The organism is Spirosoma knui (assembly GCF_054780635.1).
In genome coordinates this window covers 1-89482 of the sequence record NZ_BAAGVY010000019.1, presented here as the reverse complement: position 1 = coordinate 89482, position 89482 = coordinate 1, and the positions used below count along the sequence as shown (strand labels likewise).

Here is an 89482-nt window from a genome sequence, read left to right as displayed (position 1 = left end):
CGAATGGCTTCCTGAACGATAGAATAGCGGTCTTCGGGGGTGAAACTTCGCCTAATTTTACTCATGATTTCTGAATGTAGTAGGACTAAACTGTTTTACAATTTTGTCCAGCCATTCAGGGGGCTAAGACACACTCAGACCGGGGTGTTCAATATTGCTCGTGGACCTATGTGCAGCGTTTGCGCCAAGCCAATGCTACTATTAGTATGACTGAGTCAGGCGATCCTAATGAGAACGCAATGGCCGAGCGAGTGCTCCGATCCTTGAAAGATGACTGTAAATTAGCCCGTGGCTTTACTTCATTTTCAGCGGCCGAGGAAGCAGTATCTAGAGCAATCAATGCCTATAATACAGTCCGCCCCCATGCATCGTTAAACTATTTGACGCCCCATCAGATGCATCAACGTAAGCGAAAGCCTAAACTTCGCTGGTATCCGTACAAGAAAGTCAGGTACGGAAATGTACAATACGAGGGTTTACTGAGGTGATTTTAATATCTGTCCAACTTAATCAGTAGCATACGAAAAGTAAGCATCCAGTTGACAACTCACAGGCGGCTTGCCTAAAGAAATAATTTTGCGCGCGATAAGCCTACCTAAACGCCTAAACCCATAAGAACCTGCTAAGCGAACAAAACGTACCAATTTGGGTTGATTTATCCATTTACAGGTGTTCGTTACGCTGGATTACTCCCCCAATCAGCTCGGTATCAAAACAGCTAAAGAATAGACCAAAACGTCTATTGGACTACCGAGTAATAACCTCTTTTTTTGCTTAAGATTACCCAGCAATGTTTCTTATCAATAGTAATCAGGCATTGCCCTACTCAATGACTACACCCCAGACAATACCCTTTCCATTTTATACGAATGGTACCCAACCCATTACGCCCGCCCTGAAAGTGGGCTTGTTCGGCATTGGCTTAGACACCTACTGGCCTCAGTTCGAGGGTCTGGAAAACCGATTACTGGGCTATTTGGAGCAGGTGGCCCAGAACTTACAGCGTCCTTACGCGCAGATCGTCAACATCGGCCTGGTCGACACGCCCGATAAAGCCATCCAGGCTGGCCACTACTTCCGGCAGGCCGACGTGGATATCTTATTTATCTACGTAACTACCTACGCGCTTTCGGCGACGGTGCTGCCCGTAGTGCAACGCGCTAACGTGCCAGTCATTCTGCTTAACCTGGCACCCGAAGCGGCTATCGACTACGGCGAGTTTAACCAACTGGGCGACCGTACGCGCATGACGGGCGAGTGGCTAGCGTATTGCTCGGCCTGCCCCGTGCCGGAAATTGCCAACGTATTTCGGCGGGCGGGCATCCCTGTCCACCAGATCACCGGCTTGTTACAGAAGGACTCTGCATGCTGGCGCGAGGTCGACGAATGGATCGAGGCTGCGCACGTGGTGCAGGTGATGGCCCACAATCGATTAGGGCTGATGGGCAATTATTACAGCGGGATGCTGGATATCTATTCGGATCCCACCCTACAGACCATCACCTTTGGGGGCCAGATGGTTGTTCTTGAGGTGGATGAATTGTCAGCCCTAAAAGAGTCCGTTCCGCAAAAAGCTATCCGGGAACGCGTTGAAATGTTTTTTGATCTATTTGACGTGCAGGCCGACTGCGCCCCGGCGGAGCTTGACCGAGCCGCCCGCACCTCGGTGGCGCTCGATCAATTAGTCGCTAAATACCAATTGGGATCGCTGGCGTACTACCATAAGGGCACGGGTAACCCCACCAATGCCGATACCATGAGTTCAATCATTCTGGGCACCTCGTTGCTGACTGGGCGAGGGATTCCAGTGGCGGGGGAGTATGAGATTAAAAACGCGCAGGCCATGAAAATCATGGATACGTTCGGGGCGGGTGGCTCCTTCACCGAATACTACGCCTTAGATTTTACCGATGACGTCGTGCTGATGGGGCACGACGGACCGGGACACGTCCGCATCGCCCAGGGAAAGACAAAAGTGCGTCCATTGCAGGTTTACCACGGTAAAGTCGGAGCAGGGTTATCGGTCGAAATGTCGGTCAGGAACGGTCCCGTTACGTTGTTGTCAGTGGTGGAGGATGGACGGGGGAAACTGCGGCTATTAGTCGCTGAGGGCGAGTCCGTGGCAGGACCCATTCTGGAAATTGGCAATACAAACAGCCGCTACCGCTTTCCAATGGGTGCCCCTCAGTTTGTCAACGACTGGAATAGCCACGGGCCAGCGCACCACTGCGCTGTGGGCGTAGGCCATGTTGCGTCGAAACTAAAAAAGTTGGGCCAACTTCTCAAGATTGACGTTGTCCAGGTCGGTTGATAACTAAGACAAGTACATCAACGATGAGTACCTGAAGCCTAAGCCTAGACTGACTCACGATTTATCAAGGCTTACTATCATTTGTTTAGCCCGGAATTCCGTCGGGGATAGGGCCGTCTTTTTGCGGAAGATCCTCGAAAAATAGAAGAGCGACTCGAAGCCCGTCTGGTAAGCAATTTCGGATACAGACAGGCTTGTTTCTCCCAGCATCTGAATGGCCTTATCTATTTTCAAATTCAGGTGATACTGCCCTGGTGCAACGCCCATGACTTCTTTGAAGGCTTTTCTGAGCCATACGTAGCTGACATTATTTTCTTCGGCCAACTTTTCAAAATCAATGGGTTGCGCCCAGATCCCCTGAATTTTGTACCGGACCTGATGCACAATCTGCTCCCGGCGATTGCGGCTAGTATCGCTCATTAAGGCCGAGGTGTACACCAATCCCAATAGTTGAATGATCTGACAGGTGGCAATCTGCTGGTAGGCAGTTCCTTCGTATTTAAGCGTGTCGATCAACCGGGTAAATACGTTGAGCAACTCCGACCGGAAGCCAATGGACATCAGCGATTGCTCAGGATTGAAACACTCCTGCCTCATCAGATACTCGGCGTAATGGCCCCGGAAACCCACCCAAAACTCCTCCCAACCCGTTTCGTAGGACGGCTTAAACCGGTGCCAGACGCCGGGATAGAGCAAAAAAGCGGTACCGCCCCCCACTAAGGTAGGCGGAATGGCCTGCGACTCGAAGACACCCTGCCCATTGGCGATGTAAACCAGCTGAAACTCGTTGAGCGTCCGCCCCTCGTTCCAGTCGAAGCAGTATTGATTGGGGTGGTTATAATCTGGATACGCTTTCTTAGCCGGGTGCAGATTATGCCCAATTGTCAGGATGTCGACGCCCCAACTAGGTGTTTGCGTCGACAGCTGGTGCACCTGCTGTTCGTTGAAATACTTTCGGTATAATTCCATATCAAAATAGCCAAACAATAAGCCAAAATGTCCATTGAAACGACTATTGGCAAAGTTTTATTTTTGTAGCAAATTATGCAATATACTTCAATATTGATGTCTTAAAAAGTAAAATAGGCTAAACTGACTATATCTGATTAGCTAAAGCTAAGTGGGCCTACTTGTTCTTTTTGATAGTTTTAATTTGCCTTTTTAGCCTCAATTCAGGTACTTTTTCAATACAGGAATACTATGCGTTTTAAGACCATTTTGCTAAATAACTCGTACCGATCATGAAGAAAATTTATCTGTTAACGCTGCTTAGTCTAACAACGGTTACGGTCAGCACGCTGGCGAAGCCCTCGCCTACAGACACGCGTAGTAGTACTGCTCCGGCTACCCGGCCACTACTGGTCAGGTCCGCTCCCCGGCCGGAGAAAGACACTCGTTCGTTGGCAATCGATATAGTAGTGTCGGGAAAGGTAGTTGATGAAAAAGGAGCCGAATTGCCCGGCGTAAGCGTGGCCCTAAAGGGTTCCACCCAAGGCACTACTACCGATAATACGGGCAGTTTCCGTATCACCGTACCTAACCCGTCGGCGGTGCTCGTATTGAGTTTCGTTGGCTACGTCAGCCAGGAGATTATAGTGGGCACTCAGACTGCCCTGACCGTTGCCCTGTTGCCGGACAATCAGACCCTGAACGAAGTGGTTGTGGTAGGCTACGGCTCGCAGCGTCGACAGGATATTACCTCAGCCGTGTCGGTCATTAGCATGCGTGACCTGGGGGAGCAGCCAGCCAACAACCCCAACCAAATTCTTCAGGGTAGAGCACCGGGCGTTGCCGTTAAGCAGACCAGTGGCACGCCCGGTGGGGAGTTCCAAGTGCGGGTCAGGGGAATTGGCTCACTAGGGGCCGGCAGTGATCCCGTCTACGTAATTGACGGATTTGTCGTAGGCACGTCAGTGGGACAGAACTTAAATCCCAACGATATTGAAAGCGTCTCGGTTTTAAAAGATGCCGCTTCTACGGCTATATATGGGGCCCGGGGGTCTAACGGCGTGGTGCTCATTACCACCAAGCAGGCAAAAGACGGAAAAGTAAACGTCAATTTAGCCCTTGACTACGGCATTCAGACCGTACCCAGGTCAAGACGAACGGCGATGATGAACGGAGTCGAATTCGCCCAGTTCAAGAAAGATGTTTTCATGGATCAGATCCGCATCCTTCAGAAGCGCGAACCGTTGGAGAGCGAAGTGCCCATCGGCTACCGGTTTCCCGAACAGACCAAGTATTCGACCAACTGGTTTGATTTGATCATGCGCGATAACGCGCCGTATTCTGATATGAACCTGACCATTTCTTCTGGAGCGGGGCCCATTAAAGCCCTGGTATCAGCGGGCTATTACCAAGAAAATGGGGTTGTCAAGAATACGAATTATGATCGATTTTCTCTACGGACCAACCTGGGTGGGCAGGTGAATAAATGGATCAACTTTGGGTTAAACATTAACGGCTCCTATACTCGTCAGAACCTGGCTAACACCGTTGGGCGGGGGGGCGTTGTGGGTAGCGCTTTAGTGATGGATCCCCGGGCAACGCCTTATAATGCCGATGGCTCGCTGGTTCCGTACATCAATGGGGTAGATGGCGTTTTTGGTTTTCCTAACCCCCTCTACGTTCTGGAGAATGTGCAGCGACGACGGAACATCGCCGATCTACTGACCAATGGGTTCATTGAACTTTCGTTTTTAAAGTATTTTAAGTTTAAAACATCCGCCAATATCAGGCTAAACAATAATACGTTCAAAGAATACGTCCCCTCCACGATCGGTTTGGGTGTGGCCTCGGGTTCATCGGGGGCACCACCCCGGAATGCTACGGAAACTGACCAAACGGAGGAGTTGACCAATTATTCACTCGATCAGTTACTTACGTTTAAACCACAGCTGCCGGTTAACCATAACCTTGATGCATTGGTGGGGTACACAGCGCAGCAGGAACGGGTACGTGGCTTCACAGGCACGGGCAATACGTTTCCCGATGATTTAGTCCCATTTCTGGGATCGGCGTCGATCCGGTCGGCTAACTCTTATGAATTCGGATGGTCGCTCCTGGCTTTCCTGGGCCGGGTTAATTATGCCTACAAAGATAAGTACTTGCTTTCAGCGACATTCCGGCGGGAAGGCAGCTCGCGTTTCGGGGCCAATAGCAAGTACGGCAACTTCCCGGCAGCCTCTATCGGCTGGCGGCTCACCGAAGAACCCTTCATGCCGAAAACAGCGTGGCTGTCCGACCTCAAACTTCGGGCAAGCTGGGGGGTAACGGGCAATAATGCCATCGGCAATTACCCAAGTCTGGCCTTCGTGGGGGCTAACAATTATATCCTGGGCAATGCGTTTGTTGCCGGCAAAAACGTTAGCTCGTTTGCCAATCAGGATCTGAAATGGGAAAAATCGAATCAGGTCGATATTGGCATGGATCTGGCCCTATTTAACAGCAAGCTGATTTTCAACGTCGAATACTACAAAAAGATCACCAACGATATGCTGTTGCCGGTGTCGATACCCTCGGTTTCTGGCTTCACCACCAGTTTAGCGAACATTGGTAAAGTAGAAAATCATGGTTTTGAGGTAGGGGCTGAGTACCGCACGAACCTTGGTTCGTTCAATTTCCGGACCAACGCCAACATCAGTTTCAACCGAAACAAGATTCTGGCCATCAAGGGAGCTAACGATGCGCTGTACTACGGCGAATTCTACAGCGGCTACAATGTTCAGAAAGTGGGACGCCCAGTTGGTATGATCTATGGGTACCAAAAAATAGGCATCTTCAATACCCAGGCCGAAATTGATGCCGCTCCCAAACAAGATGGGGCCATTCCCGGCGCGATGAAGTTTGCCGATACGAACGGCGACGGGATCATCTCCTACGATACAAAGGACATGGTCGAAATCGGTAACCCCAATCCGGCCTTTACCTGGGCCTGGACTCTGGCGGGTGATTATAAGAAATTCGACTTTAATATCTTGTTCCTGGGTGCCCAGAACTTTGATATCTACCGCAACATTGAGTCGTCGACCATGAATATGGATGGCGTCTTCAACGTGCAGACGAAGGCAAAGGATCGGTGGCGTTCCCCCGAGAATCCGGGTCCCAATCCAGCCGATGTGCATTCGCAGGGGGGGACCAGTTACTTTAAATGGTCACGGGAAAGCAGCAACCGCTACGTCTACGATGCCAGCTATGTTTGGCTTAAAACCATCACCATTGGCTATAATTTACCCAAGTTCAAATCCATTTTAAGTAGTGCCCGGATTTTTGTTACCGGCAACAATCTATTCCTCTTCACAAAATATCCGGGTAGTAACCCCGACGTAAGTACCCGCAGCACGACCGAGCCGAATATTGATGATGAGGCCTATCCCGTTCCCAGGACAATCGCCACTGGCATCAAGCTAAACTTTTAATCGCCATGAATAAGAAACATTTTTTTATAGCCCTGTTTCTGAGCCTGAGTCAATTCTCGTGTAAGGAAGATTTTCTGATCACAACGGATCCAACCCGGATTGGAACCGAGGTGTTTTATAAAAACGAAGCGCAGTTCCGCCAGGCCCTTAACGGCGTGTACGGTCAGTTACAGACGATCACGAATTCGGCTTACGTCTTTGAGGAATTGCCTTCTGATAATACAACGGTCGATCTCAACCCGCTGGATCGGGGGGATGCAGTACGTTGGGAAGCCTTTGAATTCTCGACCGTCAATGCCGGTAATACGGACATTTCTGGTCTTTGGAATGGGTATTACTCCGCCTTATATAATACCAATTACACGCTGGAGAAACTAACCACCAGTGGGCTCGAGACGACCGCAAAAGCGCCAATCGAAGGGCAATTGAAGTTCCTGCGCGCCTACTTCTATTTTCATCTGGTTCAGTATTTTGGCGACGTTGTCCTCGTTACCTCGACGTTAGCCAATCCTGACCAGGCCTTTGACCTGGTACGCTCACCGCAGGCTGAGGTCTGGGCACAGATTGAAAAAGACCTCAAAGAAGCTATTACGGGCTTACCGGCCACCTATCCAGCGGCTCAGTTGGGCAGTGCTACCAAGGGGGCTGCTTTGGCTCTATTGGGTAAAGTGTACCTGACCCAGAAAAAATACAGTGAGGCCGTATCAACCTTGAAGCTGGTGACGGGGTATGCGCTGAACCCAGTTTACGCGGATAACTTCAACCCGGCCAAAAAGAACGGGCCCGAATCCATCTTTGAGGTTCAGTACCAGGGAGGCAACGATCTGGGTGAATGGAGCAGTTTTGCGTACACGTTTGCCCCCCGGGCGTCAGCGGCCGCGGTAACTGGCTTTGCCAACACTCCGCCCGCCGGGCGAAACATACCGACCAACGACCTGATTGCCGCGTATGAACCCGGTGATTTACGGAAGGATGCCTCCCTAAAGACGAGTTACAGCCTAAACGGTACGGTCGTCAATATTCCCTATATTATTAAGTACACGCATCCGCATACCATTAGCGGACGAACGGACGACAACTGGCCAGTGCTTCGGTACGCCGACGTACTACTGATGCTGGCTGAAGCCCTGAACGAGCAGTCCGGCCCTACGCCGGAAGCGTACGGCTACCTAAATCAGGTGCGGACACGGGCGGGTTTGAAGGATATGTCCGGTCTTGACAAAGCTACGTTTAAGATGGCGGTACTGAAGGAACGGCGCGTCGAGTTAGCCTTTGAAAACCAGCGCTGGTTTGATTTGAAGCGAACTATGACCCCGGCAGAACTGGCCGCGTTCATGAATGCTTACGGGGCTAAAGAGAAGGCGAATCCGACCGTTTCCAGAGGAGGTATTTCCTTTACCGCCCAAGATTACGTCTATAGCGATTATGAATATTACTTACCCGTGCCTGCTCCGGAAATTCTGCTGAACAGTAAACTCACTCAGAACCCTGGTTATTAGCCGGGAGATAACCGGTTCGGTTTGCTGAATAAGTAGGATCTGTTCCTGATAACACGGCGCTTAGCCAACTCGCCAGTGCATTCTATATATGAACATTGTATAACTAAACCACGTATGGTAACGAGTATTCCAGTACGTCCAGTGGGCGTGGTGCTCCTGCTGATAAGCTTGTTTTGCTCGGTCAGTCAGGTAGCTGTTGCGCAGCTAACCTATCCCAAAGCCGCAAAAACTCGGAAAGCCGCGAAGGGGCCGGTAACCCCCTCCGTTCGGTTACGAAATTTCACGGCAGACGGCAAACAACTAACCCGGTTCGATGCCGTTGGCGATGCCATCGACGCCCACGATGGAGAAATTGCCTACTTTCGGGGTACCTACTACCTGTACGGCACCAGCTACGACTGCGGCTTTGCCTGGCAGAATAAGAAAGCTCCTTTCTGTGGTTTTAAAGTATATTCCTCCCCGGATCTGGTCAACTGGACGGATCAGGGGTATCTGTTCGATGCCAAAACACCCGTGTGGCAAACCCGTTGTAACGGGAACACCTACGGTTGCTTTCGCCCGCACGTGATCTTCAATCAAAAGACCAACCAGTATGTGCTCTGGATCAACGTGTATGATAACCGGGTAGGTTTTCGGGTATTTACCAGTTCCTCCCCAACCGGTCCCTTTAAAGAGGTCGCCGAACCCACGCTCGCGGTTAATCGCGATGCGCCCGTGGCCGGATTGAACAACGGGGATCACGATACCTTCGTCGATGAAGATGGTACGGCTTATCTGGCCTACACGGACTGGCGGGCCAAAGGGGCAATCGTGATCGAACAATTGACGGCGGATTACTTGTCGGGGACCGACCGGTACGTAAAATCCGTGACGCCGGAGCAAACGGAAGCGCCGGGGCTCTTTAAGCGCCGGGGAATTTATTATATTACGTATTCCGATCCGAACTGCGGGTATTGTTCGGGCACCGGTACCTCGTACCGCACGGCCTCGTCCCCCTTGGGACCTTGGTCGGAAGGAAGAAAAATTAGTGATAAATCGTGTGGCGGGCAACCTTCCTTTGTTTCTACCATCCAGCTTGCTAACGATTCCCTGTTTCTCTACGGGAGTGATTTGTGGAACAACGCGGCTCGCAACGAGGCTCTGGCCAACTATTTCTGGGCACCCCTGACCTTTTCTGCCGACGGCTCAATTCAGCCTATCGCCTGCGATCAGACGCCCGCCCTGTCGATCCGGGTTGGCCAGCCCGAGAAGTGGATGGCCAATCGGCCAACGAATCGCTCAGTTTCGGACCCGTCGGCATTGGACTACACCATCGACTGCGATATTACCAACAATCACACGCAAAGCCAGCCGTTCATGGCTTCCCAAACGGGGTTACTATCCGCCGTTTCGTTAACGGCCTATAAGAAGGACAATCCCAACGCGGCTCTTGAGATAGCCATTTTCTCCGAAAAAGATGCATCGGACCCAACGGCGCGCCCCCTGTACAGCACATCCCTGTCGGCAGATTCCATTAGCTGGGCTGCCCGGAATCGATTTATCCGGCCTAACCTGCGCGTTTCGGCGGGACAGCGCTACGTGCTACGGGTGAGTTCGGCGGCTTCGGTCGGCTGCTACGGTTTAGCCTATGCAATCGGGGAAAGGTCAATCAACCTTGAAACGCCGGGTCATGGTAAGGGCGACGTATCCAAAGCGAACGAGGCAAAGCGGACTTTGAAATTTCAAACGGTTATTCAGGCAACGAAGTGAGCCATCCATCCTTCAAACGGTGTAAGCTTCCCTTGACAGTAGGGCAGTGAAACGTAGCGATCCGACACAGCGGAGGATGCTAACTAACTTTTCATAAAGGCGGTTGCGCGCAGGGCAGAAAAAGTGATATGCCCTGTAAATGCGAATTCAAGTGTATACTACGGATGGTAGTTGACAGTTATTAGCTTGACTTTAGCTTTTAAGAAGAAACCCGCTGGGGCTTTGGTATGTAGATTTGGGTCGCCAAACTTAAGTCTATATGCCTCAACTACCCAGCGAGTTTCTGACAGTAATACTACCCTATACCAACCTGTTTTGCAAACGAGTTTTCGCCCATGTTCAACTCCTGCTAATGGGAGCGATGCTAACGCCTGGCAAGCGAACCATTAGTTCAGTGCTGCGTATCGTTGGCTTAAGCCAAGAAAAAGCCTTTCACAAATACCATCGCGTATTAAGTCATGCCCGATGGTCAGCTTTGGCAGCCAGCCGTTTATTGTTAGAACAACTGCTAGCCGTTTTCATTGGCCAGCAGCCACTCGTAGTTGGCATTGATGAGACATTGGAACGACGGTGGGGTGCGCAGATTAAAGCGCGGGGCATTTATCGCGACGCGGTTCGAAGCAGTGACAGCCATTTTGTTAAATGTAGCGGTCTACGCTGGATGTGTGTGATGATTTTGACAAAAGTCAGTTGGGCTAACCGAGTTTGGGCGCTCCCTTTTCTGACCGCCTTGGCTCCATCCGAACGCTATTACGCGGCTAAAGCCCGGTCTCACAAAACCTTAACCGATTGGGCACGCCAGTTGCTGTTGCAACTGAAACGATGGTTACCCCAACGCCAACTAATTGCGGTTGGAGATAGCAGCTATGCCGTTATTGACTTACTTAATGCCTTGCAAGGCCGAGTAAGTTTGATTAGCCGACTGCGTTTGGACGCGGCTCTATATGAACCCGCACCTGTTCGGTCAGTCGGGCAAGTAGGCCGTAAGCGACTCAAAGGAAAACGATTAGCAACGCTGGCTCAGTTGGCTGGGGTTGGGGCTTTAAGCTGGCAATGGCTAGAGGTGATCGACTGGTATGGCAGCCAACCCCAGCGGGTCGAATACGCGACGGGTACAGCCGTGTGGTATCATTCCGGCAAACCGCCGGTATCCATTCGATGGGTCGTGGTACGTCTGGAGGGTAAGTTAACCGGCTTGGTCAGCAACGATAGTAGCCTAACGGCCCAACAAATCATTGCTTATTTTGTCCGGCGTTGGTCGATAGAGACAACTTTTGCTTTAGTGCGGGCTCATCTGGGTGTGGAGACGCAACGTCAGTGGAGTGAATTGGCTATTGCTCGCACAACACCCATTTTGATAGGCATATTCTCAATAGTTACTCTGATGGCTCACTCTCTCCAGAGGCAAGGGCAGTTAAGTAGCCAGGTCAGCAGTTGGTATACTAAAGAGTCGTTGACGTTCAGTGATGGGCTAGCCAGTGTAAGGCGCTATTTATGGCGAGAAATGCATTTTTGCACATCTAGTTCCGAGATAGTACATGTAAAAATGAGTCAACAACAGTACCAGCTTTGGCAGAACGCTTTGATGTGGGCAGCATAAGGCTAAAGTCAAGCTTAAGAGTAGCTAACGAAAAACGCTATTTACATTTAGGAAAAGAACATCCAAAGATTGTCGAACGAATAGTCGCTTTTCATACCGCTTCCTAGTTAGGCCTAAAAAATCAATCACTGAGCCCGATCAAGAAACGAATACAGCATACTAATTACCCATGATGGTATCAAGTAGTTGCGTCGGAATTACCCATTGCAGCCAGACGATTATCGCCATCGGTAAAACACCTCATCGACCTACAACCGTACTTTGACTACAACATTCTGCCTTTTGGCTAAAACGGTTTTGCCCAGGCTGCGGACTTTTGCATCAACAAAAGAGCAAACCAAATGAACATTGTATTAACAGGCTCGCTAGGTAATATTGGCAAACCACTCACCCGCGATTTAGTGCAGAAAGGGCACAGCCTTACCGTCATCAGCAGCAATAATAACCGACATAAAGAAATTGAAGCGATGGGCGCAAAGGCCGCCATCGGGACCATGCAGGATACTGATTTCCTGGCCCAAACCTTTACCGGGGCCGATATTGTTTACCTTATGGAAACCATGGAAGCCGTTGGGGATAGCTTTGATAAGTCCGTTGATTTTATTGGCCAGATCACCCAGATCGGTCAACAGTATAAGGAGGCCATTGAGCGCTCAGGCGTTAAGAAAGTGGTGCACCTAAGCAGCATTGGCGCGGATATGGATCAGGGGAATGGCATTCTGCTATTCCATCATAACGTCGAACAGATCCTGCGACAGCTACCGGGGTATATAGCCATCAAATTCATTCGTCCCGTAGGCTTTTACCTCAATATGTTCTCGTTTATACCCACCATTAAACGTCATGGAGCCATTATTTCCAACTACGGGGGGGATACCAAAGAGCCATGGGTATCGCCCAAAGACATTGCCGATGTGATTAGCGAAGAGATGGATCAGCCGTTTGAAGGTCGTACGGTACGGTACGTGGCCAGCGATGAAGTATCGCCTAATGAAATCGCTACCATGCTGGGGAAAGTCATTGGAAAGCCAGATCTCCAATGGAGAGTCATTTCCGACGAGCAATTGCTGACAAACTGGCTGAGTATCGGCTTTAATGAACAGGTTGCCAAAGGCTTTGTCGAGCTACAGGCCAGTCAGGGGAATGGCAAGTTGTACGAAGACTACTACCGAAACCAACCGACGCTAGGGGCCGTTAAATTGGCCGACTTTGCGAAAGAGTTTGCTCTAGCATACCACAACGATTAAGCCATTTTCTATGAAAACAGTACTCATAACCGGGGTCAACAAAGGGATTGGTTTCGAAACCGCCAAACAACTGGCGGAGCTAGGCTACTTTGTTTATATCGGAAGCAGGGATGTCCATAATGGCCTTGAAGCGGTAGAAACGATCAAAGCGCTGGGCTTCACCAACGTCGATTATGTACAGATTGATGTAGCCAACCTGGATTCCGTCAAACAGGCCTTCAACGAGCTGGAATCAAAACTTGATACGTTAGATATTTTAATCAATAATGCCGGTATCTCTGGCGAGCAGCCTCAAACGTTTGCCAATGGCGGCATTGACAATCTGCGTACACTATTTGATACCCATTTTTTCGGGGCGGTTCAAACCACGCAACAATTCCTGCCGCTGTTGGGCAAGTCGGCCCAACCGGTGATTATTAGTGCGTATGGATCGACTAAAATGTCGATGAATGCCTTCACAATTATGTTGGCCAATGAGTTGCACGGTACAGCCTTCCGGGTAAATAGCGTTACCCCCGGCTATACCGCTACCGACCTCAATCAGCACAAAGGAGTCAAAACAGCAGAAGAAGGAGCCAAACCGATCGTGCGTGTAGCCACCCAAACGGATGGGATAGAAACTGGGGAATTCTATAAAGATGGCGGTGAAGTGCTTTGGTAGGTTAATGCAATTGATAATCATTCTGTAAATATGTCGACCGTACAGCGCATTAAAACCATTAGCGAGTTTCACCGGCTCAGGAGCCTGCCCAAACCCGAACATCCACTCATCAGCGTGGTCGATTACAGCGCTATCCAGCGCACACCGGCGATGAGTTCAATAAGCTGGGTGTTGGATTTTTACCAAATTTCCATCAAACGGGGAATGGCTGCCAAGCTCAAATACGGCCAGCAGGAATATGATTTTGATGAAGGCGTCATGTTTTTTATTGCGCCGAATCAAGTGTTCCGCATTGAAGCGGACCCAGAGTCAAGCACGCCGAGATCGGGTTGGATGCTACTGATTCATCCAGACTTTTTGTGGAATACGGCCCTGGCCAGGAGCATCAAGCAATACGAATACTTTGACTATTCGGTGGCAGAAGCCCTGTTTCTTTCCGATAAGGAAGAGAGGGTGATTAATACCATCATCGAAACGATCCGGCAGGAGTACCATGCCAACATGGACAAATTCAGCCAGGGAATTATTATCTCTCAGCTGGAAACCCTGCTGGGCTATTCCGAGCGATTTTATCACCGTCAGTTTATCACCCGAAAAATCAGTAACCACGCGATTCTGGACCGTCTGGAGGCCGTACTTACGGATTATTTCCGACTAGATGAATTGCTAAAAAGTGGGCTGCCAACGGTTCACTACCTAGCTGAAGTCCTGCATATTTCGCCCAAGTATTTAAGTAGTTTGTTAAAAGTGCTGACGGGGCAAACAGCCCAGCAGCATATTCATGGAAAGCTCATTGAGCGGGCGAAAGAGCAATTATCGACCACTGACCTTTCTGTAGGCGAAATTGCCTTTGCCATGGGCTTTGAGCACCAACAGTCCTTCAGTAAGCTGTTCAAGGCAAAGACTCAGCTTACCCCGTTGGCGTTCCGGCAATCGTTTACTGACAATTGATGGTTCTCTCTACTTTATACGACCATGCCTATTCCCTTAGTTACGGAGCGAGTTTATGATGTGCCGATGGAAACCCTTTGGCGAGCCCTAACAGATAAAGACGCCATCAGCGAATGGTATTTCGCTCAAGTGCAGGCATTCGAGCCTGTGGTCGGATCTGTGTTTCGTTTCACGGATGATGGTTCCGCTTATCAAAAAGAATGGAAAGTCACCCAGGTCGTAGTGAGTCAAAAATTAGCGCATACCTGGGCCTATAAAGGGTATCCGGGCTGTTCTGAAGTGGCCTTTGAACTCTTTCCAGAAGGCGAAAAAACTAGACTTACCATTACTCATACTGGTCTGGAAAGCTTTCCCGGCGATCCCCATTTTGCCAGCTATCGGTTTGAATGGGGCTGGCAGCATATTGGCGATCAGCTAACGGATTACTTACTAAAATGAAGAAGGGACAACGATCAATTCTTATCCAGACGAAATTGGTACTAGTTTCTGTATAGAAAGGCAGCCTTTTGTGAGACGGAGTATTTTTCACCAACTGTCAAGTTCCGAGTATACAATTTACTTGAGACAGTTTTTACTTGCCCAATATATTGTTAGAATGTTTTCGAGTTATATAGACTTGGCTCTCATTCATGATGCGACTAAACTATAAAGTCATTGCAGCACTATATCTGTCAGTGAGCAATTTCTTCATAAAGCAGTTGATGTCAAATTGACTGGCGATTGGCGTACTGGTAAAAGGAATCTGTGGCATATAGGGAAAGGGTCCGAACTCGGTCGTGAATGTTAACAAATCTCTGTGCTTGCGCTTATTCACTTCGACAATTGCGTCCCACCAGGCTAAAAATTGGTTAAGTGCGTAAGCCCATTCTGGAGCTCTGGGATCGGATACCTGCGGGCCTTGCTCAAAACCCACGCGGGCATGAACATGGCGTGTTCTGGAAATTGCCTCATTAACAATAGGCTTGAAATGAGCTAACATACTTTCAGTTACACATACCCAGTGCGAAAAATCGGCCGTTATTTCCATTTCTGGTCGCTTTGCAAACAGATAGTCGATGGACTGAGGTGAATACCCCATTCGGCCACGATGAGTCTCATGTACAATCGGAATATTCGTTTGGGCTGAAATCTCCACAGCAATGTCGACTAGAGCCAGATTTTGTTCCGGCGTAAAGTAATCTCTACCCGTATGTGAATTGATTAGCACGGGCAATGCATCTGCACACGCCCTCAGATTTCGTTTAAAACTGGTCTGAAATTCCGTAAACGTATTACCTGCCGCTTCATGCTGATGAGCGACAAAGACAAGCCCTTTTTTTTCGAGGCCATTCAAAAACGTTCTTCTCGTTTTCTGATCCGTTGGCAACCAGGTATCAATACCATCATAACCCGCATCAACGATTTTATTAATAAAGTCATTCACTGGCAGGTGTTCATGGCCCCACTGTGGACTGAGTATCTTGATTTCCATATGTTATTTGTGAATCTGGATGGGTAGTGAAATCCAGGCCAGCCCAATATTCCGTCTCATATGGCTTATGCTTTCGCCGGGCGCTGCGTCGTAGAGCAGCGCCAGCCTGTTTCCTGTTTGAATGACCGTGGGCATGCCAATAGCTCCTTTGGACCAACTGCAGTTTTGTTTGTCTAGCACAATTGCCTTATTTTCTTTTTGCCAGTGAAAAATATCTTTTGTCCAGTATACCCAAATAGCGTCTGTGAACTCGACCCCTTCTTTGTTAATACCAATGTGATTGGTGAACAGATACCACGTTTTTTGACTCTTATCATAATAAAGACTTGAGTTTTCAATCTGCTCCTCCAGTGGGAAGACAGGCGTCTCATTGATGTTCCAAGTGCTGTTTAGATCCCTGGTTCTTGCCAGACCAATCGTACGTTTCACAATCTTATTCTCATTTGCGGAACCACTGAAAAATTGTAAAAACTCATCTTTATACCTGACAATAAACCCAGGGCTAGCCGTCAAGGCGTAGAACGTATTAAGCTTTGTCGTGAATGGTTGCACGTCATACTGTTTTATCCAGGGTCCTTCAATAGAAGACGCTTTGGCTTTCATGGTCAGATAGGGAAAGGCGGGAATCCGATCGGGGGCAGGGGTTGCGTTTGGCGTACCTAAATAAAACATGTGCCAGGTGTTTTTATCATTTATGACCCAGGGCGATGACGCGCTTTTTGCGTCATTTTTTGTCGAATCACCCAGTTCGAGAATGGCACCTTTTTTCGTCCATGTTGTGAGGTCTGCGCTGGTGGCCAGGCAGGCTTTCCAGCCATCTTTTCCAGCTCCGTCATAAAATAGGTAATACGTTTCACCTACTTTATTTAATACAGCTTCTCTCGACCCATACACATCACAGCTGTCTTTTCCATCGCCATAGTGCATCACTACGCCCTGATCGTTACAATCAATTCGATGACGAGCCGCTGGTCTTCCATCAATGTAGCGCTCAGGTTGAGAAAAGGCGGCTTGTGACCCTAAGAAACAGATGCAACAAAACAAAACGGATAGGTGGTTTTTCATTTGAGTGTAACGCTGAAAAAGGAATAATACACTTCGCCTTAACTTAATCATCCTACTGATTTTCAGGCTTTTTACGTTTACATTGGCAAGTGTTGCCCGCTGTACCTTCTGATCAGTTTTATTCTTATTCTTATTGTGATAAATTGTCCGGCAGCTAATCTGCCGGACATTTACAAAACCAACCTATCTATACTGAAAATGCATTGATTAAACGCTAAAAGTTGTAGTCATTCAAAACGCTGAAAACGACAATGTCTCTACGTAAATATTACGCGTTAGCTTAACTTCGTTACGGTAAATGTCGTTGTGTTCAGGCAATCATGGTTTAGCTTTATTTCGCCATCTGGTTTTGCTTTGATGACTTTTGCCTGGCTGTTAATCTTGATTCGGTAACGCGCATTCGGACGTAGATCGGTAATTCTGAACGTATGTTGAGCCGTCGATTTGGTTGTCCATGAGCGGGAATCAGGCGTCCAGGAGTTAATTTGAACCTGAACAAATGTATTGGGTGGGGTATTAATCTGGAGCCGAGAACGTTCGTCGTTGTGATGAAAATAGGTTAGCGTATTGACTATATTGCTAACGCCAAACCGCTCGTGGCTGATCACCGAAAAGTCTTTGGTACTTAACCGATAGTGACTAACCCGTAAATCAACCTGATACGTTGTGTCTCGTAAGGTATACGTAAATTTCGTACCGTCGAGTGATCTGCTCATGTTCGGCTCAAGTCCCATCCGGTTCCACTTTGGCCGAATCCCATAAATATCCCGGTACAAGGCGGTTATCGTCGTGCTGATTCCTGCCAGAATATCGTCGCCCAAACCTTGTTGGGTTTTACGGCTATAGCGCTGGGACGACAGCCCGTCTTTTCGGTACTGGGCCAGCAAATTGTTGACGTAGCGCAGGGCAATCTGGTTATTATACGTAGCGTACGCCCGGATTCCCAGGTAGCCCCAGGTTGGGAAAATATCGCCGTTCTCGTATTTAGGGAAAGGCCAGTTGCCACGCTGAACTTCCTCGCGTTTAAACGAGTCAAAACAGAGTGGCCAGTGAAACAGCTTTTCGTCAGCCATTCGCTGCTCGATCTGCTGAAGAATCTGGTTGATACGCTTTGGATCATCGCAGAGGCCAAAGGCAATAGCGGCAAAATTTACCGGCGTGACCAGATTGTCCCCATGCACCGAGCCATCCTGATCCCGCCAGTAGACGTACTGTTGTTTGGCCTCTGACCAGAAACCACCTTTCTCCACGGGTTGATTAAATGCCTTTTTCAAGCGGGCGGCATTAGCTACGTAGTAAGTAGCCTTTTGAAGGTTACCCAACACCCGCTCGCAGTCGGCCCAGAGTGTAAGGGCTTCATACAGCTGAGCGTTGACAAACGCATTTTCATAACTTGCCCAGACAATATCCACCCAATCACTAGCCTTCTGTTCAGCAATGCCCGTATTCATCATCTCAAAAATACCATTCTGATTGGCATCTCGCCGAATTAACCAATCCAGTGCTTTTTCGCAGCTATTCTGGTGTGCACGGAGCCAGGCAAGGTTCCCCGTTTGGGCAAATTGCTCACTAGTATTGATGACATAACCTGTCTGCGAATCAATGGTGTATCCCCACATGGCTTCATAGTAACCCGTTTCTTTGTTATAGGTACCCGGTATTTCGTCGCCTGGTACGTTATGCCATCGCGAGAGCACCCGCCCATCGGCCAGCATGGCCTGATCCCGTTCCTGATCGAGCGTAGCGGACAGGTTTCTGGTATAATTAGGGTCATTTACCGCCATGCCGATCTGGGCGAAAAAAGGTTCATGTAGGCACTTCCAATTGGTTAGCCAGCCATTCCCCCCGACAATGGCATTGTCTACCACTCCGTAGCGTCCTGTCGTATTGAGCAGTTCGCGAACGGCCAGACTATCGATGCCAGGAAGCCTGCCGCGGGAGTATTCTTTCGCATAATTTACGTACTGCAGTTCGAACTGAACGGTCGCTACCTGATCTTGTGTCGTAAAACTAGAGAAGATATCCGCTTTCCCGGCGACAAAGCGGCTTAGACCGTACCGAGGTAGTAAATAAGAAGGGGTTACTGAATGCGTACAGGTAAATTCATCCTGCGGGCTGTGGGCGTATTTCGTGGCGAGTGCGTCTTTCGAACTAGCCTGAATACGCAACGCATTTCCACTGCGATCATTCCAAAACGTAACGCCACCTGTGTGAACACCATATGAATCATTGGGTTGTTTTAAGTATTTACACCAGACGACTCCTCCATTGTCCAGTATGCCTCCTTTCCACTGAGCCATTCCGCTAAAATTCCATTGCGGAAAAGCTGTCTCCTGAAGTTCTAACGGCCTACTATATACGCGCATTATTGACCAAATGATTTTGTCATTACGTAAACGGAAATGCCAGTCCTCGGTAACTTTATCCGCTGAATCACCATAGGTTACGCCCTGAATAGTTAGACCGGCAGCATCCTCACGTACGTGAGGCCGACCCAGCAATTTTTGAGAACTGTATTGTTTGTTCCCGCTTTTTATTCCGGTAAAAATCCCTGCTTTTGATAACGTATTTTCTGTATTGATCCGTAGCTCTTTCACGGTGCAGCCAGCAGCGTAGTCAATCACCAGAACCAGTTTCTTATCTGGAACGGTAATCGTAATGGTGCTGGTCGTGGGGTTATGGTCGATGCCAGGAATTTTAGCCTCCACGACCAAACACGCCAATTGGAAAAAACTCAGCCAAAAAAGAAATTTCAGTCTTAAAAACATATACCTTCTAATCTGATTATAGCAGCCCACTATAACATTACCAATACGTATGGATTAGGAATGGAAATAAATTAACGGGGTTACGGCATCATTATTTAGTAAACTACCGATCGATAATTTAGCCACCTCCTCATCACTCAGAATATTCTGGGTGCCATTGAACGTATTGCCATCAGGCATATACGCACAGGTCATGGCCCGCCGGTAGCCGGGGGTCATGTTCGCGTGCGCACCGTGAATGGTCAGCCCGTTATGAAACGAGCAGCTACCCGCTTTCATAGGAACAGCCACCGATTTAGTTGTATAAAATTGCGGATACGTTGTAAAAATAGCCCCCATATTCTTACCGATACCGGGATTCTCGAAGGTGGTTTGCTGGTGCGATCCTGGGATAAAAAACAGGCAGCCATTTTCCAGTGTGGCATCATCCAGCGCTACCCAAATTGATAATGCCCTCCGGTCCGTGAACGACCAGTACGGCGTGTCCAGGTGCCAGGAAGTTGGATTGGCCCAGGGTTTTTTGATAAGCGCCTGATCGTGCCAGATACGTATTCCCTCAACACCCGCCAGCTGGGCTGCCATTTTCCCGATCCGCTCGTCGAGCATGAGTTTTCTGATACCCGGATTGTCCTGCCAGAGATTAAGCAATTGGTCAAATACGTGGTCGTAATAGGATTTGTCGGTCTCATCACCCTTGCCGTACACCTCCTTCCGGTCCGGCAGTTTATTCCCTTTCCGGTTTGCCAGCGCTTCATCCAGCGCAGTTCGCCACTCAGTTAATTCCTGTTCAGACAGGAAGTCTTCGATGACAATAAAGCCATCCTGTTGGTAACGGGCAACGTCTTGTGGTGTAATATCTGTTTTCATTTTAATGCTGTTTATTTAAATAAATTCTGTTGTTTTTAGAAGGACTTACGTACCTAGTTAAAAAAGATGCCAGCTAACGCTGCGTTTGGCCCTCGTACGTGATTGATCCGAACTCGAACGGAGCGATCTATTTTGAATCGCAGGTATTTACCGTTCCCGTATGTATCGATCACCTGAACCGGGGCCAGGATTTCTGAGGTGTCTGCGTCAAACAATTCAATAGCTGAGCGCCTGCCTTTGCGGTCCCAGTCCAGAAAGTAAAGCGTCAGGTAGTAGGGTTTGCGGGTATGCTCAAAAATATCTACGGTAAAGGTCTGAAGGGTAGCTTTAGGGTCCTGTGTGATGAAAGCACTGGCCCATCTATCATGCGTTTCTTCCTGTTGCAAAGCGCGGAGGTCATTCGTTTTCTCTTCCCACAACTGATTGACCGCTCTGACTATCCGTACCGAATCAACGTATGATGGCTTTTTCAGTATATTCTCTTTGCTTTTATGACCAGGCAAGAAATAGCCATCCCTCCCGTAACGGTTTTTCCAATTACCGCTGGTAGTCGAGTCGACGGCAAAGTCGGTTAGAGCGTAACGAAACGAGTCGGAATCAGGGTTTACGGACGGTAAGGCTTTCCCGTAGCTTATTTTAATTGTATAAGTACCCGGAGAAAGGTTTTGAAGGTAAACGTAGTGCGTATCTTCAGCCGCGACCCTGACAGGCTTGTTATTGATCGTTATCCGGTTGATGTACTTACCGTTCTTGGGAAGACCTATTTTAGCCGCTGTTGTACCGGCGGGAACACGTACTTCACAATCACCGGTAAGGGAGTTAAACGATGCCGTTATGACACCCCAGGGTGTAGGAACCGAGCCTTTTACGCTGGAAACTGATTCCGTCAAAAAAGGAATAATGTTAAACGTTTTAAATCCGGGTGAAACGGGACGTATCCCCAGGATTTCATCGGATAACCATCTTGTTACGCCCGCCCCCCAGGGATGGGTTAGACTGGTATAGCCGCACTGATTGTTAATCGGGGCACTGTCCGGGGCTAATGCGTCGTTCCAGGAGGGCCGAAACACTTCAAAGAACGTAGTGCCACCATACTTAATTTGCCCGCCCCATTGATCGATAAGGGTGGTGATCGCTTCGTTTTTGTATCCTGCACGGGCCATACCCTGCAGAATGAAATATTGATTGAAGGGCGAATAGGACAGGCGGGCATTCCGATCACCAAACCAATTTCTGGCCAGGGCCTGTACACTGGTTGACTGATCATGTCCGGCATTGAATACTTCAGCCAGCGCATGCACACCATAATTCGCAAACTGGACAGCCACAAGCTGCTGTTTTTTGACTGTGGCGTATCGCCTGTATTTACCCGCAAGGGCTGTGTCACCAATCGCCACCATACATTGAGAAAACTTCGACCAGGCGTTGATGCATAACCAGCGGTACGCCCGTTGACTTTCAGCGATGTTAGGCCGCTCAAATCCCGCGCCCAGCCGCTCATCCCACCCCATAAAGCTTAGGTTGGGTAACGCATCAAACTGCTGGAAAGCTTTATCCAGCCGCTTTGTAGCGTTGTCGAGGTAGTTTTTGAAAAAGGTGGTATCACCGGTATACGTGAAGTAATCCAGTAATCCCAATACCCAATACATCGAATAAGCTGGAATGCCATTATCCTGCGAGGAGGTAAAGGCAATGTTTTTCCGAACGAAATCGAAATTACCAAACGCCACCAGCGACGCAGCCTGTGAGGGATACGCATCACCCGTCCAGGAATGGCGGTCGCTACGTTCCATCAGGATAGCCCCCAGATAATCCTGTAGCAGATTAAGCTTTACGGTATAAGCTCCGGTATACCAGATTCGATTGAGCAGCGTATCATTGCAGGAAAAACTTCCGAGGTAATTAACGGGCTTGGTCTGACAGATCAGTCGAAAATTAGTCAGCTTCCAGGGTTTGGTGAACGTTTTAATGTGCAGCCACGCAAACCGAACCCCTTCATACAGTTGATTATTTAATTCGAGCCGGTACGTATTCCCGTATCGCACGGGCTTGAGTGTTTTTACCGGATGCTGCGCTCCCGCGTTAAGAATCGCCGGTTCTTTGTATTCGCTGATACTTAACAGAACTTCACCCTGCAAATCGTCGGACTCAAATTCCAGCCATCCCGCATTTACCTGACCAAAATCTAATTGAAGGTCTCCCGTTCCCAGAACTGTAATCGCGGATTTCTCAATCCGAAATGCGCCCGAGGGCGTGGCGATGTGCTGGCGTGGAAACAGCGGATAAATCTGTAAACTGTCGTCGGCCTCTGGGTTGCTCCATTGGTAGTTGCTAATCGGATCGGGGGAATTCTTTAGCCTCACCGACTTGAACGCGCCACCATGCAGGGGCAGATAGGGTTCTTTTATCTGCCCCTTTCCCGGCAAACTCCACAAGCAGAATGCAGACAACAGCAAATGAATACTGAAAATGGCCTTTACTTTTCTCCGCAGTATCCTTCCAATATACATGTCAACGCTCCCTGATTTGACCAGATTTGTAGTTACAATTCGTCCACCTGATCTGGCCAGAACCCTAACCCATTAATCAGAGACAATTGAATTTATTCGTTCGCTATCATCCTAATAGCCTGGATTCTGTACCAGTTTTGAGTTTATCTGCACTTCCCGGAATGGGATTGGGTCCAGCAGCTTTTGCGGGGTAACGGTGAAGGCAGTTGGAAGAATCCAGCCGTATTGAGCCTTTAGTCGGTTGCCTTTAGCCGTTGCGGTTTCGATGGCTTTGCCAATCCGGATCAGGTCCTGCCAGCGATGATTTTCGAAGGCCAGTTCGTGACGCATTTCATTCGAAACTGCTTCCAGCGTAGCGGTTGTTGCTTCTGGTAAACCCGCTCTCCGGCGAACCATATTTAGGTAAGGTAAAGCGTCACCTCCTTTGTTTTGCTGTACCAGACATTCGGCCAGTAGTAGCAAGGCTCCTGAGTACCGGTAAACGGGAAAATTATCGGGCGTATTGAAGGCGATATCGTAAGGCGGTTGAAAGTATTTCCGAATCATGTACCGGTAGGCTTTTCCCGCTTTTGGCGTGTAATTAACCGGAGAACCAATATAGTCAGCCGTGAAATCTTCCACACCACTGATAACGCCTTCCACGACGGCAATCGAAGCGGGTAATCGTACATCACCCTTCTCATAGGAAGCCACCATTTCATCCGTCGGTACGTTCCAGCCGCTGAAAATATTCATCCGTCCGCCATCAAAACCCATTAAAAACTGAGGATTCGTCATTTTAGGCATGAACTGCCAGGCAAAATCGCTTTGCTGTCCGCTCACCCGGTCCGCCATATACTGCACATCAAAAATGGATTCCTGGTGATTTTTATTAGCCGGGTCAAACACTTTCGCATAATCGGCCAGCAGCGCGTAATTCATTTTGGTAATGTCCGTCAACTCTTTTTCGGCAGCGGCATAATCCCGGGTTTCGCCTGACATTAGCGCATAAGCCAGCAGCATTTTAGCCGCTCCTTTTGTTGCCCGTCCGCTTTGCGGGAACGTAGTGGCCGTAGGCAGCAGATCGATGGCGCTTTTTACATCGGTTTTGATTTGGGCGTACACCTCCGCGGGCGTGTTACGTGACTGAAAGGATTCTTCCGGATTAGTAATCTCTTTTAACTGAAGAGGAACCCCGCCAAAATGAGTGACCAGGCCGAAGTAATAATAGGCCCGTAAAAACAGCGCTTCCCCCAGAATGGAATTCTTCACGTCATTGGATAAACTGGTGTTGGCGGCCAGCCGATCAATCACTGTATTGACGTAAGCAATTCCCCGATAACTGGCGTTCCACCGACTGCCGGGCGCATTCGGAATACTGGAAACGGTCGCATCGATGGTGAACTGCGGAAACGCTTCCCTTGATTTTTCCAGACCACGGTTTGCTTGATATATGGTAAAGAAGGTATTGTCTGAGCGCATTTCATCATCATATACACCCACATTGGTCAGTTCCCGTAAGGGCGTATACGCTGCCGCAACGGCCTGTCTGAACTGATCCTCCGTTTGAAAAAAGGTAGCCGAGCTTAAATTGGTTGGTGGCGTGAGGTCCAGAAAACTTTCTTTACAGCCGGACAGGAAGACGGCTATTACTCCAATAAACATTATTTTTTTCATGATCGTCAGAAAGGTCAGGGTCAGAAATTAACGTTAACGCCAAGCGTATACACTCTGGCAATAGGGAAAGCCGTGAAGTCTCGACCCTGATTGAGTCCGTTTAAACCGGCAAGACCAACTTCGGGGTTCATGCCCGGATACTTGGTAAACAGCACCGGGTTCTGCGTGCTGAAATACGTCCGGAAGCTTTTGATTGTCTTGTTGTTGCCGATTGGAATCAGATACCCGAGCGTAATGTTCTTAACGGCCAGATACGTACCACTGAAGACCTGACGGGTAGAAAAATTCCGAAAATCAGCCGTCGTACCCGCCCGGGTTCTGGGATAGATACCATCGCCCGGATTTTCGGGTGAACGCCACCGCCGGGCTACACCTTTCCGCACATTAAAAACACCGTCTATGTTTTCGGTTGACTGAAACGCGTCGTCGGCGATGTCATTCCCAACGGTTCCGGCAACAACAATGGATAAGTCGAGTTTCTTGTAGCTCAGCGTATTGGTCATCCCGTAGACAAAGTCGGGATTGGGGTCACCAATAAACGTCCGGTCATTGATGTCGATTTTCCCATCCCCATTGAGGTCCGCAAAACGGGCAGTACCTATCATCGACGTAGCACCGTGCGGCTGGCTTTCAAATTCCTGCTGGGTCATGTACACACCCGTGTTGACGTAGCCGTAAAAGAGACCGATTGGATGACCTACGGCGGTGCGGTTATCATCCCAGTACTCCTGATACCCCCCAATGGGCGCATCGTTGGTGCCAAGTTTACGGACTAGGTTACGGTTGAAGGAAATATTGAAACTGGTACTCCAGTTAAACTTACCCTCTATATTCCGCGTATCAATGGCAAATTCATGACCCCAGAAGTCGAACCGGCCGATGTTTGATGAAACGGCTGAATAACCCGACTGGACAGGGATGTCGATGGCGTACAGCAGGCCGTCGGTTTTCTTGTAGTAATAATCGTAGGTAAAATTAATACGATTGTTAAGTAGCGAAAGATCTAAACCAGCGTCAAAACCCGTAGTCGTTTCCCAGGTTAAATTGGCGTTGCCAATACCCGCCAGGACGCGGCCAGACGCTAACGCGTTATTAAACACGTAATTCGAAGGATTAACGCTGGCCAGGTACGTGTAGTTACCAATGTTGTTGTTGCCCACCTGTCCATAGCTCGCTCTTACCTTAAGAAAATCAATGGCCTTATAACGGTTCATAAACTTCTCGTCGGAAACAACCCAGCCAAACGAAGCCGATGGAAACGTTCCGAATCGCTTGTTGGAGCCAAACCGTGATGAACCATCGCTACGGAAGGCCAGTGAAAGCAGGTAATTACCTTTGTAGTTGTAGTTCAGCCGTCCCAGATAACTAATCAATGAATAGTCACTGGCGCCAACGTTTCCAATTCGGTTGGCCGCTACGTTCAGCCATTGAATACTATTGTCCGGAAACTGACTGCCGTTGATAGTACTATTCTCCATGGTAACCTTCTGGGTCGTATAGCCAAGCAGGGCTTCCAGATTATGATTGCCAAAAGACCGGTTATAGGTCAGCGTATTTTCCAATAACCAGGATAAATAATTGGCGGTATTGTAATTACCTCTTGCCGACGCAGCCGGTGTTGGTCCGCCCAAAATTGTTGACGGCTGGAACAGCCGGTTGATATCATTGCTGGTATTAATATTAATGCTGGATTTAACATTCAGCCCTTTCAGTATCTGATAATCGACATATGCATTACCGATGAGGACCATGTACTTAGCGGGATTCACTGTCTGCTGGAGTACCTGATAATAATTGGGCGTCGAGAACATACCTGGTGGCGCAAACCCGATTGGATAAGTTCCGTCGTCATTTCTGTATTTTAAGGTAGGATCGGACAAATACGCCACCTGGATGATGTTACGTCCTTCACCCAAACCGGGGGTAATATTGGTAACGTAGTGCGTAGCAGCCAGATTCAGGCCAAGCCTGAGCTTCTCAGATACCGAGAAAATATTATTGGCTCGCACCGTAAAGCGACTGGCGGAATTATTAAGCATCACGCCATCCTGCTTGTTGTAGCCTATATGAACGGCTGACTGAATGGTTTTGGCGTCGGTCGAAATGGAGAGGTTATAATCCTGGATGGCGGCCGGTCGTAATAAGACGTTAAACCAGTTGGTCCCGTCGTTTGGACCGTATTGAGAAGGGTTCTGGTATTGCTGCGGAACGCCACCTTTATAGCCCTCATACAGCGCGGCATCTTCGTAATATTCTTTTTTAAATTGCGCGAACTCCGGCGCGTTCATTAAATCGGGTTTGCCCCGATCCGAAACCGACTGAACCCCGACAAAGCTGCTGAACTGGACATTCCGTTGCCCGTTCTTCGCCTGCTTTGTCGTCACCAGAATCACGCCATTAGCCGCCCGTGAACCGTAAAGCGAGGCCGCTGCTGCATCTTTTAAAACGGTAATCGATTCAATGGCATCCGGATTTATTACGTTCAACCCACTCGTCGTTGGAAAGCCATCGACAACAATCAGGGGGTTATTGCCTGCATTGATGGAAGCGGCTCCCCGTATCCGGATACTTAGTTCTGCGCCCGGCTGACCGGTATTCTGGTTAATTTGTACCCCCGCCAGTTTTCCCTGAAGCCGCTGGCTGATGTTGGTGGTAGGAATGTCTTTCAACTCAGCTGCCTTTATGCTCGTGATGGCTCCCGTTAACTCGCGCTTGGTTTGGGTACCATAGCTAACGACGACGACCTCGCTTAGGTTGGTTTCATCCGTAGTTAGCTGAATGTTCAGCACATCAGCGTTGGCAATTTTTTCACTGACCGGCTGGTAACCGACAAAGCTGAAGGTAAGCGTATTTCCTTTTGTTGCCGAAATAGAGAATTTCCCCTCAACGTCGGTAATCGTACCGGTTGACGTACCGGCGACAACCACACTAACACCTGGAAGCGGAGCCCCCTGCACATCCCGGACAATGCCAGTAATTTTTTGAGTCTGGGCCAGTGCGTTTGCGTGGCTAAGCAGGAGTAAAACTGTAGTAATGATGATCGAACAATATGTCCAACCACGATTGTAATATTGTCTCATAAGGCCAAGGTTAAAGGTCAAAAAACGAGTTCCGTTACAGTAATTTTCTGTTTCGAAATTACATTTTGCCAATATGGACAACCTACAATTGATCAATTTTTTTGTCAAAAAGTACAAAACAATGTTTAATCTTGGCAACTTCTGCCAGAGTCAGATAGGGGCATGAGCATAATTTTTCGCCAAATGAGTAATGCGTACTGAATCAGAAAGTCAAAAACTAAAACGTTTTTGACTTTCTGATTCAGTACGCATTACTCGCTAGTTTGAAAACAAGATGAGATTTATACACAGTTTGTACTTTTTGATATTTACAATCCTGAAAGCAGTTTAAAATACCCTCAGGACTTTACCACCAGACAAAGGCCATGTCGAACAACTTTTTCAAATACTTAACCGTCGGTAAGACAGAAGAGAATTGGGGTTTATATGTAACCACAGTGGGCTACTCAAAAGTCGAACCGCATCAGCATTACCCCAACGAGCCTCATCCAGATAGTCATAAACTGACCTGGAACCGGGGAAGAATCCTAAATGACTATTACATCATCTTTATAACAAGAGGCAAGGGTGTATTCGAAGCGAAAGATTTGCAACCGACCGAAGTAAACGCGGGGCAGTGTTTTTTTCTTTTTCCGGGTGTGTGGCACCGTTATAAACCCGATGTGAAATCGGGTTGGGAAGAATATTGGTTAGGGTTCAACGGATATTACATTCAGCAACTAATTGAAAACCTAAACTTTAATCCGGCCAGACCTTTTGTGGATGTAAAGTCAAACAAAGAAATTCTGGTGCTCTTACACCGAATAGTTGATCAGGTGAAAGCGGCCAGCGTTGGCTATCACCAACAAATTGCCGGGATCATCATGCAGATAGTAGGGATATTAAATACAATTTCGAAATTTAAAGATTATGATAATGACCCGGTAGGAAGACTAATTGCGAAAGCAGAGTTTATTTTGCAAGAGTCCTACGAAACGCAAGTGGACGTAGAAGAGTTAGCCAGTCAGTTACCAATGGGGTATTCCGCTTTCCGAAAAGCATTTAAGCGTATAACCGGCGTCTCGCCCAATCAATATCATCTTAATCTTCGCTTATCCCGCGCCAAAGATTTGCTCATTAATACGAATCTGAATATCAGCGAAATTACCAATCAGACCGGTTTTGAATCGGTTTTTTATTTTTCAAAACTATTCAAAAAGAAAAATGGTCTTTCACCCATCGCCTTTCGAAAACAGGAAAGCATATCCTGACATCTACCGATAACGGGAGTCTCTTCGTATGTTACTATTGATCCGTGAATTAGTCTGTAAAGAAGCTTACCTCTTTTTTGCGGAAGAAGGTTTGGATTATTGATCCGTGAATTAATCCGTAAAGTGACTTTCCCTAAATTGTTGCCTAATGTTAGTATTTCAATACAATTGAAATCTTCGACTTTACAAGTTAATGCGTGTAGCAATAATAAAGAAATGAGGTTCTTACTAGAACCCCATTTTCCTTTAGCTGCTGTTTGACTCAATTATCTAAACATATGGTCGTTCAGCTTGTCGGTTCGGATATAGGCTTTTAAGGTGCCTATTTCCTGCCCTTCGCTTGGTCCGGACGGTTTTATCGTGTAGGCACCTACTGCGGCCGGTACGATGAACGTCTCAGCGTAATGAACGACAAAAGGTTCGAACGCGCCTGAGGGGCTTTCGATCGTAGCTTCGTCACCTTCGATCAGGTTGATCACGTTAACGACACCGTTTGTGTGGTGGGAAACTTCTTTTGAAAACCAGTGCCGACGGGTTTCAATGAACGAATCCTCGTCGAGGCCCGTACGCTCTTCCCGCCAGCCGTCACCGCGCCCAATCTCTTGGATTTGATTGAGCAGGTTGTCCTTCGTCCACTGCGTCGTCCGGTCCCATTGGATGTTGTTCTTTCCATGTTCGAGGGAGATGGGCCGGGGCTTGCCGTCTAATCCTGTTCGGCCCCAGTCCCACAGTTTGAAGGTAAAGTTGAAGGGGGTTGCGCTGATCTCAAGCACAACGCTGTTGGCCCCCGAGCAGTGAACCGTTCCGGCGGGAATTAACGCGTGATCGTGCTTTTTGATCGGCCATTTTTCGACGTATTGCTCAGCGTCGAAATCAACCTCACTTTCCTGCGCTTTCTCCAGATCACCGATCATCTTGTCGGGGTTGATGTTATCTTTCAAACCTAGATAAACGCAGGCATCTTCTTTCGCTTCCAGAAAATAATAGCTTTCATTCTGGGTGTAGGGCATACCAAACTTCTCCCGGATGTACTCCTGCAGGGGATGAACCTGCAAACTCAAGTTGCCGCCCTCAATGGTATCCAGAAAGTCAAACCGGATGGGAAACTCGGCACCAAACGCGGCAAATACTTTCTCGCCCAACAGCTCCAGTGGATGCGAGAAAACCACGTCGATGGAAGGGATCTCAAACGTTTCACCGTCGAAGTTGTACAGCAGGCTGTTTTCTTCGGGTACGCAATCGAACCCCCAGGCGTAGTTAACGGCCGACCGGTCCAGGTCGCACACTTCCTTTAGCCATTGGCCACCCCAGGGACCGGGATCGAAGAACGGAACAACCCGGAAGGGCCGCTGAACAGTGAGCGCCATGGCGTTGCGCAGGGCCGTTCCGCTGATGAGCTTGGGCATTTCTTCCCGCGTCGTGTCCATTACGTAATCCCAGCGTTCCATGTATTGCTTTTTGTGGCGATCCAGTACCTTCCAGTCCACGTAGAACGCTCGTTTATACTGGTAAGCGAACCCCGCGTCCTGATTTTGAGCCCCCAGATTACTCACCCGGTTTTTTCGGAACCGAAGTTGAATTTCCCACCGGGGCATATCGGCATACAGCAGTAGGTCGGGCTGATTGACGAACAGCGCGGCTCCGATGCCAACAACCAGTACTACGCCGTCTGTAACGGACTGAATCGTTTGCTGACAGATCGCCAATTTGTCTTCGTCGTAAAAGCTGGACAGTTCAAAGGGGCATATGTAGCCAAATACCGGATCGTCCGTCACGAAGTCGTTGACCAGCGCGTCAATCTCGCCTTGACTGCGCAGGGCCTGCCCGGTTTCAACGACCGTTAACCGGTCCGACAATGAACCCAGGCCAGCGATAACTTCATTGGTATAAACCCCCAGATAAGTGTCTACGGCCACAATGGTTTTGGGCTGTCCCAAAGACCGGATTCTGTCTTGCAGGGTAGCGACAATGGCCTCCCAGCCCGTGGTACACGTTTCTCCCGCTATGCGAATAGCCGGGAGTTTGTCAAAAGTTGATGGTGTTAAAACGTTCATAATTCACGGTTGTATGCTAAATGAGCGGCTCCTAACAGAGCTGCCGAATCAGTTAGTAAGCTAGGTACAACGGCCACGTTGCCCCACGTGGCCCAAGTATTCTGGTTCAGGCGGTGTTGGATTGGGGGGATAATGACGTCGCGGCTGGCCATCACCCCTCCGCCCAGAATGAGCATTTCCGGGTCGTAAGCCTGCACCAGATTGTAGGCGCAGGTCGCCCATACGTCAATGCTTTCGTCCCGCAAGGTAGTCGCCAGCGCATCGCCCTGGGCGGCACAGCGAAAAACGGCTTCAAAATCGACGGTGTCATACTGGCAAAGTAGACTTTGGGCGTACGTCATGTGCGTAGTTGCCCGCTGACCTAAACTCCAGGTTGACGCTTCGGCCTCCGCACAACCAACCGCACCGCAGTTGCAGCGGTTACCCTGGGCGTTCTGAACGAAGTGCCCCCCCAGAATGCCCGCCTGAAAGTGTTTACCCCGTAACAGGCGGCCTTCGATAACCGCCGATGTGCCAACTCCGGTACCGAGCGTCATCAGTACTACGTTATCGTAGCCTCGTCCGCTGCCGTACTGCCATTCGCCTAGTAGGGCCGCCCGGGTGTCATTTTCGAGATAAAGAGGTACGCCCCAGGTTTCTCTGGCCCAGCCCGCCAGATCGAGTTGGGGGGCGTCGCTATATTTGTCGTTGATGGATAAGACGCGTTTTTGAATCGGGTCAACAATGCCCGGTACCGCTACGCCCATGCCGACTAGATCGGACGCTGATAGGCCGGCGGTTTTCAGCATCTTGTCTATCGTTGCCTTGATCTGCGGCAGCCGGGTTTGCAGCCCCTGCCCCGATTGCGACTCCATCCGGTCCGTTAGCAAAACGTTGCCCGCTCTGACCAGTCCAAGCTTGATACGGGTACCTCCCAGGTCGATGGCGATGACCGCTTTGTTTTCCATATACGCTTATTTTCTCGTTTCTCGTTCGCGTTCCAACAGGCTCAGCCGCGCGTACAACTCGGCGATACAAGCTTCGTCCAGTAACCATTTTGGCTTAGCCAGTTCAGCTGGTTTAGGCGTCCAGCTGTGGGTGACCAGGCCGTATTGATCCCGGGAGTTCTGCCACGCGTAGTCGAGACTTTCTTTGATTTTAGCTACATATTGGTAGTCCCCATTGACTCGATAAAGCGCATCGTAGCCTCTGAAAAGTACTGTAACAAACCACGGCAAGTCAATCTGAATGGCGAGAGGGGCCGGGTGTGGCTGCTTGTTGAAATGCACGAATGCACTCTTCGCCAACTGTTCGGCCTGGGTCAAATACTGCTTGTCGCCGGTAAACTCGTAAAGCAATACGGCCGCTTCGAGCATAGAGCCGGAATTATACGTGTAAAAGACCCTGTTTAGCGCCCCCGTTGTTTTGCGATCATTGGCATACACACCGGTCGAATCGAGCAGGTTCGTGTGCATCCAGTCGTAAAACTTTTTGCCCCACTGTAAGTAGTACGGGTCCTTGGTGCCCTGATAAATCTTTAGCGCCGTGAGCGTAGCCATCCCGTTGGAGCAGGCCGGTTTCTGGTCGCGGTGCCCTTCCAGCCACGTTACGCCACCGCCCAGCTCGTCGCCCCATCCACTCAAAATGAAGGTAAACACTTCCTTCGCCCGTTTCAGATAGAGCGGATTTTTGGTATTCAGGTACGCTTCCATGTAATCAATGCCCACCAGCCCGTTGTCGTCGTAATAGCGATCCGACTTTTCAAACTGAACCGGGAAGGCCTGGTAGCCGACGGGCGAGCGGCTTGAATCGCGGTAGGTTTCGATACCGGCCACCAAGCTGTCCAGGTACAGCCGTTGCACCCTTTGTTCAGAAGGCACTTTCAGCAATACGTTGGTCGCGGAGAACAGGCCGGAAAACGGCCAGAGAAAGCTTACCGCTTTTTCCTTCACACCACCTCCCTGCATGTACGTCAACGTGTCGTTGCGACTGGAGGGGTAATTCTCTGAGAACAAATTATAAGCAGGCACACGGTATCGTTGCCAGACATTGCTGTAAGTTTCTTTGGCCCGATTCAGGTAGACAGCCGACGCTTTAGGCGACTGCCCTACTGCCGTTGGCAAGGCGAACGCCCAGCTGACCAGAGCCACACAGACCAGCTGCTTTATGATTGAGGAAGTCAACGTCATTACTTGTTTCTGTTTAGGTTATGTACGGTCGTAGTGACCGACAGCGTCCAGCTACTGAGCCGAAGGTGGGGGCGTTTGACTACCCCAGTTTGTGTTGGGTTGGTTACCCATTACGAAGGTTAGTTTTCCACCCTTCATCAGTTCATCCCGGTACAACCAGCAATTCGACAAGGCTTTCCCGTTGAAGGTAGCCGATTGCACGTATACGTTTTGAGCTGAATTATTCTTGGCTTCGATCCGTAGCTGCTTCCCGTCGCCCAGCCGGATAGTCGCCTGATCAAAGGCCGGGCTGCCCAACTCAACAATGGGCCTCAGATCGGTAAAGCCTTTGACGTCGAACAGGCCTAGTGCGGCCATGACGTACCACGACCCTAATTGTCCCTGATCCTCATCCTGCCCGTAGCCGTAGCCGTGGATAGGCTCCGTGCCGTAGAACTCGTCGCAGATGGCACGGGTCCATTTCTGGGTGAGCCACGGCTTTCCGGAGAAGTTGAATAGCCAACTGATGTGCAAGTTAGGCTGGTTACCGTGGTTGTAAATCGACTTGATACCGGCAAACGCATCGATCTCCTTGCCGCCCCCGAAGCCGTTTTTCTGCGCGGCCGTGAAGATGCCGTCGAGCCGGTTGTTGAACTCTTCTTTGCCAATGGTATCGATCAGCGCCTGCGGATTCTGCGGGACGAAAAAGGTGTATTGCACAGCGTTACCTTCCTGAAATCCGCGCCATGGTTCGTAGGGGTCAAACTTGTCGATGAACGAACCATCCGCTTTTTTAGGGCGCACCAGTTTTTCCTTCGGTTCGTAGAGGAGCTTCCAGCCATTTGAGAGTTTTAGCAACTGCTGATAATCGATCTGCTTGTTCATGGCTTTCGCCAGTTGTGCGGCAGCAAACGTACTAAAACTGTATTCCAGAGCGTGGGAAGCGGCAAAATGAGAGCCGGTCGAATCGGTTTTATCCTCGTCGAGGTAAGGCACATAGCCCCGCTTGACAAAGGCTTCTACGTCCAGTTTTCCGGAGCCAACGGGCCGATTGCGACCACTCAGCTCGTTAGCCTTGATCGCTTCGTACGCCAGATTCGTATCGTAGTCCCGTATGCCCGCCTGATAAGCTCCAGCAATGGCCAGCCCAACAAAGTTCGTCCCTACGCCCGATACAAAGTTGCTGTTGGCAATGCCATCGCCGAACCAGCCCCGTTCCTTATAAATCGCCAGTTGGGTTTGCACAAAGTCGTTGTACCGCTCCGGATAGGAAAGTGCCCACAACTGGGTCAAATTCCAGTACGCGCCCCAGATGGCATCGGTGTTATAAAAGTTATAGCTGAATTTCCCGTTTTTGTCGCGGGGTAACTGACCGATCGAGCCATCGTGCCGGGGGAAGGAGCCGTTTACGTCGTTGGCTACGCCACGCCCAAGTAAGGCATGAAATAAGCCGGTGTAAAACTTGACCTTGTTAGTTTCATTGCCCTCTACGGCAATCTTGCCCAGTTCGGTCTGCCAGGTTCTCTGCGCCTGTTGTCTCGCTTTTTCGAAGGACAGCCCCGCTGCCTCGGCCTCCAGATTCGCCTTCGCATTGGCAATGGAGGTATACGATAATCCTACTTTCAGCTCAATGGCTTCGTTGTTGCTGGTGGTGTATTCCAGGAATAACCCGGCTCCTTTTCCGGTGGCCGCATTGCTTTTTGCTTGCACGCCCGCATCGGTAAAAGACCCAACCAACCGAGGCTTTTTGCTTACCTCACCCCAGATGTACATGGACACCTGCCCGTTCGGATCGTAGGTTTTTACGTATTTGGGGTAGGTCGTGACAAATCCTTCAAAGTGGGTGTCATCGGTCATGCGCACTTCCGCTTTTCGCACCTCCCCACTTTCGCCCTGCACACTGCCAATGTCTAAGATAACCCGCGACTGATCGTTTTTAGGAAATGTGTACCGGTGAAAACCGACGTGCTTGGTTGCGGTTAGTTCGGCGGTAATCCCGTAATCGTCCAGCAATACCTTGTAGTAACCGGGTTCGGCCACCTGGTTCTTGCGATCAAAGTTGGACCGGTAACCACTGCCGGGTTTGTCCAGCTCGCCGGGTTTTACCTTCAGCTCGCCGGTAGTTGGCATGAAGTTTACCCCGCCTACCTGCCACTCGTGGAAATGGACGAAACCTTCGATGGAGTTATGCCGGGTGTCGTACCCAACCGCTTCCCAACCTTGCTTATTGCCGTAATGGCCGTTGGTAGACGGAGCCAGCTTGGCCATGCCGTGAGGGACGGCCGCTGGCGTATAGAAAAACCACCGGCTGTGGGCCGTTCCAATATTGGGATCAACGTAGCGGAGAACACTTGGCCGCTTTACGGCGCAGGAGGTCAGCAGCGACGTGAGGATAAAGCCACTTAAAAGGCCGGTGTAAGTCAGTTGTTTCATACAGAATTATATTGAATGGGGGCAGTTCATGGGTTACCTATATTTTGATAGTAGCGCCTGAATACGCTGCATCCAGGCCACATCGACACCTTCGATGTTGGCATACCGACCGGCCCCATTCAGAGTGGCAAATTGATAGTACCCATGCGTGCCGGGATCTCTCAGGACCGTGTTGATGGCATCGATGTTTCCCTGCGCGTACCCCAGCCACGACGTGTTTTTGTCTGATTCATACAGCTTAATCATCGCCTGTGAGCCCCAGCCGCACCAGGCCGGGTTGATCCGAAGATCGCTGGTGTTGAAGATATAGACGTTGTGGGTCTTATCCCAGAGCGTCCGGTTCATGGCGTTGCCTAGCGCCTGTGCTTTAACCAGATAGGACGCGTCTTTCATAACTTCTCCGTACAGCAGAAACGCTTCAACCATAATGGCGTTGTCGTAGGTAAATTTCTCGGTGAACCGTTTACCCGCCCGGTCAATCTGCCAGACGAAGAGGCCGGTGCTGCTTTCGTATAACTTGGTTGATAACCACTTGTCCACAGCGGATGCCCACTCCCGATAAACCGACTCCCCCGTAATGGCGTACAAACGTGTGAATAGCTGCATGGCTAAGCCGTTCGATTGGGTCGGTTTCACCGTTTTGGCGGTATTCCACCAAAAGCCGCCGTCGAACGTATTGTCCCAGGTACCGCTCTTGATGAGCCAGTTGGCGCAGGCTTTTGCTTTGTCGAGATAAGCCGCTTTCTGGGCTCCGGTACTGACTTCATAAGCCTCTAGGTAGACGACTCCTGATAGAGCGTTGTCATCGATGTACTTCAGCGTGTCGGAGCCTTTTTCGCTGCCGTCAATACGTACGAAGCCAAAATAACCACCGTTGGGTTTGGCGTCATCCCAGAAGTGACTCATCCAGTTGAAGCTGTCGTTCATGTACGTTGCGTGACTCGTTTCACCCAATTTGACCATGGCGGCATCCGCGTAAATCTGGCTGACATTATACCATTCAAACGCCGACGTTGGATCGGTGGTCGCGTTAACCCGATAGCTCTTGTAAGGCGTCAGTAAATTGGCCAGCACATACTCATGCGTTTTCTTGGCCGCCGTCAGGTAACGCGACACGGTCGGGACGGGCGTAGTCGGCTTTGTCGTGTCGGGCCTGACAACCGGCGATGGTGCCTGCTTATCTTCACAAGCCGTAATGAGCGTAAGGGCTACGACGGCTAAAAGTACACTGAAAAAAAAGCGCTTCATGACTGTAAGAGTAACCCTATGCTACAAGTGGTAATGCCTATAGCATAGGTTATATCGGAATAGATCATCAGTAGGCCCATGAAGCCTGATTAAGCTTACCGTAACACCGTCACCTGGTGCGTGTAGGGCGCATTCGCCCGAAGCAACAGGTCAACTTTAACCTTCTGCCCATCGGCGGCCGGGTCGAACTTGTAGGTATTGTCCCACTGTGAGTTAGAAACCGGTTGAACGTAGTAATACGAGGCCGGTGCTCCGGCGGGGCTGTTGTTATTGACGTTCGAACTGCCCATGTATTCTAAGCCATTGGCCGTTCGGATCACGAATTTATACCGCTCGTCGCGGCCCCAGGAGAACGGGTAAAACTCAACGGGGATGCTGGCGGCTGTCCAGGCACCATTGCCCGCGTAGGTAAGGGTACCGATCTCTTTGTTGTAAGCCGACATAAACAAACCCACCGACTGTATTTCCGTAGCCTGGGCCGTGGCAATGTTGAAATCGTACCGTAGGCGATACGTTTTAGCCGGACCGGTCAAGGTTGTGGGCGTATTGCCTTCCCGGATGGTGTCGCTGGCAACGTAGAATCGTTTTCCGTCGCCAGTCAGCTTATCCGTCAGATAGTAGGTACCCGCCTTTAAGGAGGTGTACCCTTCAAAAACGCCGTCCTCTGTTCTTCTGAGCCGGATGCCTTTGGTTATATCGTCACCGCCTTCGGTTGCGGTACCCGTCAGGTATAAACTGTCGGGTAGTTCGGCAAACCCAGCGGGCCGGGTCATGGTCAGGACGCGGTTGACAGTGCTCACCTGACGATTAAAGGCGACCGATGCCAGGACTGTCCATTTGACGCTTCCCGTGGAAGAAGCCGCTATTCCACCCAGGGCCGCGATTTTCTTCAGGTCGTTATGGCTCAGCGTTAGCTGCGGCTGTACGCCCAGTCCGTCAGAGACCGTCTTGTAAAACGGATTACTGAAATCGCCATCAGTCCTATCAAAGGCCACTTCGTATAATACCCCTTCCGCGGCTTGCGTCGGCTCCCACTTGAACTGCACACTGGCCGGTGTGCTCGGCTCCAGCCTGACACTCGTATTATTTTCGGGCGCCGTCAGCGTACTGACCGGCGTTACCGCAGGGTTCAGTTCCCGAACCGTCTGAGTACAGGAGGTAATTGACAGCATGGCTACTAAAGCCATACCACCATAGGTCAATATATTTTTCATCTGGCGTGCTGATTAGAACGGTTAGTAACCAGGATTTTGAGTCAATGCCTTGTTTAGATTTAGTTCGGAAGCGGGTATCGGCCACAGGTAGTTTTTGGCCGGATCGAACTGACGCCGTTGCGCCCGGATGTAGCCGTTGTCAACCGTTGGATCGCCGAATCGGGCACCGTGTGCGTAGCCGTTGAGGACAACCTCAGCGATCTTCCACCGCCGGATGTCGTCAATCCGCAGTCCCTCCATGGCGAACTCCGCCCGGCGCTCCCGACGGATAATCTGCGTCAGATCGCCACTTGTTGGAAAGCTTAACGCGGCTGCGTCCGTGAAGCCCGCCCGTTGCCGAAGGGGCCGGATGGTTCTATCCCACACGTCCGCATTCATCTGCCCTAAACTTTGCTTCGCTTCCGCGTACATCAGCAGTACCTCAGCGTACCGGATCAGGTGCAGGTTCAACCCCGACGCAAAATTGGCCAGGCCGTTGGGATCGTAATATTTACGCCAGTAATAACCCGTGGGGGATCCCTGCCCGTTGAGAGCGTATTCGTTCAGGGCGGGCCGGACGGGGTCCGAGCCAGGTTTGATGTAGATAGTCTGGGTCGTGCCATTAGCATTTCGCCAAACGTATTGATCGTAGACAACAGTAGCGGTCAGCCTGGGATCACGATTGGCGTACGGGTTAGCTTCCGTATAGCCCGAACCAGCCTCAGTGATCGCTTTGCCGTTGAGCATTACGTATGCATCAACCAGCTCCTGAGTGGGAGCCAGGCTGTTTGTTCTGGCCCCAACAGACCGGGGAGCGAAGTCAAAATACTCCGACCAGGTGCGTAAGCTGGGGACGTATTGCAGCGCCAGAATGGATTCATTACTGTTTTTGTTGACCGTAGGACTACTAAACAAATCGCTGTAACTGGCGGCTAATCCGTACTGTCCGTTGGTAGTCTGATCGTTGATCAACTTTTCGCAGAGCGCCACCACTTCCGCCATCCGGTTGCCTTCGTAGAGTAAAACTCTGGCCTGCAAGGCAATAGCCGCACCTTTCGTAATTCGACCATTGTCGGCGGGGGCATACGCGTCTCTGGAAGGCAGCACGGCCTCGGCCGCCGTCAGTTCGTCCATAACAAATTTCAGGACCGTGGCGCGCGGTGAGCGGGCAATGGTTTTAGCTTCATCCGGCGATATGTCGCGATCAAGAATAGGCACATCACCGTACCATTTCATGAGGTTAAAATGGTGCCAGGCCCGCACGAAACGTACCTCGCCTTTCATTCTGGCCAAGACATCCGCCGGAAGCGTCGTGTTCTGATCGACGTTCGTCAGAAAGATGTTGCAGGACTTGATACCCTGGTAATAAAACGACCAGTCGTTCTGGAATTTTGGTAGCGTCGAGGTGAAGCTACCGCTCGCGATGGCTTCCGGATTACCCACGGCCGACCCCTGAGCGGTGTAGGCATTATCCGACAGCGCTTCGTTGTAGAAGTATAACGCGCTGGTGTACATGCCGCTATAGATGTTGTTCAGCGCATTGTTCACGTTCTCGCTCGCCGTCCAGAAGTTGAGTTCCGTAAAGCGGTCGACCGGGGCTATATCCAAAGGTCCGCACCCGGCGACGGCGAGAAACACCACGCACAGGCTACTTATCTTCTTGATGAAATTCATGAGTATCGATTGTTAAAGGGTTAAAGGCTGAGGTCAAGACCAAACCCGTAAAAAACTGGTAAAGGGTAATTGCGTGCGCTATTTGACGCTGCATTCAAGTTCAGATTGTTGTTGAACTCGGACGTTTCTGGATCAATGAACTTGAGCTGAGAAAGCGTCAATAGATTCTGACCAATCAAAGACACCCGTAAGCGTTGCACGCCGAATTTTTTGGTTACTTCAGCCGGAATCGTGTAGCCAACCTGCACGTTTCTCAACCGGGCGTAAGCACCGTTGTATCGATACACATCCGAGCCGTAGCGCCAGTTGTTCGTGTTTGAGGGCGAGCCAATAGCCGCCAGTCGGGGGTAACGTGAATCGGGATTCGTGGGCGTCCAGAAATCCGTCTGGTGCTCGTACATAGTCGCTCCATAATTGTAGTGGAAAGGCTCAACCTCCTCACCCCGCAACATCACATCGCGCTTACCCACGCCCTGTATAAACAGGTTCAGATCGAACCCTTTTACCGCTAATCGGTAGTTGAAGCCAAACGTGTAGCGGGGGAACGGATTACCCAGGACGATTTTATCACTGTCGTCGATTTTACCGTCCCCGTTGAAGTCCGTAAACTTCAGGTCACCGGGCCCCACATCAACGCCGTCTGGTTTGGGTGAGTTATCGACGTCAGCCTGATTCTGAAAGTAACCGTTTGTCTGATAGCCCCAGTACTGCGTGATGGGCTGGCCTACTTTCCGGATGAAACCAAACGCATCGACATTAGCAATCTGCTGATCCGCGCCATACGTCAGGGCCAGCAGGGTATTCTTGTTGTCGGCCAGATTGACGCTGAAGCTCTGCTTAACGGCTTTCGTGTTCAGGTTATAGGTCGCACTAACCTCCCAACCTTTGTTGCGAACCTTGGCGACGTTGTAATCGGGAAATCCTGCGCCAAACAACAGCGGAATGTCCTGCCGACTGTATAAAATGTCACTGGTTACCTTGTTAAAGTAATCGACCGAAAGGGACAGCTTATTTTGAAGGAAACTAGCATCCGCCCCCACGTTCAGAATTGCCGATTTCTCCCAGGTCAGATCGGGATTCCCCAGATTGAAACCAGCCCCACCCACAACGGTATTATTGAAGCCGTACGAGTTGGCATAGTTGAAAAAGTTCGTCTGGTATTGGTAGGCGTTTACGTTTTGGTTACCCACCAAACCGTACGAAGCCCGAACCTTCAGGTTGTTCACGACGTTCTTTGCCGACTCCAGGAAGGATTCTTCGCTAAGCACCCAGGAGCCAGCCAGCGACGGGAAAAAGCCCCACCGTCTGCCTGAAGCAAACTTAGACGACCCATCCTGCCGGAAGTTCCCTTCCAGGTAATAACGGTCTTTGAACGAATAGTTTACCCGGCCAAAGACGGAGCTGATGCGCGTCTCGTTAGTTCTGGCGTTGCTGTTGTAGGAGGCAACCGGGTCAAGGATCGTTCCGGTAGTGGGCGTGCCCAGCGCCGGATCAGTCAGGGTTTTCTGCAGCTGAAACTCATTGGAACGGTAATATTCGTCGGAAGCCCCCAGCAACACCTTGATGCTATGGTCGCCCAGGCGTTTGGTGTAGTCCGCAAACAACTGCGTATTGAGCAATGAATTCTTGAAGCTGTTGTCATAAACCGTGCGGTCGTTTCCGTACACCCCAGCCGGATAGTTGTTGACCTGTAACCGACGGAAGAAAGCATTGTTGGCGTTCAGCGTTCCCCCAAATATCCCCGTCAGTTTAAGGTCTTTCGTGATGCTGAGTTCCGCGTTCAGGTTACCAAAGAACTGATCGTTGTCGGACTTGTAAGAGCCGCCTTGTTCCAGTACACTTTTTACGTTGTACTGGGAAGCCACCGGATTGGTCAGGTAATTACCGTCCGCGTCCTGGAAACTGTAATTCAGGGGTACCCGATCCGCATCGGCAAAAATGACCCAGTCGGCGTTACTGTGCGACTTGTTGCTTGATTTGACGTAGTTCAGAATCGTATTGACGCGCAATTTACCGATGACGGAGAGCTGATTCAGGCGGATGTTGTATTTCTTGTAGCCGTACGACGGTCCAACAAAATTGCTGCGCTGGTCCTGGAGCCCGGCCGAAATCAGATAGCTGCTGTTGGCTCCCCCGCCCGTGATCGAAACATTGTGCAATTGCTGGGGAGCATTCTGCAAAATAGATTGACGTTCCCAGTCACCATTGCCCTGTGCTCTCAGCGCCTGAATATCGTCCGGCGTGTAGATCGGTGGCAATCCCGAGTTGATCAGCGACAGGTTTTTGTAATACGCGTTGTCCCAGGCGTTGACTTTACGTAACCCGACGTAAGGCACCTGCATACCGTAGCTACCGTTATACGTAATGGAGGCTTTCTGATTCAGCTTTCCGCTTTTCGTCGTGACTAAAAGCACGCCATTGGCCGAGCGAGAGCCGTAAATAGCAGCCGAACCGGCGTCTTTTAAGACAGATACACTCGCAATGTCATTGGGGTTGAGCAGGTTGATGTCCCCGCCGATGATCCCGTCAATAACAATGAGCGGTGTGTTATCGCCCAGCGTGCCCAGACCGCGAATGTTGATATTTACCCCGCTACCCGGATTAAAGTTCGTCTGCTGAATAATCAGGTTCGGCGATTCACCCTGCAACGCCTGTAATACGTTCGTTACGGGTTTGCTTTCAATACTCTGGGATTTGATCTGGTCAACCGCGCCGGTAACCGACAGTTTGCTCTGCTGGCCATAGCCAACCACTACAACCTCGTCGAGCGACTGACCGGCGTCTACCTTAAGCGTAATGTTGATGGTTCGCTCCTGCCCAATGACGACGGTTTGCTTGGTAAAGCCAATGAACGAGAAGGCGAGGCTGCGTCCAACGTAATTATCAGGCACAGACAATCTGTATCGACCATTTTCATCGGTTGTCGTACCAACCGTAGTACCCACCACGCTCACAGTTGTGCCCGGTAAGGGCTTCTGCTGCTCATCGAGTACCTGACCCGTAAGCTCTATGTTGAGCGGATTGGTCAATGAGCTGACCGCTAACGGAGACGCTGAGCCATAGCTGTAGTTCAGCACGAGAAGAAGCAACACGAGAAGCAATCGTGGTCCGACTGACCCAATCGATTGGCCCACTCGATGACGTATTGGAATGTTCATAGAAGTTATGTTGGTTTAGAGAATTCAGTAAATTGTTGGAAGGTATTCATGTAAAAAGGATGTGATTTTTCATTACGAATGAGCTTTTTTTCCTGAGTAGGTGTCTTTCCAATAAGCTTCAATAGCTTCCAGGGAGCGTCCTTTGGTTTCGGGAATCAGTTTCCAGGTTAGCCACAGCGCCGGGGAGCAGCATAACGCAAACAACCAGAATGTCCAGGCAGAGCCTACTCCTTCGAGCAAGGCTGGCGTCAACTGCCCGACCAGGAAGTTGCCAATCCAGAGCGACAGCGTAGCCAACGCCATCGCTTTTCCCCGAATGGCGTTGGGGAATATTTCGCCAACGACAACCCAGCACACAGGACCGAACGAAAACGCGAAGCAGGCGATAAAGGCCAGAATAAAGAGTAGTATCCAGGGGCCGGACGTAATCCCCAGCTGAAAGAGCGCCCCGATGATCAGCAGCGAAAGTACCGCCCCACCCACGCCTACGTACAGCAGTGGTTTGCGGCCCCATTTGTCAACGGTGAAAATGGCGACGAACGTGAAGGCGACATTGACCAGCCCGATGGTAACCTGTCCCCCCAAGGCGCTATTGAGTGTAAAACCAGCCTGCTCCAGGATTCTGGGACCATAGTAGATCACGGCGTTGATGCCGCACACCTGCGACAGGAACGGCAGGAGCAAACCGATCCACAAAGGCCGCCGGTACAGGGGTGTAAACAGTTCGCTCAGATTGCCTTCTCCGTCTTCACCCGGCGCTTTAAAGGCCTCGATCTCTTTTTGTGCGGAAGCCGGTCCATCTATTCGGGTGAGTATGGCCCGTGCTTTCTGCTCTTGACCGCGCAGCAACAACCATCTGGGCGATTCGGGCACAACCAACAGGGCTAGTAGAAATATACCGGCTGGTATGGCGCCTAACCCCAGCATGCCTCGCCACACATGGTCTGAGAAAATGGATCTGACGCTTTCACTTTCGAAAGAATCGCCCGCGTGGTTTGCTAAGTAGGCATTGGAAAAATAAGCCAGTACAATGCCAATAGTCAGGGCTAATTGATACAGCGACACCATGGTGCCCCGAAAGCGGGAAGGCGCAAACTCAGAGATGTAAAGCGGAGAAACCATCGATGCCACCCCTATCCCCAGGCCACCCACCAACCGGAAAGCGATCAACGTAGTAAACGTGACGGAGAACATACACCCAATGGCTGAAGCCAGAAACAATACCGCCGAGAGTATCTGGACCAATTTGCGGCCGTACGTATCACTCAATTTACCCGAGACGCTGACGCCAATGATGCACCCCAGTAAGGCACAGCTCACAAACCAGCCTTCCTGCACCGCGTTCAGATCAAAGTCCCCTTTGACCAGGCCCACCGTACCCGAGATAACGGCGGTGTCAAAACCGAACAGAAAACCGCCAAGTGCTGCTACCAGGCAGACTAAGTACAGGTATGTGTTATTGACCTTGTTTACAGGTTGATTTGGTAAGGTGACCATGCTTATTTAGTTCGAAAAGGGTTTGTGATGTCCACTCATTTTATGAGCGTTTGAAAAGTCATATACAGAACATACCTTTTATTTGTCTATATGTATAGACATGTTTGTAAATACAAAAAAAATGGCTTGGTAATCAAGTAGTTACCTAGCTAGACTTGGGTAATGGATTACTAATAAAGTAGCAGATTACTTACGAGCTATATCAATGGCATAGGTGAAACGATCCGCTCGATAATAGCCCATATTGTATTCAACTGGCCGGTCACCTGGATCACACACAATCCGTTTGCGCAACAGAATTGGGTCACCGGGTTCCGTGTGCAGAATGGTCGCAAGATATTCGTCGGCCAACGTAGCGCTAATCTCTTCCTTGGAAAGAACAACCACAGTATGATGATCCTTTTCCAGCATTTCGTAAAGAGGCTTGGTAAAATCCTCATCGCCCGTAAGTCCAACGCGAGGGTGGAAATACGAGATAAAGTAGACAATGGGTCCTGCGTCCAGCCCTCTCAGGCGCTCCAGCTTCAATACTTTCGAGTCGATGCTAATACCAAACACCTCCGCGGTATCCTGATCGGCAAGCGTCCAACTCGCTTTGATTTCGTAGTTCTGAAAATCAACGCCCTTATCGTGCATTTCGAGCGTAAAGCTCGACCAGTTATTAAGTTTAGTCGTAATTCGATTTTTAGCAACTTTAGTCCCTACGCCCTTCTTGCGAATCAGAAGTTGTTCATGAACAAGCTTGTTGATAGCTTGTCTGACTGTATTCCGCGCAATTCCAAGTCGTTTGGCGAGATCTATTTCATTAGGAAAAAGCTTTCCTTGCTGATACTCTTCACTGTCGATCAACTCCCTCATAATCGTTTCCACTTGCATGTGGAGTGGTATAGGGCTACTGTGATCAATAGTAAATAACTGCATGTTCTTGTCTAAATGTCTATACATATTAGTGTGCAAAGATTGGTAGATTTCTATAAATCCACAAGCTATACTTATAATTTTTTCATAAAAAATTATAAGTATAGCTTGTGGAGATTACGTTTCTGAAATTTTTTAAAGTCAAAAAGGGCTAATGGGAATATCGCTTGTTGGATATCAATTGAACGGACCTCTCCTGGCGGCCATTCAATGCTTACATACGTTCACAAAACCGTCCAATTCCAATCAGGACAAGACATTTAGTGACTGACAATTGCCGTCTTGTCTTCAATCGGGGATCTGCACTGCTTTCGTCTCAATATTCCGGTCTGTTGACCAACCAAGCAGCTATCAACAACAAGCTGGCTAAGACCTGAACTATTTTCGGCAGATGGAGTAGACCTATTTGCAGACTTAGATAAACAACGATGACTATTAGAAAACACCGTTTCTTCATATCAACTTGCGGCTCATCTGTCTACGTCAATCCGTAGCATACGGCTACGCCCGGGCGGATTTGCCTTGCCGATACTGGGAAGGAGTCAGCCCCGTAAAGTTTCGAAAAGCTAGGGAAAAATGATTCGCGTGCTCGTAGCTCAACCGGTCGGCCACCTCATCGACCGACAGGGCGCTGTTGCGCAGCAACTGCCCCGCGTAGTCCATCCGCAGGGTCCGCAGGTAGTGGAAGACGCTCGTACCGAAGAGGTGCCGAAAGCCTTTCTTCACCTTAAATTCATTCAGGCCGCAAAAGCGGCTCAACCCGGCCAGCGAGTGTTCCTCCAGAAAATGAAGGTCTAAATGCGCTTTTAGCTGATTTAATTGATCTACCTCCTGAACGGGCAGGTTGACCCAGGCGCCGACGGGTACCCGAAACTGGTCGATCTGCAGGGCGACCAACTCCAGCACTCGGGATTGGATCAGCAGATTACGCATGGGACCCGCTGCTTTTGACCCCCAGATATCACCGATCAGGCAACGCATCTGGGGGGTGATCGTTGGTACGCCCTGTCCCCCGGAGAAGGGACGCTCGCCGGCTAATGCGGAAAGAACCTGATCGCTCCATGCATCTCCCTGACCCAGCGATGAGCCGAAAAAATCTTTATCCAGATTGATGAGCAGCATCGACAGGGCCTGGTTGCCCCGGAGTTGATTCGTATGCCCACTTTCCGGCGTATGAATCAAATTATGCGATTGAGGGCCCATGAGCAGTTCGTGCTTGATGCCCTTAAAGCGGGAGTGTATCCCCCCCTCCAGCACAAAGTTGATACTGATTCCCGCACAAGGGGTTGGGTCAAATAATGTAAAGTCTTTGGCCGGTTTCCAGTCCATAGCCATCACCTGGAGATGGGGAAAGTTGGTTGCCCGTACCTGAACCTCCCCAGCGTCCGGGTGGTGAAACGCCAGCGGCTCAGCATGAGTGGTCGATGGCGAAGTGGCCAGTAGCTCAGGGCTAAAGATGTCTGTGGCTTGTAAACTAGGAATGGCCATCCGTCAGCATGTGTACCGGTTAGAAGATGAGTTTGGCGATGCTCGCAGGCAACCCCTGTATACAAAACTAGTCGTCCGCTCGCGGGCAGTGATCGGTTTATTCCCAAAACGGTAGACAAGCGGAATCAACTGACCATTTACACGCTTGAAGCAGCCCCCAATCCAGCGCTTGTCAGCCAACCAGTTTGGTTAATCCGCTCTGCGTAGTTTGTTATCCGTTACGGGTAGGCGGCCAGGGGTCATCGCAGCCCAACTTTGTGCCAGCAAACGCAACAAGGGCGATTGCTCCAAACACGCACAACACCAATGAACACGCTACGCAAACTTGGAAAGGGGATTGGACTAGGGCTACTCGCGGTTATCAGTTTGGCCGTATTGGCCTACGCCTATATCCATGTTACCATTGACCAACGTACCCGGCAGCCGTATGCCTTTGCTGCGGAGAAGCTGACGGTACGGGGCGATAGCGCCAGCCTGCAACGGGGCGAACACTTAGCCAGCATCAAAGGCTGCTTTGAGTGCCACGGCACGAACCTGGCTGGTAAAGTCATGGCCCAAGACCTGGCGCTGGGGCGGCTCGTTGCCACCAACCTGACCCGGGGCAAAGGAGGACTACCCACTGAGTACACCACTACCAACTGGCTTACCGCCCTTCGGCATGGGGTAGATCGCAACGGTCGCCCGCTGCTGTTCATGCCCTCCCACGAAACGACGCTACTGGCTGAGCCGGACTTGCAGGCCTTGATTGCGTACTGCCAGCAAGTTCCCCCCGTTGATCAGCAACTCCCGACGAGTGAGCTAGGGCCAGTGGTGAAGATCCTGGCTTATCTGGATCAAATGCCCCTGCTATCGGTCGAGAAGATTGACCATAAAAAGCCCCTAGTAACCCATGTCGACACCACCTTAGGAATTGCTCAGGGTAAATACCTGGCCATTTCCTGCACCGGTTGCCACCAATCTACTCTGAAAGGCGGCGCCCCCGTCGCACCGGGACAGCCTCCCGTTCCGGATATCACCAGCACGGGTGCCCTTGGCCAGTGGACCCAAGCGCAGTTCATTACCACACTCCGCACGGGCAAAACGCCGGGTGGGCACCTGATCGACAACGAAAACATGCCTTGGAAAATGACGGCCCACTACAGTGATAAAGAGTTAGCATCCCTCTACCGGTATTTCCAGTCAATCAAGTAAGTACGAGGTTGTCCCCAATAACAAACACACCATTACTCCCGCCTGTCCCGCCTGACTAATCATGATCCAATCAAGCCATTTGTTAATTACCGGTCTAAATACTCCCCTCACCCGGGTTGGTCGGCAGCGTACTACAGACGATACGGTTCATCCCAAAAGGGTTCTTGGCGCTCCGAGAAGTTACCTCGCCATCACCTTTGCCGGGATAACCCGAACGTACGTCAACCTGGGCCCTTGTCAGTTTTTCCAGAAAGACCCCATTGAACTTTGGTCTCTAAAGGCCGGCGCTGGTCACGATAACTTCTTATCCATTGCCGTGAGTGATCAATGGAGCGGTTCTTTTGCCTTCGGCCGTGATCAACCCCAGCAGGAGCGGATCAGTATCGTTACGTATGGCCTTGGTCAATTCGTTTTCTCCTCCTGTTATACGCGGGCCGATCAACCCGGTGAGTATTTACTGACTCAAGGCATGGTGCAGGTGAAGCACGACCAAAAACAGATGTTCATCAAAGGCATGTTCCTAGGAACGTTGATGCCCCTTCACACCGCCCCCAGCCTAGCACCCATCAGCGGGCACTTCTGCCTGACCCGCTGATTTTATGAATAAATCCATTGATCAAGGTGCTTTGGCACCGAACTCAATTCAAACTCATTTTCCACCAGTTGTTTTTACCAGCTCATCTCATGTACTCCTTTTTCCAATCTGTCCAAACTCAGTACCGCGTTAGTACGCTCACCGGCTCAACGCGCCTGACGAGTCAACTCCTCGCCCGTCAGCTCCCGTTCCTGCTTCTGTTTGCTCTTTTGAGTATAACAAGCTGCAAGAAACCCATCGCTCCCCAGCCCGCATTAACCATTAATGCGGGCGCGGATCAACACGTGTCCGTTGGTCAACTGGTCACCCTGGAGGGAACTGTCGTTTCTTCCGACAATACGGCTCCCTTAACCTTTCAGTGGTCTATGGTTCGTCAGCCCGCTACCAGTAGGGTAGTGCTGGCCCCGGCCAAGGGGGGGAAAGTTACCTTTACGCCCGACGAAGTTGGTGAGTATGAACTGAAGCTGACCGGCTCAGATGGTTCAGCTACCCAAACCGACAACGTTGTAATTACCGCTTCGGCGGCCCAGCCCTTGACTATCGATAAAGACATTACGGTCCAAACGGTGTTGGCCGATCGGATTGCCAATCCCAATCTACCCGATTACATCGTCTCGAAAAGTATTGCGGTGAAGCACCAGCTGACCTTGCAGCCGGGGGTAGTGATTGCCTTTGAGCGCGACGTTCGGCTGGATGTGGTGGCTACCGGTGGCAGCCTGATTGCAAGGGGTACGTCGGAAAAGAAAATTCGGTTCGTGGGCCTTAGTCCGGTTAAGGGGTACTGGGCCGGGATCATTCTTTTCTCGGCCAGCAACGCCAACACACTCGAACAGGTAGAGGTACTCCATGCGGGAAGTCAACCCTTATCCGATAACAAAAAGGCGGGGCTGGTCCTGTTCAAGGAAAGTCAGATCAGTTTGAAAAACTGCCTGTTTGCCCAACATGGAGGCTATGGCTTGTTTGCCAGCGAAGAATCAATTCTTCGTGAGTTTGCGACCAACACATTTGCCGATAATACCGAAGCAGGCATTCTACTAGCTACTGACAACGTAGCGAAACTAGATGCGGCCTCCATCTTCACCAGCGGCAACGGCAGGAATGTGGTCGAAATCAATGGCCCCTACCTAGGCGGTCAGATGCAGGTTGATGAGATTGTTTGGGGTGGATTCACCGACAAAACACCATACCGACTACTGAATGATGTGATGGTGCGAGCGGCCTGGAAGCTCAGCCCGGGCGTAACAATTGAAGTCGAACGGAACGCATCCATTCATATTAACGAATCAGGCTATCTCCAAGCCATAGGGACTCAAACGCAACCCATCCGCTTCAAAGGAGCGGGTACCACGGCCGCCTACTGGAAAGGGATCTTGTGTCTGTCGGCCAGTAATCAAAACCGCATCGAAAACGCGGAGATCTTGAATGCGGGTAGCTCCTCGATTGTGGGAGGTCAACAAGCAAACTTAGCTATTTATGGGGAAGGAGCCACAATGGACGTCCGTACAACGCACGTCGGGGGCAGCGGTGGCTACGGAATCCTGGTGGGGTTCGGTGCCAGAATTAATGATGATGTGGTCAGCAGCAACACATTTACCGGCAACGCCCAGGCCAATGTCGAGTACACAAACTAAATCAACCAGGGCGGGTGGTTACCATACAGGTTGGTAATCACCCGTCCATCTACTACAAGCACAATAATCGCAAAATGTTGTGCTCTCGCTACTGGCCACCCTGCCTAGCTGCGAGGAGAAACGTCTCGAAGTAATCATAACGCCTAAACCACCGCAACTGTCGAAGCCGGGCGTTGTCCGTGAAAAAGGAACACCCTAGGGTGCCTTATCCCAGAAAATAACCAGCGCAGCCAGACCGAGCCGCATCTGCACGATACTACCTTCGGCGGATTTCTGATACTTGGCGTTATCGGAAATGGCCTTGTTCTGACTCTTCAAACTATCCGACGTGCTGGCGATCTGTTTGTCGATGGCCGCGATCGAGCGGCCGTACTCCTCGGCGGTGATCGTACCCGCTTTGAATTCCTTATCGGTCGCTTTCTTTTCCTCCCGAAGCCGGGTCAGGTTCGTCTTGAACTGGGCGACGGCTTCGTCGGCTTTCTTCGCGTCGAAGATTGCCTCGAAGATGAGGACATCAGTCTCAGTCATAATCAATAAAAGGGTGTGGTGGGATAGTAAAACAAGCACAGCTAACCACAGCCGTCAGGCAAAGGCTTCGTCTAATGTGCAGAAAAAAACGGGTGATTTTTCCAGCACAGTAAATAGCATTCTAAAGCCGCGCTCAGCTACAATGAACGCGGCTTTTGCGTGAACTGATTATTTCAGTACAGCTTGCCCCTCACTAGAGACCCTGTTAAATTTTTGGATACAAATGATCTCACTACAGATTATCGGCCCTGTTGAACTTACCTAGCTGGGGTTGAAAGTTTGTCGATAGAGGCCAGTCAACTCCTTTTTGAGTATACCCAGCAGTTTTATAAAAAGTCTATTTTTTAGCAACTATTTCTCGGATCAATTCGGTCAAATAACGAATTTTATGGTCTCGCGACGGCACAGTATGCCCTACAGGGAAAGGGGCAATTTATTGCACGCATTTAAAAGCTAACTCGCTGTTATTGACTAATTTGAAGTAAGATCATTCGCCGACAAAATCGTTCGCGAAAACGTCGCTACATTTTGTAATGGTTGCGAATCATTCGTTCGTAGAGTGCAGTGGGCAGTAACTGCTTAAGCAAAACAGATACCTTTTCGATTGGTTTGCCTACTCGATACATGCGCGCTACTGTGGGGGACTGAATGATCTGGTTAATGAGTGGGCCAAATACGCTGGCCTTTATTCTCTCATCAACGCTTTGATCAATTAGCTCGTACGTTCGTTCGAATGTGGCATTATATACGCTGTCAGGCGACAAGACAGTGCGCAGCCGGTTTTGTTAATGTCGGTGCGGACCCCGCCGGGGTGGATAGAGCAGACCCGAATACCAAACGAGGCTAACTCCAGCCGCAGCGTTTCGGTTAGCCGATCAAGTGGGGCTTTAGTAGCACTGTAGGCACCCGATAGGGAAGGCCGGCTTCGGCCGCAATGGAGCTAGTATTAATCAGTATCCCTGATTGCTGCTGGCGCATCGACGGAAACACTGCCTGTGTTACCCGTAATACACCTAGCACGTTCGTATCAAACACCCGCTCTACATCGGCCAGATTCAACTCCTCTCTCTATTGGCCCAGAGCAATACCCAGCCCGGCATGGTTAATTAACACGTCAATCCGACCCGACTCGGCCAGAATTTGCGTAACTGCCTGCTGAACGCTCGACGTACTTATTGCATCCATTTCTAGCATCCGGAACGATTTTCCAGTCAGTGATGAACGGAAAGTTCCATAGACGGTTTAGCCCCGGCCACTCAGGTAAGTAGCTATTGACTCGCCTAAACCGGTGGAGGCACCGGTGATTAGCACAACACTTGCCATAAGTATATTTTTTTGATTCCAACCCGAGCCCGATACCAACGCCCGGTAGATCCTTCAAGCGGCCGTATCAGACACCAGCTGGTTGATCGTGTCGAGCAGTTCCGGCTGCTCGGCCGTCTGGTATGCCAGCTCCATATCCAGTAATTGAACGGCCCGCTGCAGCACTAGTTGCTGAACTAGACTGGGTTTAAAATCCGGGGTAGTCAGTTGCTGCGACAGAGTCGCCAAAGCCGGTAACGAAAACAGATAACTCAACTCCGCACCATTCATACTCCTCACCATTCCTTGTCTATCGGTCTTCAAGAAATAGTCAAAGTTAAGCACAACTAAATTTACTAAACGGAGCCCATGCCAAACCATTCATATGGAAGGACAAACGCCTTTACTGGCGGGACGAACCAGTTTTGCACCGTTTACTCAACAAGTCGCGATCGAAAATAGTCCTTAAATCCGCCCTACGAATGAAGTATATTTAATACCATTTTCGTTGAGTGGTTATGCAATTTATCAGTACTCCAATCTCCAAGCCGATCGTACTGCATGAACAAAACGGCCTGGCTTTATCGGTGTCTAGTCAGGCTGATCCGCAAAGCGTTTCCTTACTGACCCAGACACTTTATGGTACGGATGGCATTCGGTATCACCAGACGGGACAGGCTAACCGGATTAAGCAGTTATCAGATCCGCTCTTCTTTCAACTCTACGACAATCATCAGACGCTAATTGGACTGTATTGTCTGGATAAGCGACCGGTTGGCTTTCGGGGCGAACTAGTGCCGGCTTATTATGGGCGTTACCTCGCCGTACGCGCTGATCAACAAGGCAAAGGGTTTGGTCAGTTGCTTAAAGCTACGGCTGTTGAATACGTGCAGGCTCGCCAGTCGGATCCGTACCTGTTCTACTCGTACATAGAAGCCAAAAATACGCGATCAATGGCTGCATCTTATCGGGCTGGTTTTACTTCGGTCGCTCAGTTGAGTACGTATCTATTCCGGCGGTTTACCCCCCGCCCCGACCGACGTGTTCGGCCACTACAACCCGCTGAATCGGCACTGGCTCATCAGCTGGTAGCCGATCAATACGCACAGTATGGCTTTCAGCATTTTGCGCGCATCAATGCACAGCGTCCGTTCTTCGTGCTGGAAGAACAGGGACGGGTCATGGCGGGGGTGCAGGCCAGTCCAATTCAGTGGGAGCTGGTGCACCTGCCCGGGCGGCTGGGTTCACTGTTGCGATACGTAGCACCGCATGTGCCAGGCCTGCGTCGGTTTTTCAATCCCGCCAGTCAGTTATTTCTAACGCTGGAAGGGGTTTGTGTGGCTCCCGGTCGGGCCGACCTGCTGGCTCCGCTACTAGAGAGCGTGATGGCCCACTACAACATGCATACGGCTATGTGGCAGATCGATGAGCGTGATCCGCTACGATCGCTGCTGGCCACGTCCGGGATGGGTCCCCTGAGCGGTTTTCAAGCCGGGGTAACCACGCACGTAATGGCCAAAGCAATCGATCTGCCCGCGTCGATCACCCTGGACCGTGACCCGGTCTACGTCTCCAGCTTCGACTACTCTTAACCGGACGGCGTTGTACTGTTCTCCACTCATTTAGTACCAGCCTACCGGCTGTATATATTGTTCATGAATCAAGGTAGTACTCCATTGGGTGAGTTGCTGGCCCGGTCCCGCCAGCAACTCACCCGTCCCTTCTCACAGGTGCAGCGTCGACTGCTACAGTTGATCAACCTGGCTTATCTGGCCCTGATGCCTATTTTTCTGATTAGTGAGAAGATGGCTACGGGTGTTTACGTGCCGGATAATCGGCTCTGGCTGGTATACGGTTTTGTATGGTTTACCAATCTGGCATCGGCTCTCTACCTATTTAGTCGCCGGACCAGCGCCAACTCGTTCGATCAGCATTCGCGGCTGGAAATCACGCTTCGCTGGGCCAGTGTGCTGTCGGTGATGCTGATGAGTTTTGTTAATCTGATCGGCATAGGTAATCCGTCGACGGACTCCTTGCTGACTGATTTTGCGCTGGCTCACTCACTGGTCCTGCTGGCGGGTATGGTACTGGGACGACTCGCCATGGGCATCTGGACGGCCGTCGTACTGGGTGTGCTGGTCTACACGACGTTCGTCCAGCTGGGCTACCATTATCATTTTCACTATCTGACCCCTGGTGAAGCCCAGCAATATGAGCAGGCACTCGATCGGCAGCAGACCTGGGCACTCCGCCGGCAGGCCGAACTGAAACGTACTGGTCTCAACCCGCCGGCAGCGTCGCGCTACTTCAATACATGGCTAATTTTCATACTGGTAGCGGCCGGTACGGCGTATTTCTTTGCTGGTGTTGCCCGTGACTTATCGACGGTTATTCCGCAGGTGGCCGATGACATGAATCAGGCCATCGAAGCAACGAAAGAAGTCGAAAAGCAGCGCCTGATTCAGGAGCAGGAAATTCTGAGTACTGAACTGAGGGTACTACGGGCGCAGGTCAATCCGCATTTCCTGTACAACACCCTGAATCACTTCTATATCCGTTCGCTAGAGGTCGACCCTGAACTGGCCGACTCGATTGTTAAACTCTCGGATATTATGCGCTACAGCATGCGTGATGACTTTCAGTCGGCAGCGCTGACAGACGAGATTAATTACATGGAGCAGTATATCAGTCTGCATCAACTGCGGTATCCTCTCCACGTTGATTTTCGGGTTACAGGTGATCCAGATCAGCAGCGTATTCTACCCCTGCTGTTAATAGGTTTGGTAGAAAACGCGTTTAAACATGGTACGATGAGCGATCCAAACCATCCACTCATCATTCGCCTGCATATTCACGATGATCGAATTGAATTTTTCAGCTCGAACCTGAAAAATAAAAAGCAGCGTGTCAATTCTAACCGGATCGGGCTGACCAATATGCAGCAACGACTTGAACGAGCCTATCAGCATCAGCAATTCAGGATTGACCAGTCGGACGATGTGTTTTCCTGCCACCTAATTATTTATACCCAGTCGTGATTACTTGTCTGATCCTCGACGATGAAGAACTATCTGTTGGTCTTCTTCGCCAGTACATTGCCAAAATTCCTCAGCTCGATCTGAAAGCCTCCTTCACCGATCCAACCGAAGCATTACTTTACCTGGAAAAGCACTCCGTCGATCTGATTTTCCTGGATATTGAAATGCCCAACTTTGCCGTCGATGGTCTTGATTTTATTCGGATCGTGGGGGATAACCAGCACTACGTATTCACGACCGGCTACCCGCAATATGCGCTGTCAAGCTACGACTACAATACGGTCGACTTCTTACACAAGCCATACACCTTCGAGCGATTTGCCAAATCGATACAGAAAGCAAAACAGGTATTGGCCGCTAACAGAACTGATTCCCCGGAAGCAGACACATTTACCTATATCCGGGTTGACGGCAAGTTGCAACGAATTGACTTTGCGGAGTTGTGCTGGATCTCCAGTGAACGGAATGGTATCTGGCTCTTCACAGAGACGGGGCAGTTCAACACTCCCTTACAGATCAGCGATATGGAGACTCGTTTGCCCGAACAGCAGTTCGTACGTATTCACAAATCCTACATCATTTCCCTGAACAAGGCGGACATGATCAACAAAGATTATGCATATGTTCAACGGCAGGGAACACTGCATGAGATTCCTATCGGGGATACCTACCGGAAAGAGTTTATTTCGTTGCTGGAACGCAAGATTAAAAAGAAAGGGTAAAGCAAACTCGCAGTCAGTCATGGTCTCTGACACTTCTACGAGCTCATTTTACTATCTGTCTGTATATGACATGCTCAACCACGCTGAACCGATGGGCACCTTGCAAGCTTTTCCGGAAAGCTTCTGCTTCGATCTTGGTGGTGAATCGTCTGGCCCCATTAGGATTAAATGTCATCTCATAGGGCTGAACAATGCCCCGATAGTATATCGCCATTGGTTCGACGGCCTTCGTGCCGGGCACTTCCGCGCCGATGACAAAAACAGTTTCTAGAGACTTCAACTTACTATTCATCTTTGAGAGGCTTACTACATTCACCCGCGCCGGCGGACCGGTGAAAGGCATAATCCTCGGCACTTAAGTTTTGCCGCATGAACTCATCCATACCCATATCGTGTCGCTCGAGGAGGTAGCGCAAAAAGGGGATGCTACGTTTGGCTTTATCAATTCCTTCCTGTTGCATAGTCCGGCGCAGGCCCTCATGCGGTATCCCCGCCAGATATTCCTCAAAATAGATTTCAAGCTGTTCACGAGCAGATCGACTTTCCGTTGCTGGGTCGATCTGCTTTTTCAGCCAAGCAACCAGATCATCTATCGAATCGATCGATTCTTCTTGAGCAGAATCAGCCAGTTTATTGAAGACAGCCAGTTCATTCGCCCGCTGATAGTATCGATAGCTGGCGTTACCGATCCGAAACATCCGGGCCATGTAATCGCGTTGACTTTCGGGCAATTCAGCCAGCGTAGCTGCCTGCTGTTGGTTATATTTCTCGATAGGATGGCGCATGGATACTACAGAGATGGCATTGTCAATTTTGATGAATCAGTATAGACCGTACTTTCTTTTTCCGTCATAGGCTTACCTTCTATAAAACGGGTAATTCGGTATATCTGCTCGTACTCAATCTTAATCCGCTCTCGTTGGGTTGGAAGCTGATTTTTTAAGATCACGTCGCACAACATACCATCTTCTGTGAACTGGGCATTCTATATAGCATCGTGGTTGAGGAAAAGCGGAGCCTGATACCAGCGCGTAACAGCCCGGTCAGTGGGTAGCTGTACATCGAAATAATTCGTATATACCCAGTAGTAGCACTCCGGATCGGCGATTTCGTCCATCATTTTCTGAAGCAGATCAGATAAACTGCTCTCCGTTTCCACCATGGTATATCAGTAATACGAATTCAAAGCGATTTGAATTATTGGCTTCAAAGTAACTAATTATTTTAAATCCCTAATCCTAATAATTTGTACACGGTCAATTAAATAAATTGCTCAATAAACGGTTAGAATATCTTTCCAGCGTGTTGTGTAGCAGGGCGATACCCACTGTCGTTTCGTTTGCCACGTGGGATCGTTACCCTGCGCGGCCAGCCGGACCCTGTCCCGCCCGTGTCGATGATTCAAGCGGTCAATAACCCGGTAGAGGTTGACCAGCCGCTCATCGGGTACGTTGTTCGTCAGTGATGTTTGTCGGTACGTATCGGGCACCAGATCGGACAGGATAATGCCAACTTTCTGGTAAGCATAGCCAAACTTGTAAATCGATTTCAGAGCGGCAACGGCATACGTCGTCAGGTCTGCGTTATTACTGACAGGGTGCGGCAGTTGTACCGTTCGGCTTCCATAATACTGCTTGGCCAGTTCGCCATTTGGTGATCGCCGAAACCGGTTTGTGTGCAGGAACACCGTCAGAGTACCAGCAACTGACTGCTGTCTGCGGAGTTTTTGAGCAGCCTTGGCAACATGAGTGCTCAACCCCTGAACGAGGGTGTCATAATCGGGTATCAGTCGACCGAAACTGGGTGCTGAACAGATCGCTTTTTTGGCCGGTGCGTTGACTTCGAGCAATTTGCAGGGAACACCCCGTAGTTCGTAGGCCAACCGCAATCCATTCACCGTGAAATGCTGACTGATCCAGTCGTCAGGGGCATCCCGAAACTGCGCGGCCGTACGGATATCGTTGCGCCGGAGTAGAGTGGCGTACCGGGACCCGATTCCCCACAAGTCCGCAACCGCAAACTCACGCAAAACCTCATCGATCTGATCGTATGTGTTCAATGACAAAACGCCATTATGTGCTGTCACTCGCTTAGCGAAGAAGTTGGCGACCTTACATAGCGTTTTAGTGGGTGCCAGTCCGATACTAACTGGTATGCGCTGCCACTGCGCAATCGTTTGCCGAAGCTGCCGGGCGAATTGTTCCAGATCAGGATAGATACTTTCGTAGCCGTATAGATTCAGGAACGCTTCATCGATTGAGTACACTTCAACCTCCTCCACGTAGCGGCCGATGGTTGCCATGATCCGGGCTGACATATCGCCGTACAGGGTGTAGTTACTGCTGCAAACATGAATGGTATGCTCCTTCCGTAACTCGTCAAGCTGGAAATACGGAACGCCCATTTTGATACCCAGTGCTTTGGCTTCGTTCGAACGGGCGATCACGCATCCATCATTATTTGAAAGCACAACAACCGGCTGATTGTTAAGTTTCTGATTAAAACTACGTTCACAGGAAACGTACATATTGTTGACGTCGAGCAGGGCCAGCATAGGCTATCGAGATTTCTGAATGACCCAGGTGACGACACCGAACACCCGAAAATTTTCTCCTGCCTGTACCTGAATCGGCGGATAGTTAGGATTTGACGACAGCAGCAACAGCACCTCTCCCGCTCGTTGAATACGTTTTACTAGATTTTCCCCGTTTAGACTGACGATGGCAATGCGCCCATCCACCTGATCGTACGAACTGTCGACAATGAGAATATCCCCCGCTTCTATGCGGTCGCCAGTCATCGAGTCGCCAGCCGCCCGGACGAAGTAGGTAGCTTCGGGATTACTGACACACAGATCGTTGAGATCGCACACCCGCTCGATGTAGTCAGTTGCCGGAGATGGAAATCCGGCCTGTACCCACGAGCCGTAAAACGGAAGTGCATGGTGTGTCAGCGTCCGTAACCTTATGGGTACAGGCGGAAAATGGTGTTCAGCGCATTCATCCATAGCCATTATCGTATATGTAAAATATACATTAAGCGGCTATAATATAACTTTGTTATTGTTTACGCAAATTTTGGCAACGATGGCTATCCCAATGGATGCAGCAACCGATTCATAGCCTGCTTTTTTTCAGACTCACCTAGGCCATAAAAATGCACTGTGTTGTCAACAAGGCGGATGCCATCCCATCTTCCCATACTGTCCCGGTAGATGACTTGATAACCAGCCAGTGTGCCTATTTCAGCCTGTTTATCGGCAAGAACAAACTCTATATCGTTTGTCACGCTGCGATTACCCAAATCCAGGTCCTCAATAGCGATGATATTGCCCTCAACAGTGTACGTATAATCGGCGGAAAATGAACGGTTTCTGGAAGTAGACTTCACGCTTTACCTACAGTTTATTCGAATGTTAAAGTAGCGTAGCTGATCGCCGAAGCGCTCACAGTTGACTTTACGTTGCCGTAGCACGGCCTGCCGCAGTTTCTGCTGCGTGTATTGCCCACCGACGGTCAATTGATTCGTCTGACAAAAATCATTCAGTTGCTGCTGATCAAACCGACTGCCGGGACCGAGTTTTAAGTTAATAGTTGCCTGCTCCTGACTGGTTCTTGCGCTTAATTTGGTACGCAGTTCACTGACGACCTCACGTACGATGGTTCCGAAACTGGTTACGCCCCGAAAGCTGACGGCATAATCCCAGTGGTTATTGGCCAGCAATCGTTCGTATAGCCGTGCGTTTCCGATAGTATGGATAGTTCGCACGGTTAGATACCCGTTGCGTTGAATCGATGATAGTGTTTTATCGTCGTTCAACTGGTAATCGAGCTGGAAAAATCGACCGACCGACCGAATTAACCAGTCCCCTGTCCATTTTTCAACCGGTACGCTACCTGCCAGCCGTCCCCACTCCTGCTCACCTTGGTAGAAATGTACGCTCGACTGCGCGATGTCTATACTGATTCGATGGCCGTTGACGATGGCGAAGTCGTTGGCCGAACGACTGGTTTGAAGGGCGTAAAGTGAAACGTGTTGCTGCATGAGATGGCACTTGTTTCCTGTCGGAAAAAGGTCAGTCATGCATTCACCGGATTTAGCTACGTCATGACTGACCCAGCCAAAGATACTTCTTTTGCGACTAGAAGCAGCCCGAGTGCGCAGAGGACCACGATCAGCAGCCTGAATCTTCCGGCTGCGTCGTATTCTAATACAATTCAACAATTTGCTGGAAACAGCCCCGTTTCCATCCGATCTTAAAGCAATCAACGAAGCTAGCTGTGTGACATTTTGTTGGGCGGTTGTCATAAGTAAATTATCAAGCGTCAGAGGATTGTCTACCAGCCAAGCGAAGCAGTGATAGTAGTACAATGCATAAACCAATCAGAAGCAGCATGAGACAGTCCGTTGTTAACCCTGAATCATCATAAATCCAGTCTTGAATAAACGCACGGTTCTGGCCAATCAGAGAACAAGGGTAACGAACCATCAGGGCAGCAAGTACAGTCATAACAGGATCAACCGTTTACTGACTCGACGGCCGCTACTTCCTTCTGTTCGCTGAGTAGCTGAGCTTCTTCCAGCGCCCAACGGAAATAGCCTCGCCGGTAATCAGCCATCAACTGACTAGGGCTGCTGTAGCTGTAATCCAGTTCGACCCGGCTCAGCCGCATCAGACTTTCGGTCTGCTCGTCACCCGTAAAGCAGCCAATGTCGTGCCCGTTGACCAGTATTACGCTTATGATTGGCAAATCCTGCCCGTTTGTAGCTGAGTGGATCTCGTAGACCATGCCGACACTACCGGCCGCATTCGGCCCGAACGGTTCCAGCGTTTGAACAACATCACCAATCTGGTACTCATTATGGGTTAGTTTCTGTTCATTCATTGACTTATCGTACATTCGTTCATTAAGGTTTTCACCATATCAAAGATATACATTTCATTTATTACTAGTGGTATTTTTAAATGATATATATTTAAAAATACCACTAATAGAACGTTATAAACCATCTAGTGGGATGCTCTCATCATCGGTCATTGGCGAACCAGTCGAAGGAGGAAATGGTAGGTAAAAACCCAGAAATTCAACTTGTTGGGTCAGTTCGGCAAGAGACCAAGCTGGCGGACAGAGCCGTCCGGTTTCGGTGGTTCGGTGCCATAGGGCACAGCCATAAATAACGTGACCAGAATTCCGCAGCCGGAAGGCGGGCGGTATGTAAACCGTACGGAGCGCTTCTTCGTCGCAGTAGGCCGCGTCAGGGCATTGTTCAGATCCAGGAATCAGGGATTGCTGCCCGGCAATTGTCAATCGGCGCGCGCCTAGTTGCTGACAGATTTCGGTCAGCGTTTCTCCAACGGTCACTAGGTAAACGGCTTCGATATATGGGTCTATTTTCAGGAGTTCGATCATAATATCGCACAATTAGAGGTTACAAAAGGGGGTACCCGGTCGGGTGCCCCACGACTTACCAGGCGATAATTCTGATTGGCGTTGGCCGGTAGGGTATCAGCCCAAGAAACTCGATCTCACGCTGCACTTGCTCCAATGGCGTAGCAGGCGATACCGTATTGCCTTCTCTGTCGCAGCCAGCCCAGACGCCGTTCCGATACAGAATCTGCCCGGTTGATCGAAGGCGCAAGGCAGGGAGTTCTGGCTCGTCGGGAAGCATATCCGTACAGAAGATACCATCCCGGTTCGGTTGCCGGGCCGTCGAATCGATCAGGTCACAGTCGATTAACTCATACAGTCGTTTCAATGAGCCGTCGTAAGGAACCACTGAGACGCACTGGCTGATTACGTCGATCAGGTACACCTGAAGGGGCTGGCGGACAGGAGACTTGGAAATTGTGTTCATGAATGAAAAGACAACAGACGATTAGCCGGCTGGTGAGCCGATACGATAAGAAATGAAGATGAATAGTAGAGCCGGACGAATCGCCCGGCTCTGGACCAGCTAGTCGGCGACAGATTCCGTGTCGGCATCGATGTCGTAAACAGCCTGTTCGGGGTTCGACAGACTGTCGACAAACGGGTTGAACACATGCCGGGCTACCTGCGTCTGTGCTTTGTCGGTCTGCGTATCGCGCCGGTAGAGGTTGACCGTCTTCACATACTCGGTCATTTCCTTCGTCCGATCCTTGTCGGCCAGTTGGTAGGCAAACGAAGCGATGTAGTAGGTTCCTTTCGGCTGCACTTTGGTGTTCTCCTTCTTGTCGGCATTCACCGTCAGTACCACCTCGTTCAGTTTGATGCGGTTGTACACGAGGGGCGTAATCAGTTGTTCGAGATTGGCCACGCTAAAGTTGTGAAACAGAACGCACGACACGCAGTCGAAGTCGTCGATAAAAAACAGCTCAGCCCATTTTTTCAACCCCTGCCCCAGGATATCGTCGGTGAAGATTCGCCAGGCAACCGGCTGAAACGACAGCGACGTACCCACCTTCTCGACGTTGTTTTCGTCGTAATGAACGGAAAATTTACCTTCCTTGGCATCGAACCGGTACTGCTTGGGATTGCCGTCGATGTACAAGTATTTATCCTGAATTTCACCCGATTCGGTATCGAGCGTCTGAAATGGACCAACCAGCGATCCAGCCACTGAAGAAACAAGTGACGTAGTCATTGCATCGCCCGAAGTAACACGTCGGTGCCGCGCTTGGAATACATTACAAAGATACGAACCTGTCGTTCACAATCAAACGCAAATTACTGATTTACAACCATTTATACACACCTTCACTCCCTTTCGTCTATTGGTTACGGAGTCACTTTGTTCGGTATGGTGTCTGTATGCTGAGTGATTTCCAGTCGTAACAAACGCAGGCCATAGGTGATTCTGAGTTTGTCAGAGCCTGACAGGTGCATACTATCGCTGGCCTTGCCGATGCGCCTGATCAGTTCCGTCAGCGCTCGTAGTTCGCCAGCGTCGACTGGCAGCGTAGATGTATCCATCGAATGAGTGGTCATACCTGTCTGAGTGTGTTAGTAGTTTCGTCGGGTGCATAAAGGGTAATGCAATCAGCCAATTCGCAGTGAAGCGGTTTTTGTAGATTTTGCTGTCTGAGCGAGTGTTTTGGCGGGTTTGTTGAGTTGAGCTTGCAGTTCCTCGTTCCAGTCTTTGGCCAGCGGGCGTTTGATAATCAGTTTGTCGGTGAGCCCCCGACTCTCGATAGTTAGCCTCTCGATCCGCGTAAGCATTGGTCGGTGGTTGGGCAGATGAATCGTCAGCAGGCTTCTGGTCCCCTGCTGAACGGCAGCGTCGGCCGTTGCCTGATTCATGTCGGGTGTGTATCCCCGGTTCAGGGTAGTCAGTATCTGCTGCTGCACGGCGTCTATGTGAGCTTTGCGCTGCCGTTCGTCGAGCTGCGAGAGATTCAGGTCGACAGACAGTGTATTGCTGTGCTTCTGGTTGCTGACACTAAACCGCTGATCGGTCTGCTCCGTGGTTTGCCCCGGCAACTGAAGGCGCCCGGCCCAGCTTATATTAAACCGGATGCCACTATTGTCGTTGTCGTGCGCCAGAATGATCTGTTCTGGTTTAACACGATCAATCAGCCGTTGTACGGTCAGGGGTTGCAGCGAGGACGGTTGGCCGCCCGTGGCCACGTAAAGCCGGTCGTACGGTTCTTTCGGCGGGTGCAACTGGTGATAGGAAAGCGCGTCGATTGGACTTTCACAGATCAACAACTCCTTTGGCTGATGGCCCTTGGGCAGGTTCGACACCCAGACACTTTCCAGCCGCTCACCCCAGGTATGCCCATTGACCAGCCCCGTCGGGCTATCATTCTTCAGCAGGATAGCCGTCGTCCCCTGTTCATTTTCCATCGGAAACACCGTATTGATGACTAGTTCGCCCGTTTTCCGGCTGGTGAATGCCTTGTTGAAAATTTTGCCGAGGAACGCCCGGTGGCCAATAGTGTCGACGGTCAGCCCGCGTTTGTTCATCAGGTAGTCCGTATTGGTCAGCGGGTCGAGCCGGAAATAGTGAGACATGGCGTTACGCCGGGTTGCCTCGTTGGCGGGCTGACTGTCGGGTGAAGCTGATGGCTTGTTGCTAAGCATGTGCGACAGGTCGCCTTGGTACTGCCCCAGGTATTCGTGCAGTTGCTGCCAACCTTCCTTTGCTGACGTATCAATATTCAGCTTGCCGATTACGTAATCGACGATAGTCCCTTTATCGCGGCTGTCGTCGGGGTTGTAATAGAAGTATTCGCTGGTTTTCTGGTTGTGTCCGATAATCAGCTTGCGGCCTTCGGCATTCTCAAGCACCGGCCACCGCCGGGTCGATTTGCGCCGATCTTTGGCGAAGCCCTCGGTTTCTAGAAACTGAACCAGATCAATCTGTTGCTTATAGTCGGACAATTGCGGCCGTGTAGTCGTCATGGAGGTTAGGAAGAGAAACGTTGAGTTAATTCGGTCGGTGGATGGTGTCGGTTATCTAGTTTGCCCGTTTTGTTGCGGCCGCACGGCGTGTTTAACCGTTGGGGTCTGCTGCCGTGAATCGGCTTGGCCCGCCGACGCCTTTCGACGGGATTGAACGCCGGGTATGGGGTCGAAGCGCAGGCCCCGGCTGGCGGCAGATACGCGTACAAGGGCGGAGAAGGTAGCGCCGGCCTTGCTGGTCATATTATCCAACCGAACGGCGTTCCCGGCGATCAGTCGCTGCTTCTGCTGCTCGTTGAGCGGCACTCCCTTGAGGTGTGCCATCCGTTCGATTTTAGGTCGAATCTGATCGACCCGTAACACCGTCAGCGTGCGCGTCTCTTTGTCCACACCAATGTAGGCCGCAAACTTTTGATGGGTTTGCCGGTCAGTCAGCTCGACCGCACGGCCCATGTCGCCATACTTTTGCAGATTCTGCCTGTCCCGCTCAGTGAACACGTGCCCCAAGTAACTTTCCTGCATGCGCAGTTCCGGCTGAATATTCTGCAAAATCAACTGTGGACCATTGTCAGGGGTGTTGAGTACGTACAACTTTCCGCTGGCACCCTCGCTGGTTGCGACGACGGCAGTTTTCTGACCATTCAAGAGCCGACGGGCGTTGGCATCGGTCAGCGCAATGCCAAACTGACTCGTGGCCTGCTCAAGAAGCGTGGCCGGATAGCGGGTGTCCCTGCTCCGCTGGTACACTACACTAGGTTCCTGCGCGACCGACTGATACTGCATCGTTCTTGCCTGCCGCAGGTCCACCAGTTGTTTTGGTTCAAGTAGCGTCAGCACCGTGGGTATCTTACCCGTGTTGAAAATGCTGACATGGTAAAGGCCATCGGTATAACCGTACCCCACCAGTGGCATAGCCGGATCGTAGTGTCGGTAAAACGTAGTGTCGCTGGTGAGCGTCGTTTCCTGATAGCCGAGCCGGTACAGGTTTATTTCTGTTGGCCGACACGAATCGCCAACTAGTAACTCCGCCTGCTGCCAGTTTATAGCCCGGGCCGTGGGCAGAAAAAATAAATCACCGCGTCGGTAATTGGCTACACCGACTTCAACGGCGGTCTGATCGGCGAACACGTAGGCGTCGACGTCACGCTCAGCCAGTTTATTGCATGGCTCTGCCCGAAGTAATATTGCCCGTACCGATGACTGAAGCCCTGAAAACAGATCGGCCTGCTGTTCGGACGGTAACTTGCCGTACGCGTCGTTGACAGCAGCGGTGTTTTTGAATTCCAATATGGTCGAAGTCGGGTGACTGGACGTATCGGTTTCGATGGTAAAGCCCAGCGGCTCCTCGCCCGTCTCATAGCCGGGTAAATCCAGCCGAAGACGCTGTAAGACGGCCTCCCCTATCCGCTCCATCATGTGTTCAGCCTGCCTGCTACCCTGGGGTGTTGGTTTCTGTGCGATCATATAACTACTTAATTAGTTCAGGCTACGCGCGGGCCTTTTTGTTTTTTGCTCTTCACTGGTTTAGTTTGGTCTGTCGGCTTGGGGGCTGCTGGCTTTTGCTGCTTGGCGGGTTTCGGTGCATCGACACGCTGAGCTACGGCCTGTTTGGCTTCGTCTTTTGGCTGAATCGTTTTTTTACCGCCGTCGCCATCGCCTTTGAGTTGCTGAACCGGCCGGTTCAGGTCCTGCGCCGTCTTCTGATCGACGGTTTGTTTGATCGCGTTATCCGGGATTTTGGCAAACGTCAGCGACCGTTTCGCGGCCGACACCTGTACGTAGGCGTTGAAGGTCTGCCCGTTGTTGCCAGTCATGCCGTCGAGCTTCACGGCGCGGCCCTGTTCCAGACTTTTCTGCTGCTGTTTGGTCAGCGTGACACCTTTGACAGTTTGCGGAATGTGCAGCCGCTCGGCCCGTAGCACGGTCAGGCTTTTCGTTTCCTTATCGACGCCGATGTAACCTGCGAATGACTTTCCGGTCATCTTGTCGGTCAGTTCCACCCGCTTACCCATCTCGCCATTTTTCTCAAGATTCTGCTTGTCGCGATTGGTCAGGGTGTAGCCCAGAAATTCATTGGGAACCAGTAGTTGCTTCCGCTCCGGCTGAATACCGATTATCGGGCCTTTGTCGGGTGTGTTGAAGATGTAGAGTTTACCGGAAATCTGAAATGGCCGTCCTTCATCGCCTTGTTGAGTCAGTTTCATTAACCCAGTCTTGCGTCCATTGAGCAGATCGTCCAGATGCCCCGCTTTCTCCAGGTCCTGCCGGCTGATGCCGACTTTATCAAACTGAGCCGCTACCTCCGCCCACTGATAGCGCGTGACCCGGCCCGGGGCAGGTGTTTCGGTATTTACTGTATTCGATACATTCATCGTTATTGGTTGCGTATGGTTTTCGGGTTGTTGAGGGGTCAACTGCGGTGGAGCATCTCTTTTAGGCTGTAGTTCGGTGGTAGTCACCGACGATGAATCCGGTCGCGACGAGTCTGGCAGTATAGACTCCGGCTTGTAGCTTACGTGGGTACCGGGAGTCGGTGGCTCAGAGAGGATAGGATTTAAATCGACTGTTCCGAGATGCGCTTTCAACTCACGGTGCTGCCGTTCCAGATCTGTGATGAAGCGATTCATCTGCTCATGATTGAGCTGCGCGTTATGCAGGAAATTGGCTAGAAAGCCCCCGTTGATATCCAGATGCAGCGTCACCGGACTGACCTGACTCCCGGATAGACCCATATCGGTTCGTGGATTTTCACCAGCCATGACACCCGGAGTTACTAGACTCACGGGTGTGTCGATCACGTCGACACGGTACGTTTGCGTCGGATTAACGAACGTCAGCGGCAAGCCTTTTACGCTCTGGTGAACCTCCCATAAATAATCGGTCAGCTGTTGCCGATCGGCATCTGTAGCTGTCGGAGTGCGTTCCTTGATGCTTTTAGCTAAATCCGCCTTACGTAGCGTCTCATCATACAGGCATCGGGTAATCTCCTCATCAGACAATAGTCCGTCATTTTCCAGGTACCCACGAAGCTGTTCCCGTTCGGCGGGCAACACTAGCTGATACTGCTGTGTTTCAGCACGTTCGAACGCTGATATGCGGTTATTTTCAGGACTTATCTGGCTAGGCTGATCGGGTTTTACAACTTCAATTTCCTCCATGATCTGCTCGCTTATTAGAAAGCAAAGTAAATCATTTGAAATATATAATATTTATTTTTGCATTAATTTTAAATATATTTTATATAATACATAATGCCCTGTTTGCTTTCTTCAATGCTGATATGGATACTGATTATAAATCAGTCGGTGATAGCCCAGGTGCTGTATACTCAGCCTAAGCCACTAACGGACAGCCTGATAGAGAAACCTATTCGTGAAAAAGCAGTCACCATTACTTATTTCGATGCTTATACACGGCAGGAACAGACGGGGACAGTTATATCTGCTAAAAGCAAGAAAGAAGTAGGTTTATTACAGGACGATACCTCACGGCTAGGCATTGCCGCCAGCCACTCCAGCGACTGGCTGAGATCTATACCCTCGATACCGCCGGTGCGCCTGTCGTCGTACACGCATTACCAAATAAGCAGTCATTTCGGATGGCGGGTACATCCGATCGATGGCAAGCGGCACCGGCATACGGGCATCGACTTACCTTACCCTGCCGGAACTCCCGTCTACGCCACAGCCGGCGGTGTGGTTGATCAACTGGTATCAGATCAGACAGGGTTAGGATTGGCCGTTACCATAAAGCACCCGTCAGGCTATGAATCTGTCTACGGCCACCTTTCGGCCTCTACAGTTCGTGCAGGAGATACCGTATTACGTGGGACAATGATTGGTCGCGTCGGGTCCACCGGCCGTTCAACCGGGCCACACCTCCACTATGCTATTCTATATCTGGGCAGAACCATGAATCCAGAGCACTATTGCTTACTCTGGTTGACTGTAAAAAAAGCCAAACCGATTAGAACGATAAACTGTCTACCAAAAAACGGGTTGATGGACACTAACAAACAGGAATGATTTTCCCACAAGGTCTACTGATAACTATGTCAACAGCCCAAAAGTGATTTTCTGGTCTCATGCGTTCTTCTGGGTTCGTTCGCCCGCGAACACGGTGGCGGTTGGGTTGCCAACTTTCCCTCGGGACGTGCTACATATCACACGAGCTATCCTCTTGACTAACAGACATTTCATATGTTAGAGCAAACCACGAACTGCTTTAGTCAGCTCACCGGCTTTGTTGACAGTCATAAAATGACCGCCACCGATTACCATCAAATCACTCGCTATATAGCGAAAGGGCAGAATCTTGTCGGCTGTTCCATGAATATGGGTCAAGTTCTGCGGAGGTTTTTGGTTTGTCCACGTGACGATTTTGTCAATCGCCCATCTCAAAAAATGACTGTCAGTATCGCGTAAAATAGCGGCTAGCAACTGTTTATCTTCCTGACTGTGCACGCCGAAAAACCAATCACTGACTATGTTAGGACGCTTCAATAAAGCGGTTGGCAGCAATTTATGAAGCCGCAGTTGCCCAGCAAGTCGATAATAAAACGGGATTTCCTGTCGTGTCTTAGCCGAAGCGATAAGAATAACTTTGGACGTCGCAATCAATTTGGCTACTTCCACGGCCATGATACCACCAAACGAAAGTCCAATTAAAATGGGTCGAGCGGTGTTAATCTGTTGAGTCAATCGTTTGGCATATTCCTCAATCGTTTCGTTTAGTTGGGGTTGTATCCAGCGGATAAATGTTACTTCAAAGCCAGAGAAATCTAGGTCTTTAAACACGCGTTCATCTGCGCCAAGTCCGCTAAAGATGTAGATACGTTTCATCTAATGCTGGAGCCGATTTATAGACAAGTGCCTCGTGTCAACCGAAGCCGCAGAACGAACCACAACCCGACTGACCGGGGCGTTTCTCATACCGCGCACAACTTAAAAACCGATTCAATCTAGGCGTTTGCCCTGTTGACCGAAGCCGACTAATAGGTTGTTTTCAGTTTATTGCGCGAACTATTCAGATTCAAAACCAAGGCCAAACACAGACAACCGCTAACAAACGTTACTTTCCCTTAACTTTTTTGATGTCCTCCAGAAACTGATTGAGGAGGTTGAGCCGCTCATCTTCCTGCTTTTCGGCTACCCTCTTCCGCTTACCCCGCTTACTGGCCAGCATTGGAATATTGGCTTCTTCTTCCGGGTCCGGGTTGAACAACCACTCGAAATTAATGCCGTGCTGTCGGATGAAGTACAGAGCAATGAACGTGAACATCTCCCGCGACACCGCCAGCCCCTTCTCCAGTCGGTAAATCAGGTTTTGCGTTGTACCCACCTCGTCGGCCAGTTCGTGCTGCGTCATACCTGCGTGTTCACGCGCTTTGGTCAGCCGACCGGCTATCTGTAAAGCGTATGCTTCATGCTCCTTTTCCAGTTGTTCCATTGCAATCAGACCGGACGACCGGCTGGGGAAGTAGATGCTATTCATCAGTCGGCTGAAGATTTTCGACCAGGTATTTCAGTGCCGGGTCATTGCTCAGCCGTTCTATTTCAGCCCGAATTAACAGAGAAATATCCTTTTTTACGTTGTTAAAGTTAGTCTCCAGCATATAACTTAACTGGCTGTCAGAGATTTCACTGAGTTGCGGACTGACGGGGATCGGTTTAACAGCTGCAAGATCACTGGTCATTGATGAATCGACGATCAACTGAGCATGGAATATTTTCTGTTTAATTGTCTCGTCAAAATTGTCGGCTACGGCCCCAACAAAGTGCCCCTGCGACAGATTGGAGATTTTTGATTCCGGGATTACCGAATCCAGGTTTTCCGAGATAGACAGGTTTGTGTCCCGCTCCGTAAACGAAAGTGAATGGCGTACCTGTTTATTCTTACCAAACCGGCTCGACATGGTTTTGGCCGTTTCGCCCAGGACTTGACCCGAAAATACATTGCCAATCGTGTTGAAAATGGTCGTTGCTTCCTTATCGCCATAGTCTCGCTTTAACTGACTCAGGTCCTGTAAGCCCAGACAGGTCGATACCTTGTTGCTACGGGCCGTCGCGATCAGGTTGTCGAGGCCCCGGAAATAAATGGTCGGCAGCTCGTCGATGATGAGCGATGATTTGAGCCGCCCTTTCTTGTTGACAAGTTTGATGAGCCGGGCATTGAACAGACCCAGAGCTGCCCCGTACACCTCCTGCCGCTCGGGATTGTTACCCACGCATAACACTTTCGGATCGTCGGGATTATTGATGTCAAGGCTAAAATCGTTTCCAGTCATGACCCAGTACAGGGCCGGGCTGGATAATCGTGAGAGCGGTATTCGGGCCGATGCGATCTGTCCTTCCAATTGCTCGTATGCTTCGTTGCGTAGTGCGCTGGCAAACGGCTTGAGCAGGTTTTCAATCTCGGGCTCCGATTGAAGGATGGGAAACAGTTCGCGGTACTCTGCACCGGCAAATTCGATTACGTGGGGGAACGTACAGTACCGGTGCCCATCGTCCGGCTGGCCCTGCTGCTGAAGTTGCCGCATCCGGCGTTCATCGTATTTTTTCAGATACCAGATAACGGCCGTCAGGAAGTTCATTGGCGATTCCACGAAGAAGTCGCCTTGTTTCTGAATCCACGATTTGTTCAGATTAAGCAGTATCGTCCGGGCGGCTTCCTGCGCGTCGATGATGTCGGTCATCAGTTCCGGCAGCAGCGGATTACAGCGATTGGAACGCCGGGGATCATCGAAGTTGATGACGTAGAATGTGGGCATTCGGTCGAAGGCTCGCCGGTTCTTTTGGAGGTAGTGGTAAGCGATGGTCGACAGATCCGGAAACTTGTAGTCGTAGATGTACATGGTAAACCCCTTTTCCAGATGCTGTCGAATAAAGTTGTTGACTACCACGTACGACTTACCCGAACCGGGTGTACCCATTACCAGTGTGGCCCGAAATGGATTGACGACGTTGACCCATCCCTTCCTCTTTTTCTTTTTTACTCGATACTCCGTAGGGATGTTGACCGAGTAGTCGTTTTCTTTTAGTTCTCCCTCCTGCTCGAACGATTCGTTTTCGTCGTTAAAAGCGTCGTCGCCAATGCGCACGTTCAGAATCTGATTCGCGTAGCTCCCCGCCTGAATCAAGAGCAGGTACCCGACAACTGTTGTAGTCAGGTAAAGCCAGTTCCGTGCATCCACTGATAGCAATGTCGTTCGCAGTAGCTGTCCGTTCAGCAGCAGCAGTGCCCCCCCCGTGCCGCCCGCTTTTAGAACATGCAGCCAGGTAACGTTTATTCGCTTACGTGTTTTGTTGCCTAGTGCCCATACACTTAGCAATAACATAGCCGCCAGTTTGGAATTGAGTGGGTGCGAAAACAGATGCGTCGTGCGGTCGAGGTTCAAAATGAACCGGTCGAGTAACCTGAAGTTCAACCCCAGCGAAGTCAACGTATCATAGCAATAAAAGTAAAGATGAAACCCGATCAGGGTCATTGACATGAACAGGAGGACGTTCAACGCCCCCCTGTATTCTTTATCCTGCGCAACCATGAATTAGTATAAATTGGTTTTTTCCTCTCGTCAGACAGAAAGGACTGCTAATATATATTTTATTTCATCTTACAACTTATACATCTGTTTTGCAACAAAATGGCTTTATCTAGGCCCTATGACTACCGAAAGCAATTAAATATTATATATATAATTGATATGATTCCTCCTACAGATGTGGCCGATTTTTTCTACGTTTTTTTAGTGAGCGATCACGACCTGATGCCTCCAATTTAATGGCAGGTTGCCCTGCGTCGTTTTCGATTCGCAGCGACGGCTTATTGAGTATGTAGTCACTCGACGGTTTTACAAGTGCCTTTCCAGTGATGAGTATTACCGGCTGATTGGTGAGATCTGCTACCCTCTTAACAGGTCGTTTTCGTGATGCTGCTGGCGTTGTGGCTTTACCAGTTACTTGCTGACTGATTGCAAGACGCTCTGTTTTTGCGGCAAACAGTTGAGCCAGTACCCGACGACTGAGCGACTGATCAAGTTCTTTTTCGTGCGCTACTACGCCGGCTCGCGTATGTACGTAGAGATAGCTACCCTCCTTTTCATAGACGTCAATACCCTGTTGCTGCGCAATCTGTTTGTAGTGATTTTCGGTCAGACTTTTAAAAGCGCCTAACTGACTTTTCATCACTGCCTCTAGTACTGCGCAACCAGCTTTATGCTGACTGGATTGAGCTGTCAGACGCTCCGACAGGTGCCTGTGTGTAAACCCACTGTCGAGCGCACTCGCCCGAATCGGTCTGGATTGCTTTCCCGCATCGTCCTGGGCCTGAAACGTTATTCCCATACCAGAACGCCCAGCCTGTGTCTTCATCCGTATTCCCTGACTGCCCAAACACAGTTTCAGGCTATCGATGGAGCCGAACGTGTACGACTCCAGCATATGCCGTATACGATCAGAGAGCGTAATTGTGCTGCGCTGCCGATTGGCTACCCCCTCCCCTACCCTATTTTGCTTACGTCGCTTTACTGGCTCCTCTGCCTGGATGAGCCCGTGCTTTACTTCCAGATTGCGCCGTAGCTGTTGTAATCTATTTTTTATAAATGCATCATCAATCCGATTTCCCTTTGCATCGACGTTTACCGTTACGATGTGAATATGTGGATGCGCTGTGTCGTGATGCTGATACATCAGGTATGGCTGCCTACCGTATCCGGCTCCGGTCATGACTTCATTACCAATTTCCCGCAGTCGTTCCGGCGTAAACTTTTCAAGGGGATGAAAAGCAACGGCCAAATGCACACACGGTTTCTGAACAGCAGGATTAAGCCGATTCAGCTGCTGCAATAAATCGAGTCGGAAGCGGGCACTTGTAATCGTGGCACTCACATCTGGGTAGTTGGCAACATGAATGCGATCCGCCTGTTGCTGTTCCACTTTCTGTTCGTTGTAGCGCACAGCTCCAGCTACGTCCTTGCCCGTCAGGATTCGTATAACCATGTTGTTATGCTGGTTATTGTTTTCCGGATAACGGCCAGTTCTTCATCGATTCTTGCCTGAATCCGCTGACGGCACGAATGACTTTCTGCGATTTCGAGCGCCTTCTTAAGTTCATCTAGCTGCTGATTACATACCTGTAGTTGTATGATTGCGGTCAGCAAAAGTTCACTCGACCGGATATTTAGGGACTGCTTTTTGCCAAGTAATATATCCTTTATAAAGATCGAGAAACTCAGCTTTCTACCAGCTTTGGCCTGTTCGTATTTCGTTGTCAGATATTCTAGTTCTGACTTAGTTACCCAACAGTTAACTTTCTCCGACGCTAGATCAGCAGGTTCTTTGCAGGGCCGTCCACCCTTTCGACTAGTATTCATGTACACCCCCGTTTACCCACCTGGAAGCAGGTCGTTGTTTAAATCGATCTTTCGTTATGAGGACGAAAGCAGGGGTTTTGCGGGTAGCAAAACACATCTTGCTACTTATGTGCACTTATGCGACGGTAACTTTTCTGTAGCCTGGTGTTCCAGTGTCAAAGGTAATCATGTTAAGTAACATCAACTTTATAAAGTTTGTATAGATAGGCCTGTTACCCGAAGGTCCAGTTATCCTTAAGTTTTTGCGTATCCTCATTTTTTTTTACCTACTAGAGTAATTATTTTAGCTTATCTGTCTTTTTTTCAGATAATTATATTTATAATGTTATCATAAACTTACAATATCATATTATAACTCATCTCGATACGTTAAGTAAAAACGAGATATTATAATTTTATAATAAACTAGTAAACACATAATATTATAAAATTATAATATGTGTTTATATTTAAATTTTATTATTATTTTATAATTTTAAGTATTTTATTTATTATAATAATTACTTAGCTATTATTTTATTTAATACAATACTTACTAAGTAACAAAGTAGATAGTATATTTATTATCTAAAGTTACTATTAACTTAATAAGGGCTAATCTTATTATTTCTCTTATTAACTATTTTCATTAATGTTGCATATTGCACGAAACAAGCAACCAGAATGGCAAAACTCATTTCCGTATGTACACAGAAAGGGGGGGTCGGTAAGACAACCCTGACAATGCTACTAGCAACCTATTATCACGCGACTGTGGGTAAGCCTGTAACCGTCATCGACGCCGACTTCCCACAGCACTCGTTTGATGCGACACGCCGATCTGAACTAGTCAGCATCCAGAATGACGAAGAAATCCAGAGCCTATATGTAACACTATATCCGGAGATGAACAGGGACATGTATAAGGTGTACAAAGGATCGCTGGAGGAATTATCGGTATTTCTGGATGACCTGAAAAATAGGGGAGAGGATGAACTAGTATTCATCGATATGCCCGGTACGATGAACGTTAAAGGCTTCGACCGGGTCGCGTCGCAGCTGGATTACATCATTCTGCCCATGGAAGCGGACAAAATGACGTTTACGGCGGGCTTACAGACCCTTGATCTGTTCGACCGCTTCCGGGAAGCCAAAGGAGCCACCTACAAACTATTGATGCTCTGGAACAAGTATAAGAAATCAGAAAACCCGGCCTTGCTGGACGGCATCGAGAACATCGTCAAGGAGCGTGGTAATGTTGGCATACTTAACTACCGGGTCAATGACTCCGTGACCTGGAAGCGGGAACGATCGACGCTATTCCCAAGCGACAAAGTAAAAAGCCTGGTCAACGAACTGAATAAAGAACTTCACATCACGCAACCAGTAGTATAGTATCATGGCAAAACAAAAAAAGACACTCGACGACGCTTCACTGCGGGCAATGGCCAGCATGGCTACGTCATCTTCTGATCTGAGCAAGCTACAGGAGAATTACGGCTGGAACGCGGAAGAGTCAGCCGAACAGGCATCGGATCAGCCGACTAGCGTGGCAGCACCAGCAACAAAAGAGGTTTCTGCTGAACCAGCTTCTCCGTTAGTTCAGGAGCCTGATGTCGCCCCGGCAGAAGAGCCGATCGAGACACCAGCGGCATCAGTTGAAGAACCGCCCGTGAAAAACGTAAAAGCTCCCCCCGACACAACAGCGAAAAAGGTGACCAAATATTCGGCTACATTTCTGGAGCCGATCAGCGGTTTTGAGCGCCCCACGAAAGTAGCTTACATCTCCAAACGCTCTCACTCATATATCTCACTCTTACAACGGTACGCCAGTCTGACAGGCAGTAAAGTATCGATGCAGGAAATTATGGAACACATCTTCCGGCAGCATTTTGCTGACAACAAGGTTGAAATAGAGTCGATACGGGCAACATTGCTCCAGAAAGAAGCTGAACTACACGAATGATAACACTTTGGATAAGTGCGTCCCTGCTGGCCTTGTCAGGCTGGCAGGGATACCGTCTTGGAAAAGACTATGGCTGGTGGGGGAGGAGGACAGTTACTGACCAATTGAAAGTCAATTCGAACCAGCCCACCACCGAGGAACCAACGGCTACCGGTATAGGCCAATCGAAAACAGACTTCGACCGATTGCTGGTAGGGTTCCGCCCAAAGGAATCGCAGTCGACGGAAACGAAGGAGACCGTAGAAGATACAGAGCCGGATAACCAACCGCTGACTGAGCCAGCGACCACATTGATGCAAATCACGGAAGTCGACTACCCGGACGAAACGGATCTGGTACCTGAAACCTGCAACTGGCTGGATGATGAAGCCATAATTTTGATTGACTCAGAGGAAAATTCAGCAATGAGCACAGAGCCTGTTACAGCATTGACCGACTATGTGAAACGGGTTCGAACCGTGCAACGAAAAATGACGCAACTTACTAAACGCCGGGCCGCCGACAGCACATTTATGAAGCAGGAACTCAACATACTAATCGATACGTATCAACTCGAAAATGATCAGTCACTCGATTGGCTATTCCAGCAGCATAAGCAGCCCGGCCAGCCTGATTACGGGGCTATTTTTGATCAAATTGAGAGCCTAAGTGCTTAAAAATTTTTGACCAGTTTTAAATGTATTTTATTTAATTTTATATACTTTTGAAATGAAATACATTTAATAGTTTTCAGTCTATAATTGCTTTATATGCAAACCCAATCAAACTGGTCGAAAGGGCGTAGCGCGGCCCGAATCTGCGCGCTGATTGTAGCGGGGCTATATATTACTCATATAGCTTCAGCGCAGGGGTTAAGTACACAGGGGCTGAGCACAGCAGCTACGCAGGTTAAGGGTGCGTTCACGGTGGTCACCAATCTGATGTATGCCATATGTGCAATCATAGGGTTGGTGGGTGGTATATCGGTTTACTCCAAATGGTCGAATGGGGACCCCGACACCCGAAAAGCCGCAGCCTCCTGGTTCGGCGCACTCATCTTCGCCGGTCTGGTCGTCGTAACGCTGACCTCTGTTTTCGGCGGCTAGTATGTTTCGAGTCAACAAAGGGGTTGATCGACCCCCACAGGTACTCGGCATTCGTGGGATGAATTTCCTGCTGTTCCTAGCCGCAGCAGCGGTCGGCCTGCTCCTAGTCAGCACGTTTATCATGCTCATTACTGGATGGCCGGGCCTGTATTGCTACGGCGTGTACATGCTAAGCATCGTAATCCTCTATGGTCAGTTGGTGCGGCTTTCCCGCGAACACGGCGAACGAGGTATGGTGCGGACGCAGGGGAGGGCCCGACAGCCTAAATTGATTCTGGTGAGAAGTTCAGCGGTGTATAAACAACTTCGATATGCAGCTAAAAAATAACAGGACTGGTGTGCGGGCTATTCACGACGTATTTCCAATACGCGCCATCGAGCGGGATAGTCTGATTTCAGCACACGGCGATCTGACGGTTTGCTTCGTGGTCAATTTGCCCGAAATCTTCACGCTGAACGCCAGTTTCGATGGGGTAGGGGAGGGGCGCGTCGAGCAAGGGGATTACATAACACTCTGCAACGTATGGGCTAAAGCGTTAGGTGTTTTGCCAAGCTACACCATCGTCCACAAGCAGGATTATTTCGTTGAAGAAACCTACCAGCCAAAGGATGGTCAGTCAACGGAAAAATCATGTACGTTTCTGGACCGGGCCAATGATAGTCATTTCAACGAACGGCCTTATTTACATCACCAGTGTTATCTATATCTGACAAAGACGCACCCGGAACGGCGGGATGTTAGTGCCGTAAAGACGTCACTGGCGAGGGGGCGGCTGGTACCCAGAGAGGTTGGCGATAAACGTAAGGTCGATGAGTTCTTTAATAGCATCGAACAGTTCGTCTCCATTCTGGAAAGCAGCCGACTGATAAGTCTCCGACGACTGGGAGCGGATGAACTGGCTGGTACAGATAAGCATACCGGAGCATCCACTGCGGCAGCATCCACTCCGGCAGCATCCACTGCGGGAGCGTCCGCTCCGGGCCTGCTTGAGCGGTACATGAGTCTGTCACTGCGGGATGAAGTAGTAACGCTGGCGGATCTGGAAATGGACGAGGTGCTGAAGGTGGGCGGCAAATACACGAAGTTCTATACGATCTCCGACATCGACGATCTGCCGGAATGGGTGTACACCAACAACCGCGTCGAAGCCCTGTCGACCGAGCGTTCGAACGTGTCGGTGAGTTTTGCGGCACCGGTGTCGCTGATGCTGCCCTGTAACCATATCTACAACCAGTATATCTTCATTGAGGATAAGCAGGCGGCTTTTCCAAAACTGGAGCAACGGGCCTTACAGATGCGGTCGCTGGCCAACTTTGGCAAGGACAACGAAGTCAATGCCATGCTGCTCAACCAATACCTGAGTTACGCGGCAGAATCAGGCTTTACGCCCGTCCGGTCCCACTTCAACATTCAGGTCTGGACGGAAGACAAAAGCCGGTTGCCGATACTACGCAACATGGTTTCGTCGGCTATTGCCCGGCTGGGCGTTCGGCCACGTGAAAACACGAAGGATGCGCTCGGGCTGTTCTGGGCGGGTATTCCGGGCAACGCGGCCGATCTGCCGAGTGAAGACAAATACTGGTCGTTTGTACCGCAGTCAGTCTGCCTGCTGAATCAGGAGACAAACTACTACGATTCGGTATCGCCCTACGGCGTAAAGCTGGTGGAGCGGATGAGCGGCAAACCGTTGCTGGTCGACCTGTCGGATCAGCCGATGGACCGGGGTTGGGTTACGAATCGAAACAAGTTTATCCTGGGGCCGTCGGGCAGTGGCAAGTCGTTTTTCACCAACCACGCTCTGCGCAGCTACCATGTACAGGGGAGCCATGCCGTTATCGTCGACGTGGGGCACTCGTACCGGGGTCTGTGCGATATGCTGGGCGGTCTCTACCTGACTTACTCAGAAGACGAGCCGATCAACTTCAATCCCTTTTTCATCGAAAACAGGGCCTTGCCCGACGTTGAGAAAAAGGAGGCCATTAAAGTATTACTTCAAACGCTCTGGAAACGCAGCGACGAACGGCAGACCATGTCGGAGTACACGGCCCTGTCGGATGCGGTGACGCAATACTTTGAGCGGTATCTCCCTGCCAACCCGGATGTATTCGCCTGCTTCAATTCGTTCTATGAATTCATGCAGACCGATTTCCCGCGTTATCTGGAGGAGCACCGGGTGCACATCGGCTATTTCGATTACGACAATTTCATCTACGTGCTACGGCCATTCTACCGGGGCGGGGAATACGAAGCGTTGCTCAACAGCCGGGAGAATCTGGATCTGCTGAACCGGCAGTTCATTGTCTTCGAGCTGGACAACATCAAGGATCACCCGATCCTGTTTCCCGTCGTCACGATCATTATCATGGACACGTTCATCTCCAAAATGCGGAAACTGGGCGGAGTGCGAAAAATCATCCTGATTGAAGAAGCGTGGAAAGCCATCATGAAAGATGGCATGGCAGAGTATATCAAATATCTCTACAAAACGGTTCGCAAGTTCTTCGGTGAAGCCTGGATCGTAACGCAGGAGGTCGATGACATCATCGGCAACAAGATTGTGAAGGACTCGATTATCAACAACGCCGACACGAAAATTCTGCTCGACCAGCGCAAGTATCGCAACAAGTTTTCGCACGTAAAGGAGTTGCTGGCATTGTCTGACAAAGACAAAGACCTGTGCCTCTCCCTGAACCTTGACCTCGACCCCAAACGCAAATACAAGGAGGTGTTCATCTCATGGGGCGGTCAGGAATCTAAAGTATATGGCGTCGAAGTGTCGACCGAAGAGTACTTGGCCTATTCGACTGAGCAGCGCGAGAAACTGCGACTCGAACGGATGGTAAAAGCTCACGGCGGAAACTACGATCTGGCCCTGCGCGACTTCGCCGACGAGATCAGAACCGGCATTCCAGCAAGTCGCTAAATCCGAGAACACTTTTTTCATTACCTGATGCAGCCAATAAATCGACTGCTTCTGGCTGGACTGTGTCTGGCTGGCGGGATTACGCAGGCGCAGGCCGGCACCATACGTCCTGCACTCGTCTTTTTTAGATCCCATTCCCTGGCCGACACGACCAGTCCTGGTGCGCCTGTACTGAGCAGTCTGAGCGACGATCTGACCGGCGAAATCGAGAACATCATCGGCGAGACGGAAAACTCAATCATGCAGGGGATTCAGGATGAACTGACCGAACTGTTGGGTAACGCTATTGGTCAACTACTCGACGTATCACCGATCTCGGCCGTCAAATCGCTCCAGTCGATGGTGAAGGATGGCCTGTCGAAACAGCAAAAGATCGAGTATCAGAACTATAAGGTTGATTACGCCTGGAAGAAGGCGCATACCGAATTGTCACCGGCCTTCGCTACGTACTACCGGGAGCTGAACCTGAATCAACTGACGGGGGCGATTCAGGCCAGCCGGAAAGCGGCCGACCGGTTTCTGGCTACACCAGCCTTTACCGCCGGTGAAGCTTCGGCCATGCGGCAGGCGCTTGACGAGGTGGCCGATACGGGCGATCTGGTAGCCGAAGTAAAGACCGTTGTGAATCTCGGCGGCAAACCGGTATGGATGTCGGAAGGGGAGCGGCTATCGGCGCTGAATCTGGTTCGTACAGACCTATATGATCGCATCAAGCGGATAAATCAGACGCTGAATCTGATCCGGGCTACGTACCAGTACCGCTCCCGTGAGATTGCCCAGAACTCGTACCGGCAGCAGCTCTACCGGGCCAATTCTTCACTGAACCGGACGATTAGCACCCGTCCCACAACCTATCAGACCCGATGAACAAATGGCTTACGTGTAGTCTGTGGCTTTGTATGGCCACGGGGACTGCCTGCGCACAGATGCCCGCAGCTAACGCTCTTCCGGCAGGCAACCGGGGCAGCGATCTGATTCAGTCCGAAATCGATCAGTTGCTTCAGGTTTCCGAGAACGATATCATGGCCGGGCTCAAAGACGCGGGTATCGACGTCGGTGCGCTGATGAAAGAAAAGATAATGGACGAACTGATGAAAGGTGTAGCCGACGCAACCGTCTACGCTCCCATTGCCACGGAGATTATGGAAGAGTACCAGCGGCAGAAAAACAAGAGTCTGGCGCAGGCAATTCAAAAGCTGAAACAGACCTGGCAGGATGGTCAACAGCGTATCAACAAGATCCGCTATCAGGATTTCAAAGTAAAATACGCTTACCAGCAGGCGATGACAAAAGCCCCGGTTGATGTGCTGCGCGGTACTCAGCGTCAGTCGGTCGATAAATCCGTCAAAGCTTTGTGGACTGACGGCTTGCCCGTCGCGATCACGATCACCGATCCCGCTAACGCCCGGCTGATGAAGGAAGAGATCGACGCCAATTACCCAAACGATGACATTGGCTGGACGGTACTGGCGTCGGCCCGCTCGAACCTGCTGGTCGATGACAAAGCACTCCGGGCCAAACTCGCGCTCGTCGATAAACAGGGACAAACGGCGTATCTGTCGCCCGCCGACCGGCTGCGGCTGCTCCGCGAAGTAGACCGCGAAAGCAAAGCCCGTCGCACGACCCTGCTGGCTATGGACAGGATCACCTCGCAGGGCCTCGATTATTACAAATACAAACGGAATCGCCGGACCTATCAGACGGCCAATCTCCGAACGCAGTCGTACCGATAATTTCTATCTCTATGCACGCATTATTGTTGGTAGCTCCGGTTCTTGAAGCCTCAATCGACGAAGTGTTCGATCAGTTCGCCGACAGTTTTGGCGCACTGGTTGCCTTCGGGCAGGCCATTGGCTTCATCGGCTCGCTGTTTTACATCTTCTACCGGATCTGGGGGCACTGGTCCCGCGCTGAACCGTTCGACATCTACCCATTGCTCCGCCCGTTTGCGTTGGCGCTCTGCCTGCTCTGCTACCCCTTCATTGTCAAATTCATCGTAGAAATCGGACAGTTACTCGACAAAGGAACGAGTACGATGGTAGCCAGCCAGAAAGCCGAGGTAGAACGGCTGAATCAACTTAAGAAGGCAAAGGTCAAAGACAATTGGGATAAGATCCTGATCCCACCCGGCGAAGATGGCGAAATCGGCACCTGGGATGTGGTTCGAACGGTTTTTGGTACCACCGGCACTGGCAACAGCCTCGTTGGAAACGCCGTCAGTGGGGTAATGCAGTACTATTTCGACCAGTTTCTGAGCTGGCTCGGCGAAATCTTCTACGACCTATCGGCCATCTATATCAAGCTGATCAGCACGTTTTTCCTGATCGTACTGGCACTGACGGGTCCCATCACGTTCGGGCTGGCCATGTTCGACTGGTTCTATTCGGGGCTGGCCGCCTGGTTTTCCCGCATGATTCACATTCTGCTCTACATCCCACTGGTCAACATTCTGGGGGCGATTCTGGAAACGATTCACGTGTCGATGCTCAACCAGGACCTCGCCGTTTTTGATGAGCAATTACGATCGGGCAACACGGGAATGGGCTCGGCCGACTGGGGGTTGATTATCTTTTATTTCATCGGTGCCGGAGCTTATCTGTCTATTCCCAAACTGGCATCGTACGTCATCGAATCGACCGGGGTAGGGGATGCCATCGGGTCGGCTACGCAGCCGACGACCATGCTGGCCGGGGCCGCCACCGGACAGGCAGCCGGGGCCGGAGCTGCATCGCTCGGCCGTACCGCTGCCGGTGCTTTTTCGTCCTCCAACGCACAACCCGCCACAAACAATATCTGACTATGAACGGACAATTTCGCTACCTGACCAATCTGGAAACGTCGTTCCGGTTGGTTCGCTGGGTGGCCATCATCACCATCATTGGTAGTCTGGCATTCGCGCTGGGCATTGCGTACTGGGCGTTCGCCGAAGTGTCGGCCAGCCGGCAGAAAGTGTACGTACTCGACAACGGCAAATCGATCATGGTCGCGCTGGCACAGGAACAGAACATCAACCGCCCGGCCGAAGCTAAAGACCACGTCAAGACATTCCACCGGCTATTTTTCACGCTTGAACCCGATGAGAAGCAGGTGGAGGGAAACATTCGCGAAGCCACATATCTGGGCGACCGCTCCGTGGTACGGTTATACCAGGATTTGCAGGAAGCCGGGTATTACGGGCAGTTGATTCAGGGTAACGTACACCAGAAGGTCGAGATTGATACGATCAAGGTTGATTTTTCTGTGTCGCCCTACCGGGTCGTTACCAGCGGTCGGCAGCTACTGATCCGGGCTAACAGCATTACGATTCGCAAGCTGGTTACGGAGTGTTACCTCATCGACGTAGCCCGAACGGACAATAACCCGCACGGCTTCATGATCGAGCGATTTAAAGTGATGCAGAATCAGGACGTCGAAACCGTACCACGTACCGATCAGCAGCATCAGCTATGAACCTACTGACACCCGTTTTCCTGCTCAGACCGGGCCACCCACGGCTCTGGCGCCGAATAATGAGTCGTCACATTCACCGATGGCAGGCGCGCCCTATCCGGCAGCAGAAAATCCACGTGCTGACGACCCTTTTTTTGATACAGTTGCTCGGCTTCTGGTCAATCCTGTCAACCCTTACCCATCCGCCTGTGATACCCCTGACGCTCCGCTCAACCGTCCACATTTCTCCATCAGTTAACCAAAAACGATCTGCTCAAGCTCATGAACCAAACCGATCCGATTCAACCCGACAGCGACGTTGATGAACTGCCGACGTCAGCCCATGCAACTACCGATGTTGTTCCACGCAGGTCGTTCCGAGATGTGCTGAATGACAAACGATTCTGGATGATCGCACCCGTATTGCTGCTGGCGCTGGGTTCAACCGGGTATTTTCTGGTGGCGGGCACGCGTGGACCGCAGCAGCCGCTCATCAACAACGTGAATACCAGTATTCCCAACGCTCAGACTGATAGTGTACCCAAATCGAAGCTTGAACTTCAAGCCGCCGAACAGCGCAGTATGACCGCTGGTCGACAGACGGTCAACGGTATGCAGACGGGGGTGGCCACTCTGACAACTGCCCCAATTCAATCGTCGGCCCCTGCAACGGGTATGCCAACGACCCTCGACCCGTACCTGTACAAAACCCGGCAACCCGCCGAGTCAATGGACCCGGCACTAGCCGCCATGGATTCATTGTACGAGCCGGCCCCTCGACGGCCTCGGCGGGGTTCGGGGGGCCAGGTAGCAGCCCGACATCGGACCCGATCTGGCCCGGCTTTTTCAGATTTGCCACTGTCCGATGCCATTAACGATGAGCCAGTCCGCCCCCGCGACATACAGAAACAGGTCGACGAACGACAGCGCCTTTTGGCCCTGCTTACGGAATACAAACGGGACAAGGAAGCGAAGGCCGCAGCAGCCCGCGACGGTGAGCGGCCGCGTAAGGCTGAATCCGGGGCTGTCGTGTCGACGCTGGACATGTCCGCTAGTCAGCGATTTAATGGTTTCTACGGCTTGTATTCATCCAGTCAGAAAGAGCAGCAGGAAGCTGCCCTGACTGACGACCTGGGCACGATACGGGCGGTTATTCACCAGGATCAGCAAATCACCGACGGGGGACGCGTGCAGCTTCGGTTACTGGAACCGGTAACGGTTCGGGGCGTTCGCATTCCGGACAATACGCTCGTATATGGCATCGGTAGTTTCGGTACCGAACGCGTCGGAATTGTGCTGACTAGTCTGCAATATGAGGGCCGCATTTTCCCGATCAAGCTGAGCGTACACGACATGGATGGTATGCCGGGTGTTTTCGTCCCGAACGTACTGGCCGCCCAGGAAGGGAAGCAGGCACTGGGGCAAACCCTGGGTGGCGTAAACTACAACCTCAGCGGAGCATCCACGGGCACTGCCCGGGCAGCGGCTACACTGGCTGGTATCTCGGCCGCACAGTCGGGTCTGTCGGGGGCGCGTGGCCTGTTACATCGCAAAATCACGCAGCAGAAAGCTACCCTAAAGGGCAATTATTACGTGCTGCTAAAATGAACTCACCACACAAGCTATCAAAACAAATGACCCGACTTGTCCTGTCTGTCAGCGCACTGCTGATGCTGTCGGTACCGACGTTGGCGCAACGAAAACCGACTTTGTCAAAACATTCTCATACCAGGTTACTGACCCGACGTACTGCCGCAGCAGAACCAGTTCCAGTAATCGTTGATTCTGCGCAGGTTGCTTCGCGAAACGCATCGGTTAAGCCAGACTCGACCCAAAAGACGGCTCCTTCGCAGACTGCCCATGCGGACCGCTCATTTTCGGCATCGACGGCCGTACGCACGTCACCGGAGGCAACGATTCAGTCGCAAAATATTATCCGTTCCTATTACGTCGATCTGGCTTACAATAAAACCGTGTCGATCATCTTTCCGACGGCCGTGCGCTCGGTCGACCTGGGCAGCCGTAGCATCATGGCCGATAAAGCCGCCGATGTGGAGAACGTGCTGAAAGTGAAAGCCGCGCAGATCGGCTTCAACGAAACCAACTTTTCGGTGATGACGGCCGAGGGCACGTTCTACAGCTTTGTGGTCAACTACAACGAAACTCCGGCCGTACTGGCTCTCAACCTGACCGCTTCATCGAAGTCGAGCCCGTTGCGCACAGCCGAATCTGTTACACTGGCCGACCGCAGTCAGCCAATCAACAGCATCGATACGCTGGCCGGCAATATTCAATTTGCGGGGGTTAAGGCAACGCAGTCTGACATCGTCTATAACAGCGACCGGATTCTGCATTACCGGGGGAGGGGCAGGCGAGGGGCGGAAGCCAATAAGCTGAAAGCGCAGTTGCGTGGTCTATACGTGATGGATAATGTGCTGTACTACCGGCTCGTCATCAGCAACCGGTCAAACCTCAACTACGACATTGACTATGTGCGGTACTTCGTAGTCGACAGCAAAACAGTCAAACTCACCGCCCGGCAGGAGATTGAATTACATCCAATTTACGTGCACAACGAAGCGATTACGACCGTGCGGGGTCATCAGCGCATTGAGCGGGTATACGCCTTTCAACGCTTCACCATTCCCAACGGCAAGCAGTTACTGATTCAAATTGGAGAGCAGAACGGCGGACGCAGCCTATCGTTTACTGTTGAGAATAGAGACATCATGAAAGCCAAACAGTTGTAATGAAAGGTTACCGTAAACGAAGAGGACTTACCGTACGGTAGGTCCTCTTGCTATTTATCGACGATTCAGTTGCCGGCGATTGGCTTCCCGTCTCATCCGGTCAATATCCCGCTGCAGCCAATCAATATGCTGACGCTGTCGCTGCTGCACGAAGCCTCGGACGAAGAAGAACAAAAAGAAAACCACAAATCCCACACCCATAGCGCACACTCCTTATCCGACCGTCGATTTGTAAATTAACCAATCATCTGCAATATGCAGACTTCTACTGAGATGCGCAATGTTGAACTTCTAGGTATGATTGACACGGTCTTTATTGATCATTATATCTCGCGACAGGAGCCTTTTATGAGAATAGATGTACGGTTGCTAGCATCTGTGTGATATAGCGCTAGGGTTTGTGGCCTGGTCAAGTCAATTCATAGTCAGTAAACCATAGGTCAGCTTATTGAATAGAGCCCGCACGGACGTGGAGACAATCTAGGGACGAATCGTTAGCGAGAGTCCCGCCGTGTACGGTTGAATGCGGAGCTGCCCATCGGTGCTCCATACATCACTCAGACTATAGGATAGCCTTGGCCCAACCTCAAGCTGGTGTCGCTTTCCCAAAGGTAGGGAGAGTCCCCAACTAGCCTCCAGCCATCCCAACCCCTGGTGAGTAGCCAAGACATAAGACAGCTGAGCTCCGGCTCGCGCGAAGTACCGCTGGTGCTTACCCCACTCGTAGGACCGAGCAATGCCCACACCCAACAGGGATAGCGAAACATTTTCCGCCACCGATTCGGTCCGACGCCTTACCTGATAGCCACTGAAGCCTGATGGCTCAACCTGGTAGGCTTCAGTGGCTCGCTCATAATACGCCCAACGCCGAAGTTGCCCATAGGATAGGGCGACATCCCACCCCGACCAGCGGATACCCCCGCTGAGTTGGTAGCCCCAGGTTTGTGAAGACCAGGGGGCGGGCGACCCTACCTCCTGCACATAGGTATCGGTTTTAGCGACAATCGTCATGCGCTGGTAGGTACTGAAGGGGGCAGCCGAGAAAAACCAGTCGACCGGGGTGACTGGCTGGTTAGACATCGTCTTGGCGGATACGTCCACTGGGGAGGTAAAGTCCACTCGCCGGCTTAAACGAGCCGAAAGCGTGCTACTTAACGGTCCGACAACACCGAGAGGGACCAGTAGTAATGGCACTCTATCGGTTACGGACTCGTTGGTTGATGAGTCGTTTCTCTCCAGGGCCGACACCGGTGAACGAACGAACCCGTTTGCACGAACCGCTGACCAGGTTGTAACACGGCGCTGATTACGTTTGGTAGCTAATTGACTGATTGGGAGGCTTGTACTACCCGAGGGCTCCACCGAACGATTTTCGTTCGCTTGTAAACCAATCGGTCTACGCCCCTGACGGCCCCTGACAGCAACGGAACTGGCTACTACGCTACCGGGCACTGCACTCAAGACCGAATTACCCGAGGGATCATCGGGCGACCCAACTGATAGGGGAGCGGACTTTGGGTCGGAATAGGCTATAGCTTCTGGTAGACGAGTACCCACTGACTCCGCTAGGGGGCAACTCGGGCCGGATAGGTTAGTCCGTATTTTCTGTGCGGGGCTGGCTGTGGGCTGCCCAGCGGAGAGCCGCATGGATGAATTAGCCGACTTCGACGCCGTGATAACCGGCGCGGCCCCGTAATAAAGGGCAATGCTTACACAAAACAATACCCCCAACAGCAGGAAGCCAACTGGCCGATAATGGCGGGGGGCAGGCGGGGGAAGCCGGTTCCAGATTCGTTGCTTGAGCGCATCATCGGCTTCGGCATGCTCGCGGGCGAAAAGCTGCTGAAAGCGTTGCCGCAACCGCTTATCTAGTGGGTCATTCGAAAAGTTCATGCCGTGTAAGACCGTTTTGCTGAAACAAGGTAAGCAACCGTTGACGAGCCCGGCTATACTGGGAGCGGACCGTGGCTGAGGGAATGGCTAGCAGCTCGGCAATTTCGGCATGCGTGTAGCCTTCAATCAGATACAAGTTTACGATCAGCCGGTAACTATCGGGTAGGCCTTTAATGAATACCATCAGGGCGTCCAGCGTCAGTTGCTTGATAAATTGGTCGTATTCATCGCTGGCCAGGGTTTCGGTTTCCTCCTCGAGCGAACTCCGGAGCTGTGTGGAACGAAGGTTGCCGTGGTAGTGGGTAATGGCCGTTCGCACGACAATCGACTTGACCCACCTATCGGCGGCTTCCGGCTGCTGAAGTTCGTGAATATGGACAAATATTTTGACGAACGCTTCCTGAAAGATGTCCTCGGCTTCGGCTCTGGTTTGCCCGTAGCGCAGGCACATGCTTAACAAGCGCCCTTTGTAGCGCTCATAAAACAGGTGCTGCGCCCGGGGCTCGCCTTGCTGACAACCCGCCACCAGGGCCGATAAGGTCGAATACGTTTTCTTGCCAAACAGGGGCATTTAGTGAAGTGGGTTGCGGGTAAATTACACCATGTTTACGTATGAACGCGTCACGAGTTGTCCCTGCCCATTGAAGGTCATCAGCCAGGTCTGCCGTCCTTTCTGCAAATTGACTGTATAGGTTTCCAGTCCGCGATAGGTTGTTTTAGCTAGCAGACTAAACTGCCCCCCCAGGGTGAAGTTAGCCAGCTCGGGGGTACGGCTCAAATACGCTTGAATCGTGGCGGGTAGTTGGTCGATGGCCGTATACCGTTGAGCGATGCTCAAGTTGGTAGCGCCCAGTAGCTGGCCCGCGTCGTCGTAGAGGAGCGTGTAGAACGAACTGTTTTGGCGCACCGTCAGGCTATACCGCTTTTTACCCTGCCCATCCACTTGTACCTGGGCATTGTCGAAGTCGACTTGTTGTTGGGCCAGCGATTGTTGAACCAGGGGGGGCAGATCGGCCAGGGCTTCCGTGCGGTATTGAAGCTGGGTTTCGGGTAAGAGTTCAGTCAGGTAGGTTACCTGGCCACTCAGGCTCGTGATGGTCCAGCGAAATGTGTAGCGGGTGTTTTGCCAGTCGTAATCCGCCAGCACCACTCGATCGTTAGGACTCGTCAGGGGATTATAGGCCTGGAGCCGGAGGTTTGAGAAGAAGCCTCCAGCCACCACCGAGTTGGTCAGCGTGGCTTGTAGCGAATCGGGTATGGCTGATTTATCGGTCTGAAAGGCGACTAATAACTGCTGGGAATTGGTTACGGCTTGGTAGGATACGGCTTTTTGCTGGAAGCTAACCTGCCAGACCTGGTTTTTCTCCAGTTGTGTAAACACCATCGTTTCCGCTTGGGGGAACCGGGCCACCAGGGCTTGGATGGCACTAGGGGGAATCAGCTTATCGGCTGGCAAAGGCGTCGGTTGGGAGTCGATCACCCGGTTGCAGGCGCTAGCCAACAGACTCAGTACGAAAAACCGCAATATAGGCCATGGTCTCATAAGTAGAATAAGTAGGTGGTTGGCTCGACCGACGGGATGGATAGGTATTAAATCCCCGTCACTGGTATAGACTGAGGTTGGCCGACAAAGTGTTGCAACGAATCTTACTTTTTATGTCTCGCACTGCAACACTTTGTCCGTCTGTCATGTCCTAGAATAGGTTTACAGCCCGCAACTGAGCTGTAACATGAACAAACGACAAAGAGCCGTACGAGAATACTTACTGGGTGGGTGCACCT

72 protein-coding genes and 1 pseudogene are annotated in these 89482 nt (G+C 50.6%); 30 read left to right on the top strand and 43 right to left on the bottom strand.

Annotated features, from left to right (window positions below; genetic code table 11):
• Window positions 1-206: 206 nt before the first annotated feature.
• Both ACYVIY_RS26865 and ACYVIY_RS26860 read left to right on the top strand, forming a co-directional pair.
• Window positions 207-488 carry an integrase core domain-containing protein gene (locus ACYVIY_RS26865; protein WP_460979679.1) on the top strand — a complete coding sequence of 94 codons (282 nt, stop codon included), beginning with the start codon at window positions 207-209 and terminating at the stop codon, window positions 486-488.
• 302 nt (window positions 489-790) lie between these two features.
• Window positions 791-2311 (top strand): arabinose isomerase, encoded by a 1521-nt coding sequence (locus tag ACYVIY_RS26860; RefSeq protein ID WP_460979678.1) that lies wholly within the window; start codon window positions 791-793, stop codon window positions 2309-2311.
• 54 nt (window positions 2312-2365) lie between these two features.
• Here the strand turns inward: ACYVIY_RS26860 and ACYVIY_RS26855 are convergent, their stop codons facing one another.
• Window positions 2366-3280: a helix-turn-helix domain-containing protein gene (locus ACYVIY_RS26855; protein ID WP_460979676.1), complete on the bottom strand. Its 915-nt coding sequence runs from the start codon at window positions 3278-3280 to the stop codon at window positions 2366-2368.
• Window positions 3281-3552: 272 nt separating this feature from the next.
• On the opposite strand from ACYVIY_RS26855, the gene ACYVIY_RS26850 reads away from it, so the two are divergent.
• The 8 genes from ACYVIY_RS26850 to ACYVIY_RS26815 all read left to right on the top strand — a co-directional run bounded on the left by ACYVIY_RS26850 (window position 3553) and on the right by ACYVIY_RS26815 (window position 14874).
• A complete protein-coding gene (locus ACYVIY_RS26850) occupies window positions 3553-6729 on the top strand; it encodes a SusC/RagA family TonB-linked outer membrane protein (protein ID WP_460979675.1) in 3177 nt (1058 codons plus the stop codon).
• A 5-nt stretch (window positions 6730-6734) separates the two neighbouring features.
• Entirely contained in the window at window positions 6735-8228 is a 1494-nt protein-coding gene (locus tag ACYVIY_RS26845) for a RagB/SusD family nutrient uptake outer membrane protein (RefSeq protein ID WP_460979674.1), read from the top strand.
• A 114-nt stretch (window positions 8229-8342) separates the two neighbouring features.
• Window positions 8343-9977, top strand: coding sequence for a family 43 glycosylhydrolase (locus tag ACYVIY_RS26840; protein ID WP_460979673.1), 1635 nt, complete (start codon window positions 8343-8345; stop codon window positions 9975-9977).
• A 259-nt stretch (window positions 9978-10236) separates the two neighbouring features.
• Window positions 10237-11577, top strand: a complete 1341-nt coding sequence (locus ACYVIY_RS26835) for an IS701 family transposase (RefSeq protein WP_460979672.1) — start codon at window positions 10237-10239, stop codon at window positions 11575-11577.
• 341 nt (window positions 11578-11918) lie between these two features.
• Window positions 11919-12824: an NmrA family NAD(P)-binding protein gene (locus ACYVIY_RS26830; protein ID WP_460979671.1), complete on the top strand. Its 906-nt coding sequence runs from the start codon at window positions 11919-11921 to the stop codon at window positions 12822-12824.
• A gap of 10 nt (window positions 12825-12834) precedes the next feature.
• Window positions 12835-13485 carry an SDR family NAD(P)-dependent oxidoreductase gene (locus tag ACYVIY_RS26825; RefSeq protein WP_460979670.1) on the top strand — a complete coding sequence of 217 codons (651 nt, stop codon included), beginning with the start codon at window positions 12835-12837 and terminating at the stop codon, window positions 13483-13485.
• A 30-nt stretch (window positions 13486-13515) separates the two neighbouring features.
• Window positions 13516-14436: a helix-turn-helix domain-containing protein gene (locus ACYVIY_RS26820; RefSeq protein WP_460979668.1), complete on the top strand. Its 921-nt coding sequence runs from the start codon at window positions 13516-13518 to the stop codon at window positions 14434-14436.
• Window positions 14437-14460: 24 nt separating this feature from the next.
• Window positions 14461-14874 (top strand): SRPBCC family protein, encoded by a 414-nt coding sequence (locus tag ACYVIY_RS26815; protein WP_460979666.1) that lies wholly within the window; start codon window positions 14461-14463, stop codon window positions 14872-14874.
• A gap of 205 nt (window positions 14875-15079) precedes the next feature.
• On the opposite strand, the gene ACYVIY_RS26810 is transcribed toward ACYVIY_RS26815, so the two are convergent.
• The 7 genes from ACYVIY_RS26810 to ACYVIY_RS26780 form a co-directional block, all read right to left on the bottom strand.
• Window positions 15080-15907, bottom strand: a complete 828-nt coding sequence (locus tag ACYVIY_RS26810) for a sugar phosphate isomerase/epimerase (RefSeq protein WP_460979665.1) — start codon at window positions 15905-15907, stop codon at window positions 15080-15082.
• A 3-nt stretch (window positions 15908-15910) separates the two neighbouring features.
• Window positions 15911-16972 carry a glycoside hydrolase family protein gene (locus tag ACYVIY_RS26805; RefSeq protein ID WP_460979663.1) on the bottom strand — a complete coding sequence of 354 codons (1062 nt, stop codon included), beginning with the start codon at window positions 16970-16972 and terminating at the stop codon, window positions 15911-15913.
• 275 nt (window positions 16973-17247) lie between these two features.
• Window positions 17248-19680 (bottom strand): alpha-L-rhamnosidase-related protein, encoded by a 2433-nt coding sequence (locus ACYVIY_RS26800; RefSeq protein ID WP_460979661.1) that lies wholly within the window; start codon window positions 19678-19680, stop codon window positions 17248-17250.
• Window positions 19681-19794: 114 nt separating this feature from the next.
• Window positions 19795-20607: a phytanoyl-CoA dioxygenase family protein gene (locus tag ACYVIY_RS26795; protein ID WP_460979660.1), complete on the bottom strand. Its 813-nt coding sequence runs from the start codon at window positions 20605-20607 to the stop codon at window positions 19795-19797.
• Window positions 20608-20660: 53 nt separating this feature from the next.
• Window positions 20661-23057 carry an alpha-L-rhamnosidase C-terminal domain-containing protein gene (locus tag ACYVIY_RS26790; RefSeq protein WP_460979659.1) on the bottom strand — a complete coding sequence of 799 codons (2397 nt, stop codon included), beginning with the start codon at window positions 23055-23057 and terminating at the stop codon, window positions 20661-20663.
• A 171-nt stretch (window positions 23058-23228) separates the two neighbouring features.
• Window positions 23229-24773: a RagB/SusD family nutrient uptake outer membrane protein gene (locus ACYVIY_RS26785; protein WP_460979658.1), complete on the bottom strand. Its 1545-nt coding sequence runs from the start codon at window positions 24771-24773 to the stop codon at window positions 23229-23231.
• Between the two features lie 20 nt (window positions 24774-24793).
• A complete protein-coding gene (locus tag ACYVIY_RS26780) occupies window positions 24794-27853 on the bottom strand; it encodes a SusC/RagA family TonB-linked outer membrane protein (RefSeq protein WP_460979657.1) in 3060 nt (1019 codons plus the stop codon).
• Window positions 27854-28218: 365 nt separating this feature from the next.
• Between ACYVIY_RS26780 and ACYVIY_RS26775 the strand changes: the two genes are divergently transcribed.
• Window positions 28219-29103, top strand: coding sequence for a helix-turn-helix domain-containing protein (locus ACYVIY_RS26775; RefSeq protein ID WP_460979656.1), 885 nt, complete (start codon window positions 28219-28221; stop codon window positions 29101-29103).
• Window positions 29104-29369: 266 nt separating this feature from the next.
• Here ACYVIY_RS26775 and ACYVIY_RS26770 read toward each other — a convergent pair whose 3' ends face one another.
• From ACYVIY_RS26770 to ACYVIY_RS26720, 11 genes are all read right to left on the bottom strand, one after another.
• The gene (locus tag ACYVIY_RS26770; RefSeq protein ID WP_460979655.1) at window positions 29370-31157 is read right to left on the bottom strand and encodes a class I mannose-6-phosphate isomerase; all 1788 of its coding nucleotides are present in this window, start codon (window positions 31155-31157) and stop codon (window positions 29370-29372) included.
• Window positions 31154-32104 carry an ROK family protein gene (locus tag ACYVIY_RS26765; RefSeq protein WP_460979654.1) on the bottom strand — a complete coding sequence of 317 codons (951 nt, stop codon included), beginning with the start codon at window positions 32102-32104 and terminating at the stop codon, window positions 31154-31156. Before ACYVIY_RS26765 ends, ACYVIY_RS26770 begins: the two co-directional genes overlap by 4 nt.
• A 6-nt stretch (window positions 32105-32110) precedes the next feature.
• Complete coding sequence (locus ACYVIY_RS26760; RefSeq protein ID WP_460979653.1) at window positions 32111-33325, bottom strand: glycoside hydrolase family 76 protein; 1215 nt, start codon at window positions 33323-33325, stop codon at window positions 32111-32113.
• A 51-nt stretch (window positions 33326-33376) separates the two neighbouring features.
• Complete coding sequence (locus ACYVIY_RS26755) at window positions 33377-35737, bottom strand: GH92 family glycosyl hydrolase (protein ID WP_460979652.1); 2361 nt, start codon at window positions 35735-35737, stop codon at window positions 33377-33379.
• 33 nt (window positions 35738-35770) lie between these two features.
• Window positions 35771-36985, bottom strand: coding sequence for a glycoside hydrolase family 76 protein (locus tag ACYVIY_RS26750; protein ID WP_460979651.1), 1215 nt, complete (start codon window positions 36983-36985; stop codon window positions 35771-35773).
• A gap of 95 nt (window positions 36986-37080) precedes the next feature.
• Window positions 37081-38199 carry a SusE domain-containing protein gene (locus ACYVIY_RS26745; protein WP_460979650.1) on the bottom strand — a complete coding sequence of 373 codons (1119 nt, stop codon included), beginning with the start codon at window positions 38197-38199 and terminating at the stop codon, window positions 37081-37083.
• 21 nt (window positions 38200-38220) lie between these two features.
• Complete coding sequence (locus tag ACYVIY_RS26740; protein ID WP_460979648.1) at window positions 38221-39852, bottom strand: RagB/SusD family nutrient uptake outer membrane protein; 1632 nt, start codon at window positions 39850-39852, stop codon at window positions 38221-38223.
• A 20-nt stretch (window positions 39853-39872) separates the two neighbouring features.
• Window positions 39873-43010 (bottom strand): SusC/RagA family TonB-linked outer membrane protein, encoded by a 3138-nt coding sequence (locus ACYVIY_RS26735; protein ID WP_460979647.1) that lies wholly within the window; start codon window positions 43008-43010, stop codon window positions 39873-39875.
• A gap of 72 nt (window positions 43011-43082) precedes the next feature.
• On the bottom strand, window positions 43083-44507 hold the full coding sequence (locus ACYVIY_RS26730) for a sugar porter family MFS transporter (protein WP_460979646.1): 1425 nt from the start codon (window positions 44505-44507) through the stop codon (window positions 43083-43085).
• A 186-nt stretch (window positions 44508-44693) separates the two neighbouring features.
• Window positions 44694-45383, bottom strand: a complete 690-nt coding sequence (locus tag ACYVIY_RS26725; RefSeq protein ID WP_460979680.1) for a GntR family transcriptional regulator — start codon at window positions 45381-45383, stop codon at window positions 44694-44696.
• A gap of 543 nt (window positions 45384-45926) precedes the next feature.
• Window positions 45927-46913: a helix-turn-helix transcriptional regulator gene (locus tag ACYVIY_RS26720; RefSeq protein ID WP_460979644.1), complete on the bottom strand. Its 987-nt coding sequence runs from the start codon at window positions 46911-46913 to the stop codon at window positions 45927-45929.
• Between the two features lie 306 nt (window positions 46914-47219).
• Between ACYVIY_RS26720 and ACYVIY_RS26715 the strand changes: the two genes are divergently transcribed.
• The 3 genes from ACYVIY_RS26715 to ACYVIY_RS26705 all read left to right on the top strand — a co-directional run bounded on the left by ACYVIY_RS26715 (window position 47220) and on the right by ACYVIY_RS26705 (window position 50330).
• The gene (locus tag ACYVIY_RS26715) at window positions 47220-48104 is read left to right on the top strand and encodes a c-type cytochrome (protein WP_460979643.1); all 885 of its coding nucleotides are present in this window, start codon (window positions 47220-47222) and stop codon (window positions 48102-48104) included.
• A 61-nt stretch (window positions 48105-48165) separates the two neighbouring features.
• Window positions 48166-48699 carry a hypothetical protein gene (locus ACYVIY_RS26710; RefSeq protein WP_460979641.1) on the top strand — a complete coding sequence of 178 codons (534 nt, stop codon included), beginning with the start codon at window positions 48166-48168 and terminating at the stop codon, window positions 48697-48699.
• An 89-nt stretch (window positions 48700-48788) separates the two neighbouring features.
• Window positions 48789-50330, top strand: coding sequence for a PKD domain-containing protein (locus ACYVIY_RS26705; protein ID WP_460979640.1), 1542 nt, complete (start codon window positions 48789-48791; stop codon window positions 50328-50330).
• Window positions 50331-50525: 195 nt separating this feature from the next.
• Here the strand turns inward: ACYVIY_RS26705 and ACYVIY_RS26700 are convergent, their stop codons facing one another.
• The 3 genes and pseudogenes from ACYVIY_RS26700 to ACYVIY_RS26690 all read right to left on the bottom strand — a co-directional run bounded on the left by ACYVIY_RS26700 (window position 50526) and on the right by ACYVIY_RS26690 (window position 52484).
• Window positions 50526-50858 (bottom strand): hypothetical protein, encoded by a 333-nt coding sequence (locus tag ACYVIY_RS26700; RefSeq protein WP_460979639.1) that lies wholly within the window; start codon window positions 50856-50858, stop codon window positions 50526-50528.
• 712 nt (window positions 50859-51570) lie between these two features.
• A pseudogene (locus tag ACYVIY_RS26695) lies at window positions 51571-52043 on the bottom strand (SDR family NAD(P)-dependent oxidoreductase).
• A 192-nt stretch (window positions 52044-52235) separates the two neighbouring features.
• The gene (locus ACYVIY_RS26690) at window positions 52236-52484 is read right to left on the bottom strand and encodes a hypothetical protein (protein WP_460979638.1); all 249 of its coding nucleotides are present in this window, start codon (window positions 52482-52484) and stop codon (window positions 52236-52238) included.
• Window positions 52485-52678: 194 nt separating this feature from the next.
• On the opposite strand from ACYVIY_RS26690, the gene ACYVIY_RS26685 reads away from it, so the two are divergent.
• From ACYVIY_RS26685 to ACYVIY_RS26675, 3 genes are all read left to right on the top strand, one after another.
• Window positions 52679-53752, top strand: a complete 1074-nt coding sequence (locus tag ACYVIY_RS26685; RefSeq protein WP_460979637.1) for a GNAT family N-acetyltransferase — start codon at window positions 52679-52681, stop codon at window positions 53750-53752.
• 63 nt (window positions 53753-53815) lie between these two features.
• Window positions 53816-55198 (top strand): histidine kinase, encoded by a 1383-nt coding sequence (locus ACYVIY_RS26680; RefSeq protein WP_460979636.1) that lies wholly within the window; start codon window positions 53816-53818, stop codon window positions 55196-55198.
• Window positions 55195-55920: a LytR/AlgR family response regulator transcription factor gene (locus tag ACYVIY_RS26675; protein WP_460979634.1), complete on the top strand. Its 726-nt coding sequence runs from the start codon at window positions 55195-55197 to the stop codon at window positions 55918-55920. The genes ACYVIY_RS26680 and ACYVIY_RS26675 overlap by 4 nt, the downstream gene beginning before the upstream one ends.
• A gap of 284 nt (window positions 55921-56204) precedes the next feature.
• On the opposite strand, the gene ACYVIY_RS26670 is transcribed toward ACYVIY_RS26675, so the two are convergent.
• The 14 genes from ACYVIY_RS26670 to ACYVIY_RS26605 all read right to left on the bottom strand — a co-directional run bounded on the left by ACYVIY_RS26670 (window position 56205) and on the right by ACYVIY_RS26605 (window position 67462).
• Complete coding sequence (locus tag ACYVIY_RS26670; protein ID WP_460979633.1) at window positions 56205-56705, bottom strand: hypothetical protein; 501 nt, start codon at window positions 56703-56705, stop codon at window positions 56205-56207.
• Window positions 56706-56905: 200 nt separating this feature from the next.
• A complete protein-coding gene (locus ACYVIY_RS26665) occupies window positions 56906-57082 on the bottom strand; it encodes a hypothetical protein (RefSeq protein WP_460979632.1) in 177 nt (58 codons plus the stop codon).
• Window positions 57083-57193: 111 nt separating this feature from the next.
• The gene (locus ACYVIY_RS26660; protein ID WP_460979631.1) at window positions 57194-58474 is read right to left on the bottom strand and encodes a Y-family DNA polymerase; all 1281 of its coding nucleotides are present in this window, start codon (window positions 58472-58474) and stop codon (window positions 57194-57196) included.
• 3 nt (window positions 58475-58477) lie between these two features.
• A complete protein-coding gene (gene umuD / locus ACYVIY_RS26655; protein ID WP_460979630.1) occupies window positions 58478-58927 on the bottom strand; it encodes a translesion error-prone DNA polymerase V autoproteolytic subunit in 450 nt (149 codons plus the stop codon).
• Between the two features lie 83 nt (window positions 58928-59010).
• Window positions 59011-59310 carry a hypothetical protein gene (locus ACYVIY_RS26650; protein ID WP_460979629.1) on the bottom strand — a complete coding sequence of 100 codons (300 nt, stop codon included), beginning with the start codon at window positions 59308-59310 and terminating at the stop codon, window positions 59011-59013.
• A 3-nt stretch (window positions 59311-59313) separates the two neighbouring features.
• Window positions 59314-59964 (bottom strand): hypothetical protein, encoded by a 651-nt coding sequence (locus ACYVIY_RS26645; RefSeq protein WP_460979628.1) that lies wholly within the window; start codon window positions 59962-59964, stop codon window positions 59314-59316.
• Window positions 59965-60437: 473 nt separating this feature from the next.
• Window positions 60438-60806, bottom strand: a complete 369-nt coding sequence (locus ACYVIY_RS26640) for a hypothetical protein (protein WP_460979627.1) — start codon at window positions 60804-60806, stop codon at window positions 60438-60440.
• Between the two features lie 114 nt (window positions 60807-60920).
• Entirely contained in the window at window positions 60921-61331 is a 411-nt protein-coding gene (locus ACYVIY_RS26635; RefSeq protein WP_460979626.1) for a hypothetical protein, read from the bottom strand.
• Window positions 61332-61386: 55 nt separating this feature from the next.
• Window positions 61387-61776 (bottom strand): hypothetical protein, encoded by a 390-nt coding sequence (locus ACYVIY_RS26630; RefSeq protein ID WP_460979625.1) that lies wholly within the window; start codon window positions 61774-61776, stop codon window positions 61387-61389.
• A 99-nt stretch (window positions 61777-61875) separates the two neighbouring features.
• Complete coding sequence (locus tag ACYVIY_RS26625) at window positions 61876-62544, bottom strand: hypothetical protein (protein ID WP_460979624.1); 669 nt, start codon at window positions 62542-62544, stop codon at window positions 61876-61878.
• Window positions 62545-62678: 134 nt separating this feature from the next.
• On the bottom strand, window positions 62679-62888 hold the full coding sequence (locus ACYVIY_RS26620; protein ID WP_460979623.1) for a hypothetical protein: 210 nt from the start codon (window positions 62886-62888) through the stop codon (window positions 62679-62681).
• 51 nt (window positions 62889-62939) lie between these two features.
• Window positions 62940-64304: a toprim domain-containing protein gene (locus ACYVIY_RS26615; protein ID WP_460979622.1), complete on the bottom strand. Its 1365-nt coding sequence runs from the start codon at window positions 64302-64304 to the stop codon at window positions 62940-62942.
• A gap of 51 nt (window positions 64305-64355) precedes the next feature.
• Complete coding sequence (locus tag ACYVIY_RS26610) at window positions 64356-65768, bottom strand: DUF3945 domain-containing protein (RefSeq protein ID WP_460979621.1); 1413 nt, start codon at window positions 65766-65768, stop codon at window positions 64356-64358.
• A gap of 17 nt (window positions 65769-65785) precedes the next feature.
• Window positions 65786-67462, bottom strand: a complete 1677-nt coding sequence (locus ACYVIY_RS26605) for a DUF3945 domain-containing protein (protein WP_460979620.1) — start codon at window positions 67460-67462, stop codon at window positions 65786-65788.
• A 114-nt stretch (window positions 67463-67576) separates the two neighbouring features.
• Between ACYVIY_RS26605 and ACYVIY_RS26600 the strand changes: the two genes are divergently transcribed.
• On the top strand, window positions 67577-68329 hold the full coding sequence (locus ACYVIY_RS26600) for a M23 family metallopeptidase (protein WP_460979618.1): 753 nt from the start codon (window positions 67577-67579) through the stop codon (window positions 68327-68329).
• Window positions 68330-68506: 177 nt separating this feature from the next.
• On the opposite strand, the gene ACYVIY_RS26595 is transcribed toward ACYVIY_RS26600, so the two are convergent.
• The 4 genes from ACYVIY_RS26595 to ACYVIY_RS26580 all read right to left on the bottom strand — a co-directional run bounded on the left by ACYVIY_RS26595 (window position 68507) and on the right by ACYVIY_RS26580 (window position 73300).
• Window positions 68507-69145, bottom strand: coding sequence for an alpha/beta hydrolase (locus tag ACYVIY_RS26595; protein ID WP_460979617.1), 639 nt, complete (start codon window positions 69143-69145; stop codon window positions 68507-68509).
• A 229-nt stretch (window positions 69146-69374) separates the two neighbouring features.
• Window positions 69375-69797 carry a helix-turn-helix domain-containing protein gene (locus ACYVIY_RS26590; protein ID WP_460979616.1) on the bottom strand — a complete coding sequence of 141 codons (423 nt, stop codon included), beginning with the start codon at window positions 69795-69797 and terminating at the stop codon, window positions 69375-69377.
• Window positions 69790-71847 carry a conjugal transfer protein MobC gene (gene mobC / locus ACYVIY_RS26585; RefSeq protein WP_460979614.1) on the bottom strand — a complete coding sequence of 686 codons (2058 nt, stop codon included), beginning with the start codon at window positions 71845-71847 and terminating at the stop codon, window positions 69790-69792. The genes ACYVIY_RS26590 and mobC overlap by 8 nt, the downstream gene beginning before the upstream one ends.
• 169 nt (window positions 71848-72016) lie before the next feature.
• Window positions 72017-73300 (bottom strand): relaxase/mobilization nuclease domain-containing protein, encoded by a 1284-nt coding sequence (locus ACYVIY_RS26580; RefSeq protein WP_460979612.1) that lies wholly within the window; start codon window positions 73298-73300, stop codon window positions 72017-72019.
• A gap of 1037 nt (window positions 73301-74337) precedes the next feature.
• On the opposite strand from ACYVIY_RS26580, the gene ACYVIY_RS26575 reads away from it, so the two are divergent.
• The 12 genes from ACYVIY_RS26575 (at window position 74338) to traN (ending at window position 85807) form a co-directional block, all read left to right on the top strand.
• Window positions 74338-75048, top strand: coding sequence for a ParA family protein (locus ACYVIY_RS26575; RefSeq protein ID WP_460979611.1), 711 nt, complete (start codon window positions 74338-74340; stop codon window positions 75046-75048).
• 4 nt (window positions 75049-75052) lie between these two features.
• Window positions 75053-75619 carry a DUF3408 domain-containing protein gene (locus ACYVIY_RS26570; protein ID WP_460979610.1) on the top strand — a complete coding sequence of 189 codons (567 nt, stop codon included), beginning with the start codon at window positions 75053-75055 and terminating at the stop codon, window positions 75617-75619.
• Window positions 75616-76275, top strand: coding sequence for a hypothetical protein (locus tag ACYVIY_RS26565; RefSeq protein WP_460979609.1), 660 nt, complete (start codon window positions 75616-75618; stop codon window positions 76273-76275). The genes ACYVIY_RS26570 and ACYVIY_RS26565 overlap by 4 nt, the downstream gene beginning before the upstream one ends.
• Before the next feature lie 93 nt (window positions 76276-76368).
• Complete coding sequence (locus ACYVIY_RS26560) at window positions 76369-76704, top strand: DUF4134 domain-containing protein (protein WP_460979607.1); 336 nt, start codon at window positions 76369-76371, stop codon at window positions 76702-76704.
• 1 nt (window position 76705) lies between these two features.
• Entirely contained in the window at window positions 76706-77032 is a 327-nt protein-coding gene (locus tag ACYVIY_RS26555; RefSeq protein WP_460979605.1) for a DUF4133 domain-containing protein, read from the top strand.
• Window positions 77016-79628 (top strand): TraG family conjugative transposon ATPase, encoded by a 2613-nt coding sequence (locus tag ACYVIY_RS26550; protein ID WP_460979604.1) that lies wholly within the window; start codon window positions 77016-77018, stop codon window positions 79626-79628. Before ACYVIY_RS26555 ends, ACYVIY_RS26550 begins: the two co-directional genes overlap by 17 nt.
• A 27-nt stretch (window positions 79629-79655) precedes the next feature.
• Window positions 79656-80495, top strand: coding sequence for a hypothetical protein (locus tag ACYVIY_RS26545; RefSeq protein WP_460979602.1), 840 nt, complete (start codon window positions 79656-79658; stop codon window positions 80493-80495).
• Window positions 80492-81361, top strand: coding sequence for a hypothetical protein (locus ACYVIY_RS26540; RefSeq protein ID WP_460979601.1), 870 nt, complete (start codon window positions 80492-80494; stop codon window positions 81359-81361). The genes ACYVIY_RS26545 and ACYVIY_RS26540 overlap by 4 nt, the downstream gene beginning before the upstream one ends.
• Before the next feature lie 11 nt (window positions 81362-81372).
• On the top strand, window positions 81373-82425 hold the full coding sequence (locus ACYVIY_RS26535; protein WP_460979600.1) for a hypothetical protein: 1053 nt from the start codon (window positions 81373-81375) through the stop codon (window positions 82423-82425).
• 2 nt (window positions 82426-82427) lie between these two features.
• Window positions 82428-83078 (top strand): conjugative transposon protein TraK, encoded by a 651-nt coding sequence (gene traK, locus ACYVIY_RS26530; RefSeq protein WP_460979599.1) that lies wholly within the window; start codon window positions 82428-82430, stop codon window positions 83076-83078.
• A gap of 261 nt (window positions 83079-83339) precedes the next feature.
• Window positions 83340-84665, top strand: a complete 1326-nt coding sequence (traM, locus tag ACYVIY_RS26525) for a conjugative transposon protein TraM (RefSeq protein ID WP_460979598.1) — start codon at window positions 83340-83342, stop codon at window positions 84663-84665.
• Between the two features lie 26 nt (window positions 84666-84691).
• Entirely contained in the window at window positions 84692-85807 is a 1116-nt protein-coding gene (gene traN, locus ACYVIY_RS26520; RefSeq protein WP_460979597.1) for a conjugative transposon protein TraN, read from the top strand.
• A gap of 480 nt (window positions 85808-86287) precedes the next feature.
• On the opposite strand, the gene ACYVIY_RS26515 is transcribed toward traN, so the two are convergent.
• Genes ACYVIY_RS26515 through ACYVIY_RS26505 form a run of 3 tightly spaced genes read right to left on the bottom strand, consistent with a single transcriptional unit; the run spans window position 86288 to window position 89243 of the window.
• The gene (locus ACYVIY_RS26515; RefSeq protein ID WP_460979596.1) at window positions 86288-87700 is read right to left on the bottom strand and encodes a hypothetical protein; all 1413 of its coding nucleotides are present in this window, start codon (window positions 87698-87700) and stop codon (window positions 86288-86290) included.
• A complete protein-coding gene (locus tag ACYVIY_RS26510; RefSeq protein ID WP_460979595.1) occupies window positions 87684-88271 on the bottom strand; it encodes an RNA polymerase sigma factor in 588 nt (195 codons plus the stop codon). The genes ACYVIY_RS26515 and ACYVIY_RS26510 overlap by 17 nt, the downstream gene beginning before the upstream one ends.
• A gap of 24 nt (window positions 88272-88295) precedes the next feature.
• Window positions 88296-89243, bottom strand: coding sequence for a hypothetical protein (locus ACYVIY_RS26505; protein WP_460979594.1), 948 nt, complete (start codon window positions 89241-89243; stop codon window positions 88296-88298).
• Between the last annotated feature and the right edge of the window lie 239 nt (window positions 89244-89482).

Coding starts and splice junctions, on each gene's coding strand:
- umuD (WP_460979630.1), bottom strand. CDS start 58,927: ATGGATGAATGCGCTGAACACCATTTTCCGCCTGTACCCATAAGGTTA.
- ACYVIY_RS26740 (WP_460979648.1), bottom strand. CDS start 39,852: ATGAATTTCATCAAGAAGATAAGTAGCCTGTGCGTGGTGTTTCTCGCC.
- ACYVIY_RS26775 (WP_460979656.1), top strand. CDS start 28,219: ATGTCGAACAACTTTTTCAAATACTTAACCGTCGGTAAGACAGAAGAG.
- ACYVIY_RS26755 (WP_460979652.1), bottom strand. CDS start 35,737: ATGAAACAACTGACTTACACCGGCCTTTTAAGTGGCTTTATCCTCACG.
- ACYVIY_RS26865 (WP_460979679.1), top strand. CDS start 207: ATGACTGAGTCAGGCGATCCTAATGAGAACGCAATGGCCGAGCGAGTG.
- ACYVIY_RS26510 (WP_460979595.1), bottom strand. CDS start 88,271: ATGCCCCTGTTTGGCAAGAAAACGTATTCGACCTTATCGGCCCTGGTG.
- ACYVIY_RS26805 (WP_460979663.1), bottom strand. CDS start 16,972: ATGAAAAACCACCTATCCGTTTTGTTTTGTTGCATCTGTTTCTTAGGG.
- ACYVIY_RS26595 (WP_460979617.1), bottom strand. CDS start 69,145: ATGAAACGTATCTACATCTTTAGCGGACTTGGCGCAGATGAACGCGTG.
- ACYVIY_RS26830 (WP_460979671.1), top strand. CDS start 11,919: ATGAACATTGTATTAACAGGCTCGCTAGGTAATATTGGCAAACCACTC.
- ACYVIY_RS26700 (WP_460979639.1), bottom strand. CDS start 50,858: ATGACTGAGACTGATGTCCTCATCTTCGAGGCAATCTTCGACGCGAAG.
- ACYVIY_RS26590 (WP_460979616.1), bottom strand. CDS start 69,797: ATGAATAGCATCTACTTCCCCAGCCGGTCGTCCGGTCTGATTGCAATG.
- ACYVIY_RS26825 (WP_460979670.1), top strand. CDS start 12,835: ATGAAAACAGTACTCATAACCGGGGTCAACAAAGGGATTGGTTTCGAA.
- ACYVIY_RS26550 (WP_460979604.1), top strand. CDS start 77,016: ATGCAGCTAAAAAATAACAGGACTGGTGTGCGGGCTATTCACGACGTA.
- ACYVIY_RS26640 (WP_460979627.1), bottom strand. CDS start 60,806: ATGAATGAACAGAAACTAACCCATAATGAGTACCAGATTGGTGATGTT.
- ACYVIY_RS26735 (WP_460979647.1), bottom strand. CDS start 43,010: ATGAACATTCCAATACGTCATCGAGTGGGCCAATCGATTGGGTCAGTC.
- ACYVIY_RS26580 (WP_460979612.1), bottom strand. CDS start 73,300: ATGGTTATACGAATCCTGACGGGCAAGGACGTAGCTGGAGCTGTGCGC.
- ACYVIY_RS26850 (WP_460979675.1), top strand. CDS start 3,553: ATGAAGAAAATTTATCTGTTAACGCTGCTTAGTCTAACAACGGTTACG.
- ACYVIY_RS26780 (WP_460979657.1), bottom strand. CDS start 27,853: ATGAGACAATATTACAATCGTGGTTGGACATATTGTTCGATCATCATT.
- ACYVIY_RS26680 (WP_460979636.1), top strand. CDS start 53,816: ATGAATCAAGGTAGTACTCCATTGGGTGAGTTGCTGGCCCGGTCCCGC.
- ACYVIY_RS26600 (WP_460979618.1), top strand. CDS start 67,577: ATGCTGATATGGATACTGATTATAAATCAGTCGGTGATAGCCCAGGTG.
- ACYVIY_RS26760 (WP_460979653.1), bottom strand. CDS start 33,325: ATGACGTTGACTTCCTCAATCATAAAGCAGCTGGTCTGTGTGGCTCTG.
- ACYVIY_RS26685 (WP_460979637.1), top strand. CDS start 52,679: ATGCAATTTATCAGTACTCCAATCTCCAAGCCGATCGTACTGCATGAA.
- ACYVIY_RS26610 (WP_460979621.1), bottom strand. CDS start 65,768: ATGATCGCACAGAAACCAACACCCCAGGGTAGCAGGCAGGCTGAACAC.
- ACYVIY_RS26770 (WP_460979655.1), bottom strand. CDS start 31,157: ATGAACGTTTTAACACCATCAACTTTTGACAAACTCCCGGCTATTCGC.
- ACYVIY_RS26635 (WP_460979626.1), bottom strand. CDS start 61,331: ATGATCGAACTCCTGAAAATAGACCCATATATCGAAGCCGTTTACCTA.
- ACYVIY_RS26815 (WP_460979666.1), top strand. CDS start 14,461: ATGCCTATTCCCTTAGTTACGGAGCGAGTTTATGATGTGCCGATGGAA.
- traN (WP_460979597.1), top strand. CDS start 84,692: ATGACCCGACTTGTCCTGTCTGTCAGCGCACTGCTGATGCTGTCGGTA.
- ACYVIY_RS26605 (WP_460979620.1), bottom strand. CDS start 67,462: ATGGAGGAAATTGAAGTTGTAAAACCCGATCAGCCTAGCCAGATAAGT.
- ACYVIY_RS26515 (WP_460979596.1), bottom strand. CDS start 87,700: ATGAACTTTTCGAATGACCCACTAGATAAGCGGTTGCGGCAACGCTTT.
- ACYVIY_RS26750 (WP_460979651.1), bottom strand. CDS start 36,985: ATGAAGCGCTTTTTTTTCAGTGTACTTTTAGCCGTCGTAGCCCTTACG.
- traM (WP_460979598.1), top strand. CDS start 83,340: ATGAACCAAACCGATCCGATTCAACCCGACAGCGACGTTGATGAACTG.
- ACYVIY_RS26715 (WP_460979643.1), top strand. CDS start 47,220: ATGAACACGCTACGCAAACTTGGAAAGGGGATTGGACTAGGGCTACTC.
- ACYVIY_RS26670 (WP_460979633.1), bottom strand. CDS start 56,705: ATGCGCCATCCTATCGAGAAATATAACCAACAGCAGGCAGCTACGCTG.
- ACYVIY_RS26560 (WP_460979607.1), top strand. CDS start 76,369: ATGCAAACCCAATCAAACTGGTCGAAAGGGCGTAGCGCGGCCCGAATC.
- ACYVIY_RS26705 (WP_460979640.1), top strand. CDS start 48,789: ATGTACTCCTTTTTCCAATCTGTCCAAACTCAGTACCGCGTTAGTACG.
- ACYVIY_RS26785 (WP_460979658.1), bottom strand. CDS start 24,773: ATGAAAAAAATAATGTTTATTGGAGTAATAGCCGTCTTCCTGTCCGGC.
- ACYVIY_RS26625 (WP_460979624.1), bottom strand. CDS start 62,544: ATGACTACGTCACTTGTTTCTTCAGTGGCTGGATCGCTGGTTGGTCCA.
- ACYVIY_RS26535 (WP_460979600.1), top strand. CDS start 81,373: ATGCACGCATTATTGTTGGTAGCTCCGGTTCTTGAAGCCTCAATCGAC.
- ACYVIY_RS26665 (WP_460979632.1), bottom strand. CDS start 57,082: ATGGTGGAAACGGAGAGCAGTTTATCTGATCTGCTTCAGAAAATGATG.
- ACYVIY_RS26725 (WP_460979680.1), bottom strand. CDS start 45,383: ATGCAAGTGGAAACGATTATGAGGGAGTTGATCGACAGTGAAGAGTAT.
- ACYVIY_RS26855 (WP_460979676.1), bottom strand. CDS start 3,280: ATGGAATTATACCGAAAGTATTTCAACGAACAGCAGGTGCACCAGCTG.
- ACYVIY_RS26620 (WP_460979623.1), bottom strand. CDS start 62,888: ATGACCACTCATTCGATGGATACATCTACGCTGCCAGTCGACGCTGGC.
- ACYVIY_RS26710 (WP_460979641.1), top strand. CDS start 48,166: ATGATCCAATCAAGCCATTTGTTAATTACCGGTCTAAATACTCCCCTC.
- ACYVIY_RS26565 (WP_460979609.1), top strand. CDS start 75,616: ATGATAACACTTTGGATAAGTGCGTCCCTGCTGGCCTTGTCAGGCTGG.
- ACYVIY_RS26765 (WP_460979654.1), bottom strand. CDS start 32,104: ATGGAAAACAAAGCGGTCATCGCCATCGACCTGGGAGGTACCCGTATC.
- traK (WP_460979599.1), top strand. CDS start 82,428: ATGAACGGACAATTTCGCTACCTGACCAATCTGGAAACGTCGTTCCGG.
- ACYVIY_RS26645 (WP_460979628.1), bottom strand. CDS start 59,964: ATGCAGCAACACGTTTCACTTTACGCCCTTCAAACCAGTCGTTCGGCC.
- ACYVIY_RS26660 (WP_460979631.1), bottom strand. CDS start 58,474: ATGCTGGCCCTGCTCGACGTCAACAATATGTACGTTTCCTGTGAACGT.
- ACYVIY_RS26720 (WP_460979644.1), bottom strand. CDS start 46,913: ATGGCCATTCCTAGTTTACAAGCCACAGACATCTTTAGCCCTGAGCTA.
- ACYVIY_RS26505 (WP_460979594.1), bottom strand. CDS start 89,243: ATGAGACCATGGCCTATATTGCGGTTTTTCGTACTGAGTCTGTTGGCT.
- ACYVIY_RS26860 (WP_460979678.1), top strand. CDS start 791: ATGTTTCTTATCAATAGTAATCAGGCATTGCCCTACTCAATGACTACA.
- ACYVIY_RS26555 (WP_460979605.1), top strand. CDS start 76,706: ATGTTTCGAGTCAACAAAGGGGTTGATCGACCCCCACAGGTACTCGGC.
- ACYVIY_RS26630 (WP_460979625.1), bottom strand. CDS start 61,776: ATGAACACAATTTCCAAGTCTCCTGTCCGCCAGCCCCTTCAGGTGTAC.
- ACYVIY_RS26845 (WP_460979674.1), top strand. CDS start 6,735: ATGAATAAGAAACATTTTTTTATAGCCCTGTTTCTGAGCCTGAGTCAA.
- ACYVIY_RS26795 (WP_460979660.1), bottom strand. CDS start 20,607: ATGAAAACAGATATTACACCACAAGACGTTGCCCGTTACCAACAGGAT.
- ACYVIY_RS26540 (WP_460979601.1), top strand. CDS start 80,492: ATGAACAAATGGCTTACGTGTAGTCTGTGGCTTTGTATGGCCACGGGG.
- ACYVIY_RS26575 (WP_460979611.1), top strand. CDS start 74,338: ATGGCAAAACTCATTTCCGTATGTACACAGAAAGGGGGGGTCGGTAAG.
- ACYVIY_RS26570 (WP_460979610.1), top strand. CDS start 75,053: ATGGCAAAACAAAAAAAGACACTCGACGACGCTTCACTGCGGGCAATG.
- ACYVIY_RS26615 (WP_460979622.1), bottom strand. CDS start 64,304: ATGACGACTACACGGCCGCAATTGTCCGACTATAAGCAACAGATTGAT.
- mobC (WP_460979614.1), bottom strand. CDS start 71,847: ATGGTTGCGCAGGATAAAGAATACAGGGGGGCGTTGAACGTCCTCCTG.
- ACYVIY_RS26745 (WP_460979650.1), bottom strand. CDS start 38,199: ATGAAAAATATATTGACCTATGGTGGTATGGCTTTAGTAGCCATGCTG.
- ACYVIY_RS26730 (WP_460979646.1), bottom strand. CDS start 44,507: ATGGTCACCTTACCAAATCAACCTGTAAACAAGGTCAATAACACATAC.
- ACYVIY_RS26835 (WP_460979672.1), top strand. CDS start 10,237: ATGCCTCAACTACCCAGCGAGTTTCTGACAGTAATACTACCCTATACC.
- ACYVIY_RS26545 (WP_460979602.1), top strand. CDS start 79,656: ATGCAGCCAATAAATCGACTGCTTCTGGCTGGACTGTGTCTGGCTGGC.
- ACYVIY_RS26820 (WP_460979668.1), top strand. CDS start 13,516: ATGTCGACCGTACAGCGCATTAAAACCATTAGCGAGTTTCACCGGCTC.
- ACYVIY_RS26810 (WP_460979665.1), bottom strand. CDS start 15,907: ATGGAAATCAAGATACTCAGTCCACAGTGGGGCCATGAACACCTGCCA.
- ACYVIY_RS26840 (WP_460979673.1), top strand. CDS start 8,343: ATGGTAACGAGTATTCCAGTACGTCCAGTGGGCGTGGTGCTCCTGCTG.